The 110,102-nt window shown below is 67.4% G+C and carries 103 protein-coding genes, 2 tRNA genes, 1 pseudogene and 1 riboswitch (2 of these 107 only partly in view); of the genes and pseudogenes, 58 read left to right on the top strand and 48 right to left on the bottom strand.

What is annotated here, in order from left to right; translation table 11 throughout:
• Positions 1 to 463: the 5' portion of a YraN family protein gene (locus OOZ48_RS05890; RefSeq protein WP_269496531.1), read on the bottom strand. Its footprint begins 14 nt before the window's first position; only the first 463 of its 477 coding nucleotides appear in the window; it begins with the start codon at positions 461 to 463; its stop codon lies off the left edge, out of view.
• Between the two features lie 36 nt (positions 464 to 499).
• Between OOZ48_RS05890 and rsmI the strand changes: the two genes are divergently transcribed.
• Positions 500 to 1,426, top strand: coding sequence for a 16S rRNA (cytidine(1402)-2'-O)-methyltransferase (gene rsmI / locus OOZ48_RS05885; protein ID WP_269496530.1), 927 nt, complete (start codon positions 500 to 502; stop codon positions 1,424 to 1,426).
• Between the two features lie 13 nt (positions 1,427 to 1,439).
• Here the strand turns inward: rsmI and OOZ48_RS05880 are convergent, their stop codons facing one another.
• The 10 genes from OOZ48_RS05880 to OOZ48_RS05835 form a co-directional block, all read right to left on the bottom strand.
• Positions 1,440 to 2,399, bottom strand: coding sequence for a septal ring lytic transglycosylase RlpA family protein (locus OOZ48_RS05880; RefSeq protein ID WP_269496529.1), 960 nt, complete (start codon positions 2,397 to 2,399; stop codon positions 1,440 to 1,442).
• The gene (gene rapZ / locus OOZ48_RS05875; protein ID WP_269496528.1) at positions 2,396 to 3,271 is read right to left on the bottom strand and encodes an RNase adapter RapZ; all 876 of its coding nucleotides are present in this window, start codon (positions 3,269 to 3,271) and stop codon (positions 2,396 to 2,398) included. Before rapZ ends, OOZ48_RS05880 begins: the two co-directional genes overlap by 4 nt.
• A 43-nt stretch (positions 3,272 to 3,314) precedes the next feature.
• A complete protein-coding gene (hprK, locus tag OOZ48_RS05870; protein ID WP_269496527.1) occupies positions 3,315 to 4,253 on the bottom strand; it encodes an HPr(Ser) kinase/phosphatase in 939 nt (312 codons plus the stop codon).
• The gene (locus OOZ48_RS05865) at positions 4,225 to 4,722 is read right to left on the bottom strand and encodes a PTS sugar transporter subunit IIA (RefSeq protein ID WP_269496526.1); all 498 of its coding nucleotides are present in this window, start codon (positions 4,720 to 4,722) and stop codon (positions 4,225 to 4,227) included. Before OOZ48_RS05865 ends, hprK begins: the two co-directional genes overlap by 29 nt.
• A 130-nt stretch (positions 4,723 to 4,852) precedes the next feature.
• Entirely contained in the window at positions 4,853 to 5,179 is a 327-nt protein-coding gene (gene hpf / locus OOZ48_RS05860; protein WP_269496525.1) for a ribosome hibernation-promoting factor, HPF/YfiA family, read from the bottom strand.
• A 176-nt stretch (positions 5,180 to 5,355) separates the two neighbouring features.
• Entirely contained in the window at positions 5,356 to 6,156 is an 801-nt protein-coding gene (gene lptB / locus OOZ48_RS05855) for an LPS export ABC transporter ATP-binding protein (protein ID WP_269496524.1), read from the bottom strand.
• The gene (lptA, locus tag OOZ48_RS05850; protein ID WP_269496523.1) at positions 6,153 to 6,782 is read right to left on the bottom strand and encodes a lipopolysaccharide transport periplasmic protein LptA; all 630 of its coding nucleotides are present in this window, start codon (positions 6,780 to 6,782) and stop codon (positions 6,153 to 6,155) included. Before lptA ends, lptB begins: the two co-directional genes overlap by 4 nt.
• Positions 6,779 to 7,396: an LPS export ABC transporter periplasmic protein LptC gene (gene lptC / locus OOZ48_RS05845; protein ID WP_269496522.1), complete on the bottom strand. Its 618-nt coding sequence runs from the start codon at positions 7,394 to 7,396 to the stop codon at positions 6,779 to 6,781. The genes lptA and lptC overlap by 4 nt, the downstream gene beginning before the upstream one ends.
• Positions 7,393 to 7,995, bottom strand: coding sequence for a KdsC family phosphatase (locus tag OOZ48_RS05840; RefSeq protein ID WP_269496521.1), 603 nt, complete (start codon positions 7,993 to 7,995; stop codon positions 7,393 to 7,395). The genes lptC and OOZ48_RS05840 overlap by 4 nt, the downstream gene beginning before the upstream one ends.
• Positions 7,995 to 8,984 carry a KpsF/GutQ family sugar-phosphate isomerase gene (locus OOZ48_RS05835; protein WP_269496520.1) on the bottom strand — a complete coding sequence of 330 codons (990 nt, stop codon included), beginning with the start codon at positions 8,982 to 8,984 and terminating at the stop codon, positions 7,995 to 7,997. Before OOZ48_RS05835 ends, OOZ48_RS05840 begins: the two co-directional genes overlap by 1 nt.
• A gap of 72 nt (positions 8,985 to 9,056) precedes the next feature.
• On the opposite strand from OOZ48_RS05835, the gene OOZ48_RS05830 reads away from it, so the two are divergent.
• On the top strand, positions 9,057 to 9,602 hold the full coding sequence (locus tag OOZ48_RS05830; protein WP_269496519.1) for an adenine phosphoribosyltransferase: 546 nt from the start codon (positions 9,057 to 9,059) through the stop codon (positions 9,600 to 9,602).
• A 24-nt stretch (positions 9,603 to 9,626) separates the two neighbouring features.
• On the opposite strand, the gene OOZ48_RS05825 is transcribed toward OOZ48_RS05830, so the two are convergent.
• From OOZ48_RS05825 to OOZ48_RS05810, 4 genes are all read right to left on the bottom strand, one after another.
• Positions 9,627 to 13,559: an FAD/FMN-binding oxidoreductase gene (locus OOZ48_RS05825; protein ID WP_269496518.1), complete on the bottom strand. Its 3,933-nt coding sequence runs from the start codon at positions 13,557 to 13,559 to the stop codon at positions 9,627 to 9,629.
• Positions 13,560 to 13,616: 57 nt separating this feature from the next.
• Positions 13,617 to 14,147: a YqaA family protein gene (locus OOZ48_RS05820; RefSeq protein WP_269496517.1), complete on the bottom strand. Its 531-nt coding sequence runs from the start codon at positions 14,145 to 14,147 to the stop codon at positions 13,617 to 13,619.
• A gap of 154 nt (positions 14,148 to 14,301) precedes the next feature.
• Positions 14,302 to 14,433 (bottom strand): entericidin A/B family lipoprotein, encoded by a 132-nt coding sequence (locus tag OOZ48_RS05815; RefSeq protein WP_269496516.1) that lies wholly within the window; start codon positions 14,431 to 14,433, stop codon positions 14,302 to 14,304.
• Between the two features lie 63 nt (positions 14,434 to 14,496).
• Positions 14,497 to 15,129, bottom strand: coding sequence for a cysteine hydrolase family protein (locus OOZ48_RS05810; RefSeq protein WP_269496515.1), 633 nt, complete (start codon positions 15,127 to 15,129; stop codon positions 14,497 to 14,499).
• Positions 15,130 to 15,263: 134 nt separating this feature from the next.
• Between OOZ48_RS05810 and OOZ48_RS05805 the strand changes: the two genes are divergently transcribed.
• Positions 15,264 to 16,322 carry a GlxA family transcriptional regulator gene (locus tag OOZ48_RS05805; protein ID WP_269496514.1) on the top strand — a complete coding sequence of 353 codons (1,059 nt, stop codon included), beginning with the start codon at positions 15,264 to 15,266 and terminating at the stop codon, positions 16,320 to 16,322.
• On the opposite strand, the gene OOZ48_RS05800 is transcribed toward OOZ48_RS05805, so the two are convergent.
• Positions 16,241 to 16,645 carry a type II toxin-antitoxin system VapC family toxin gene (locus OOZ48_RS05800; protein WP_269496513.1) on the bottom strand — a complete coding sequence of 135 codons (405 nt, stop codon included), beginning with the start codon at positions 16,643 to 16,645 and terminating at the stop codon, positions 16,241 to 16,243. The genes OOZ48_RS05805 and OOZ48_RS05800 overlap by 82 nt on opposite strands.
• Positions 16,646 to 16,654: 9 nt before the next feature.
• Positions 16,655 to 16,885, bottom strand: a complete 231-nt coding sequence (locus tag OOZ48_RS05795) for a CopG family transcriptional regulator (protein ID WP_269496512.1) — start codon at positions 16,883 to 16,885, stop codon at positions 16,655 to 16,657.
• Between the two features lie 168 nt (positions 16,886 to 17,053).
• On the opposite strand from OOZ48_RS05795, the gene ilvA reads away from it, so the two are divergent.
• The gene (gene ilvA / locus OOZ48_RS05790) at positions 17,054 to 18,562 is read left to right on the top strand and encodes a threonine ammonia-lyase, biosynthetic (RefSeq protein WP_269496511.1); all 1,509 of its coding nucleotides are present in this window, start codon (positions 17,054 to 17,056) and stop codon (positions 18,560 to 18,562) included.
• Positions 18,563 to 18,574: 12 nt separating this feature from the next.
• Here ilvA and phoR read toward each other — a convergent pair whose 3' ends face one another.
• On the bottom strand, positions 18,575 to 19,894 hold the full coding sequence (phoR, locus tag OOZ48_RS05785; protein ID WP_269496510.1) for a phosphate regulon sensor histidine kinase PhoR: 1,320 nt from the start codon (positions 19,892 to 19,894) through the stop codon (positions 18,575 to 18,577).
• Complete coding sequence (gene phoB / locus OOZ48_RS05780; protein WP_269496509.1) at positions 19,891 to 20,586, bottom strand: phosphate regulon transcriptional regulator PhoB; 696 nt, start codon at positions 20,584 to 20,586, stop codon at positions 19,891 to 19,893. The genes phoR and phoB overlap by 4 nt, the downstream gene beginning before the upstream one ends.
• 156 nt (positions 20,587 to 20,742) lie before the next feature.
• Here phoB and ubiE point away from each other — a divergent pair, with 156 nt between their 5' ends.
• The 5 genes from ubiE to rfaE2 all read left to right on the top strand — a co-directional run bounded on the left by ubiE (position 20,743) and on the right by rfaE2 (position 25,384).
• Positions 20,743 to 21,513 carry a bifunctional demethylmenaquinone methyltransferase/2-methoxy-6-polyprenyl-1,4-benzoquinol methylase UbiE gene (gene ubiE, locus OOZ48_RS05775; protein WP_269496508.1) on the top strand — a complete coding sequence of 257 codons (771 nt, stop codon included), beginning with the start codon at positions 20,743 to 20,745 and terminating at the stop codon, positions 21,511 to 21,513.
• 143 nt (positions 21,514 to 21,656) lie between these two features.
• On the top strand, positions 21,657 to 22,625 hold the full coding sequence (locus OOZ48_RS05770) for a Tim44 domain-containing protein (protein ID WP_269496507.1): 969 nt from the start codon (positions 21,657 to 21,659) through the stop codon (positions 22,623 to 22,625).
• An 87-nt stretch (positions 22,626 to 22,712) separates the two neighbouring features.
• On the top strand, positions 22,713 to 23,342 hold the full coding sequence (locus OOZ48_RS05765; protein ID WP_269496506.1) for a ubiquinone biosynthesis accessory factor UbiJ: 630 nt from the start codon (positions 22,713 to 22,715) through the stop codon (positions 23,340 to 23,342).
• Complete coding sequence (gene ubiB / locus OOZ48_RS05760) at positions 23,336 to 24,892, top strand: ubiquinone biosynthesis regulatory protein kinase UbiB (RefSeq protein ID WP_269496505.1); 1,557 nt, start codon at positions 23,336 to 23,338, stop codon at positions 24,890 to 24,892. The genes OOZ48_RS05765 and ubiB overlap by 7 nt, the downstream gene beginning before the upstream one ends.
• A 3-nt stretch (positions 24,893 to 24,895) precedes the next feature.
• A complete protein-coding gene (gene rfaE2, locus OOZ48_RS05755; protein WP_269496504.1) occupies positions 24,896 to 25,384 on the top strand; it encodes a D-glycero-beta-D-manno-heptose 1-phosphate adenylyltransferase in 489 nt (162 codons plus the stop codon).
• 11 nt (positions 25,385 to 25,395) lie between these two features.
• On the opposite strand, the gene OOZ48_RS05750 is transcribed toward rfaE2, so the two are convergent.
• From OOZ48_RS05750 to OOZ48_RS05725, 6 genes are all read right to left on the bottom strand, one after another.
• The gene (locus OOZ48_RS05750) at positions 25,396 to 26,076 is read right to left on the bottom strand and encodes a protein-L-isoaspartate O-methyltransferase family protein (protein WP_269496503.1); all 681 of its coding nucleotides are present in this window, start codon (positions 26,074 to 26,076) and stop codon (positions 25,396 to 25,398) included.
• Positions 26,077 to 26,150: 74 nt separating this feature from the next.
• Complete coding sequence (gene thiD / locus OOZ48_RS05745; protein WP_269496502.1) at positions 26,151 to 26,981, bottom strand: bifunctional hydroxymethylpyrimidine kinase/phosphomethylpyrimidine kinase; 831 nt, start codon at positions 26,979 to 26,981, stop codon at positions 26,151 to 26,153.
• 9 nt (positions 26,982 to 26,990) lie between these two features.
• The gene (locus tag OOZ48_RS05740) at positions 26,991 to 27,797 is read right to left on the bottom strand and encodes a thiazole synthase (protein ID WP_269496501.1); all 807 of its coding nucleotides are present in this window, start codon (positions 27,795 to 27,797) and stop codon (positions 26,991 to 26,993) included.
• Positions 27,798 to 27,942: 145 nt separating this feature from the next.
• Entirely contained in the window at positions 27,943 to 28,866 is a 924-nt protein-coding gene (locus OOZ48_RS05735) for a helical backbone metal receptor (RefSeq protein ID WP_269496500.1), read from the bottom strand.
• Positions 28,867 to 28,874: 8 nt separating this feature from the next.
• Positions 28,875 to 30,800 (bottom strand): TonB-dependent receptor domain-containing protein, encoded by a 1,926-nt coding sequence (locus OOZ48_RS05730; RefSeq protein ID WP_269496499.1) that lies wholly within the window; start codon positions 30,798 to 30,800, stop codon positions 28,875 to 28,877.
• 115 nt (positions 30,801 to 30,915) lie between these two features.
• Positions 30,916 to 31,089: riboswitch (cobalamin riboswitch) on the bottom strand.
• 63 nt (positions 31,090 to 31,152) lie between these two features.
• Complete coding sequence (locus OOZ48_RS05725; protein ID WP_269496498.1) at positions 31,153 to 31,320, bottom strand: hypothetical protein; 168 nt, start codon at positions 31,318 to 31,320, stop codon at positions 31,153 to 31,155.
• A gap of 226 nt (positions 31,321 to 31,546) precedes the next feature.
• Between OOZ48_RS05725 and metH the strand changes: the two genes are divergently transcribed.
• Both metH and OOZ48_RS05715 read left to right on the top strand, forming a co-directional pair.
• On the top strand, positions 31,547 to 35,320 hold the full coding sequence (gene metH / locus OOZ48_RS05720; protein WP_269496497.1) for a methionine synthase: 3,774 nt from the start codon (positions 31,547 to 31,549) through the stop codon (positions 35,318 to 35,320).
• Positions 35,320 to 36,153, top strand: coding sequence for a helix-turn-helix transcriptional regulator (locus OOZ48_RS05715; RefSeq protein WP_269496496.1), 834 nt, complete (start codon positions 35,320 to 35,322; stop codon positions 36,151 to 36,153). The genes metH and OOZ48_RS05715 overlap by 1 nt, the downstream gene beginning before the upstream one ends.
• Here OOZ48_RS05715 and OOZ48_RS05710 read toward each other — a convergent pair.
• Positions 36,142 to 37,584 carry a DHA2 family efflux MFS transporter permease subunit gene (locus OOZ48_RS05710; RefSeq protein WP_442867541.1) on the bottom strand — a complete coding sequence of 481 codons (1,443 nt, stop codon included), beginning with the start codon at positions 37,582 to 37,584 and terminating at the stop codon, positions 36,142 to 36,144. The genes OOZ48_RS05715 and OOZ48_RS05710 overlap by 12 nt on opposite strands.
• 70 nt (positions 37,585 to 37,654) lie before the next feature.
• Between OOZ48_RS05710 and OOZ48_RS05705 the strand changes: the two genes are divergently transcribed.
• The 4 genes from OOZ48_RS05705 (at position 37,655) to OOZ48_RS05690 (ending at position 40,018) form a co-directional block, all read left to right on the top strand.
• Positions 37,655 to 37,846, top strand: coding sequence for a DUF3460 family protein (locus tag OOZ48_RS05705; RefSeq protein ID WP_269496494.1), 192 nt, complete (start codon positions 37,655 to 37,657; stop codon positions 37,844 to 37,846).
• 8 nt (positions 37,847 to 37,854) lie between these two features.
• Positions 37,855 to 38,727: a segregation and condensation protein A gene (locus OOZ48_RS05700; protein WP_269496493.1), complete on the top strand. Its 873-nt coding sequence runs from the start codon at positions 37,855 to 37,857 to the stop codon at positions 38,725 to 38,727.
• Positions 38,728 to 38,752: 25 nt separating this feature from the next.
• Positions 38,753 to 39,607 carry a pantoate--beta-alanine ligase gene (gene panC, locus OOZ48_RS05695; protein ID WP_269496492.1) on the top strand — a complete coding sequence of 285 codons (855 nt, stop codon included), beginning with the start codon at positions 38,753 to 38,755 and terminating at the stop codon, positions 39,605 to 39,607.
• 111 nt (positions 39,608 to 39,718) lie between these two features.
• Positions 39,719 to 40,018 (top strand): response regulator transcription factor, encoded by a 300-nt coding sequence (locus OOZ48_RS05690; RefSeq protein WP_269496491.1) that lies wholly within the window; start codon positions 39,719 to 39,721, stop codon positions 40,016 to 40,018.
• Between the two features lie 20 nt (positions 40,019 to 40,038).
• Here OOZ48_RS05690 and OOZ48_RS05685 read toward each other — a convergent pair whose 3' ends face one another.
• Positions 40,039 to 40,704 (bottom strand): copper resistance protein NlpE N-terminal domain-containing protein, encoded by a 666-nt coding sequence (locus OOZ48_RS05685; protein ID WP_269496490.1) that lies wholly within the window; start codon positions 40,702 to 40,704, stop codon positions 40,039 to 40,041.
• A gap of 130 nt (positions 40,705 to 40,834) precedes the next feature.
• Here OOZ48_RS05685 and coaE point away from each other — a divergent pair, with 130 nt between their 5' ends.
• From coaE to OOZ48_RS05655, 6 genes are read left to right on the top strand one after another with little or no spacing between them, the layout of a single operon-like run.
• Entirely contained in the window at positions 40,835 to 41,467 is a 633-nt protein-coding gene (coaE, locus tag OOZ48_RS05680; protein ID WP_269496489.1) for a dephospho-CoA kinase, read from the top strand.
• A gap of 12 nt (positions 41,468 to 41,479) precedes the next feature.
• The gene (gene zapD, locus OOZ48_RS05675) at positions 41,480 to 42,232 is read left to right on the top strand and encodes a cell division protein ZapD (protein ID WP_269496488.1); all 753 of its coding nucleotides are present in this window, start codon (positions 41,480 to 41,482) and stop codon (positions 42,230 to 42,232) included.
• A gap of 51 nt (positions 42,233 to 42,283) precedes the next feature.
• Positions 42,284 to 43,489 carry an efflux RND transporter periplasmic adaptor subunit gene (locus tag OOZ48_RS05670; protein ID WP_442867540.1) on the top strand — a complete coding sequence of 402 codons (1,206 nt, stop codon included), beginning with the start codon at positions 42,284 to 42,286 and terminating at the stop codon, positions 43,487 to 43,489.
• Positions 43,486 to 46,572: a multidrug efflux RND transporter permease subunit gene (locus OOZ48_RS05665; protein ID WP_269496486.1), complete on the top strand. Its 3,087-nt coding sequence runs from the start codon at positions 43,486 to 43,488 to the stop codon at positions 46,570 to 46,572. The genes OOZ48_RS05670 and OOZ48_RS05665 overlap by 4 nt, the downstream gene beginning before the upstream one ends.
• Complete coding sequence (locus OOZ48_RS05660) at positions 46,569 to 49,667, top strand: efflux RND transporter permease subunit (RefSeq protein WP_269496485.1); 3,099 nt, start codon at positions 46,569 to 46,571, stop codon at positions 49,665 to 49,667. Before OOZ48_RS05665 ends, OOZ48_RS05660 begins: the two co-directional genes overlap by 4 nt.
• Positions 49,654 to 51,099, top strand: a complete 1,446-nt coding sequence (locus OOZ48_RS05655; protein WP_269496484.1) for an efflux transporter outer membrane subunit — start codon at positions 49,654 to 49,656, stop codon at positions 51,097 to 51,099. The genes OOZ48_RS05660 and OOZ48_RS05655 overlap by 14 nt, the downstream gene beginning before the upstream one ends.
• 13 nt (positions 51,100 to 51,112) lie before the next feature.
• Here OOZ48_RS05655 and OOZ48_RS05650 read toward each other — a convergent pair whose 3' ends face one another.
• Positions 51,113 to 52,150, bottom strand: a complete 1,038-nt coding sequence (locus OOZ48_RS05650) for a Nudix family hydrolase (protein ID WP_269496483.1) — start codon at positions 52,148 to 52,150, stop codon at positions 51,113 to 51,115.
• Positions 52,143 to 53,009 (bottom strand): ATP-binding protein, encoded by an 867-nt coding sequence (locus OOZ48_RS05645; protein WP_269496482.1) that lies wholly within the window; start codon positions 53,007 to 53,009, stop codon positions 52,143 to 52,145. Before OOZ48_RS05645 ends, OOZ48_RS05650 begins: the two co-directional genes overlap by 8 nt.
• An 86-nt stretch (positions 53,010 to 53,095) precedes the next feature.
• Between OOZ48_RS05645 and ispB the strand changes: the two genes are divergently transcribed.
• The 3 genes from ispB (at position 53,096) to OOZ48_RS05630 (ending at position 56,525) form a co-directional block, all read left to right on the top strand.
• Entirely contained in the window at positions 53,096 to 54,061 is a 966-nt protein-coding gene (ispB, locus tag OOZ48_RS05640; protein ID WP_269496481.1) for an octaprenyl diphosphate synthase, read from the top strand.
• Positions 54,062 to 54,117: 56 nt separating this feature from the next.
• Positions 54,118 to 54,194 (top strand) — tRNA-Pro (locus OOZ48_RS05635).
• Positions 54,195 to 54,275: 81 nt separating this feature from the next.
• Positions 54,276 to 56,525 carry an ATP-binding protein gene (locus tag OOZ48_RS05630; RefSeq protein WP_269496480.1) on the top strand — a complete coding sequence of 750 codons (2,250 nt, stop codon included), beginning with the start codon at positions 54,276 to 54,278 and terminating at the stop codon, positions 56,523 to 56,525.
• Here the strand turns inward: OOZ48_RS05630 and OOZ48_RS05625 are convergent.
• Entirely contained in the window at positions 56,502 to 57,230 is a 729-nt protein-coding gene (locus OOZ48_RS05625; protein WP_269496479.1) for a response regulator transcription factor, read from the bottom strand. The genes OOZ48_RS05630 and OOZ48_RS05625 overlap by 24 nt on opposite strands.
• A gap of 105 nt (positions 57,231 to 57,335) precedes the next feature.
• Here OOZ48_RS05625 and OOZ48_RS05620 point away from each other — a divergent pair, with 105 nt between their 5' ends.
• The 9 genes from OOZ48_RS05620 (at position 57,336) to OOZ48_RS05580 (ending at position 66,936) form a co-directional block, all read left to right on the top strand.
• A complete protein-coding gene (locus OOZ48_RS05620; RefSeq protein WP_269496478.1) occupies positions 57,336 to 58,406 on the top strand; it encodes an ABC transporter substrate-binding protein in 1,071 nt (356 codons plus the stop codon).
• A gap of 8 nt (positions 58,407 to 58,414) precedes the next feature.
• A complete protein-coding gene (locus tag OOZ48_RS05615) occupies positions 58,415 to 59,314 on the top strand; it encodes an ABC transporter permease (RefSeq protein WP_269496477.1) in 900 nt (299 codons plus the stop codon).
• The gene (locus OOZ48_RS05610) at positions 59,311 to 60,117 is read left to right on the top strand and encodes an ABC transporter permease (RefSeq protein ID WP_269496476.1); all 807 of its coding nucleotides are present in this window, start codon (positions 59,311 to 59,313) and stop codon (positions 60,115 to 60,117) included. Before OOZ48_RS05615 ends, OOZ48_RS05610 begins: the two co-directional genes overlap by 4 nt.
• 8 nt (positions 60,118 to 60,125) lie before the next feature.
• Positions 60,126 to 61,190 (top strand): ABC transporter ATP-binding protein, encoded by a 1,065-nt coding sequence (locus OOZ48_RS05605; RefSeq protein WP_269496475.1) that lies wholly within the window; start codon positions 60,126 to 60,128, stop codon positions 61,188 to 61,190.
• The gene (locus tag OOZ48_RS05600; RefSeq protein ID WP_269496474.1) at positions 61,187 to 63,526 is read left to right on the top strand and encodes a xanthine dehydrogenase family protein molybdopterin-binding subunit; all 2,340 of its coding nucleotides are present in this window, start codon (positions 61,187 to 61,189) and stop codon (positions 63,524 to 63,526) included. The genes OOZ48_RS05605 and OOZ48_RS05600 overlap by 4 nt, the downstream gene beginning before the upstream one ends.
• A complete protein-coding gene (locus OOZ48_RS05595) occupies positions 63,523 to 64,053 on the top strand; it encodes a (2Fe-2S)-binding protein (protein ID WP_269496473.1) in 531 nt (176 codons plus the stop codon). The genes OOZ48_RS05600 and OOZ48_RS05595 overlap by 4 nt, the downstream gene beginning before the upstream one ends.
• 36 nt (positions 64,054 to 64,089) lie before the next feature.
• The gene (locus tag OOZ48_RS05590; protein WP_269496472.1) at positions 64,090 to 64,899 is read left to right on the top strand and encodes an FAD binding domain-containing protein; all 810 of its coding nucleotides are present in this window, start codon (positions 64,090 to 64,092) and stop codon (positions 64,897 to 64,899) included.
• A 217-nt stretch (positions 64,900 to 65,116) separates the two neighbouring features.
• Positions 65,117 to 66,226, top strand: a complete 1,110-nt coding sequence (locus OOZ48_RS05585; RefSeq protein ID WP_269496471.1) for a hypothetical protein — start codon at positions 65,117 to 65,119, stop codon at positions 66,224 to 66,226.
• Positions 66,227 to 66,402: 176 nt separating this feature from the next.
• Positions 66,403 to 66,936 (top strand): cytochrome b, encoded by a 534-nt coding sequence (locus OOZ48_RS05580; protein ID WP_269496470.1) that lies wholly within the window; start codon positions 66,403 to 66,405, stop codon positions 66,934 to 66,936.
• Between the two features lie 12 nt (positions 66,937 to 66,948).
• On the opposite strand, the gene OOZ48_RS05575 is transcribed toward OOZ48_RS05580, so the two are convergent.
• Together OOZ48_RS05575 and OOZ48_RS05570 are read right to left on the bottom strand one after the other, a co-directional pair.
• Positions 66,949 to 67,932, bottom strand: coding sequence for a PDR/VanB family oxidoreductase (locus OOZ48_RS05575; RefSeq protein ID WP_269496469.1), 984 nt, complete (start codon positions 67,930 to 67,932; stop codon positions 66,949 to 66,951).
• On the bottom strand, positions 67,907 to 68,560 hold the full coding sequence (locus tag OOZ48_RS05570) for an MSMEG_1061 family FMN-dependent PPOX-type flavoprotein (RefSeq protein WP_269496468.1): 654 nt from the start codon (positions 68,558 to 68,560) through the stop codon (positions 67,907 to 67,909). Before OOZ48_RS05570 ends, OOZ48_RS05575 begins: the two co-directional genes overlap by 26 nt.
• Positions 68,561 to 68,731: 171 nt before the next feature.
• Here OOZ48_RS05570 and OOZ48_RS05565 point away from each other — a divergent pair, with 171 nt between their 5' ends.
• From OOZ48_RS05565 to OOZ48_RS05550, 4 genes are all read left to right on the top strand, one after another.
• On the top strand, positions 68,732 to 69,706 hold the full coding sequence (locus OOZ48_RS05565; RefSeq protein WP_269496467.1) for a TRAP transporter substrate-binding protein: 975 nt from the start codon (positions 68,732 to 68,734) through the stop codon (positions 69,704 to 69,706).
• 15 nt (positions 69,707 to 69,721) lie between these two features.
• Positions 69,722 to 70,258 carry a TRAP transporter small permease gene (locus OOZ48_RS05560; RefSeq protein ID WP_269496466.1) on the top strand — a complete coding sequence of 179 codons (537 nt, stop codon included), beginning with the start codon at positions 69,722 to 69,724 and terminating at the stop codon, positions 70,256 to 70,258.
• A gap of 1 nt (position 70,259) precedes the next feature.
• Positions 70,260 to 71,558, top strand: a complete 1,299-nt coding sequence (locus tag OOZ48_RS05555) for a TRAP transporter large permease (RefSeq protein WP_269496465.1) — start codon at positions 70,260 to 70,262, stop codon at positions 71,556 to 71,558.
• Between the two features lie 84 nt (positions 71,559 to 71,642).
• A complete protein-coding gene (locus OOZ48_RS05550) occupies positions 71,643 to 72,302 on the top strand; it encodes a GntR family transcriptional regulator (protein ID WP_269496464.1) in 660 nt (219 codons plus the stop codon).
• Between the two features lie 15 nt (positions 72,303 to 72,317).
• On the opposite strand, the gene OOZ48_RS05545 is transcribed toward OOZ48_RS05550, so the two are convergent.
• Genes OOZ48_RS05545 through OOZ48_RS05530 form a run of 4 tightly spaced genes read right to left on the bottom strand, consistent with a single transcriptional unit; the run spans position 72,318 to position 76,242 of the window.
• Positions 72,318 to 73,595 (bottom strand): L-fuconate dehydratase, encoded by a 1,278-nt coding sequence (locus OOZ48_RS05545; protein WP_269496463.1) that lies wholly within the window; start codon positions 73,593 to 73,595, stop codon positions 72,318 to 72,320.
• 2 nt (positions 73,596 to 73,597) lie between these two features.
• The gene (locus tag OOZ48_RS05540) at positions 73,598 to 74,440 is read right to left on the bottom strand and encodes an ureidoglycolate lyase (RefSeq protein ID WP_269496462.1); all 843 of its coding nucleotides are present in this window, start codon (positions 74,438 to 74,440) and stop codon (positions 73,598 to 73,600) included.
• A gap of 40 nt (positions 74,441 to 74,480) precedes the next feature.
• On the bottom strand, positions 74,481 to 75,254 hold the full coding sequence (locus OOZ48_RS05535; protein ID WP_269496461.1) for an SDR family oxidoreductase: 774 nt from the start codon (positions 75,252 to 75,254) through the stop codon (positions 74,481 to 74,483).
• A gap of 13 nt (positions 75,255 to 75,267) precedes the next feature.
• Positions 75,268 to 76,242 (bottom strand): ABC transporter permease subunit, encoded by a 975-nt coding sequence (locus tag OOZ48_RS05530; protein ID WP_269496460.1) that lies wholly within the window; start codon positions 76,240 to 76,242, stop codon positions 75,268 to 75,270.
• A 150-nt stretch (positions 76,243 to 76,392) separates the two neighbouring features.
• Between OOZ48_RS05530 and OOZ48_RS05525 the strand changes: the two genes are divergently transcribed.
• Positions 76,393 to 77,151, top strand: a complete 759-nt coding sequence (locus OOZ48_RS05525) for a FadR/GntR family transcriptional regulator (RefSeq protein WP_269496459.1) — start codon at positions 76,393 to 76,395, stop codon at positions 77,149 to 77,151.
• An 82-nt stretch (positions 77,152 to 77,233) separates the two neighbouring features.
• On the opposite strand, the gene OOZ48_RS05520 is transcribed toward OOZ48_RS05525, so the two are convergent.
• Positions 77,234 to 78,031, bottom strand: a complete 798-nt coding sequence (locus tag OOZ48_RS05520; RefSeq protein ID WP_269496458.1) for an IclR family transcriptional regulator — start codon at positions 78,029 to 78,031, stop codon at positions 77,234 to 77,236.
• A 217-nt stretch (positions 78,032 to 78,248) separates the two neighbouring features.
• Between OOZ48_RS05520 and OOZ48_RS05515 the strand changes: the two genes are divergently transcribed.
• The 4 genes from OOZ48_RS05515 to OOZ48_RS05500 all read left to right on the top strand — a co-directional run bounded on the left by OOZ48_RS05515 (position 78,249) and on the right by OOZ48_RS05500 (position 81,812).
• Positions 78,249 to 79,019 carry an ABC transporter substrate-binding protein gene (locus tag OOZ48_RS05515; RefSeq protein ID WP_269496457.1) on the top strand — a complete coding sequence of 257 codons (771 nt, stop codon included), beginning with the start codon at positions 78,249 to 78,251 and terminating at the stop codon, positions 79,017 to 79,019.
• A gap of 15 nt (positions 79,020 to 79,034) precedes the next feature.
• A complete protein-coding gene (locus OOZ48_RS05510) occupies positions 79,035 to 79,697 on the top strand; it encodes an amino acid ABC transporter permease (protein WP_269496456.1) in 663 nt (220 codons plus the stop codon).
• On the top strand, positions 79,694 to 80,428 hold the full coding sequence (locus OOZ48_RS05505) for an amino acid ABC transporter ATP-binding protein (RefSeq protein WP_269496455.1): 735 nt from the start codon (positions 79,694 to 79,696) through the stop codon (positions 80,426 to 80,428). Before OOZ48_RS05510 ends, OOZ48_RS05505 begins: the two co-directional genes overlap by 4 nt.
• An 85-nt stretch (positions 80,429 to 80,513) precedes the next feature.
• Positions 80,514 to 81,812, top strand: coding sequence for an NAD(P)/FAD-dependent oxidoreductase (locus OOZ48_RS05500; RefSeq protein ID WP_269496454.1), 1,299 nt, complete (start codon positions 80,514 to 80,516; stop codon positions 81,810 to 81,812).
• Between the two features lie 5 nt (positions 81,813 to 81,817).
• Here the strand turns inward: OOZ48_RS05500 and OOZ48_RS05495 are convergent, their stop codons facing one another.
• On the bottom strand, positions 81,818 to 83,869 hold the full coding sequence (locus OOZ48_RS05495; protein ID WP_269496453.1) for an autotransporter outer membrane beta-barrel domain-containing protein: 2,052 nt from the start codon (positions 83,867 to 83,869) through the stop codon (positions 81,818 to 81,820).
• 175 nt (positions 83,870 to 84,044) lie between these two features.
• On the opposite strand from OOZ48_RS05495, the gene OOZ48_RS05490 reads away from it, so the two are divergent.
• On the top strand, positions 84,045 to 84,641 hold the full coding sequence (locus OOZ48_RS05490; RefSeq protein WP_269496452.1) for a hypothetical protein: 597 nt from the start codon (positions 84,045 to 84,047) through the stop codon (positions 84,639 to 84,641).
• Positions 84,642 to 84,678: 37 nt separating this feature from the next.
• Here the strand turns inward: OOZ48_RS05490 and OOZ48_RS05485 are convergent, their stop codons facing one another.
• From OOZ48_RS05485 to OOZ48_RS05475, 3 genes are all read right to left on the bottom strand, one after another.
• Positions 84,679 to 86,256, bottom strand: a complete 1,578-nt coding sequence (locus OOZ48_RS05485) for a copper resistance CopC/CopD family protein (RefSeq protein WP_269496451.1) — start codon at positions 86,254 to 86,256, stop codon at positions 84,679 to 84,681.
• Positions 86,253 to 86,795, bottom strand: a complete 543-nt coding sequence (locus tag OOZ48_RS05480; protein WP_269496450.1) for a YcnI family copper-binding membrane protein — start codon at positions 86,793 to 86,795, stop codon at positions 86,253 to 86,255. Before OOZ48_RS05480 ends, OOZ48_RS05485 begins: the two co-directional genes overlap by 4 nt.
• Before the next feature lie 101 nt (positions 86,796 to 86,896).
• A complete protein-coding gene (locus tag OOZ48_RS05475; RefSeq protein ID WP_269496449.1) occupies positions 86,897 to 87,286 on the bottom strand; it encodes a DUF2946 family protein in 390 nt (129 codons plus the stop codon).
• 281 nt (positions 87,287 to 87,567) lie between these two features.
• On the opposite strand from OOZ48_RS05475, the pseudogene OOZ48_RS05470 reads away from it, so the two are divergent.
• Both OOZ48_RS05470 and OOZ48_RS05465 read left to right on the top strand, forming a co-directional pair.
• A pseudogene (locus OOZ48_RS05470) lies at positions 87,568 to 88,383 on the top strand (NAD-dependent epimerase/dehydratase family protein); the annotation flags it as partial.
• A 51-nt stretch (positions 88,384 to 88,434) separates the two neighbouring features.
• Positions 88,435 to 89,307 (top strand): SMP-30/gluconolactonase/LRE family protein, encoded by an 873-nt coding sequence (locus OOZ48_RS05465; RefSeq protein WP_269496807.1) that lies wholly within the window; start codon positions 88,435 to 88,437, stop codon positions 89,305 to 89,307.
• A gap of 141 nt (positions 89,308 to 89,448) precedes the next feature.
• Here the strand turns inward: OOZ48_RS05465 and ppc are convergent, their stop codons facing one another.
• Complete coding sequence (ppc, locus tag OOZ48_RS05460) at positions 89,449 to 92,304, bottom strand: phosphoenolpyruvate carboxylase (protein WP_442867539.1); 2,856 nt, start codon at positions 92,302 to 92,304, stop codon at positions 89,449 to 89,451.
• Positions 92,305 to 92,433: 129 nt separating this feature from the next.
• On the opposite strand from ppc, the gene ilvD (OOZ48_RS05455) reads away from it, so the two are divergent.
• On the top strand, positions 92,434 to 94,293 hold the full coding sequence (ilvD, locus tag OOZ48_RS05455; protein ID WP_269496448.1) for a dihydroxy-acid dehydratase: 1,860 nt from the start codon (positions 92,434 to 92,436) through the stop codon (positions 94,291 to 94,293).
• 21 nt (positions 94,294 to 94,314) lie between these two features.
• On the opposite strand, the gene OOZ48_RS05450 is transcribed toward ilvD (OOZ48_RS05455), so the two are convergent.
• Both OOZ48_RS05450 and OOZ48_RS05445 read right to left on the bottom strand, forming a co-directional pair.
• Positions 94,315 to 95,082 (bottom strand): SDR family NAD(P)-dependent oxidoreductase, encoded by a 768-nt coding sequence (locus tag OOZ48_RS05450; RefSeq protein WP_269496447.1) that lies wholly within the window; start codon positions 95,080 to 95,082, stop codon positions 94,315 to 94,317.
• A 102-nt stretch (positions 95,083 to 95,184) separates the two neighbouring features.
• The gene (locus OOZ48_RS05445) at positions 95,185 to 97,314 is read right to left on the bottom strand and encodes a TonB-dependent receptor family protein (protein ID WP_269496446.1); all 2,130 of its coding nucleotides are present in this window, start codon (positions 97,312 to 97,314) and stop codon (positions 95,185 to 95,187) included.
• A gap of 116 nt (positions 97,315 to 97,430) precedes the next feature.
• On the opposite strand from OOZ48_RS05445, the gene OOZ48_RS05440 reads away from it, so the two are divergent.
• The 3 genes from OOZ48_RS05440 (at position 97,431) to nadE (ending at position 100,768) form a co-directional block, all read left to right on the top strand.
• On the top strand, positions 97,431 to 98,105 hold the full coding sequence (locus OOZ48_RS05440) for a Crp/Fnr family transcriptional regulator (protein WP_269496445.1): 675 nt from the start codon (positions 97,431 to 97,433) through the stop codon (positions 98,103 to 98,105).
• 144 nt (positions 98,106 to 98,249) lie between these two features.
• On the top strand, positions 98,250 to 99,938 hold the full coding sequence (gene ilvD / locus OOZ48_RS05435) for a dihydroxy-acid dehydratase (protein ID WP_269496444.1): 1,689 nt from the start codon (positions 98,250 to 98,252) through the stop codon (positions 99,936 to 99,938).
• A 2-nt stretch (positions 99,939 to 99,940) separates the two neighbouring features.
• Complete coding sequence (nadE, locus tag OOZ48_RS05430) at positions 99,941 to 100,768, top strand: ammonia-dependent NAD(+) synthetase (RefSeq protein WP_269496443.1); 828 nt, start codon at positions 99,941 to 99,943, stop codon at positions 100,766 to 100,768.
• Between the two features lie 22 nt (positions 100,769 to 100,790).
• On the opposite strand, the gene OOZ48_RS05425 is transcribed toward nadE, so the two are convergent.
• Genes OOZ48_RS05425 through OOZ48_RS05415 form a run of 3 tightly spaced genes read right to left on the bottom strand, consistent with a single transcriptional unit; the run spans position 100,791 to position 102,722 of the window.
• Complete coding sequence (locus OOZ48_RS05425; protein ID WP_269496442.1) at positions 100,791 to 101,246, bottom strand: PaaI family thioesterase; 456 nt, start codon at positions 101,244 to 101,246, stop codon at positions 100,791 to 100,793.
• 13 nt (positions 101,247 to 101,259) lie between these two features.
• Positions 101,260 to 101,703, bottom strand: a complete 444-nt coding sequence (locus tag OOZ48_RS05420) for a carboxymuconolactone decarboxylase family protein (RefSeq protein WP_269496441.1) — start codon at positions 101,701 to 101,703, stop codon at positions 101,260 to 101,262.
• A 26-nt stretch (positions 101,704 to 101,729) separates the two neighbouring features.
• Positions 101,730 to 102,722 (bottom strand): LLM class flavin-dependent oxidoreductase, encoded by a 993-nt coding sequence (locus tag OOZ48_RS05415; protein ID WP_269496440.1) that lies wholly within the window; start codon positions 102,720 to 102,722, stop codon positions 101,730 to 101,732.
• A gap of 110 nt (positions 102,723 to 102,832) precedes the next feature.
• Between OOZ48_RS05415 and OOZ48_RS05410 the strand changes: the two genes are divergently transcribed.
• Positions 102,833 to 103,690, top strand: a complete 858-nt coding sequence (locus OOZ48_RS05410; protein WP_269496439.1) for an EamA family transporter — start codon at positions 102,833 to 102,835, stop codon at positions 103,688 to 103,690.
• Positions 103,691 to 103,740: 50 nt separating this feature from the next.
• On the opposite strand, the gene OOZ48_RS05405 is transcribed toward OOZ48_RS05410, so the two are convergent.
• On the bottom strand, positions 103,741 to 105,126 hold the full coding sequence (locus tag OOZ48_RS05405) for an L-serine ammonia-lyase (RefSeq protein WP_269496438.1): 1,386 nt from the start codon (positions 105,124 to 105,126) through the stop codon (positions 103,741 to 103,743).
• Between the two features lie 232 nt (positions 105,127 to 105,358).
• Here OOZ48_RS05405 and OOZ48_RS05400 point away from each other — a divergent pair, with 232 nt between their 5' ends.
• The 8 genes from OOZ48_RS05400 to OOZ48_RS05365 form a co-directional block, all read left to right on the top strand.
• The gene (locus tag OOZ48_RS05400) at positions 105,359 to 106,351 is read left to right on the top strand and encodes a GlxA family transcriptional regulator (RefSeq protein ID WP_269496437.1); all 993 of its coding nucleotides are present in this window, start codon (positions 105,359 to 105,361) and stop codon (positions 106,349 to 106,351) included.
• 42 nt (positions 106,352 to 106,393) lie between these two features.
• Positions 106,394 to 106,478: transfer RNA gene (locus OOZ48_RS05395), tRNA-Leu, on the top strand.
• Between the two features lie 173 nt (positions 106,479 to 106,651).
• Positions 106,652 to 107,830, top strand: a complete 1,179-nt coding sequence (locus OOZ48_RS05390) for a tyrosine-type recombinase/integrase (protein WP_269496436.1) — start codon at positions 106,652 to 106,654, stop codon at positions 107,828 to 107,830.
• 18 nt (positions 107,831 to 107,848) lie between these two features.
• Positions 107,849 to 108,160, top strand: a complete 312-nt coding sequence (locus OOZ48_RS05385) for a hypothetical protein (protein ID WP_269496435.1) — start codon at positions 107,849 to 107,851, stop codon at positions 108,158 to 108,160.
• A 25-nt stretch (positions 108,161 to 108,185) separates the two neighbouring features.
• Complete coding sequence (locus tag OOZ48_RS05380) at positions 108,186 to 108,875, top strand: TrbM/KikA/MpfK family conjugal transfer protein (RefSeq protein ID WP_269496434.1); 690 nt, start codon at positions 108,186 to 108,188, stop codon at positions 108,873 to 108,875.
• A 33-nt stretch (positions 108,876 to 108,908) separates the two neighbouring features.
• Positions 108,909 to 109,565: a lytic transglycosylase domain-containing protein gene (locus OOZ48_RS05375; RefSeq protein ID WP_269496433.1), complete on the top strand. Its 657-nt coding sequence runs from the start codon at positions 108,909 to 108,911 to the stop codon at positions 109,563 to 109,565.
• Between the two features lie 96 nt (positions 109,566 to 109,661).
• The gene (locus tag OOZ48_RS05370; RefSeq protein ID WP_269496432.1) at positions 109,662 to 109,976 is read left to right on the top strand and encodes a TrbC/VirB2 family protein; all 315 of its coding nucleotides are present in this window, start codon (positions 109,662 to 109,664) and stop codon (positions 109,974 to 109,976) included.
• 3 nt (positions 109,977 to 109,979) lie between these two features.
• A protein-coding gene (locus OOZ48_RS05365; RefSeq protein ID WP_269496431.1) for a type IV secretion system protein VirB3 crosses the window boundary here: on the top strand, positions 109,980 to 110,102 show its 5' portion. It continues 228 nt past the right edge of the window; 123 of the gene's 351 nt are visible here — the first part of the coding sequence; its start codon is at positions 109,980 to 109,982; its stop codon lies beyond the right edge, outside the window.

The following is a 110,102-nucleotide window of genomic DNA, read 5'->3' as shown; positions in this document are numbered from 1 at the left end:
CGTTGCGGATCCAGTCGATCTCGCCGGACTCCAGGCTGACCACGTCGAACCGGCAGGCCGGAACGCGGCCTTTGAAATGTCGTCGCGCGAGCTGGGGCAGGACATAGCGCGCCGCCTGGATCAGGCGCGCCTGCTTGCCCCGGTTTACACTGGCGGCGGCGCCGCCGAAGGCGGCATCGCGGCGTGCGCGCACTTCGACGAAGACCAGGACGGGGCCGTCGAGGACCACCAGGTCGATTTCACCGGCCTTGCAGCCCAGGTTGCGGGCCACCAGGCGCAGGCCCCGCGCCTCGAGGTAGCGGCCGGCGCGGGTCTCCGCGGCGCGGCCCTGCCGCTGGGTGGGCGAACCGCGCCAGGGGACGGCCGCTGCGGTCGAGGGGCGGGCCTTGGCGCGGCGGCGCCGGCGGGCAATGGCGCTTGCCTGGGCCTGCCGGGCGCGTTCGAAGGGATCGTCGTTGTGCATGGCGCGCCCGTCGCGGTGGATGAATGGAGACCGAGTATGACGGATGAGGCGGAATTCGAGGAGCTGCGAGAGACATGGAAACGTCTCGCCGGCCGTGTGGCCGGGCAGTCCTGGCCCGAGGCGTGCCTCTATGTGGTGGCCACGCCCATTGGCAACCTGGGCGACCTGGGGCTGCGCGCCTGGCAGGCCTTGCTGCGTTGCGACGCGATTGCCGCCGAGGACACCCGCAGCAGCCGCGCGCTGCTGGACGCCTGGGGCGTGCGCACGCCGCTGATGGCGGCGCATCGCCATAACGAGAACCAGGCGGCCGAGGCCATCGTCCAGCGCCTGGCGCGCGGCGAGCGCGTGGCGCTGATTTCCGATGCGGGCGCGCCGGCGGTCAGCGATCCGGGGGCGCGCATCGTGCGCCGGGTCCGCGAGGCGGGATACCGGGTGATGCCCATTCCCGGCCCCAGCGCCGTGATCGCGGCCTTGATGGCCAGCGGCGCCACCACCGACGAGGCGCCGGGCTACGCCTTTGCGGGCTTTGCGCCGGCCAAGGCCGCGGCTCGCCGCAAGTGGCTGCAGGCTTGGGGCCGGTTGGACGTTCCCGTGGTGCTGTTCGAGTCCCCGCACCGGCTGCGCGCGAGCGTTGCCGACCTGGCGGCCGCTTGCGGCTCCGAACGGCGCCTGACCTTCGCGCGCGAGTTGAGCAAGCGCTTCGAGCAGATCCATACCGTGCCGCTGGGGCAGGCGTGCGCCTGGCTGGACGAGGACCCGCATCGCGGCCAGGGCGAGTTCGTGCTGATCCTGCATCCGGACGAGACGCCCGCCGCGGATCCCGAGGCGGTTCTTGCGCCCGAGCACGTGCGATTGATGGAGGCCTTGCTGGAGGATCTGTCGGTGCGCGATGCGGCCCGGATCGGCGCGCGGGCCACTGGCTTGCCGCGCGAGACGCTGTATGCCTGGGCGCTGCGGCGCTGAGGCGCGCCGGGGTTCACTCCATTGCGATCGTGGCCTGCAGGCCGGTCGCCAGGGATAATTCGTAGGCGGCATTGACCGCGGCGGTGCGCGTGTCGTAGGGGCCGGTGCGGACCTTGTACAGTGGCGACTGGTAGACCACCTCGGCCATGCCTTGCAGGCCGCCGGATTCCCGGTTCAGCCGCTGTGCCAGGGCACGGGCATTGGATTCCGACGAGAACGCGCCGAACTGCAGGTAGATGCCGTCCGTCACCGGAGCATAGAGCGCATTCTGGCGCGGGGCGGGCGCGGTCGTCAGCGCCGGCGCGGCGACGGCGAGTGGGGCGGGGGCGGCCGCCGTGGGGACGGGCGCCGGCGCAGCCGGAGGGGGCGCGGGTGTGGCGGGCGGGGCCGCAGCCGCCCGGGCGACGGCCGTTGCGCCGTAGCGCCCGCTCAGGATGTCGTCATTGGTGATGGCCTCGACGATGACCTGACCGCTGCCCGGGCCGATCAGGCCGAGCTTGGCCGCCGCGGCATACGACAGGTCGATGATCCGCGAGCTGTGGAACGGCCCGCGGTCGTTGATGCGCACGATGACCGAGCGGCCCGTGCCGGCGCGGGTGACACGCGCATAGCTGGGCAGCGGCAGGGTCGGATGGGCGGCCGTCATGGCATACATGTCGTAGGTTTCGCCGTTGGCCGTCTTTTGGCCGTGGAACTTGCGGCCGTACCAGGAGGCGACGCCGGTCTGGCGGTAAGGCTGGTTCTCGCCGATGGGCACGTAGCGCTGGCCGAAGACCACATAGGGCCTGAAGTTCGCCCGGGCGTGTGCCTCGACCCTCGGCACGGCATCGGGGATCGAGAGGATGTCGGCTGGAATGTCGCTGCCCGGTCCGTCGTCCTTGTAGTAGCCGCCGCCCGATCGCGATGCGCATCCCGCCACGACCAGCAGTGCGGCGCACAGGGGCATGGCGAGGAGCAGGCGCGCGCGATTCATGAGACCGGGTTGTGCAACAGGTGGTTGCGGTGGCGGATGAGCAGGGGCGAGTGGTCGGCGAACCGCAGCGCGAGCTGCTCGGTGACGTAGACGGAGCGGTGCTGGCCGCCGGTGCAGCCGATGGCCACGGTCAGGTAATTGCGGGTGTCCTGCATGTACAGCGGCAGCCATTTGCGGATGAAGGCCGAGATATCGTCGATCATGGCCTCGACGCTGCCGAACTGGGCCAGCCAGGCCGCCACCGCTTCGTCGCGGCCGGTCAGCGGCCGCAGGCGCCGGTCGTAGTAGGGGTTGGGCAGGCAGCGGACGTCGAACACCAGGTCGGCGTCGTGGGGGGCGCCGCGCTTGTAGGCAAAGGACTCGAACGTGAGGATCACCGAGGAACGGTCCGCCTGCACCAGGTCGCGCACCCAGCTGCGCAACTGTCCCGGCGTCAGGTCCGAGGTGTCGATGACGTGTTCCTGATCGCGCAGCGGCGCCAGCATGTCGCGTTCGGTGGCGATGCATTCCTCGAGCGAGGCGCCGCGCCCCTCGCGGCGCAGCCGGTCGGTCAGCGGGTGTCGCCGCCTGGACTCGGAATAGCGCTGCATCAGGGTCTGGTCGTCGGCGTCCAGGAAAATCACGTGCAGGGCGATGCCCATGGCGCGCAGGCTGGTCAGCACGCCGGGCAGGTCGTCCAGGTCGCCGGGCGTGCGCACGTCGATCGCCACCGCGATGCGCTCCAGGCCGCTGTCGCGCGTATTGGCGATGAACTCGTGCAGGAAGCGCACGGGGAGGTTGTCGACGCAGGTGTAGCCGGTGTCCTCGAGCATGCGCAGCGCCACGGATTTGCCGGAACCCGAGATGCCGGTGATGAGGACGATGTTCAGCATGTGGCGGCCCGTGCGGTTGCCGATGTCGGTGGCGAAAAGCGGATCATGGCTTGGCCTCGCGGCTGTTCTCCATGATGGCCAGGGCCTGGCGTTCGATGAAGTCGCCCATGGTGTCGATGCCGCGCAGGTTCAGGATGGTGTTGCGCACCGCCGCCTCGACCAGCACCGCGAGGTTGCGGCCGGCGGCCACCTGCAGCATGACGCGGCGGATGGGGATGCCCAGGATGTCCTCGTATTCGTCCTTCATCGGCAGGCGCTCGAAGGTGTCGGGCGTCATGCGCAGCAGGTGGACGATGAGCTTTATTTTCATCTTGCGGCGCACCGAGGTCTCGCCGAATATCGTGCGGATGTCCAGCAGGCCCAGGCCGCGCACCTCGAGGAGGTTCTGCAGCAGCGCCGGGCATTGTCCCTCGACGAAATTGGGGGCGGTGCGCGAAAGTTCCACCGCATCGTCGGCGACCAGTCCATGCCCGCGCGAGATCAGTTCGAGAGCGAGTTCGCTCTTGCCCAGGCCGGATTCCCCGGTGATCAGCACACCCAGCCCCAGGACATCCATGAAGACGCCGTGGACGGTGGTTCGGGGCGCCATGCGCTTGCCCAGATAGATGCGCAGCAGGTCGATCAGGTGGGACGCGTCGATCGGCGTGCCCAGCAGCGGCACCTCGTGCGCGATGCAGAAATCGCGCAGGTCGTCGGGGACGTCGATGTCGGCCGCCAGGACGATGGCGGGGACCCCGCCGGCGACCAGGTCCTCGAGGTGGTGGATGCGGCGTTGGGGCTCGAAGCGCAGGTAGTAGGCGAGCTCCTCGGCGCCGAAAACCTGTATGCGCCCCGGGTGGATCAGGTTCAGGTGGCCGACCAGGTCGGCGGCGGAACGGTTGGTGTCGGGGAGGATGCGTCGAGCCGAGGCGTCCTGGCCGGCGATCCAGGTGAAAGAGATCTTTTCGGCGTTGTCACGAATCAGATCTTGAATGGTCAGCATGTTCGAGCGTGCGCGCAGGTTGCTCCGCCAGGAGGATCCGGTGGATCTCGGCGATGTCCTGCGAATGGGTCAGGGCGTGGCGAATCGAGGCGTCGGACATCAGGCGGGCGATCTCGGCCAGCAGGTCCAGGTGGGTCTGGGTGGCGGTTTCCGGGATCAGCAGGAAAAACAGCAGCCGGGCGGTGCGTCCGTCATTGGCGTCGAATCGGACTGGTTCGGCCAGCCGGATGAAGGCGGCATGGGGCTCGCGCAGATCCTTGAGGCGGCCGTGCGGGATGGCGACGTCGTGTCCAAGCGCGGTCGAGCCCAGGCGCTCGCGGGCGATCAGGCTGTGAAAGACCGCCATGCGGGATACCCCGTGGTTGTTCTCGAACAGCAGGCCGGCCTGCTCGAACGCGCGCTTTTTGCTGGTGGCGGCAAGATCCAGGATGATGTCGGACGGCGACAGAATGCGTGGCGTCAGGTTCATGGTGTCATTATAGGAGGCATCCGCGCCCTGTGCGCGCACCCTGCCCGGAGGGTCTCAGACATGATTATGGCCCCGATTTCCTGTATCGAGGCCACGATTTTAAACGCCTGGAGGTTTTGGGGATGCCGACCTATTCGGTGGCGAGCACCTGGCGTTTCGGAGGTTCATGCGCATAGGTTTGCGTCTTGGTCTTGTGCTTGATGACCTGGCGGTCGATCTTGTCGGCCAGCAGGTCGATGGCTGCGTAGAGGTTTTCGTCGCTGGCGGCGCAGTGGATGTCCTTGCCGCGCATGTGCACGGTGACTTCCGCAGTGTGTTTCAGCCGCTCGATCGAGAGCATGACCTGGGTGTCGATGACGCTGTCGAAATGCCGCGTGATCCTGGAGATCTTGTTCAGGACGTATTCACGGATGGCGGGGGTGACTTCCAAGTGACGACCGCTGATGCTCAAGCTCATATTCAGACTCCTTGCAAGAGAAAACGGGTGTGCGCGGGGCACGGTTTGGTTCGTTGGCGGGTCTCCTATGGGTGGTTGAAGAACGGATGCTGATGAAACCAGTGTACCGTTTGCCCGGGTTAAATCAAGGGGGTCGGATCAACGTCCGGGCGGGGGCGGCGTTGCGCCGAGGGGGCCTACATGCGGAAGTTCTTGCCCAGGTAGACCTGGCGCACGGCCTCGTTGTCGATGATCTCGTTGGGATGGCCGTTGGTGAGGACCTTGCCCTCGCTGATGATGTAGGCGCGATCGCAGATGCCGAGGGTTTCGCGCACATTGTGGTCGGTGATCAGCACGCCGATGTTGCGGCCCTTGAGGAACTGCACGATGCGCTGGATCTCGATCACGGCGATGGGGTCGACCCCCGCGAAGGGCTCGTCCAGCAGGATGAAGCGCGGCTGCGTCGCCAGCGCCCGGGCGATCTCGACCCGGCGGCGCTCGCCGCCCGACAGCGAAATCGCCATGTTGCGGCGGATGTGCTCGATCTGCAACTCGTCGATCAGCGATTCCAGGCGGTCGTCCAGCACGGAGGCCGTCAGCGGACGGCCTTCGGGCGTGCGCACCAGCTCGAGCACGGCGCGGATGTTCTCCTCGACGGTCAGCCGGCGGAATACCGAGGCGTCCTGGGGCAGGTAGGACAGGCCCAGGCGCGCGCGCCGGTGCATGGGTATCGCGGTGATGTCGACGTCGTCGATCAGGATGCGCCCGGTGTCGGTGGGAATCAGCCCGACGATCATGTAGAAGCTGGTGGTCTTGCCGGCGCCGTTGGGGCCCAGCAGGCCGACGACCTCGCCGCTTTGGACCGACAGGGTGACGTCCTGAACGACGGCGCGCCGGCCGTAGGTCTTGCCCAGGCCGATGGCGCGCAAGCCGTGCGCCGGCGTCTCGGTGGGATCGGGCGTGCCTTGCTGCGGGGTGTCGCTATGCGCGGACGTCATTGACCGGGGGCCTTGTTGCGGCATTCGGCCGCCGCCTGGTCCGCCTGGGCGCGTGGCTTGGTCAGCGAGCGCACCCTGCCGCCCTCGCCGGCCGAGTCGGCCCCGCCGAAGGCCTCGTAGGTGCCGTCTTTCTGGTGATAGATGACGCGGGCGCCGCGCAGGTTGTCGAAGGGCTTGCCGCAGATGTAGCGGGTGATGACGGCCTGGCCGATCAGGGTGACCTCCTCGGTTTTGCCGTCGTATTCCGCGCGCACCCCGCTGGCCTTGATGGTTTCGAATTTTTCGGGGTTTTCCTGGCGGATGTGCACCAGTCCGGCCTTGTCGGCCGTGGCCGTGCCGTACTGGTAGCCGTCGGCATCCTCGCGGGTGACGAGCTTGTCCGAGCGTAGGGTCATGGCGCCCCGGGTCAGGACGACGTTGCCGGTGAAGGTGCTTTCCTTTTTGACGTCGTCGTAATGCAGCGTGTCCGACAGGATCAGGGTGTCCGGCTCGGCGGCTTCGCCGGAGGCGGGCGCCGTATCGGAAGGGGGTGGCGCCTCGGCAGGCGTGCCGGAGGCCTGTGCCAGAATGGCGGGGGCATGCAGGCAGGCCAGCACGGCCAGGATTGCGATGTACTTTTTGTTCATGGCTGGGATGTCTTTCGGGGCGTGGTTGTCCTGGCGCCTTGCTCTTCGCCGGAGATCTTGACGTCGCTGGAAGAATAAACCATCAGCTGGCGGCTGCGGTTATCGTAGCGCATGCCGGTGCCGCGCATGGTGGATTGGCCGTTGACCACCAATGCGGGCTGGTCGGTGTAGACGAGGTCCTGGTCGGGCTTGAGGACCAGGCGCTCGCTGCGGACGTCCAGCAGCTTGTGCTCGGCATCGGGCAGGCGTTTCAGGTGGGCATGGCCGACCATCACGATGCGCTCGCCGTTCTGGTCCATGGTCGCGTGGTCCGAGGTGCCGACCGTGACCGGCGATCCCGGATGGTGGCTGACCGCCTGCGGCTGCGTGACCTCGTAGGCGTCGGTGTCGGGGAAGTGTTCCATCGCCGAACCCTCGAGGCGATTGATGGCGAGGCCCTGCGGGTCGGTCCGCACCATCACGAAATGGTCGGACCACGAGTCGCGCTCGTGCGTGATGCGGCGCGGGGGGTCGATCTCGATGGAGCGCAGCGTGTAGTCCGACGCCCACCAGGTGCCGATCACGAGCAGGGCCAGCAGCAGCACGGCCACCAGGCTGGGGAAACGCTCCTTCATTGGATGCTTCCGCCCAGCGGCGACAGGGTGGCCGTGAAACAGGCCAGCATGCGGCCCTGGGCGGCGAGGATCAGGTCGCAGCATTCGCGCACGGCGCCGGCGCCGCCGCGCTGGGTGGAGACCCAGTGCGCCGCCTGGCTGACGTACAGGGGGGCGTTGGGCACGCTGGCGGCGAACCCGACGCGCCGCAGGACCGGCAGGTCGATGATGTCGTCGCCCATGTAGCCGACGCGGCCGAGGTCCAGGCCGGCCTCGCGCGTCAGGGCTTCGATGGCCTGCGCCTTGTCGCGCACGCCCTGGACGACGGGAGATATGCCCAGTTCGGCGGCGCGCCGCGCGGTGATCGCGCTTTGCCGGCCGGTGAGCCAGGCCACGGCCACCCCTTGCTCGTTCAGCAAGCGCATGCCGTGGCCGTCCAGGGCGTGGAAGGCCTTGAGCGCCTCGCCGTGCTCGCCGTACCAGAGGCTGCCGTCGGTCAGGACGCCGTCCACGTCGAAGACCATCATGCGCACGGCGCGCGCGCGCTCCTGGACGGCAGGGCTCACCCGGGCCAGGATCTGGGCCTCGGAAGGGTGCGAGAAAGCGGGCTGCTCGTTCATCAGATCACCTTTGCGGCGAGGAGGTCGTGCATGTGCAGGGCACCTAATAATAGCCCGTCCCCATCCCGCACCAGCATCTGGTTGAGCTTGTGCGCATCCATCAGGGTGGCGGCCTCGATGGCGGGGGCCTCGGGGCCGATGGCCTTGGGATGGCGGCTCATGCCCGCCGATACGGCCATGGCGCGGATGTCGCCATGCTGGGCGATCATGCGGCGCAGGTCGCCGTCGGTAAAGAGGCCCACCGGGCGGCGCGACGCATCGAGCACGATGGCCATGCCCATGCCCTTGGAGGACATTTCCGTGAGGGCGTCGGGAATCAGGGTGTCCTCGGCCACCAGCGGCAGGGCCGCGCCGGTGCGCATGACGTCGGCCACCGAGGTGAGCAGGCGTCGCCCCAGCGCGCCGCCCGGATGCGAGCGCGCAAAGTCGTCGCGGCTGAAGCCGCGCGCCTCGAGGCAGGCGACCGCCAGGGCATCCCCCATCACCAGCGCCGCCGTCGTGCTGGCGGTGGGCGCCAGGTTGAGCGGGCAGGCCTCCTGGGCGACGGCGGCCTCGAGGACGAGGTCGGCGCTGTGGGCGAGCTCGGAATCCGGACGGCCGGTCAGGGCCATGATGCGCGTGCCCATGCGCTTGGCCACCGAGATGATGGTGATGAGTTCCTGGGCGGAACCCGAATACGAGATCGCCAGCAGGATGTCCTGGCCGGTGAGCATGCCCAGGTCGCCATGGATGGCCTCGGCGGCGTGCATGAAGAAGGCCGGCGTGCCGGTCGAGGCCAGCGTGGCCGCGATCTTGCGGGCCACGTGGCCGGACTTGCCGATGCCGGTCACCACCACCCGTCCCTGGCAGGCCAGGACCATGCCGGCAGCCTCGGCGAAGTCGTCGCCGATCCGGCCGCGCAGCGCCTGCAGGGCGGCGATCTGGATGTCGAAGCAACGTTCGGCGCTGGCGCGCAAGGCCTGGGCGGTGGGCTGCGGATTCGTATACATCCGTGGATTTTACGCTGAGGCGCGCAGGCTTGTTAAACTGTGCCCGCTTTCACCCCCCTTCTGGAATGCTCCATGAAAACCGACCCGGCCCAGTTCATTCGCGACACGATCCGCACGGTGCCGGATTGGCCCAAGCCCGGCGTGAGGTTCCGCGACATCACGCCCGTTTTGCAGGACCCGCGCGCCTTCCGGGTGCTGATCGATCTGTTCGTATACCGCTACATGCGCCAGCGCCTGGACCTGGTCGCCGGCATCGATGCGCGCGGCTTCATCGTCGGCTCGGTGCTGGCCTACGAACTCAACCTCGGTTTCGTGCCGGTGCGCAAGCAAGGCAAGCTGCCGTTTCGCACGGTGGCCGAGCAATACGCGCTGGAATACGGCAATGCGGCGGTCGAGATGCACACCGATTCGGTGCGCCCGGGCCAGCGCGTGCTGCTGATCGACGACCTGATCGCGACCGGCGGCACGATGATGGCGGCCTCCAGGCTGCTGCAGCGCCTGGGGGCGAACGTCGCCGAGGCGGCCGCGATCATCGACCTGCCCGACCTGGGCGGCTCCAAGGCCGTCCGGGATTCGGGGCTGCCGGTCTACACGGTCTGTGAGTTCGCGTCCGAGTGACGGCCGCCTGATACCGCGATCCTGCTACACCAGCACCCGCTCGATGCCCCCCGCGTTGGCCGCCTTCACGTAGTCCGGCATCCAGTTCTCGCCCAGCAGGTGGCGGGCCATTTCGACCACGATGTAGTCGGCCGCCAGGCCCGTATCCTGCTCGTAGCGGGCCAGGCCCTGCAGACAGGACGGGCACGAGGTCACCATCTTGACCTGGCCCTGGAAGCCGTCCTCGCGGATGGCGGCCGTGTTCTTGGCGAGTTCCTCCTGTTTGCGAAAACGGACTTGCGTCGAGATGTCGGGGCGCGAGACCGCCAGCGTGCCCGATTCCCCGCAGCAGCGGTCGGTCTTGATGGCATTGCCTTCGCCCAGCAATGACTTGACCGTCTTCATCGGGTCCTGCTGCTTCATCGGTGTGTGGCAGGGGTCGTGGTAGATATAGCGCACGCCCTCCACGCCGGCGATGTCGACGCCCTTTTCCAGCAGGTACTCGTGGATGTCGATCAGCCGGCAGCCCGGGAATATCCGGTCGAACTCGTAGCTCTCGAGCTGGTCATAGCAGGTGCCGCAGCTGACCACCACGGTCTTGATGTCCAGGTAGTTCAGCGTCGTCGCCATGCGATGGAACAGCACCCGGTTGTCCGTCACCATCTTGTCGGCCTTGTCGGACAGGCCGTTGCCGCGTTGCGGATACCCGCAGCACAGGTAGCCGGGCGGCAGGACCGTCTGCACGCCGACATGCCACAACATGGCTTGGGTCGCCAGGCCGACCTGCGAGAACAGGCGTTCCGACCCGCAGCCCGGGAAATAGAACACCGCCTCGCTGTCGGGTGCCGTGGTCGCCGGATTGCGGATGATGGGCACGATCTCGGGGTCTTCGATGTCCAGGAGCTTGCGTGCGGTCTGCTTGGGCAGGCCGCCGGGCATTTTCTTGTTGATGAAGTGGATGACCTGCTCGCGCACCGGCGCCTTGCCCACGGTGGCCGGCGGGTGGGCGACCTGTTTCCTGGCAACCGGCGCCAGCAGGTCGTGCGCGAGACGCTGGGCCTTGTAGCCCACGCCGATCATGGCGGCACGGGTGGCCTTGATGACGCGCGGGTCTTTGGCGTTCAGGAAGAACATCGAGGCGGCCGTGCCCGGATTGAAGGATTTCTGGCCCATGCGCCGCAGCAGCGCACGCATCTCCATCGATACGTCGCCGAAATCGATGTCCACCGGACAGGGGTTGTAGCACTTGTGGCACAGCGTGCAGTGGTCGCCCACGTCCTCGAATTCCGCCCAGTGGCGGATGCTCACGCCGCGCCGGGTCTGTTCCTCGTAGAGAAAGGCCTCGATCAGGAGCGACGTGGCCAGGATCTTGTTGCGCGGCGAGTACAGCAGGTTGGCGCGCGGCACGTGCGTGGCGCAGACCGGCTTGCACTTGCCGCAGCGCAGGCAGTCCTTGATCGCGTTCGAGATGGCGCCGATCTCGCTGCGCTGCATGATGAGGGATTCGTGCCCCAGCAGATTGAAGCTGGGCGTCCAGGCGCGGCCGAGGTCGGCGCCGGGCATGAGCTTGCCCGCATTGAAGCGCCCGTCGGGATCGACGCGCCGCTTGTAGTCCTGGAAGGGGGCGAGCTCCGCCTCGGTGAGGAATTCGTACTTGGTCAGGCCGATGCCGTGCTCGCCCGAGATCACGCCGTCCAGGCCGCGGGCGATGCCCATGATGCGGGCGACCGCCTCGTTGGCCTCGCGCAGCATCTCGTAGTCGTCCGAGTTGACCGGAATGTTGGTGTGCACGTTGCCGTCGCCCGCGTGCATGTGCAGGGCGACGAAGACGCGGCTCTTGAGGATGCGGTCGTGCGTGGCCTGCAGGCCCGCCAGCACCGCGGCGCAGTCGGCCCCCGCGAAATGGCGCTCCATGGCGCTGCGGATGTCGGTCTTCCAGGAGATGCGCAGGGTATGGTCCTGCACCACGTCAAAGACCCGCGCCGCCGGCTGGCGCCCGAGGCGTTCGCGCAGCGCCGGCAGGTGTTCGCCGAGGCCCAGTTCGGCCAGAGTGTCGAGGCTGCCGCCCAGGGGCTGGTCCAGCCCGTCCAGCAGCCACGTCCAGCGGCGGCGCACGGCGGCCAGCGTGTCCAGGGCGTCTTGCCGGCGTTCGGCCAGGATTTCGTCGCGGGTGTGTTCGGCGTCGTCGTGATCCACGGTCTTGCCCACCGGCAGTTCGCCCTGCAGATAGGCCTCTAGGGCGTCGATCAGGCGCAGCTTGTTGCGCGTGGACAGCTCGATGTTGATGCGCTCGATCGCGTCCGTGTATTCGCCCATGCGGTCCAGGGGAATCACCACGTCCTCGTTGATCTTGAACGCATTGGTGTGGCGGGCGATGGCCGCCGTGCGCGCACGGTCCAGCCAGAATTTCTTGCGGGCCTCCGGGCTGACGGCGATGAAGCCCTCGCCATGGCGGGAATTGGCGATGCGCACGACCTCGCTGGCGGCCAGCGCCACGGCATCGTCGTCGTCGCCGACGATGTCGCCGATGAGGACCATTTTCGGCAGCGTGCCGCGCTTGCTCTTGGTGGCGTAGCCGACGGCGCGCAGATAGCGCTCGTCCAGGTGCTCCAGGCCGGCCAGGATGGCGCCGCGCGCACGGCCTTCGGTGTCGAGATAATGTTTGACCTCGACGATCGAGGGCACCGCGTCGCGCGCCTGTCCGAAGAATTCCATGCAGACCGTGCGCGTGTGCGCCGGCATGCGATGCAGGATCCAGCGGGCGGCGGTGATCAGGCCGTCGCAGCCTTCTTTCTGCACGCCCGGCAGGCCGGCGAGGAACTTGTCGGTCACGTCCTTGCCCAGACCCGCCTTGCGAAAGCGGCGTCCCTCGATGGCGAGGGTCTCGGTCCTCAGCAGCGCGCGGCCGGGCGGTTTGGCGCCGTCGAACCATTTGAGTTCGAAGCGGGCCTCGTCCACCTCGTGGATCTTGCCCAGATTGTGCGCGAGCCGCGTGACCTCCAGCCAGTTGCCTTCCGGGTCCACCATGCGCCACCAGGCGAGGTTGTCCAGGGCGGTGCCCCACAACACGGCCTTTTTGCCGCCCGCGTTCATGGCCACGTTGCCGCCCACACAGGAGGCGTCGGCCGAGGTCGGGTCCACGGCAAAGACCTGGCCGGCCGCCTCGGCGGCCTCGGCCACGCGGCGCGTGACCACGCCGGCGCCCGTCAGGATGGTGTGGACAGGGCCCTCGACGTCCGGCAGGGCCACGGCCTCGACCGGACCGATCGCGTCGAGTTTTTCCGTGTTGATGACCACGGACCGCCAGGTCAGCGGAATGGCGCCCCCCGTGTAGCCGGTGCCGCCGCCGCGCGGGATGATCGTCAGGCCCAGGGCGATACAGGCGCGCACCAGGGCGGCGATCTCGTCCTCGGTGTCGGGCATCAGCACGACGAAGGGATACTCGACGCGCCAGTCGGTGGCATCGGTCACGTGCGACACGCGCGACAGGCCGTCGAAGCGGATATTGTCCTTGGCCGTGATGCGCGAGAGCTTGCGCAGCGCAGTCTGGCGCAGGGCGGCGGTCTGGACGAACTGCTCTTCGAAGCGGGCGACCGCCACGCGGGCCGCATCCAGCAGCTGCAGCACCTTGGTGTCGCGCACGCCGTGGTCGTCGTCGCGCCGCTTGTCGATTTCAGAGAGCCGGTGGGCGAGGGCGTCGACCAACTGGTGGCGGCGTTTGGGGTCGTCCAGCAGGTCGTCCTGCAGGTAGGGGTTGCGCTGTACCACCCAGATGTCGCCCAGCACCTCGAACAGCATGCGCGCCGAGCGCCCCGTGCGCCGCTCGCCGCGCAGTTCGGACAGCAGCGTCCAGGCATCATCGCCCAGCAGGCGCAGGACGATCTCGCGGTCGGAATAAGACGTGTAGTTGTAGGGGATTTCGCGCAGGCGGGGCGCCTGGGCCTGGACAAGCAGCTCGGGGTCGAGAGGGGCGTTCATGGGCGGTTGCAGCGTCAATGCCCCGGATCGGGGCGCGGGTAATGGGCTAGTTTAAGGCTAAAGCCAGGTGCTGATCCACGGCCAGGCCTGCAGGAGGACGGCCGTCATCGCGATGTAGCGCAGGCACTTGCCGATCGCCATGTAGATCACGCAGGGCCAGAAAGGCAGGCGCAGCCAGCCGGCCACCGCGCAGAGCGGGTCGCCCACGATGGGCAGCCAGGACAGCAGCAGGGCGGGCGGGCCGAAGCGCTGGAACCAGTCCGTCGTCAGCGTGTGCCAGCGGCCGCCGGCTTTCGCACGCGCCTTGCCGGGATGCTTTAGGCGCCATTTCTCGTAGGCCACCTCGGCCCCGGCGCCCATGGTGTAGCTGATCGCGCCGCCCACCGTATTGCCCAGGGTGGCCACCAGCACGGCGGGCCAGAACATGTGCGGCGCGATCTGGACATAGCCGAAAACGGCGGGCTCGGACCCCATGGGCAGCAGCGTGGCCGACACCAGGCTGACGATGAAGATCGCCGGAAGCCCGAATTTGGGCAGCGCAAGCGCGGCCAGCAGGGCATGGATCGAGGATTGCAGCCAGAGTTCCATGGTGGAGGGGAGTGTAGCTCAGCGCAAGGCGCCGTCCGGCGCCGCCTTGCGGGCACGGCGCGAAGGGCGGTCTGGCCGGGGACACGGTCCGCGCGAACGCGAAAAACCCGCCCGGCTGCGGGCATGCGGCGGCCGGGCGGTTTTCAGGAGGGCTTTACTTTGTGGACTTGGTGATCGCGTTGCCGACGTTGCTGATGTCCTCGCCGGCGCCGGCGACGGTGTTGGCGCAACCCGCCATCAGCAGGCAGCCCAGCAGGGCCAGTGACGCCAGAAGTTTCTTACCCATGGTCAGTTCCCGTTTCCTGGTGATTGTGTCGCCCTATTCTACGGTAACTTCCGCAGGCCCGGCTCAGGCCGGCAGCGCTCTTTTCGTGCGCTGGTTCGACAGGTAGATATTGTCGCGTTCGAGGGCGCGGCCGTCGTTCACCGCGGCGATCCAGCCTTCGGTCGTGGCGACGGCGGCAAAGCCCGAGTGGAACACCGTGCTGAACACCCGATGTATTTCTTCGGCGCTGGCGCGACCCGCCGCGTTCTCGTACGAGGGCGAGCCCGAGGCGTCGGCCAGGAACTCGACGTTCAGGCCCTCGTGCGAAGCCTGGAGGATCGTGGAGGCGTCGCAGTTGTGGGTCATGTATCCCACGACCGTCAGGGTGTCGATCGCCTGATCCGCCAGCCATTGGGCGAGGTCGGTGCCGGCGAAGGCGCTGGCCATGTGCTTGTTGATGCGATGATCGGCGGTGCGCCGCGCGACGACGGGATGGAGCTCCCAGGCTTCCGAGCCCTTGGCGAACAGAGGCGAATCCTCGGGCGCGTCGTGCTGGACCACGATGACGGGAATGCCGGCCGCACGGGCCGCATCCATCGCGCGCCCGATGTTGTCCAGCGAGCTCTGGACCGGCGGGTGCTCGATGAGCAGATTGCCGGTCACATATTCATTCTGCACGTCGATCACGAGCAGGGCGCGACGGGGGGATTCAGACATGGTGTTCTCCTGGTTGGGTTCGTCCGGCGGCTTGCCGGCTTGGGGACGGGCGCATCGCCCGTTTGCAGGCATTGTCCGGCGAACCTGCCTTGAGCGATACTGGCCTGAAGGCATATATAGGATAATATCGGGCCATGGACCTTTCCACCCCCACCCATCAGTACCGGATCGCCGTCATCGCGTTCGACGGGATGTCGCCCTTTCACCTGTCGATTCCCAGCCTCGTGTTCGGATCCCGCTATGCGGCGGGCCCTGTTTTCGACGTGCGTGTCTGTGCCTGCGGCGATGCGCCGCTGGGCACCTCCGCCGGCTTCGACCTGGTGGTCAAGCATGATTTGTCTGCGGCGGACGAGGCCGACCTGGTGATCGTGCCCACCTGGCATGACGACTGCCGCGAGGCGCCGGCCGCCGTGATCGGCGTCTTGCAGCGCGCCCACGCACGCGGCGCCCGGGTCATGGGCTTGTGCCTGGGCGCTTTCCCTTTGGCGCAGGCCGGCCTGCTGGATGGCCGATCCGCAACGACCCACTGGGGCTACGCCGACATATTGGCCCGGCGCCATCCGCGCGTGAACGTCGATCGCGATGTCCTGTATGTCGACGACGGCGAGGTGTTGACGTCCGCGGGGGTCGCGGCGGGCCTGGATTGCTGCCTGCACCTGCTGCGGCGCCTGTGCGGGGCCGAGGCCGCCAACCAGGTCGCGCGCCAGCTCATCGTCGCACCGCAGCGGCAGGGCGGCCAGGCGCAATTCATCGAGCGGCCGGTGCCCTTGTCCGCCGCCGACAGCCGTCTTTCAGCGGTATTGGAATGGGCGACCAGCCGCCTGGAGCAGACCCTCACCATCGACGAACTGGCCGAGCGCGCCGCCATGAGCCGGCGCAGCTTCACCCGGCGCTTCCGCCAGGCGACCGGCACATCGTTCAAGCAGTGGCTGCTGAGCCAGCGGCTGGCCCATGCGCAGCACATGCTCGAGGCCGGCGACGCGACCGCCGAGGTCGTGGCTCAGCGGGCGGGATTCGGTTCGGCACTGTCGCTGAGGCAGCATTTCCGGGCGGCGTTCAAGACCTCGCCGATGGCGTATCGGAGGGCGTTCAGGCTGGGCCGCGACCTTGCTCAGGATTCATGCCAGTTCCGGCAGCGCAGTCCCGGCACGCGGGCGAACTCGCGCGTATTGCGCGTCACTAGCTCGGCCTGATGCCGCAGCGCCGTGGCGGCGATCAGGACATCATGCGGGCCGATGGGCGTACCCGCCGCCTCCAGTTCAGCGCGAATCTCGGCCGCCCGTTCGGCGCACTGGCTGTCGAATGCGAACCGACGCAGGGGCTGCAGCAATTGGTCAAGCGCCGCCATGCGCGGCCTCGACGCGGCGGGCGGCAAGCGCAACAAGCCGTAGCGCAGCTCGTACTCGACGATGGCCGGCACGCCAAGTTCGGCCGGGCGCAGCGCCTGCAATCGCGGCACCACCGCCGGATCGCCGCGAAAGTAATAACTGATGGTATTGCTGTCGAGGATCAACATGTCAGGCGCTCAAAATCCCACACGCGGCGCATCCTGCCCAATCGTGGCTGGGGCGTCTTCACGCAACGGAAAGTCTGCGAAACGTCCGGCCAGTTCCAGGCAGTCGACGGGCCAAGCCTCGGCCGCGTATTGCCGGACGGCCTCGGCCACCCAGCGGCTTTTCGACAAACCACTGGCCTGTGCCGCGCGTTCGATCAACGCCTGAGTGTCCTTGTCCAGATAAAGCGTCATTTGAGACATGGGCGACCACCTGATGAGAACACAATATATTTATAAGTATAAGATTCCTCAGACTGCTGTCAAACCGCAGGGTGGGTCTTCGGCCCGATGGACGGCCATGCGTCCACCAGCGCGGCCCGAGATGCGCCCTATGATATTCTTTTCCTCCCTATCCCGATTGCGCATGCCATGTCCGTCGATTACCTGAAACGCATCCTGACGTCCAAAGTCTATGACGTCGCCCATGAAACCTCCCTGGACCTGGCCCCCCGAATTTCCAAGCGCATCGGCAACACGGTGCTGCTCAAGCGCGAGGACACGCAGCCGGTGTTCAGCTTCAAGCTGCGCGGCGCCTATAACAAGATGGCCAATCTGTCGGCCGACGAACTCAAGCGCGGTGTCATTACCGCCTCGGCGGGCAATCATGCGCAGGGCGTCGCCCTGTCGGCCAGCCGCCTGGGCTGCCGGGCGGTGATCGTCATGCCGGTGACCACGCCCCAGGTCAAGATCGATGCCGTGCGCGCACTGGGCGGCGAGGTGGTGCTGTTTGGCGACAGCTTTACCGACGCGGCCGAGCATGCGGCTGAACTGCAGGCGCGCGACGGTCTGACTTTCGTGCATCCGTTCGACGATCCCGATGTGATCGCCGGCCAGGGGACGGTCGGGATGGAGATCCTGCGCCAGCATCCGGGGCCGATCGATGCCGTGTTCGTTGCCATCGGCGGCGGCGGCTTGATCAGTGGCGTGGCGGCCTATATCAAGCAGCTGCGTCCCGAGATCAAGATCATCGGCGTGCAGACCGAGGATTCGGACGCCATGATCCGCAGCATCAAGTCCGGCCGCCGGGTCAAGCTCGCCGACGTGGGCCTGTTTTCGGACGGCACGGCGGTCAAGCAGGTCGGCCTCGAGACCTTCCGCCTGGCGCGCGAATATGTCGACGACTACGTGGCCGTCGATACCGATGCGATCTGCGCCGGCATCAAGGACGTGTTCCAGGACACGCGCAGCGTGCTCGAGCCCGCCGGCGCGCTGGCCGTGGCCGGGGCCAAGCGCTACGCCGTCCAGCAGAAATGGAAGGGCAAGACGCTGGTGGCCATCACCTGCGGCGCCAACATGAATTTCGATCGCCTGCGCTTCGTCGCCGAGCGCGCGGACGTGGGCGAGGCGCGCGAGGCGCTGTTCGCCATCACCCTGCCGGAAAAGCGCGGCAGCTTCCTGCGCCTGTGCGAGGCCGTGGGCCAGCGCGCAGTCACCGAATTCAATTATCGGATCTCGGATGCCGAGACGGCCCATGTCTACGTCGGCCTGCAAATCCGCTCCGAGGCCGAGATCGAAAAGCTTGCCGCGCATTTCCGCAAGCTGGACTTCCCGACGCTGGACCTGACCGGCAACGAGATGGCCAAGACCCATCTGCGCTACATGGTGGGCGGGCATTCTGGGCTGGCCAAGCACGAGGTGCTGTATCGCTTCGAGTTTCCCGAGCGCCCCGGCGCCCTGATGCGCTTCCTGGGCGCGATGAATCCCGATTGGAACATCAGCCTGTTCCATTACCGGAACCAGGGCGATGATTATGGCCGCATCCTGGTGGGCATCCAGGTGCCGCCGGCCGACAAAAAGGCCTTCAGGGAATTTCTCGCCACCCTCGGCTATCCGTACTGGAACGAGACCGAAAACCCGGCGTACCGCTTGTTCCTGTAGGCCCGGGGGGCTTCAGGCGGCGTGGTCCTGCGCCGCCGCTTCCGCAGTGCAGACGCGGTGGGGCGGGAACTCGATGGAAAACGTGCTGCCCTTGCCCAGGACGCTGTCGATGCGCAGCGTGGCGTCGTGGCGTATGGCGACGTGCTTAGTGATCGCCAGGCCCAGGCCGGTGCCGCCCGTGGCGCGCGAGCGGCCCCGGTCCACCCGGAAGAACCGTTCCGTCAGGCGGACGATGTCCTGCTCGGCGATGCCGATGCCGGTGTCGCGCACGGCGTAGCGCGCGCCGCCGTCCTCGGTGCGCGCCCAGGTGACGGTGATGGTGCCTTCGTCCGGCGTGTAGTTGACGGCGTTGGTCATCAAATTGGTCACGGCCGAGGCCAGTTCGGTGTCCGCGCCGAGGATGCGCAGATTCTCGTCGATCTGGGTTTCGAATACATGGCGGCCGCCGGACAAGGCCTGGCCCTGGGCAAGCGCGGTCTGGATGAGGGCGGGCAGCAGGATGGGTTCGCCGTGGCGGTTGGGCGAGGACTCCAGGGCCGACAGGGTCAGCAGGTCGGCCACCAGGGCCTGCATGTTGCGTGACTGCTCGATCATGAGTCCCAGGTAGTGGCGGCGCTGATCGGGGTCCAGCGCGCCCTCGGGCATGTCGTGCAGTGTTTCCAGGAAGCCCGACAGGACGGTGAGGGGGGTGCGCATCTCGTGCGAGACGTTGGCGACGAAATCCTTGCGCATGTTCTCGAGCCGTTCGATCTGCGTGATGTCGCGGGTGACCATCAGGAACTGGCCCACGCCATAGGGCGCCAGATGCAGCAGCAGGGTCCGTTCGCGCGATTCGCGCTTGAGGTGCAGCACCAGTGGCTTGTCCCATTGCGCCTGGCGGGCGTAGGCGGCGAATTCTGGTGAGCGCACGATGTTCAGGATGCTGTGGTGCTTGTCGCGCTCCAGATCCAGCCCCAGGTGCGTCGCGGCGGTCTGGTTGCACCAGAGCAAGGCCTGGTCCGCGTCCAGGGTCAGGGCCCCGTCGGGCAGGGCCTCGGCGGCCAGCAGGACGCGCTGGAAGCTGCGGGTGCGTTCCTGCAGTTCGAGGCGGTTCTGCTTGAGTTTGCGGTAGATGGGGGCGAGGATCCCATCCCACGGGCCGACCGAGGGGGGCGGGGGGTCGTCGATGTTGTGAATCCAGCGCGCGATGCGCGACAACTGCCAGCCGCTGGCCAGCACCATCGTCAGCAGGCCCACGGCGAATACGCCCCAGCCGGTGGCGGCACCCAGCCAGGCGCCGACCAGCCCTCCGAGCAGGGCCCAGACCCCGACGGGCACGAGGGTCCTGATCATGCCGCGGCCGAGGTGCTGAAGCGATAGCCCGCGCCGCGCACGGTCTGGATGTAGGCGTCCAGCCCGACCGGCGAGAGGGCCTTGCGCAGGCGGCGGATGTGGACGTCGACGGTGCGTTCCTCGATGAAGACATGGTCGCCCCACACCTGGTCCAGGACCTGCCCGCGCGTGTAGACGCGGTCGGCATGCGTCATGAAGAAATGCAGCAGGCGGAACTCGGTCGGCCCCATGGGTAGCGCCTGGCCACGGCCCAGGACCTGTCGGGCGTCGGGCTCCAGGCGCAGCTCACCCGCCTGGATCGGGTCCTCGGTGAGCTGCGGCGCGCGTCGGCGCAGCAAGGCCTTGATCCGCGCCAGCAGCTCGCGCGGCGAGAAGGGCTTGGTGATGTAGTCGTCGGCGCCGGCCTCCAGGCCGTCGATCTTGTCCTGCTCCGCCCCCTTGGCGGTGAGCATGATGAGGGGAATGGCGCGCGTGCGATCCTCGGCGCGCAGATCGCGCGCCAGCCGCAGGCCCGAGGTTCCGGGCAGCATCCAGTCGAGCAGGATCAGGTCCGGCAGCGCCGTGCGGATGTGCGCATCGGCCTCGCGCGCATCGAGGGCGCGCAGCACCTCGTAGCCTGCCAGCTTGAGGTTGACGGCGATGAGCTCCTGGATGGAGGGTTCGTCTTCGATGACCAGAATGGTGGTTTGCATGGTGTGGATGCGCTGGGACCGGTCCCGGCTGCTTTGAATATGACGGCACTGTAATGCTATGGCGGAATTATTTCATGGGTATGACGATGCGCCAAAATGCAAATGCTGTTTTCCGGGGCGGGGAGCGGGCCGGGAATGCGGTACGATAGCCGCATCATGCGAAACGACCACCAAGACACCCAGGCCGGGCCGGGGCCGCAGACCCATTTCGGATTCCAGACCGTGCCTGAATCGGACAAGGCGCGGCGCGTGGCCGAGGTCTTCCATTCCGTGGCGTCGCGCTACGACGTGATGAACGACTTGATGTCCGCCGGCCTGCATCGGCTCTGGAAGGCGTTCACGATCGGCCGCGCCCAGGTGCGCCCCGGCATGCGCGTGCTGGACATCGCCGGTGGCACGGGCGATCTGGCCCGGGCGTTTGCGCGGCGGGCGGGGCCGACGGGCGAGGTCTGGCTCACCGACATCAACGATTCGATGCTGCGGGTGGGCCGCGACCGCCTGCTCGATGACGGCATCGTGACGCCGGCGACCGTGTGCGACGCCGAGCACCTGCCTTTTCCGGACAACTATTTCGATCGCGTGACGGTGGCGTTCGGGCTGCGCAACATGACCCGCAAGGACCAGGCGCTGGCCGAGATGCGCCGCGTGCTGCGGCCCGGCGGCAAGCTCCTGGTGCTCGAATTTTCGCGCGTGGCGCCGCCGCTCGCACCGGCCTACGACTGGTATTCCTTCAATGTGCTGCCGCGCATGGGCAAGCTCGTCGCCGGCGACGAGGACAGCTACCGCTATCTGGCCGAATCCATCCGCATGCATCCCGACCAGCAGGCGCTGGCGGCGATGATGCGCGACGTGGGCCTGGACCGCGTCCAGTATTTCAACATGGCCGCGGGGGTGGTGGCCCTGCACGAGGGTGTGCGGCTCGACTGAATCCGGACCTGACGCGGTTTCGCCGTCCGGCCCTGCCATCCGGGCGGATTTTTGTGTTAATGTGGAGCTGACATTTAGCTGAACGTCAGTTTCGTATCATCCGCCCCGGATGCCGCGGCCTGGCACCATCGGAGTTTCTCCTCATGAATTTGCGACTATCCCGCTGGATGGCCGGGGCCATGCTCATGTTCTCGGCCGTTGCGATGTTTGCCGTCTCCAGCGACGCCGAGGCCCGCCGCATGGGCATGGGCCGCAGCTTCGGCAAGCAATCCACCAATGTGACGCAGCAGCGCCAGGCGGTGACGCCACCGGCCGCGCAGACCACGCAGCGATCCGCGGCGACCGGCTCGACCGCCGCCGCCGGCACCGCTGCGGCCGGCACCGCCGCCCGCTCGGGCATGTCGCGCTGGCTGGGTCCGATCGCCGGCATCGCCGCGGGCCTGGGCATCGCGGCCCTGCTCTCCAGTCTGGGCCTGTCGGGCGCTTTCCTCGAGTTCCTGTCCAGCATGATACTCATCGGGCTCGTGGCGTTTGCCGTGATCTGGCTGGTGCGCCGCATGCGCGGCGGCCAGCGCACGATGGCGCCCGCGGGGCACAGCTATCGCCAGGGCCCGTCGCCGGATGCGTCGTGGCCCAGGGGGCCGGCCGCTGGCGGTGCGCCCGCCGCTGCCGGGTCGGCGCCCGCCGCGGCACCCGAGATCGAGTCCGTCTCGTCGCCGGCCGCTGATCCCAACTGGTTCATCCCGGGTGATTTCGATGTGCCGACCTTTCTCTCCCAGGCCAAGCAGCGCTTCGTCCAGATCCAGGCGCTCTGGGATGCCGGCAATCGCGACAACCTGCGTGAATACCTGACCGACGACCTGCTGGTCGAGATCACGCCCCAGTTGCCGCAACACGACGAGGGCAACCAGACCGAGGTGGTCCTGCTCAACGCCGAACTGCTGGGCATCGAAACAGTCGCCGGCGGCCACCTGGCCAGCGTGCGCTATTCCGGCATGCTGCGTGAATCCGCCGGTGCCGAGGCCTTCCGTTTCGAAGAGGTCTGGAACCTGTACAAGGCCGATGGACAGGGCTGGCTGCTGGCCGGTATCCAGCAGATCGACACCCACTGATCCCGCTTTCATGCGCGCTGCGCAAAACCGGTAAACTGAAGGGCCTGCGGGCCCTTCTTTTTTCGTATCCGTGCACCGCGTATGATCATGTCGCCTCCCATTCCCCTGCCGCATCCCGCAGGCCTCGCCCTACGCGTCCTCAACGTGCTGTTGCAGCGCGAGGATTGGGCGCGTCGCCGCCTGGCGGCGCATGCCGGCAAGGTTCTGCGCCTGTCGGCGGGCGGCCCCTGGCGCCTGCAGGCCGCCATTTCCTCCGAGGGGCTGCTGCAGGTCTCGGACGCCGCCATCGTGCCCGATGTCGTGGTGTCCCTGCCCGAAGGGCGCTGGCGCGAGCTGCCCGAGCTCTGGCGCCGCGGCGGCATGGCGGAAGTGTCCTCCTCGGCGCGCATCGAAGGCGATGCGGGCCTGGCCCAGGCGGTGTCCGATCTTGCCGCCAGCCTGCGCTGGGACGTCGAGGATGACCTCGCGCGCGTGGTGGGCGACGTGGCGGCGCTGCGGCTGACCGGCAGTCTGCGCGCCCTGGGCGTCGGCGCACGCCAGGTTGCGGAGCGCGCGCGCGACAATGTGGCCGAATACCTGGGCGAGGAAAGCGGCCTGGCCGTCCGGCGCCCCGAGTTCGATGTCTGGCGGGACGGCATCGAGGCGTTGCGCGGCCGCCTCGACGCCCTGGACCGGCGGGTCGCGGCGCAGGCTGCCGGGGCGGACCGATCATGCTGACGTTCCTGCGCCTGGCCCACATCATCCTGATTTCGCTGCGCTATCGTCTGGACGAACTGGTGCTCTCCAGCATCCAGCACCCCTGGGCGCACGGCTTGTTGAAGGTCGTCTGCCTGGGTCATCGACCGCGCCGCCCAAGGGGCGAGCGCCTGCGCCTGGCCCTCGAATCCCTGGGGCCGATCTTCGTGAAATTCGGCCAGGTCCTGTCGACGCGCCGCGACCTGGTGCCGCAGGACCTCGCCGACGAGCTGGCCCGGCTGCAGGACCGCGTCCCGCCGTTTCCGTCGGAGATCGCCGAGGCGATCATCGAGGAGGCCCTGGGCGATTCGCCGCACCGCTTGTTTGCGCATTTCGAGCGCACGCCCGTGGCCTCGGCCTCGATCGCCCAGGTCCATTTCGCCGTGCTGCACGATGGCCGCGAGGTTGCCGTCAAGGTCCTGCGCCCCGAGATGCGCGAGGCCATCGAAAAGGATCTCATGCTGCTGCGCGCAGCCGCCGGCCTGGTCGAGCGGCTGGGGCCGGACGGGCGCCGGCTCAAGCCGCGCGAGGTGGTGGCGGAATTCGACAAGTACCTGCACGACGAGCTCGACCTGGTGCGCGAGGCGGCCAACTGCAGCCAGTTGCGCCGCAATTTCGGCCTCGGCACCGGGCGCGAACACCTGCTGCAGGTGCCCGAGGTGGTCTGGGAACTTTGCGCCACCCAGGTCTTCACGATGGAGCGCATGCGGGGCATTCCCGTCAGCCAGGTCGACCGCCTGCGCGCCGCGGGCGTGGACATTCCGCTGCTGGCGCGCCGGGGGGTCGAGATCTTTTTCATGCAGGTGTTCACCGACGGGTTTTTCCACGCCGACATGCACCCGGGCAATATCTATGTCTCCGACAACCCCGAGACCCTGGGGCGCTACATTGCCATGGATTTCGGCATCGTCGGCTCGCTGTCGGAATTCGACAAGAACTACCTGGCCCAGAATTTCCTGGCCTTCTTCAGGCGCGACTATCGGCGTGTGGCACAACTGCACATCGAGTCCGGCTGGGTGCCGGCGCAGACCCGCGAGGAGGAACTCGAGGGCGCGGTGCGGGCGGTGTGCGAACCCTATTTCGATCGCCCCTTGTCCGAGATTTCGCTGGGGCAGGTGCTCTTGCGTCTGTTCCAGACCTCGCGCCGCTTCAATGTCGAAATTCAGCCCCAGCTCGTCCTCCTGCAAAAAACCCTGCTCAACGTCGAGGGCATGGGACGCGAGCTCGACCCCTCGCTGGATCTCTGGCAAACGGCCAAGCCCTTCCTGGAAAAATGGATGCACCAGCGCATCGGCCTCCAGGGCTTGCGTCAGCGCCTGGACCAGGAGGCCGGCCAATGGGCGCAGATGCTGCCGCAGATCCCACGGCTGGTCTACACACGGCTGAGCCTGCCTGATCACAGCGCGGCGATGCGGGCCGACCTCGAGCGCCTGTGCAGGGTCCAGAACCACACCAACCGCCTGCTGACCGTCCTGTGCGGCATATTGGCGGTGGCGCTGGGCGTGGCCGTCTGGGCGCTGACGAGAGGCTAGGTCATGGATCGTCCCGCCCGCTTCGAAACCAGGATCCTCGGACGCGAGGCTTGCGAGCGCGCCGTGCGCGAGGGGCACCTGCCGCGTCCGCTGGTGTTCACCAACGGGGTGTTCGACATCCTGCATCGCGGGCACGTCACCTACCTGGATCGCGCCGCCGAGCTGGGCGCAAGCCTGATCGTCGCCGTCAACACGGACGACTCGGTGCGCCGCCTGGGCAAGGGGGATGACCGGCCGCTGAATGCCCTCGAGGATCGCATGGCGCTGCTGGCGGCGCTGGCCTGTGTGGATGCGGTGACGATGTTTGACGAGGACACCCCCGTGGCGCTCATCGAGGCCTTGCGTCCGGACGTGATCGTCAAGGGAGGCGACTACGACATGGATATCCTGCCCGAGACCGCGCTGGTGCGCGGCTGGGGCGGCCGCGCCGTGGCGATTCCGTTCGAGCACCAGAGATCCACGACGGCCTTGCTGAGGAAGATCCGCGGCTAGGGCGCGCGGCCCTAGAACTTGAAGCGGGACTTGGCCGTGCCGCGCAAGGGTTTGATCAGGGTGTCGAACAGGCCGACGGTCTCGAAGCCCGCGGCGCTGGTGCGCGTGATACGGCAGGCTGTCATGACCGGCGCGCGGCCCACCACGGCCACCATTCGGCCGCCGATCGCCAACTGGTATTTCAGGGCGTCGGGGACGCTGGGCACCGAACCGGTGATCAGGATCGCATCGTATTCGGCGGTGCCCCAGCCGGCGTGGGCGTCGCCGGTCTCGAGCTTGACGTTGTGGACCTGGTTGCGCTGCAGGTTGGTCTGGGCAAAGGCCGAGAGGCGGCTTTCGAGTTCGATGCTGGTGACCTGCTGGGCGAGGCGCGCCAGCAAGGCGGCCTGGTAGCCGGATCCGGTGCCGATCTCGAGTACGCAATCGCCGGGCTGCAGCAGCAATTCCTGCGCGAGCTTGGCCTCGACCTTGGGCGTGAGCATGGTTTCCCGGGTATCGACCCCGTCGATCACCAGCGGCAGTTCGAGATCGGAGAAGGCCAGCGCCTGCAGGTGCGGCGGCACGAAGCGTTCGCGCGGCAGGTCGAACAGGGCTTGCAACACGCTTTCGTCATGGACGTTCCATGGGCGAACCTGCTGTTCGACCATGTTGAAGCGGGCGCGTTCTGTTTCCGGAAGCTCGTTGATGTTCATATCGGGTACGAAAGGTTTGAAAAACCAAGGGTTTTCGATAGGTCGATTATAGGCCAGGCGCGGCCCTGTAGGGATCAAGCCCCAATCGCGCCCGCGGGCCACCAGGCATGGAAATGTTGCACCGGACCGTGGCCCGAGCCCACGGTCAGGGTATCGGCATGGGCGATGGCCCGCACCAGGTAGTCCTTGGCCTGGCGTGCCGCCTCGGGCACGTCGGCCGTGCGCGGCAGCAGCGCGGCCAGCGCCGCCGACAGCGTGCAGCCGGTGCCGTGGGTATTGCGCGTCTGGATGCGCCGGCCCGGCATTTCGATCAGGCGATCGCCGTTGTGCAGGACGTCGATGGTGTCCGGGCCGGGCAGGTGTCCGCCCTTGAGAAAGACCCAGCGCTCATCGTCGTCGCTCAGCAGGCGCCGCAGGCGTTCGGCCATGCGCCGCATGTCCTTGAGGTTGTCGGCCGGTGACTGGTCCAGCAGTACGCCCGCCTCGGGCAGGTTGGGCGTCAGGATGGTGGCCAGCGGCAGCAGGGCCTCGCGCAGGGCCGCGACGGCGCGTTTTTCGAGCAGATGATCGCCGCTCTTGGCCACCATGACCGGATCCAGCACGATGTGCGCCGGCCGCCAATGCGCCAGGCGATCGGCGACGGCCAGGGTGACGCTTTCCTGGCCCAGCATGCCGATCTTGACCGCGTCGACGCGCACGTCCGCAAACAGCGTGTCGATCTGGGCGGCGACGAATTCCGCCGGCACCGGCGAGATGCCCGTCACCGCCTGCGTGTTCTGGGCAGTCAGCGCGGCGATGACGGCCATGCCATAGGCGCCCAGGGCGCTCATGGCCTTGACGTCGGCCAGCACGCCGGCGCCGCCTGAAGGGTCGACGCCGGCGATGGACAAAGTGTTGGGGATCATGGGGACGGTTCAGGATCGTGTCGAGGGCAGCAGGCCCTCGGTGGGCGAGCTGGGGTCGGCATCGTAGTACTTGCGCGGGATGCGACCCGCCAGATAGGCCTCGCGTCCGGCCTCGACGGCCAGGCGCATGGCGCGCGCCATGCGGATCGGGTCGCGGGCGCCGGCGATCGCCGTGTTCATCAGGATGGCGTCGCAGCCCAGCTCCATGGCGATGGCGGCGTCCGAGGCCGTGCCCACGCCGGCGTCCACGAGGACGGGGACCTTGGCCTGGTCGATGATCAGGCGCAGGTTCCACGGATTGATGATGCCCATGCCAGAACCGATCAGCGACGCCAGCGGCATGACTGCCACCACGCCGATGTCCTCCAGCATGCGGCACTGGATCGGATCGTCGCTGCAATACACCATCACCTGGAAGCCGTCGGCGACCAGCGTGCGGGCGGCGGCCAGGGTTTCGGGCATGTTGGGAAACAGGTTGCCCGAATCGCCCAGGACCTCGAGCTTCACGAGCGCGTGGCCATCCAGAAGTTCGCGCGCCAGGCGCAGGGTGCGCACGGCGTCCTCGGCGGTGTAGCAGCCGGCGGTGTTCGGCAGGATCGTATAGCGGTCCGGGGGCAGGAAATCCAGCAGGTTGGGTTCGCCCGGATTCTGGCCGATGTTGGTGCGGCGGATGGCGACGGTGACGATCTGGGTGCCGCTTTCCTCGATGGCCTGGCGGGTCTGCTCGAAATCGCGGTATTTGCCGGTGCCGACCAGCAGGCGGGACTGGAAGGTGTGGTCGGCGATGGTGAGGGGATCTGATGATGCTGGGGTCATGGTGTCGTTGGGTTCGCTGTGCGTATGCGCGCTGGGCGCCGCCAGGAATCCTGGCGGTCATCTAGTAGGATAATCCATTTGGAGTGGTGGGGGACGACTGACTGGCTGTCCCCTGCAGCCGTGCAGACGAGGATGCGGCGCGGCCTCAATGCCCCAAGTCGGCCCGGACCCGATCCAGATCCGCGCACAGGGCCTCGGCCGCATCCACCAGCCGGGGGCCGGGGCGATGCAGCCAGTCGGGATCGATGGCGTAGAGATGGCCGCGCATGGCGGCCCGCAGACCCAGTCCGGTCCAATAGGCGCTGCGGGCCGCCAGGGTCTGGCGTCCGTAGGGGGACACGATGACGACGTCCGGGTCGATCCGCAACACGGATTCCACGCTGGCCTGCGGGGCCGCGACGGCGCGGTCGGCATAGGGGTTCACGCCGCCGCAGCGGGCCAGCAGGTCGTCGACCAGTGGGTCCTTTCCGAGGGTGTACAGGGGGTCCACGCCGACTTCGATGAAGACCGTCAGCGGCCGGCCGGCGGGTGCGTGCAGGGCGTCGATGCGTGCCCGCAGGGCCGCGGCGGCGCGGTCGGCGGCCGGGCTGGTGTCCAGGTGCCGACCCAGCGCGCGGATCAGTCCCGGGATGTCGTCCAGGGACCGGGGGTCGGCATAGATCATGGGGACGCCCAGGTTGCGCAGCACGGCGGCGAGCGCCTGGCTGCCGCCCGAGGCCAGCCAGCCCACGACCAGGGTGGGGCGCAGCGCCAGGATGGTTTCCTGGTCGAACTGGATGCCGTCCCCAATGCGCGGGATGTCGCGCGCGGCCGGCGGGTAGTCGCTGCTGAGCACCGTGCCGACGATATCCGCGCCCCCTCCGGCGGCGTATACCAGTTCGGTGACGCTGGGTGCCAGGGTGATGACGCGATGCGGTGTGCCCTCGGCGCCGGCTGGGGCAAACGGCCCGGCGAGCAGCAGGATGGCGGCCAGGACCGCGGCCAGCCGCCGCGCCGCAGTCCGCCCTGCGTGGCCGCGCGCAACTGGGGCGGGACAGACGGCGGGAGCCAGGGCGAGGGCTGCCTTCACGGCGGTGCCTACATCCGCCAGGAGACGTTCACGAAGACATTCGAGCCCGGCGTGTTGTAGCCGTCGACCAGCACGTAGTCCTTGTCCAGCACGTTGTTCCAGCGCACTTGCACGCCCAGGGATTTGCTGAAGTCGTAGGCGGCAGTGAGGTTCACGAGGGAATAGCCGCCCAGGCGCACCTTGTTGGCATCGTCGTCGTAGCGGTTGCCGGTGTACTGGTATTCGGCGCCCAATTTGAAGGCCTGGATGCGGTGTTCGGCGCCCAGGCGGAGGACCTGGCGTGCGCGCCGTGGCAGATCGGTGCCCTGGCCGGGTTGCGGATCGTCATTGCGCGGGTCCAGGAAATCGGCGCTGGCCCGCAGGGTCGTGTCGCCCAGGCGCTGTTCGGCCGTCAGTGTCAGGCCGCGGATGGTGGCCTTGTTCAAATTGCGCATGGTCCCCGCGGTGAAGAACGGGGCGGGCTCCGTGACCTGGTAGATGATCAGGTCGTCGATCCGGTTCTGGTACAGGGTCGCGCGCAGGAGCGTATCCGCCGTCTGGTACTGGATATGCGCCTCGATGCTGCGGGATCTCTCGGGCTTCAGGTCCGGATTGCCCGAGTACGAGCCCACCGGGAAGCCCATGAAGGTATAGAGTTCGTAGGGATAGTAGAGGTCGTTGAATGTGGGCGCATGGAAAGCGGTGCCGCCCAGCACGCCGACTTGAAGGGTGTCCGTGATGTCCAGATCCAGGCCCAGGCTGTACGTCGTCTGGTTGCCGTAGCCGGTGTAGTTGTCGTTACGGACACTGGCCTGCGTGCGCAGGCGGTCGACGCGGCCTTTGTAGATCAGCCCGACGGCGTTGGTGTTGCGCGCGTCCTGGTCGTACAAGGTGGAGCCCTGGACGCGTTCCTCGGTGTGTTCGAGCAGCAGCGCGATCTGGTGATCGGTGTGCGGCTTGAACGTGTTGGTCCAGCTGTATTGGCGCCGGATGGCGTTGAAGCGGCTCTGGTAGGCGCGGTCGTCGTAGCTGTCCTTGGCGAAGGCCACGCGCAGTTCGCTGTCCCACCAGTCTGTGATGCGGTCGGCGCTGCTGAGGCCGTAGGCCTGCTGGCGATAGAACGCATAGGCGTTCGGGATGTCGGGGCCAGCATCATAATCGCCGTTCATGGCGCCGTTGTAGGCCGTCAGGCCGATGCGGTGGCCCGGTGCCCATTGATAGCCCAGCGTGCCCGACAGCGCGTGGTTACGATAGCCGTCCTTGTCCGGGTAGTGCTCGAAATTCGTCTGGTTCGTGGCTTTCAGGCGGCGGGTGGCGTCAAATCCTTGACTGCTGCCGGCACTGGCGGACAGGCTATAGTCCCATCCTTGAGCCGCGCCCGATAGGCCCAGGCCGGACTTGGCCGTTTCATAGGTGCCATAGCCCACATTGGCCCAGGCCGACAGCGGGCGGTCTTGCGCGCCTTTCTTGGTGATGATGTTGATGACGCCGCCGACGGCGTCCGACCCGTACAGGCTGCTGGCCGGGCCGCGCAGGATTTCGATGCGTTCGGCCATGGCGGGATCAAGGGCGGGGAACTGGGCGCCGCCCGATGTCGCGCCATTGATCGGCATGCCGTCGATCAGCACCAGCGTGTGCTGCGCATTCGCCCCGCGCAGGAAGACGCCGGTGGCTGTTTGGGGGCCGCCGCTGCTGGTGAACTGTACGCCGGGCTGGCGGGCCAGGATGTCCACGATGCTGTCGCCGCGCGCGGCCTGCAATTGTTCGGCACCAATGACCGTCACATCACCGATCGCGTCGGCCAGCGGTTCGGGGCTGCGGCTGGCGGTGACGACGATGTCCGGCAAGGCGCGGACCTGGGTATCGGACGTGTCGGGCTGGAGGGTTTGGGCCGTGGCGGCCAGGGGAAGGGAGCACAGAGCAGCGAGCGCGCGCCGCGAATGGAGGGATGCCATGAGATATCCTGTACGGCGCGCGTCCCCGCACGCCATGAACGAACGACATTCCCGCCCGCCGGATGGCGGGGCTTGGGGACAGCGTCACGTCGAAGGCGGTCGCGTCCCGGGAATGGACCAGGTTGCGAGACAGGCCGGTATCGGGCTGGCATGCGAGGCATGCTCACCGTTGCGGGGGCAGCACAGCGGGCGGCCGCCGATAGGGCGGACCGTTCTGTTTCCCGTTTGACTTTCGCATCCGCCCGCCGTGCGGCGGGAAGTCGAAAGCACCTGTTTCGCCGCGAAATATATCACAGCGCCAGCTGCGGTCGGAGGATATCCTAGATGGGCGTGGGGCCGGGGATTTTCTGGATCAGGCGCTGCGGGCGGCCTTGGGCGGGACGCCGACCAGGATGCCCAGGAAGCGGGCGATCAGGCCCGGTTGGTTTTGGGCGGCACGCGCAGCGCGGTCGGCGCGCTCTTCGGCCATCAGGCGCGCGTAGGCCTGGTTGACGGGATGGGTCGAGAAGGGACGCAGCATAGTGTTCTCCTAGCATTGGGCGACGGCGGGGCAATCGCGGGTTTTTACTTATAGGGTAAACCCTAGTATACCAAAGTGACAGAATAAAGCCAGCTTTTGCCTGAGCCTCAGTGTCCTAAATGATTGATATTTGAATGAAAGTGGCCGTTTCATGGCGCCACGGCGGCTCGGCACAGACACCGGGCGATACAATGGCGATTTCCCTTCCAACGCCCACTGGAACGTCGTGACCTATCCTGCCTTGCCTTATCCCATCGAAGCCTATACCCGGGGCGCCGAGTTCGTGCGCCTGCTGACCCGGCGCATCGTGGTGCTGGACGGTGCCATGGGCACGATGATCCAACGCCATAAGTTGTCCGAGGCCGATTTTCGCGGCGAGCGCTTCGCCGGGCATGACAGGGACGTCAAGGGCGACAACGAGCTGCTCTCGCTGGTGCGTCCGGACATCATCCGCGGCATTCACGAGGCCTACCTCGAGGCGGGGGCGGACGTGGTCGAGACCAATACCTTCGGGGCCACGCGCATCGCGCAGGGCGACTACGGGCTCGAGGACCTCGCCTACGAAATGAACGTCGCCTCGGCGCGCCTCGCGCGCGAGGCCTGCGACGCGCTGTCCACGCCGGACCATCCGCGTTTCGTGGCCGGCGCCCTGGGGCCGCAGCCCAAGACCGCCTCCCTGTCGCCCGACGTCAACGATCCGGGCGCCCGCAACGTGACCTTCGAGGAATTGCGCGTGGCGTACACCGAGCAGCTCGAAGGCCTGCTCGACGGCGGGATCGACATCGTGCTGATCGAGACGATCTTCGACACCCTGAACGCCAAGGCGGCGATTTTTGCCATCGAGTCGGTGTTCGAGGCGCGCGGCGTGCGCCTGCCGGTGATGGTCTCGGGCACGGTCACCGATGCCTCGGGCCGCATCCTGTCGGGCCAGACGGTCGAGGCTTTCTGGAATTCGGTGCGCCATGCGCGGCCGGTGACCATCGGGCTGAACTGTGCGCTGGGCGCCGCGCTGATGCGGCCCTACGTGGCCGAGATCTCCAAGATCTGCGACACCTATGTGTGCGTGTACCCGAATGCGGGCCTGCCCAACCCCATGGCCGAGACCGGCTTCGACGAAACCCCGGCGGACACCTCGGGCCTGCTCGAGGAGTTCGCGCGCGCCGGCTTGGTGAACGTGGTGGGCGGCTGCTGCGGCACGACGCCCGAGCACATCCGCCAGATCGCCGACAAGGTGCGCGAGCTGCCCATGCGGGTGCCGCCCCAGATCCCGGTCAAGACGCGCCTCTCGGGCCTGGAGCCGCTCAACATCGACGACGAGTCCCTGTTCGTCAACGTCGGCGAGCGCACCAACGTCACCGGCAGCAAGCAGTTCCTGCGACTGATACGCGAGGAAAAATTCGACGAGGCGCTGGCCGTGGCGCGCCAGCAGGTGGAAAACGGCGCCCAGATCATCGACGTGAACATGGACGAGGGCATGCTCGACGCCCTGGCCATCATGCCGCGCTTTCTGAACCTGCTGGCCTCGGAGCCGGACATTTCCCGCGTGCCGGTGATGATCGACAGCTCGAAATGGCCCGTCATCGAGGCGGGCCTGCGCTGCGTGCAAGGCAAGTGCGTGGTGAACTCGATCTCGATGAAGGAGGGCGAGGGCCCCTTCATCGAGCACGCGAACCTGTGCCGCAAGTACGGCGCGGCCATCGTGGTCATGGCTTTCGACACCGAGGGCCAGGCCGACAGCCTGCAGCGCCGCATCGACATCTGTGCGTGGGCCTACGACATCCTGGTCAAGCAGGTGGGCTTTCCGCCCGAGGACATCATCTTCGATCCCAATGTGTTCGCGATCGCCACCGGCATCGACGAGCACAATCACTATGCGGTCGACTTCATCGAGGCGACCGGCTGGATCACGCGCAACCTGCCCCACGCACGCGTCTCGGGCGGGATCTCGAACGTCAGTTTTTCGTTCCGCGGCAACGAGGCGATGCGCGAAGCCATCCATGCGGTGTTCCTCTACCACGCCATCCGCCAGGGCCTGACCATGGGGATCGTCAATGCCGGCCAACTGGGGGTGTATTCCGACCTGGACCCGGCGGTGCGCGACATGGTCGAGGACGTGGTGCTGGACCGGCCCGAACCGGTGGGCCGCACCGATCCCGCCGACGAGCGCAGTTCGACCGAGCGGCTGGTCGAACTGGCCGACACCATACGCGGCGCCGGCGCCAAAAAGGAAGAGGACCTGGGCTGGCGCGAGGGCACGGTGCGCGAGCGTCTGACGCATTCGCTGGTCCATGGCATCACCACCTTCATCGTCGAGGACACCGAGGAGGTGCGCCAGGAGATCGCCGCGGCGGGCGGGCGCCCGATCGAGGTGATCGAAGGGCCGCTGATGGACGGCATGAACGTCGTGGGCGACCTGTTCGGCTCGGGCAAGATGTTCCTGCCGCAGGTGGTGAAATCGGCCCGTGTGATGAAGCAGGCCGTCGCCCACCTGCTGCCCTTCATCGAGGAGGAAAAACGCCGGATCGCCGATGCCGGCGGGGACGTCCGTTCCAAGGGCCGGGTGGTCATCGCCACCGTCAAGGGCGACGTGCACGACATCGGCAAGAACATCGTCACCGTGGTCCTGCAATGCAATAACTTCGAGGTCGTCAATATGGGGGTGATGGTGCCCTGCAGCCAGATCCTCGCCAAGGCCAAGGAGGTCGACGCCGACATGGTGGGCCTGTCGGGCCTGATCACGCCGAGCCTCGAGGAAATGGCCTATGTGGCCTCCGAGATGCAGCGCGACGAGTATTTCCTCAGCCGCAAGCTGCCCCTGCTGGTGGGCGGCGCCACTACCAGCCGCGTGCATACCGCCGTCAAGATCGCCCCCAACTACGAAGGGCCGGTCATCTATGTGCCCGACGCCAGCCGCTCGGTGGGCGTGGCCACCAGCCTGATGTCCGAGCAGGCCGACCGCTATCTGCAGGAGGTCGCCGACGAATACGCGCTGGTGCGCGAGCGCCACGCCCAGCGCAAGTCCACGCCCATCATCCCCCTGGCGCAGGCGCGCGCGGCGCGCCCGGCCATCGATTGGGCGACGTATCAGCCGCCGCGCCCCAAGTTCATCGGGCGCCGGGTATTCAAGCACTATGACTTGTCCGAGATCTTGAAATTCCTGGACTGGACGCCGTTTTTCCAGACCTGGAGCCTGTTCGGCCAGTATCCGGCGATCCTGCAGGACAAGGTCGTCGGCGAGCAGGCGCAAAAGCTTTTCGAGGAAGGGCAGGCCATGATGAAGCGCGTCGTCGACGGCCGCTGGCTGACCGCCAACGGGGTGGTGGCCTTTTATCCGGCCAATACCGTGAACGACGACGACATCGAGATCTATCGCGATGAAACCCGCAGCGAGGTCCTCATGACCTGGCGCAACGTGCGCCAGCAGACGGCCAAGCGCGAGGGCGTCGACAACAAGTGCCTGGCCGACTACATTGCGCCCAAGTCCACCGGCATCGTGGATTACATCGGGCTGTTCGCGGTCACCGGCGGCGTCGGCATCGAGAAATACGAGCAGATGTTCCAGGAGCAGGGCGACGATTATTCGGTCATCATGCTCAAGGCCATCGCCGACCGCCTGGCCGAAGGGTTCGCCGAGACCCTGCATGCCCGCGTGCGCCGCGACCTGTGGGGTTATGCGGCCGACGAGACCCTCAGCAACGAGGACATCATCGCCGAGAAATACCAGGGCATCCGTCCCGCCCCGGGCTATCCGGCCTGTCCCGAGCACGTGGTCAAGCGCCGCATGTTCGAGGTCCTGGAATGCGAGGAAATCGGCATGCTGCTGACCGAGGGCTTCGCGATGTACCCGGCCTCCAGCGTCAGCGGCTTTTACCTCAGCCATCCCCGATCTCAATACTTCAACGTCGGCAACATCGGCGCGGACCAGGTCGAGGATTATGTGCGCCGCAGCGGCCGCGACGAGGATGACGTGCGCCGCAGCCTGGCGAGCACCCTGCGTTGATGACGACGGGCGGCAAGGACCATACCGCGCGCCGCAAGGCGCTGGGCGAGTTCCTGCGCCGCGCCCGGGCAAGGGTCAGCCCGGCCGACCACGGCCTGCCGGCCGGCGAGCGCCGCCGCACGCCGGGCCTGCGCCGCGAGGAGCTGGCCCAGCTCTGCGGGATCAGCGCCACCTGGTACACCTGGATCGAACAGGGCCGCGACATCTCGGTATCGGCCGAGGTCTGGCGCCGGCTGGCGGACGCCCTGGCGCTGGCCCGCGCCGAGCGCCATTACCTGTTCGACCTGGCCGAATGCGCCGACCCGGAGGGGGCGCGCTACGATGCGGTGGCGCTGCCCGAGGGCCTGGCCGGCTGCGTCGACAGCATCCGCTGTCCCGCCTACATCCTGGATCGCCGCTGGAATCTCCTGGCGCGCAACGAGGCCCTGCTGCGGGTGTTCGACGGCTGGCCGGACCGCAGCCCGCAGCCCAACCTGCTGCACTATATCTTTCTGGATCCGGCCGCACCCGGCCTGGTCGTCGATTGGGAGCGGCGCGCCAGCCGCGTCGTCGCCGAATTCCGCGCGGATGTGGGTGTCCATGCCGAGGACCCCGACATCCAGGCCCTGGTGGCCGACCTTCGGTCCGGCAGCCCGCTGTTCGCCCATTGGTGGACACGCCATGCCGTGGTCGATCGCGAGGGCGGCCTGCGCGAATTCAATCATCCGCGCGAGGGTATCCTGCGTTTCCGCCAGTTCACCTTCCGCCTGGCCACGCGCCAGGACTGCAAGCTGGTGATGCTGCTGGAGGACGGCGGCATCGCCGGCGCGGGCGAGCCGGTTTCAGGCGGCTGAGCGCGCCGTGCGGCCGTGCAGGTCCCGGCCGGCGTGCGCCGGCAGGCGCGCGAACGACAGGGCCGAGGCGGCCACGATCAGGGCCGTGACCGCAAATCCCCAGATCACGTCGATCAGCGCCAGTTCGGCGCCGCCGCGCCACGCCATGCTGAGGTTCAGCGTGACCGCCGCGCAGGCCACGCCCAGGCTGATGCCCAGTTGCTGCGCCGTGGCGGCGAAGCTGCTGGCGCGGCTCATCCGCGCCGAGTCCAGGTCCGCGTAGGTCAAGGTATTGACGGCGGTGAATTGCAGCGAGCGGAAGAATCCGCCGATCAGCAGGATGCCCATCATCAGCCAGACCGGCGTGTCGGCGCGAAAGAACCCGCAGGCACCCACGGAAACCGCGGTCAGCAGTGCGTTGCCGATCAGCACCCGGCGAAAACCGAAGATGCGCACGATGGGCGTGGCGACGAGCTTCATGGCCATGGCGCCCGCCGCCGAGGTGAAAGTGATCAGGCCGGCCGCGAACGGCGACAGGCCGAAGCCGACCTGCAGCATGATGGCCAGCAGGAACGGCGAGGCCCCGATGGCGAAGCGGCACAGGTTGCCGCCCAGGACCGAGACCGCGAAGGTCTGGGTGCGCAGCAGCCCCAGGTCGATGATGGGATAGGTGGTGTGGCGCGCATGGCGGATGTACAGCAGGCCGCACACCAGCCCGAGCGCGAACAGCCCGGCCAGCTGTGGGGGAGGCAGGCTGCCGTGTCCCAGGGCCTCGAGGCTGGAGACCAGCGCCGCCATCGAGACCGCGCTGAGGATGAAGCCCAGCCAGTCCAGGCGAGGCCGGATCGCCGGCACGTCGCGGGGAATGAATTTCAGCACCAGGGCGATGCCCAGCAGCCCCACCGGCACATTGATCAGGAAAATCCAGTGCCAGGTGGCGTAGGTCGCCAGAAAGCCCCCCACCGGCGGCCCGATCACCGGCCCCATCAGGGCCGGCAGGGACAGCAGGGCCATGGCCTTGAGCAGTTCGGCCTTGGGCACCATGCGCAGCAGGATGATCCGGCCGACCGGCACCATCAGGGCGCCGGCCGCGCCCTGCGCCACCCGGGCGGCCACCAGCTGGGTGAGGTCCTGCGCGCCGGCGCAGGCCACCGAACTGAGCGTGAACAGCGCGATGGCGGCGATGAACACGCTGCGCGAGCCGAAGCGGTCGGCGGCCCAGCCGCTGATGGGGACAAAGACCGCGACCGCCAGCAGGTAGGCGGTGATGGTGACGTTCATGCGCACCACCGTGGTTCCGAATCCATGGGCCATCACCGGCAGGGCCGTGGCCACGACGGTCGAATCGAGCATCTGCATGAACAGCGCGCAGCTGACGATCAGGGGGATCATGCGGACGGCGCGGGGATCACCGGCCGGCGCGGGGGGCGTTTCCGGAAGGGAGGCTGACATCTGGGAGGCTGGATCGGCCCGGGTGAAGTACACTGGGCGCATCGATCACTCGATCGGATATGGCGATATTATGGCAAATAACTTTGAATCCGAGCTGACCCAGTTCCTCAAGCAGTACAAGACCGACCGCGACGACACCGAGGCGCGCCAGCGCGCGGGCCGCGGCCGGCTGTGGGACCGCTACATCGATCCCGAGCTCCAGGAAGGCTACAAGGCCGCCCGGGTGCCCCAGGACCCCTACGTCTACTACCAAAAGGCCTGACGCGGCCCATGCGTCCGCCGGACGAGGCCCGCGGGCTGGAGGCCCTGGTGGCCCCCGAGATCGACAGCACGCCCGACGTCGTGGATAGCGTCGCCCTGGCTCGCCTGTACGGCGAGCCGCTGTTTTCCATTCCCCAGGATCTCTATATCCCGCCCGATGCCCTCGAGGTCTTCCTCGAGGCCTTCGAGGGGCCGCTGGACCTGCTGCTCTACCTGATCCGCAAGCAGAACTTCAACGTCCTGGACATCCCCATGGCCGAGGTCACGGCCCAGTACTTGGCCTACGTCGAGCAAATCCGCGAGGGCAATCTGGAACTGGCCGGGGAATATCTGTTGATGGCGGCCATGCTCATCGAGATCAAGTCGCGCATGCTGCTGCCGGTGCGCAAGTCCGATACCGGCGAGGAAGTCGAGGATCCGCGCGCGGAGCTCGTGCGCCGGCTGCTCGAATACGAGCGCATGAAGCTCGCCGCCCAGCGGCTCGACGCCCTGCCGCAGATCGGACGGGACTTCCAGGCGGCGCACGCCTTCGCCGACCTGCGCACCGAACGCCTGCTGCCCGAGGTGTCGGTGGACGATCTGCGCGAGGCCTGGGCGCAGATCATGCGGCGCGCCCGGCTGAATGCCCACCACCGCATCACGCGCGAACAACTGTCCGTGCGCGACCACATGAGCCGCATCCTGCGGCGCCTGTCCGACGTGCGTTTCATGGAGTTCACCGAACTGTTCATGGAGCGCATCCGCGAGGGGGACGCGGCCGCCGTGGTGGTCGTGCATTTCCTCGCCCTGCTCGAACTCGCGCGCGAGTCCTTGCTGGACATCACCCAGGCGGCGCCTTATGCGCCGCTGTACGTCAGACTGTCATATACTCGCTCGGCCTGACCGTTCAGGCACGCCGGAGGAAGCCTTGAAAGTCGTCCATACCATCGAAGCCTTGCGCGACCAGTTGCGTGGACAGCTGCGCGTGGCCTTCGTCCCGACCATGGGCAATCTGCACGAGGCCCACCTCTCGCTGATGCGCCTGGCGCGCCAGCACGGCGACCCGGTGGTGGCCAGCATCTTCGTCAACCGGCTGCAGTTCGGGCCCAATGAGGATTTCGACCGTTATCCGCGCACCCTGGCCGAGGACATCGCCAAGCTCGAACGCGAGCGCGACGTCTATGTGCTGTTCGCGCCCGACGAGCGCGAGATGTATCCCGAGCCCCAGAATTTCCGTATCCAGCCCGCCGAGGCCCTGGGCAAGATCCTCGAGGGCGAATTCCGGCCGGATTTCTTCGTCGGCGTCAGTACGGTCGTGCTCAAGCTGTTCTCCTGCGTCCAGCCGCGCGTGGCGGTGTTCGGCAAGAAAGACTACCAGCAATTGATGGTGGTGCGCGCCATGTGCCGGCAGTTCCAGCTGCCCGTCGAGATCATTGCCCACGAAACCGTGCGCGACGCCGACGGCCTGGCATTGTCATCACGGAATCGCTTCCTGACCCCCGCCGAGCGCGCCGAAGCGCCGAACCTGTATGGCGCCCTGCAGCGCGTGCGCGATGCCGTGCTGGGGGGGAATGCGGACCTGCAGGCCATCGAGGACGAGGCCCGGCGCATGCTGGATGCCAGGGGCTGGCAGGTCGACTATGTGTCCTTGCGGCGCCAGCGCGACCTGTTGCCGCCCGATTCAGCCCAGATCCGCGATGGCGAACCCTTGGTGGTGCTGGCGGCCGCGCGCCTGGGCGCCACGCGCCTGATCGACAATCTGGAGCTTCGCGTCGGGGATTGAAAGGCCTGTGCGACAGGGGCTGTATCAGTGCCTGTCAGGACTGGCAGCTTATCGCTGCGGATCGCGGCATGACAGAATCCAAACGACTTTTGCACGTCCACGGAGCCAGTCATGTCACAACCCGCTGTTTCATTCGACATCCGCGAGGAACGGGCGTCGCCGTTCAACGTCCTGACGCGGCGCGAGCGCGACGTCCTTGCCTATGTGACCCGCGGCACGCCCAACAAGGTGATCGCCGCCGAGCTCGGCGTCTCGCAGCGCACGATCGAGGCGCACCGTGCGCGGATCTTCGAAAAGATGCGGGTGCGCAATGCGGTCGAACTCACCCACCGTTATCTGTACTGGCAGCTCGAGGCCGATGAGGCGCTGTGCCTCCAGACCCAGGCCGGCGCCCCGCGCCTGGCCGGCTAGCGCGGCGTGCGTGACGGGCCTTAGTCCCCCGGGCTGTTGCAGGTCTGCGCGGGCTGGCTCGACAGCTCCTGGATCGGGTCGATGTCGGCCTGGCGCTTCAGGGTGTATTCCAGCATGGGGCGGTGTCCGCCGAACATGAGGATGCGCAGGGTGCTGTTCGAGGCGAACTCAAGCCGGGCCGTGGTGCGCTCGCCGGTTTGCAGCATGATGCGCAGGGGCTTGTCGTTCGTGACGTACCAACAGCCCATCCGGGTGGTGGTGGCTTGCGCCGCGTCGACGGTGACGCTGCGGGCCCGCCACTGGCCGTCCGGCGCCAGGGTCAGCGTCATGCGCGAGGCGGGGCACTGCATGCCATCGACGCAGGGCACCGTGCCCAGGTAGGTGTGCGTGGCCGCCAGGGGTGCCGGCGTGGGGGCTGGGGCCGGGGTGGGCGCCTCAGCCGGTGCCTCGCCTTGCGCGGCCGGCTTGCGCTGGGTGTCTGGTCCGAAACCCAGCTGGATCTGCGAGGGCGCGATGATGTCGGTGCCGCCCTGGGCGCGATGCATGGCATCCGAGGCCGTGCCGGCGGGGGCGCTCTGGTAGTAACCGGATTCGCGTTGCTGGGCGCAGGCGCCCAGCAGGACCAGCAAGGCGGGCACGAGGGCCAGCCGGTACGATCGTCGTATCGCGTGGGCGGAATAGCGCATGGGACGTGCTCCGGGTCTGAAACCCGCATTCTACGCATTTGCGCAAGGCTTGGCGACGGCGGCGAGCCGTGGCCGGGCACCCGCCTTGCGGTACAGTCATGGTCTGGACATGGACAGGAGCCCTCGACGCATGTTTTCCGTCGGCTTGACCGGAGGCATAGGATCCGGCAAATCCAAAGTGGCCGATCTGCTGGCCGGGTGGGGCGCGGCCGTTATCGACACCGACCAGATCGCGCACGCCTTGACGGCGCCGGGCGGCGAGGCGATCGAGGCGATACGCGCGCGTTTCGGCGAGGCCGCCATCGCCCCGGACGGCGCCATGGACCGGGCCTGGATGCGCGCGCGCGCGTTCGAGGATCCAGCCGTGCGCCGCGACCTCGAGGCCATCCTGCATCCCCGGATCGACCAGGCGGTTCGCGACCAGGCGGCGCGCGCGCGTGGCTGCTATCTGGTCTATGTGGTGCCCTTGCTGGCCGAGAGCGGCCGCTGGCGGGATCGGGTCGACCGGATCTGTGTCGTCGACTGCGATCCCGAGACCCAAGTGCGGCGCGTCCAGGCCCGCAGCGGGCTGACGCCGCAGGCCATTGAGCGTATCATGTCCGCACAAGCATCGCGGGCGGATCGCCTGGCCATCGCCGATGATGTCGTGCTCAATGACGGGCCGACCAGCCTCGACGAACTGGTGCGCCGTACCCGTGTCATCCACGATTCCTGGCGCGCGCGTGCCGCGTGCCGATCCGGCGGCGAATCCAGTCACGAATAGGGTGAGTAACGCGTGGTTCTATACGAGTACCCCTGCAACGAACGGGTCCGGACCTTTCTAAGAGTCGAGCATCTGTTCGATCGTCTGTTCTTTTTTGCGCAGGGCGAGGACGCGCGCTGCCACCAGGTTGCGATGGCGACCTTGTTCGACCTGCTCGACATCTGCGACCGGGCCGACCTGCGCACCGCGGTGCTGCAGGACCTCGACCGCCACCGCAGCGCGCTATCGGGGTTGCGCGAGCACCCGGGCGTCGATGGCGCGACGGTGGACAACCTGTTGGCGCAGATCCAGGCGGCCGTCGCCGACCTGGGCGGGCAGGGGCGCATCGGCCAGTACCTGCGCGACAACGAATGGCTGGTCAGCCTGCGCGGCAGGGTGATGGTGCCGGGCGGCTCGTCACAGATCGACATGCCGTCCTACCACGCCTGGCAGATCACGCCCGCCGAGGCGCGGGCGCGCGACCTGGCGCGCTGGATCGATCCGTTCCTGCCCCTGTACCGCGCCATGGCCATGATTCTGCGGCTGCTGCGCGATTCCGGCGATGCCCAGGACCAGCGCGCCGTCCAGGGCGCCTACCAGGAAATGCTGGGCGGCAAGACCTTCCAGCTCCTCAGGGTCTGGGTCGACGGCGCCCAGCAGGTCTTCCCCGAGATCAGCGCGAACAAATACGTGATCTGGGTGCGGTTTTCCACCCAGGACACGGAACTCAAGCCCCAGCCGGCGGTTCGCGACATCAGCTTCCGGCTCGCGCGCTGTAATATCTAGGCTGTATTTCAGCGAGGCGGGGCCCGGTCAGCGACACCGGTGCGCCTCTGCATGCCGGAGATTCATATGGTGGGTTCCACGATGCGGCCGGGGGCGCGCCGCCTGTCCTGGATATTGGGAACGGCGATCGTCCTGGCCGGCCTGGCCGTGGGGGTTTGGCTGTACAAGGGCAACGGGAATGCCGGGGGACCCAGCGGGTTCCCGGGGCGGGGGGGTATGAGCACACCCGTGCGGGTGGCCCTGGCCCAGGACGGTGCCGTCGCCCGGCTGCTCGATGCCATCGGGACGGTGACCTCCAGCGGCACGGTCACCGTGCGTCCACGGGTCGACGGTCTGCTGGAATCGGTTGATTTCCAGGACGGGCAGACGGTCCGCGCCGGCGACGTGCTGGCGCGCATCGATCCCGAGCCCTTTCGCATCCAGCTGGACCAGGCCCAGGGCCAGCAGGCCCAGCATGCGGCCCAACTGGCCAATGCCCAGCGCGATCTCGAACGCTACGAGCGTCTGTTCAAGCAGGACTCGGTGGCGCGCCAGCAGCTCGATACCGCCCGTGCCCAGGTTCTCGAACTGCAGGGGCAGGCACGCACCGACCAGGCGGCGGTCGACGATGCGAAACGCCAGCTGGGCTACACGCGGATCCTTGCGCCGATCGACGGGCGCCTGGGCCTGCGCAAGGTGGATGCCGGCAATATGGTCAGCGCCTCGGACACGGACGGCCTGGTGGTGATCACCCGCAGCCGTCCGATCGACGTGGTGTTCGCGGTGCCCCAGGTCCGGCTCGAGGAATTGATGGCGGGCCAGGCGGCCGGCGGCGGCCTCGTGGTCGAGGCCCGGTCCCGCGAGGGCGACCGCGTGCTGGCGCGCGGCGTGCTGGCAGCCATCGACAACCAGATCGATGTATCAACCGGCACGGTCAGCCTCAAGGCGCGCTTTGCCAACGAGGACGATGCCCTGTTCCCGAACCAGTTCGTCAATGTGCGCCTGTATCTGGGCCAACAGCACGGCATCCTCGTGCCGGTGCGGGCGGTGCAGCGCGGCTCGATCGGCGCCTTCGTCTATCGCATCGATGCGCAGCAGCGCGCGCACGTCGTGCCGGTGCGCACGGGCGCCAGCGACGGCGAGCGCGTCATCATCGAGGACGGCCTGCAGGCGGGCGACCAGGTGGTGGTCGACGGTACTGACCGCCTGCGCGAGGACAGCCCGGTCGAGATCGTGACCGGCGACCCGCAGGCGCCGGCCGGGGTGCCGGCCCGGTGAATCTATCGCGTCCCTTCATCCTGCGTCCGGTCGCCACGACGCTGGCGATGATCGCCTTGCTGCTGACGGGCTTGATGGGATATCGCCAACTGCCGGTGTCGGCGCTGCCCCAGGTGGATTTTCCGACCATCCAGGTCACCACGCTGTACCCGGGCGCCGGACCCGACGTGATGACGGCGCTGGTCACCTCGCCGCTGGAGCGCCAGTTCGGCCAGATGCCCGGCCTGTCGCAGATGCTGTCGACCAGTTCCGGCGGCTCCTCGCGCATCACCCTGCGTTTCGACCTGGACCTGCCGCTGGCCGTGGCCGAGCAGGAAGTCCAGGCGGCGATCAATGCCGCCTCGAACCTGCTGCCGACCGACATGCCCTCGCCGCCGGTCTACAACAAGGTCAATCCCGCCGACACGCCGGTGATGACACTGGCCGTGACCTCGCCCACGCTGCCCCTGTACGAGGTGCGCGACCTGATCGACGTGCGCGTGGCGCAAAAGCTGTCGCAGGTGTCCGGCGTCGGCCTGGTCGCCGTGGTCGGCGGCCAGCGCCCGGCGGTGCGCATCCAGGCCAATCCGCAGGCGCTGGCCGCCCACGGGCTGGCGCTGGCGGACCTGCGCACGGCGGTGACGCGCGCCAACGTCAACCAGCCCAAGGGCAACCTCGACGGCCCGCAGCGTTCGATCACCATCAGCGTCAACGACCAGCTGAGCGATCCGGGTGAATACGAGGCGCTGATCCTGGCCTACGAGAACGGCGCGCCGCTGCGGCTGCGCGACGTGGCCACGGTGCGCCGCGATGCCGAGAACATCCAGCAGGCCGCCTGGTTCGGCCGCGAGCCCGCGATCCTGCTGAACATCCAGCGCCAGCCGGGCGCCAATGTCATCGAGGTCGTCGACCAGGTGCGCGCGCTGCTGCCGACGCTGCAGCAGGGGCTGCCCATCGGCGTGGACGTGGCGGTGGCCTCGGATCGCACCCACACGATCCGCGATTCGGTCGAGCACGTGCAGATCGAGATGCTCCTGGCGATCCTGCTGGTGGTGGCGGTGACCTTCGTGTTCCTGCGCACCTGGCGCGCCACCCTGATCCCTGGAGTCGTCGTGCCGCTGTCGCTGGTGGGCACGTTCGGGCTGATGGTCCTGCTGGGCTTCAGCATCAACAACCTGACCCTGATGGCGCTGACCATCGCCACCGGCTTCGTGGTGGACGATGCCATCGTGATGATCGAGAACATCGCGCGGCACATGGAGCAAGGCCAGAACGCCATGCAAGCCGCGCTGCGCGGCGCGCGCCAGATCGGCTTCACGCTGGTGTCCCTGACCTTGTCGCTGATCGCCGTGCTGATCCCGCTGCTGTTCATGAGCGACGTGGTGGGGCGTTTGTTTCGCGAGTTTGCCGTGACGCTGGCGGTCGCGATCCTCTTGTCGCTGCTGATTTCCCTCACCCTCACCCCCATGATGTGCGCGCGCATGCTGCGCCCGGAGGCCGAGGTGCGCCAGGGCCGCTTCCAGCGCTGGTCGGCGGGCGCGCTGGAGGGCCTGGTGGCTTGGTACGACCGTGGCCTGCACTGGGTGCTGGACCACCAGCGCCTGACACTGTGGGCGGCGGTGGGCACCTTGTTTGTGACGGCAGGCCTGTATGCCGGCATTCCCAAGGGCTTTTTCCCGCAGCAGGATACGGGGGCGATCCAGGCGGTCACGCAAGGGCCGCAGACCGCCTCCTTTGCCGCCATGTCGGCCTTGCAGCGCGCGGCGGCCGAGCGCGTCCTGCAGGATCCCGACGTCGAGGCGGTGTCCTCGTTCATCGGCATCGATGGTTCGAACGCCACCCTCAATACGGGGCGCATGCAGATCGCCCTCAAGCCGCTGGCCGAGCGCGGCGAACGCGTGCAGGGCGTCATGGACCGCCTGGCCGAATCCCTGCGCGGCATTCCGGGCCTGCAGACCTATATGCAGCCGGTCCAGGAATTGTCGGTCGAGGATCAGGTCAGCCGCACGCAGTACCAGCTGACGCTGTCCAATCCCGATCAGGCGGTGCTGAATGAATGGACGCCGCGCCTGGTCGAGGCCCTGCGCGAGTTGCCACAGCTGCGCGATGTGACCGACGACCTGCAGAACAACGGCCTGGGGCTGTCGGTGCGCGTCGATCGCGACGCGGCCGCCCGCCTGGGGGTGACGCAGGCCGCGATCGACGACGCGATCTACGATGCCTTCGGACAGCGCCTGATTTCCACCATCTATACGCAATCGGCCCAGTATCGCGTGGTGCTGGAGGCGGGCGGCGCCATGAAGCAGGCCGGCCCGGAGTCCCTGAACCACGTGTACGTGGCCACGGACAGCGGCGGGGTCACGCCGCTGTCCAGCCTGGCCCGGTTCGAGCCGGGTGCGGCGCAACTGGCGGTGCAGCGCCTGAGCCAATTTCCGGCGGTGACGGTGTCCTTCAACCTGGCGCCCGGCGCGGCCCTGTCGGATGCCGTCGAGGCCATCGACCAGGCCCGCGCATCGCTGGGCATGCCCGAATCGCTGGACCTGCAATACCAGGGCGCCGCGCAGGCGTTCCAGGCCTCGCTCTCGAGCACCCTGTGGCTGCTGTTGGCGGCGGTGGTCACCATGTACATCGTTCTGGGCGTGCTCTACGAGAGCACCATTCATCCCGTGACGATACTCTCGACCTTGCCGTCGGCCGCCATCGGGGCGCTGATCGCCCTGTGGCTGGCGGGCCTGGAGCTCGACATGATCGGGGTGATCGGCATTATCCTGCTGATCGGCATCGTCAAAAAGAACGCCATCCTGATGATCGACTTTGCGCTCGAGGCGCAGCGCGAGCGCGGCCTGGGGCCCCAGGCTGCCATCCATGAGGCCGCGCTGCTGCGCTTCCGGCCGATCCTGATGACCACCCTGGCGGCGTTCTTCAGCGCCATTCCGCTGGTGTTCGCCTCGGGGTCGGGAGCGGAATTGCGCCAGCCCCTGGGCCTGGCGATGGTGGGCGGCCTGCTGTGCAGCCAGGTGCTGACCCTGTTCACCACGCCAGTCATCTATCTGTGGTTCGAGCGCCTGGCGCGGCGCCGGCCCTCCGACCGGGCGGCGCCATGAGGTTCTTTGCCCTGTTCCTGCGCCGGCCGGTGGGCACCAGCCTGCTGTGCCTGGCCATGGTGCTGGCAGGGGCGCTGGCCTTGCGTTTCCTGGCGGTGGCGCCGCTGCCCCAGGTGGACTTTCCCATGATTTCAGTGCAGGCGTCCCTGCCCGGCGCCAGTCCCGAGACCATGGCGTCCAGCGTGGCCATGCCCCTGGAGCAATCGCTGGGCTCGATCGCCGGCCTGAGCGACATGAGTTCCCGCAACAGCGAGGGCTCGACGCGCATTTCGTTGATGTTCGAGCTGGATCGCGACGTCAACGACGCGGCGCGCGACGTGCAGGCGGCGATCAACGCGGCGCGGCCACTGTTGCCCTCCGGGATGCGCGGCAGCCCGACCTACAACAAGGTCAATTCCTCGTCCTCGCCGGTCATGACCCTGGCGCTGACCTCGGGCACCGCCACGCGCGGCGAGCTCTACGACTTTGCGGCCACCGTGCTGGCGCAGAAGCTCGCGCAGATCAACGGCGTGGGCGAGGTCACCGTCGGCGGCAGTTCGCTGCCGGCGGTGCGCGTGTCGCTGAACCCGCGCGCGCTGGAGGCCGCGGGCATCCCGCTGGACACCGTGCGCGAGGCGCTGCGCGACGTGAACTCGCTGCGCCCCGGCGGCGTGGTCGAGCGCGGCGCCTTCCAGTGGCAGGTGGGCTCCGCGGGCCAACTGAGCCGGGCGGCGGACTACGCCCATTTGATCGTGGCCTGGCGCGACGGGCGGCCCGTGCGCTTGTCGGACGTCGCGCGGGTCGAGGATTCGGTCGAGGACACCAACCAGGTGGGCTACTTCAACGACCGTCCCGCGGTGCTGCTGATCATTCGCCGCCAGACCGACGCCAACATCATCGACACCGTGGACACGATCCGCGAGCGGCTGCCCGCTTTGCAGGCGCTGCTGCCCGACAGCGTCACGCTGTCGATCGCGCAGGACCGCACGCCCAGCATCCGCGCCTCGCTCTACGAGGCGGAATTGACGCTGGTGCTGGCCGTCGTCCTGGTGGTGGCGGTGGTGCTGGCCTTCCTGGGACACTGGCGCGCCGCGCTGATCCCGGCCGTCGCGGTGCCGGCCTCGTTGCTGAGTACCTTCAGCCTGATGTGGTGGTTCGGCTTTACGCTCAATACGATCTCCTTGATGGCGTTGATCGTGGCCACGGGCTTCGTGGTGGACGATGCCATCGTGGTGCTGGAAAACATCATGCGCCACATCGAGCGCGGCATGCGGCCGGGTCGCGCCGCGCTGCGGGGCGTGAGCGAGGTCGGCTTCACGGTGCTGGCCATGAGCCTGTCGCTGGTCGCGGTGTTCATCCCGCTGTGGCTGGTGGGCGGCCTGGTCGGGCGCCTCTTCAAGGAGTTCGCCGTGACCTTGTCGGCCGCGATCATGGTCTCGCTGCTGATCTCGGTCACGCTCACGCCGGTCATGGCGGCGCGGCTGCTGCGCCCCGAGGACGAAGGCCGCGAGGCGCGGCCCAACCTCGCGATGCGCGCCTTGCGGCGCCTGGGCGATGCCTGCTGGCGGGGCTACCGGCGCTCGCTGCGCTGGTCGCTGGGCCGCCCGCGCCTGATCCTGGCCCTGCTGGTGGCCACGATCGGCCTGAACGTGTTCCTGTACGCCAGTGTTCCCAAGGGATTCTTTCCTCAGCAGGACACGGGCCAGTTGATGGGGTTCTTCCGTGTCGATACCGGAACGTCGTTCGACCAGACCCAGGCACGGCTGGATTTCTTTCGCAAGATCCTGCTGGCCGATCCCGACGTGGACAGCGTCACGGCATATGCCGGCGGACGCGGCGGCAGCAATTCCAGTTTCATCCAGATCCAACTCAAGCCCCTGGAGACGGGGCGCGCGCCCGCCAGCCGGATCGTCGACCGTCTGCGCGGCCGGTTCGAGCACGTGCCGGGCGCGCGCATGTTCCTGGTTCCGCAGCAGGACATCTTTGTCGGCCATTCGTCGCGCTCGGGCTCGTACAGCTACATGTTGATGAGCAGCGAACTGTCGGCGCTGACCACCTGGATGCCGCGCGTGCGCGATGCGATCGCCCCTTTGCCGCAACTCGTGGACGTGGACCAGGATGTCGAGGACAAGGCGCGGCGCGTCGAACTCCAGGTCGACCGGGATGCCGCGCGCCGCCTGGGGATCGAGATGTCCGACCTGGCCGGCGTGCTGAACAATGCCTTCAGCCAGCGGCAGGTGGCGGTGATCTACGGCGCGCTGAACCAGTACCACGTCGTGATGGGAGTCGAGGCGCGCGACGCGCGCGACATCGGCTCGCTGCGCGCGCTGCACGTCATCAACGCGGACGGCGAGGCGGTGCCCCTGACGGCGTTCGTGCGCATCGGCGAAGGCAATGCGCCGCGCTCGGTCAATCACCAGGGCCTGCTGGCCGCCGATTCGATTTCCTTCGGGCTGGCGCCGGGCGTGTCGCTGGACGAGGCCCTGCAGGCGATCGACGATGCGGTCGCCCGCATCAACCTGCCGACCCATCTGGTCCAGGCGGGGTTGGACCAGAGCTCCAGCCTGATGCGCGATGCCGTCGCCCAGCAGCCGCTGATGCTGCTGGCCGCGCTGGTGGCCATGTACATCGTGCTGGGCATGCTCTACGAGAGCACCATCCATCCCATCACCATCCTGTCGACGCTGCCCTCGGCGGGCGTGGGCGCCTTGCTGGCACTGCGCATGGCCGGCATGGAATTCACCCTGATTGCGCTGATCGGCGTGTTCCTGCTGATCGGCATCGTCAAGAAGAACGCCATCATGATGGTGGACTTCGCCTTGCAGGCGCAGCGCCGTGACGGGCTGGATCCGCGCGAGGCGATCTACGAGGCCTGCCTGGCGCGGTTCCGGCCGATCATGATGACGACGCTGTCGGCCATGCTGGGCGCGCTGCCGCTGGTGCTGGCATCGGGCGCCGGGGTCGAGATGCGCCAGCCCCTGGGCCTCACCATCCTGGGCGGCTTGCTGGTCAGCCAGGTGCTCACGCTCTACACTACGCCGGTCGTTTATTTGTATATGGATCGTCTACGTGGTCGGCGCCGGCGGGAACAGGAACTGGGACATGCGGGTTCGTAGCCTGGCGCATCGTGCCCGCGTGGCGGTCCCGGCGGCCGCCTGCGCGCTGCTGCTGGCGGCTTGCGCCGTGGGTCCGGACTACCAGCGGCCCGCCCTCGAGGTCGGCGCCGCGTATCGGCACGCGCCCGAGGGCCAGTGGCGCCGCGCCCAGCCCGGCGGGGCGGGCCTGGATGCCGATTGGTGGCGCATGTTCGGCGATGCCGGCCTGGACGGCATGATGGCCTCCCTGGCGGGCGGCAACCTGGACATCGCCATCGCCGAGGCCCAGTACCGGCAGGCGCGCGCCTCGCTCGATCGTGCGCGCGCCGGCCTGTTTCCGACTGTGGGCGCCTCGGGGACATACACCCGCGCGGGCCGCGGCAATGCGACGGCCGACAATCCCTCCAATGAATACGGCGCCTCGGTCTCGGTCAGCTGGGAGGCCGACCTGTGGGGCAAGGTGCGCCGCGGCGTCGAGGCCGGGCGGGCGGGGTTGGCGGCCGGCGCGGCCGACCTGGCCGCCGCGCGCCTGAGCATGCAATCCACCCTGGCGCAGGCCTATTTCGCGGTCCGGGCCAACGAGGCGCAGGCCGGATTGCTGGATCGCACGGTCGCGGAATACGAACGCGCCTTGCGGATGACCCGCAATCGCTACGCGGCGGGCGTGGCTTCGCCGGCCGACGTGGCCGCCGCCTCGGCGCAGCTGGACAATGCGCGCACCCAGCGGATCCGGCTGGGCTGGCAGCGCGAACTGCAGGTCAACGCCATTGCCGTGTTGCTGGGACGCACCCCCGCGGCGTTCACCATGCCGGCGGGCGCCGGCGTGCCCGAGGTCCCCGAGGTCCCCGCCGGCATGCCCTCGACGCTGCTCGAGCGCCGGCCCGACGTGGCCGCGTCCGAACGACGCGTGGCCGAGGCCAACGCACAGATCGGCGTGGCCGAAGCCGCATGGTTTCCCGACCTGACCCTGGGCGCGCAGGCCGGCTGGCGCGCGGCCGAGTTCGTCGACTGGCTGAGCGCGCCGGCACGGTTCTGGACCCTCGGCCCCACCCTGGCGCTGACCTTGTTCGACGGCGGCGCGCGCCGCGCCGAGCTGGAGTCGGCGCGCGCGGCCTACGATGCCCAGGCCGCCGCCTACCGCAAGACCGTGCTCGAGGCCGTGCGCGAGGTCGAGGACGCCCTCGCGCAGACCGGCGCCATGGCGCGCGCCCAGGCGTCCCAGGCCCGCGCGCTGGCGGCCGCGCGCGAGACCCTGCGCCAGATCACGAACCAGTACGAGGCCGGCCTGGTGGACTACCTGAGCGTGGTGCAGGCGCAGACCAGCGCGCTGTCGGCCGAGCAATCCGCGCTGGACCTGGAGGCCCAGCGGCTGGAGGCCACCGTGCAGCTCATTGCCGCCCTGGGCGGCGGCTGGGCGGGCCTGCCACACCCGGATCCCGGCGACGCATCCTAGTGTGTCGCCGGGCTCAGGCCAGCGCGCCGCGTATGGCGGCGATGCCGTGGGCGCCGTGGCGGCGGGCGGTCTCGGCCGTCTGGAGGGATTGGCCGCCCAGGGCGAATACCGGTCGCCCGGCCGTGGCGGCCAGCGCCTGGAATCCGGCCCAGCCCAGCGGCGTTTCGCCAGCGTGGCTGGGGGTGTCCAACACATGTCCCAGGACCGCGAAATCCGCCTCCAGCGCACGCGCATGAGCCAGGTCGCCGGCGTCATGCGCCGACACCGCGAGCAGGCCCGCCGGGCGCTCGTCCGCAGCCGCCAAGGCGGCCGCATCCGCCGCGCGCAAGTGCACGCCGCCGGCACGCGCCCACCAGTCACGCGGGTGCGCGCTGTTCACCAGGCAGGGCGCCGCCCGCCGCCGGCAGAGGTCCAGCGTAGCCTCGAAGGCGGCCGCCAGCGAGGCCTCGTCGCCCGCCCATTCCGGTTCCCTGAACTGGACCAGGCAGGGACCGGCATCCAGGTCCGCCCGCAGGCGGTCCAGCCAGTCGGCCACGCCTTCTGGCCCGCCGATCGCGCTGATCCGGTAGCGGATCGGCAGGCGCAGCCATTTCAGCGGCGGCGTGGCGGCCGGGAGCAGGAACCCGCCGTTGGGCGCCACGGGATGGTCCGCGACATCCAGGCGGACGGCGCCGGGGTCCACCCACAGCAGCGCCTGGTTTTCCAGGCCGCGGGGCTCGCCCTCCCAGGCGGTCACCTGGCAGAAGGCCAGTTCGACGATGGTCTTGGGGTATTCGTGGACATGGGTGACCCAGGGATAGATCCGGGTCGCGTGGATGCCGAGCTCCTCGTCGAGTTCACGCGCCAGCGCCTGCTGGACGGTCTCGCCGGGCTCGATCTTGCCGCCGGGCAGTTCCCACCAGTCTTCCCAAGGCTTGCCCTTGGGGCGTTGGCCCAGCAGCAGGCGCCCCCCGGCATCGAGGATCAGGCCGGCCGCCACCCGGATGTAGGGCTTGGCGCCGGCGGGCGGGGATTCGGCGGCCTGTGCTGCGCGCCCATCGGCGCTAGACATGGCGGGCGGCCCAGTCGCGCGCGAACTGGCGGGCGACCCGGCCCGAGCGCGATCCCCGTTCCAGGGCCCACTGCAGCGCCTCGGTGCGCGCCTGGGCGACGTTGTCCGGGCTGCAGCCGTGCGCCGCCAGCCAATGCCCGACGATGTCCAGATAGTCGTCCTGGCTGAATGGATAGAACGACAGCCACAGGCCGAAACGCTCGGACAGCGAGATCTTTTCCTCGACGGTCTCGCCGGGGTGGATCTCGCCGTCGGCCTGGTGCTGGGCGGCGAGATTTTCGTGCATGTACTCGGGCATCAGGTGGCGGCGGTTGGAGGTCGCGTAGATCAGCACGTTGTCGCCGGGCGCGGCCACCGAGCCGTCCAGGACCGATTTCAGCGCCTTGTAGCCGGGCTCGCCTTCCTCGAAGGACAGGTCGTCGCAAAAGATGATGTAGCGTTCGGGCCGATCCGTGATGAGTTCCATGATCTGGCCGATGTCGCCCATGTCCGACTTGTCGATCTCGATCAGGCGCAGGCCCTCCGGGCCGTAGGCGTCCAGCATCGCGCGCGCCAGCGAGCTTTTCCCCGTGCCGCGCGCACCGGTCATCAGCACGTTGTTGGCGGGCTTGCCGCGCAGGAAGGCCAGGGTGTTGCGCTCGATGATCGCCTTTTGCCGGTCGACGTGCTGCAGGTCGTCCAGGTGCATGGGGGCGATGCGCGTCACCGCGTCCAGCCAGCCGCGCGCGCCGCGGCGGCGCCAGCGGTAGGCGTGGGCCGACCAGTCGATGGGGGGCGGGGCGGGGGGCAGCCAGGCCTCGAGCTGGGCCAGCACGCGCTGGGCGCTCTCGAGCAGCGGGCGCAATTGCGGATCGGTCAATGGAATCTCCTGATTTGGATTGGAAAGTATAATCTGGGTCTTTGTGGCCGCGTTTTGCGGTCCCGCCTCCAGACCCTGGGTTTGCCTTGAGACTTTCTGAACTGTTCGCGCCCATCGCCGACGACATGCAGTCGGTCGACGCCGTGATTCGCGCGCGTCTGGATTCCGATGTCGTCCTGATTCGCACGATCGGCGACTACATCGTCGGCGCCGGCGGCAAGCGCATGCGCCCGGCCATGGTGTTGCTGGTGGCGGGCGCCCTGGGTTATCGCGGCGACGACCATCATCGCCTGGCGGCGGTGGTGGAATTCATCCACACCGCCACGCTGCTGCACGACGACGTGGTCGACGAGTCCGACATGCGCCGCGGCCGCGGCACGGCCAATGCCGTGTTCGGCAATGCCGCCAGCGTGCTGGTGGGCGACTATCTGTATTCGCGCTCGTTCGAGATGATGGTCGAGACCAATTCCATGTCCGCCATGGCGGTGCTGTCGGCGGCGACGACCATCATCGCCGAGGGCGAGGTGCTGCAGCTGCTCAATGTGCACGACCCGGACGTCTCGCTGGACCGTTACATGCAGGTGGTGCGCTACAAGACCGCAAAGCTCTTCGAGGCGGCCGCCCAGGTGGGTGCCATCATTTCCGGCGCCACGCCGCGGCAGGAACAGGCCGCCGCGGCCTACGGCCGGCACCTTGGAACCGCCTTCCAACTGGTCGACGACGTGCTCGACTACAGCGGCGACGCCGAGGCCCTGGGCAAGAACGTCGGCGATGATCTGCGCGAGGGCAAGCCCACGCTGCCGCTGATCCGCGTACTGGACGTCGGCACGCCGGCGCAGCGTGACCTGGTGCGCGAGGCCATCCGCACCGGCTCCGCGGATTTCCAGGCGGTGGCCCAGGCCATCCACAACACCGACGCCCTGGCCTACACGCGCGAGGCCGCGCGTGCCGAGGCGGCCATCGCCCTGCAGGCGCTGGAAGCCTTGCCGGATTCCGCATACCGTGAAACTCTGGTAGAATTTTGCTCTTTCGCGGTCGACCGAGACCGCTGAAATCAAGTCCCGAGACCCTTGGGCGGCAGTGCTTGTCTAGGGGTCCGATGCACCGTCGGGGTGTAGCTCAGCCTGGTAGAGTACTGCGTTCGGGACGCAGGAGTCGCATGTTCGAATCATGTCACCCCGACCACTATTTCCGCAAAAGCCCCGACCATCCGGGGCTTTTTGCCGTTGGCCGCCACCATGGCGCTCGCGCCCGGACACCTGAGCCATGACTGACACCCGCGCCGCGCCCTACACCCTGTCCACCGCCCTTCCGGGCTACGCCTGGACGCTGGAAAACGGGGTCGTGCGTCTCGAGGGTCCGCTCTCCAGGCCCGGCGCGCGCCGCCGGGCGCTGACCTTGCCGCTGTCCGGACTGCCTGGATCCTTGCGTGCGGCCCTGCAAGCAGACGGCGGTGCGCCAAGCCGGCCGTTTGCCGTCGGCCGGCGCGTCGTCCAGATCATCGTCACACAACCGGGGGCGGGCGTGCTGCTGCACGTCACGCGCCTGCATCGCTGGGAGCACCGGGTCTCCACCTATCTGAACTGGCTCGAGGAAGGCATCAATGCGTTGCCCGAGGCTTTTGTCTTGTATGACGCCGACGATCGCCTGCTGATCGCCAACCCCCAGTACGGCGAGCTCTACCCGACCATTGCGCACATATTGCGTGCCGGCATCACATTCTCCGAGATCACCAAAACCGCGCTGCAGCGCGGCCAGTTCCGCTATGGGGACGACGCCGATGACTGGCTGAAGAGGCGCCTCGAGTTCCATCAGCGTGGCGAGGGCTTTTTCGAGCAGCATCTGGATAACGGCCGATGGATCCAGTTGAGCGAGCGGCGCACCCGTTCCGGCGGCGTGACCAGTATCCGGGCCGACATCACGCTGCTGAAAGAACGGGAGGAGGCATTGCGCAAGGCCAAGCAGCATGCCGAGCGCACGTCTGAATCGATGGCCCGTTTCCTGGCCATGTTCAGCCACGAAGTCAGCAACGGATTGAATGGCCTGGCCGGCCTGGCGCAGACCCTCGCGCTGGATGCGGAGTCGCCCTCGCAACAAGCCAATACCCAGCTGATGCTGCAGTCCACCAAGCGGCTGACGACGGTGTTGTCGGACCTTCTGGATTATCTGAAAAACGAAGCCGTGGGGGTGGCGATACGGCTGCGCGCGACGGCGCCGCGGGATCTGCTCGACACCCTCAAGGCCGAACTCGAACCACGGGCGGCGCAACGCGGCATCGGGCTGAAAACGGTGGTGTCGGGGAAGGTGCCGCGCTGGGTGGACATCGACCCGGGCCGCGTCCTGCAGGTGTTGGCCAATCTGACCGGCAACGCCTTGAAGTACACCGAAAGCGGCGGAATCATCACCGTGCGCATCTCGGCGGACGGCCAACGCCTGCGCTTTGCAGTCCGGGACCGGGGCGCGGGGATCGCCCCCGAGGACGTCGGCAGGCTTTTCGAGTATTTTTCCCAGACCAGTTCACAGAAGCCGGCCGGAACCGGCATCGGCTTGGCGATTTGCAAGCAGCTCGTCACGGCGATGGGCGGACACATTGGTGTGGATACCCGGCCGGGGCAGGGCAGCACGTTCTGGTTCACTGTTCCACTGCGCCAGGGGTCGCCGGTGTCCGTGCATGCGGACACGCTGATTCCCCAGGCGGATGCGGCATTGCGTGTCGGCGTGGTGGATGACGATCCGCTGAACCTGACGGTGGCCCATGCGCTATTGATCCGATCCGGCCATGAGGCCGTGGTGCTGGATGATACGCAGGATATCGTGCGGGCCGTCAGGGACCGCAACCTCGATGTGCTGCTGCTGGACCTGATGATGCCCAATGTGTCCGGCTTCGATCTGGCGGCACGCCTGCGGGCGCAGGCGGACCCGGTTTTTTCGAGGCTGATTGTGATTGCCCTGACCGGGAATATCATTTCGGACAATCTGCTGGCTTGCAAGAAGGTCGGCATCGATGCCGTCCTGCAAAAGCCGCTCTACATCGAGCAACTGCGGTATGCCCTGGCGTGGGCGGCGAGCTTCGACCGCGGGGCGCGCAAGCAGGATCCTTTTGTGTTTTCGCCCATGGTCCTCACGGCAGTGGATGGCGGCGATGGGGACGGCGTCGAGCCGGCCCTCAAGCAGCTGGAACAGGACATCGGCCGCACCCGCTTCCGGCAAAGTGTCCGTTCCGCGCGGGATCTGTTCGCACAGGCGGCCGGCTTGAACACCGAGGACCCGGCCTCGTTGCGCAGCTATGCCCACCGGGTGGCGGGCACGGCATCGCAGATGGGGTTCCATCATCTGAGCGACCACGCCAGGGCGGTGGAGGCCTTGCTGGCCTCCACGCGCGGCACGGCCGCCCACAACGACGACATGCATCGCCGGCTGGAAAATTTGCGCAGCGCGGCCGCCGACAGCCTGCCAGTGCTGGAGCAGGCCATGCGGGGAGGCGCGGGGCCGCTATCCAGGCGTGGCCGCGGGTGACACGGGCGCCGCGGCCTGCGGGTCGATGCGGTAGCCGATGCCCCTGACCGTCAGGATCAATGCGCCTGCGTCGCATTCGACGCCCAGTTTCTTGCGCAGGCGGCTGACCAGGGTGTCGACGGCCCGCTCCGATTCAGGGTCGCTGGATACTGTAATGGCGTCCAGTATTTGTGCCCGGGAACAGACCCTGCCTTGGGCACGCAGCAGGAAAGCCAGGGTATCGAATTCGGCGCGGGTCAACGCGCAGGGCTGGTTCGTCAGGGACGACACCACAGTGCGCGACGCCACGTCGACGCGCCATGGCGCCGCCTCGAGGTAACTCACGGGCGTGGAGGGCGAGCTGTGCCGCAGCAGGTTGAGGACCCGGTATTGCAGTTCGCGTGGATTCAATGGCTTGGTCAGGACGTCGGCGGCGCCCAGTTCGAACGCCGTGAGCCGGGCATCGATGTCGGTGCGGCCGGTGATGACCATGACCGGGACGTCGGAACGGCCCAGGAGCTTGCGCAGGAGCGCCAGGCCGTCCTCGTCGGGCAGGCCGAGATCCAGCAGGATCAGGCCATAGTGGCCGCTGGAGATCCGGTGCAGCATCTCGTGCCCCGTCGACACCATTTCCACCGTCCAGCCCTTGGCTTCCAGATAGCCGGCAAGAATCGTCCGGAACGTTTCATCGTCCTCGACCAGCAGTAGGGGCGTGTTCGTTTCCATCGGCTCATTGCGACATGCTAGACACAATTCAGAATCATATCAGACACAATTGGCAGGTACAGTGTCGATCCAGTTGCATATATTCCAAAACACAAGGAGACCATCATGTCGAAGCGGACCCTCTACTCGCCCTCGCGGCGTCAATTCATGCAGACCGCGGCCGGCGCCGGCATGGGCCTGTTGGCGGGGACGGCGCCTTTCGCGGCGCTTGCGCAGCCCAGGGGCGAACTGGTGGTCTCCAACTGGGGCGGCGACTGGAACAGCAATGTGATGAAGGCGCTGGAAACCCCGCTGTTGGAAGACAAGGGGATCAAGGTCCGGCGCGACCTGGCCAGCGCGCCCGCCCGCAAATCCAAGCTGCTTGCCGAGCGCAACCTGCCCCGCGGCAGTGTCGACATCGCGCACCTGACCGATGCCGACGCCTACGAGCTGCAAGTCCAGGGCGTCCTGGAGGAAATCGACTACGACAGGATTCCCAACGCCAAGCACCTGCTGGCCATGCCGGGGATGAACAACAAGTACTTTGCGCCCTGGGTGTATAGCGGCGTCGAGCTGATCTATCACCCCGAAAAGATTTCCGCGCCGACCTCTTTCAAGGATCTGATGAACCCCGAGTACAAGGGGCGGGTCGGGCTGATCGACCAGATCTACTTCAACTATCTGTATGCTTTTTCCCTGGTGGGCGGCGGCACGATGGGCAATATCGAGCCGGCTTTCCCCACCTTGCTCGAGCTGAAGGAGCAGGTCGATCCCAAGATCTATCCCTCCCATCAGCAGCTGGTCGCCGCCATGCAATCCGACGAGATCTGGATCTCGGCGAACTACAAGGCGCGGGCCGCTCAATGGGAAGCCGACGGACTGCCGGTGCGCGGCGCCTATCCCGCGGAAGGCGGCATCGCCATCCGGTTCGGGGTGGTGATTCCGAAGCGCGCGCCGAACAAGGACCTGGCCTACCACTACATCAACGAGATGCTGACGCCGCAGGCCTGTCGCACGCTGGCCGAGCTGACCTACTATGCGCCGGCCATCTCCAACGTGACGCTGCCCGAGGCAGTGGCCAAGCAAGTGCAGTTCAGCGAGGAACAGCAAAGCCGCCTGCACGTGGTCGACTTCGGATATGCCGCAAAGCATCAGCCGGAATGGCTTGAATGGTGGAACAAGAACATCAAGGTGTGAGGACCGGCATGAACGAAGCCGCCCATCGATCCTTGCTCAGGCCGCGCGGCTGGACCGCGGCCACGCTGCTGGCGCCGTCGTCGCTCGCCGTCCTGGCCGTCTTGATCGGGCCGATTTTCCTGCTGTTTCGCTATAGCCTGAACCGGTTCGATCCGACCGTCCTGATGGTCGATGCCTGGTCGCTGGACAACTACGTCAAGTTCTTTTCAGACCCCTTTTACCGGGATGTCCTGTTTCGAACGATCTACATCGGCGTGGTCAGCACATTCGTGTGCCTGATCATGGGTTTCCTGCCGGCCTACTTCATCGCCCGCACCCGGTCGGTGAAGATGAAAAGCATCTTGATCATCACCGTCATCCTGCCGCTGCTGATGGGCAATCCGGTGCGGGTGGCGGGCTGGCTGGTGCTGCTGGGCGACCGGGGCGTCATCAACTCGGCGCTGATGACGACCGGCGTGGTCAGCGAGCCGCTGACACTGCTCTACACCGACCTGGCGGTCATGATCGGGACGATCTCGGTGCAGCTGCCGTTCATGATCATCACCCTGCAAAGCGTGATCGAATCGATCAGCCCCTCGCTGGAGGAAGCCGCCCTGGGCTTGGGCGCCAGCCATTGGCGCATGTTCTGCCGCGTACTGCTGCCGCTGTCGACGCCCGGCATCGTCGTGGGCACGATACTGTGCTTCATGATGGGCATGAACGCGTATGCCACGCCGGTGCTGATCGGCGGGCCGACATTCCACATGATGGCGCCCAAGGTCTATGAGCAGATCACCAAGGCGAACAATTGGCCGTTCGGATCCGCGATTTCCGTCATTCTGATGGTCACGACCTTGCTGCTGACGATATTTTCATCCTGGCTGGTGGGACGCATTTCCCAGGACCGCATGCGGGCGGCCACATCATGAAGATCCCTCTGCGTACCTGGTCCTATCGGACCGCGGTGTTCCTGTCCCTCGCCTTTGTCGTGGCGCCGCTGGTGGCCGTGGTGTGGGTCAGCGTGTTCTCCAACAAGGTGATCAGCTTTCCGCCGCTGGGGTACACCTTTCACTGGTATGTCAATGCGTGGGAACTGGTAGATTTCCGCGAAGGGTTCTGGCTGAGCTTCCAGGTCGCCATTGCGGCGACGTTCCTGGGACTGCTGGTTGGCGTTCCGGCATCGCTGGCGCTGGCCCGCGCGAATTTCCCGGGCAAGGCCGTCATCAATACCCTGTTGCTGTCGCCCATGATGGTGCCGGCGATCGTGGCCGGCAGCGGCGTCTACATCTATTTCATCCAGATCGAGCTGTTGTCCGGCATACAACTCGTCGCCACGCTGCCCGGACTCATCATTGCGCACGTGGTCATCGTGATTCCCTGGGTCGTGCGCCTGGTGACTACATCCTTGTTGTCGGCAAACGAAAACATCGAAGAAGCCGCCCAGAACCTCGGCGCCACGCCGCTGACGACATTCTGGCGGATCACGCTGCCGATTGCGCGTCCGGGCTTGGTGGCCGGCGGCTTGTTCAGTTTCATCGTGTCGTTCACCGATCTGGAGAAATCCCTGTTTCTGGTGGGGCCGGGCAGGACCACGCTGCCCATCGCGATCCTGAACTACCTTGAATGGAATCTGGACCCGACCGTCGCGGCGGTGGCCACGGTCCAGATTTTCATCATCGGCTTTGCGCTGATCGTCTCCGACCGGTATGTGAAACTGAGCAACGCCTTCTGAAGCCGCCTATGTCTTATATCGAATTCAACAACGTCACGAAATACTACAGCCAGACGCGTGCGGTCGATCGCTTCAATCTGTCGATGGACAAAGGCGAAATGGTTGCGCTGTTGGGCCCCAGCGGCTGTGGCAAGACGACGACCCTGCGCATGCTGGCGGGATTCATTTCCGTCAGCGAGGGCCGCATCACTCTGGATGATCGGGACATCACGCACGTGCCCGCGCACCAGCGCAATATCGGCATGGTGTTTCAAGGCTACGCCCTGTTCCCCCACATGACGGTCGCCAAGAACGTGGCATTCGGTCTGGAGATGCAGCGGATGTCAAAAAGCGACATCGACAGGCGGGTGAAAGAAGCCCTGTCGCGCGTTCGCCTGGGCGATTTTGCGGAACGCATGCCCCGCCAGCTCTCGGGCGGCCAGCAGCAGCGTGTGGCATTGGCCCGGGCCATGGCGATCAATCCCGATGTGTTGCTGCTGGATGAGCCTTTGTCGGCCCTGGATGCCCGGCTGCGCCATGAGGTCCGCGCCGAGATCCGGCAGTTGCAGCGCGAGCTGAACCTGACGACGCTGATCGTCACCCACGACCAGGACGAGGCCCTGAGCATGGCCGACCGGCTGGTCGTCATGAGCAAGGGATGCATCGAGCAGGTCGGCACGCCCGCCCAGCTTTATGAAGAGCCCGCCAATCGCTTCGTCGCCGAGTTCATGGGAAAAACCAATCTGCTCGAAGGCACTCGCGTCGATGGCGCCGGTTTTCGGACCCACAGCGGCATCATGCTCAGGACGGGGCAATCGGCCGGCCAGGACGCCAGTTGCCTGAGCTTTCGGCCCGAACGAGCGCACATTGCCCCGGCGGATGCCGCCGAGGATCCGTCCCTGAATTCGCTATCCGCCACGATCCGGCTGTTCACCTACCTGGGGCCCGTCGTCGAATGCCATTTGAGCCTGCCCGATGGGCAGCCCCTCATGGTCATGCTGCCCAATACCTCCAATGCGGCCTACACGACATTCACCGAGGGCACGCCGGTCAAGGTGCGCTGGTCTCCCGATGACTCGCGATTGCTGTCATGAACTACGCAGGGATGCCGGGCTGGTTGCGCAGGGCGTGTTCCGGGCGCGTCTTTACCGAGGATATCTATCCGGAGGGCTGCCTGCACGCCGCCTTTGTGAGGTCGCCGCATGCGCATGCCAGGATTGCCGGCATACGCACGCCTGTCGAGGGTATGGACGGCGTCGTCGCGGTGTGGACCGTGGATGACCTGCCGGGCCACCCGCGTCCCATTCCATGCATTATTCCGCTGCTGAACCGGGACGGGTCTTCGCGCGCCGACCCGCCGCGCACGCTGCTGGCGCGCGGCAAGGTGCGCCATCACGGCGAGGCGGTCGCGATGGTAGTGGCCCGCAGCGCCCGCATCGCCCAGGCGGCGGCGCGCCGTGTCGAGGTGGTGTACGAGCCCTTGCCGCAAGTCACCCAGGCGGACCTGGCCCTGCAGCCCGGCGCGCCGCGGGTCTGGGAGGATATTCCCGGCAATCTGTGCTTCGACTGGGAAACCGGCGACGAGGCGGCCGTCGATGCCGCCCTGCAGGCGGCAGCGTCGGTCGTGGAGGCCAGCATCATCAACAATCGCGTCGTCGCCAGTCCGCTGGAGACACGCAGCGCGATCGGCTGGGCGGACCCCGACACCGGGCAGCGCATCCTGGTCACGCCTTCCCAGGGCGCACACTGGACGCGCGACGTCATTGCCCGGGATGTGCTGGGCTGGGACCCTGCGACGCTCGAAGTCATCACCCCCCGGGTGGGCGGCAGTTTCGGGATGAAGATCTTCATCTATCCGGAACAGGTGCTCGTCCTGCTGGCCGCGCAGGCGCTCGGGCATGCCGTGAAGTGGGTGGGTTCACGCACCGAGGCGTTCCTGAGCGACACGCACGGTCGCGATCACCATACCCGTGTCAGGCTGGCGCTGGACGCCGCCGGGAATTTCCTGGCGATACGCACGGACACCGATGCGAATCTGGGGGCTTTCCTGTCGAACTATGGCCCCTTCAACCCGACGATGTGCAGCACCCCCGTCCTGCCGGGCGCCTATCGATTCGGGGCGATGTACAGCCGCGTGCGCGGCGCGCTGACGAACACCGTGCCCCTGGATTCGTACCGGGGGGCGGGCCGCCCGGAAGCCAACTACGTGCTGGAGCGCGTCATCGACATCGCCGCGCTCGAGCTGAACCTGGATCGGGCGGCCTTGCGCAGGCGCAACCTGCTCGCGCCCGAGGATCTGCCCTATACGACCGCGACGGGCGTCAGGCTCACCGGCGGCCTGTTCGCCGACAACCTGGAGCGGGCGCTCAGGTCCATCGATTACGCCGGATTTCCAGCCCGGCGGGACGAGAGCCGCGCCGGCAACAAACTCAGGGGCCTGGGCATTGCCAATTACCTCGAAACCAACGGCGGCATGGCTTTGGCCCGCCTGACCCAGCCCGACGGGATATCGCGCGAATCGGCCCGCATCTGCTTTCACCGCGACGGCCGCCTGCGTGCGGATGTGGGGACGCAAAGCAGCGGGCAGGGCCATCGCAGCTCGTACGCAAAAATCCTGGCGGATTATTTGCACTACGACGCGTCAGCCATTTCCGTGCATCAGGGGCGCACTGATCGCCTGGGGCAGGGCATGGGTACGGGCGGCTCGAAATCCCTGCTGTCGGGCTCCACCGCATTGCTGCAGGTCGCCGACGCCGTCATACAGAAGGCGCGCGAATGGGCCGCCCAGGCATGGCGGATGCCGCTGGAGCAGGTCCGCTGGGAGGCGGGGCGCCTGCGCGGCGGCGAGCGGTGTTTCAGCCTGCGCGAACTGGCGATCATGGCAGTGGCCGATTTGCCCGAAGGGACGCCCCATCCGTTCGAGACCGAAGTCTGCGCCGCGATCACAGAGGGCACATTCGCCAATGGCTGCCATGCCTGCGAGATCGAGATCGATCCCGATACCGGTGTGGTGGACATCCTGGCTTATGTGTCCGTCAACGATTTCGGCGTGATCGTGTCCGAGGACAAAGTCCGCAGCCAGGTCATGGGCGGTAGCGCGCAAGGCATCGGCCAGGCCTTGCTGGAGGATTGCCGCTTCGATGCCGACAGCGGCCGCCTATTGACGACCGACTTCGGGCGCTACCACCTGCCCCAGGCCGCGAGCATTCCCGACATGGACATCGTCCTGAACCAGGGCAGCGCCGGCGCCAACCGCCTGGGCATCAAAGGTTGCGGCGAATCCGGCGCCAGCGCGGCGCCGCCCGCCGTCATGAACGCGATACAGGATGCCTTGAGCACCGCGCTCGGCAAAAGAGCGTCGGCGATCCAGATGCCCGCCACGCCGCCGGCCATCTGGGCATTGCTGCACGCTGAAGGGTCGAGGGCATGAGCGAAACACCGTCGTCGAACGATCCGGGGCAGGCCGGCTTCTGCCGCGTGAATACCGTCGCGCGGCTCGAGGTTCCGGCCGGCGAGTCGCTGCTGGAATGGTTGCGGGACACGGCCGATTGCGTCGACGTGCGCAAAGGCTGCGACACCGGACACTGCGGCGCCTGCGCGGTCCTGGTGGATGGTGTGCCGGTCAAATCGTGCAGCGTCCTGGCCCAGGAGGCGGGCGCCCGGGACGTCCATACTTTGGCGGGCCTGTCTCTGCTCGACCAGCCCGCAACGCAGGCGGTGCTGGCGGCCGCCGAACAACGGCAGCCCTTTCAATGCGGCTACTGCATGCCCGCGTTCATGCTGGCGGCGATCGCGTTGCTGCAGGACACACCCGATCCGACGGACGCCCAGATACGCGATGCCTTTGCCGGCCTGCTGTGCCGGTGTACGGGCTACCTGCCCATTGTCGACATGATCGGGCTCGCCGCCCGGTTGTTGCGGGGCGCATCGCCTGGCGGCGACGGGCGCACAGCCTGAACCACGCGCCGCATGACATGCAGAAACAGGATGGCCATGATCGATAAACCACTGAACTGGCACAGGCCCGCCGCGCTCGAGGACGCGCAGGCCTTGCTGTCGCGCTTTCCGGATGCCGTGCCCATGGGCGGCGGCCAGCACCTGATTCCGCACTGGCGGCAGTCCGGAACCCCGGCCACCGTCGTCAGTCTGGGCTTGATCCCGGCCATGCGGCACATAGAGCGACACGGACGCGTGCTCAGGCTGGGTGCCGCAGTGACGCTGAACGAGCTTGCGGCGTCGGCGGCGGTTGGCGACGGCATTCCGGCCTTGTCGAGCCTGGCAGGGAAAATGGGGGACCGGCTCATGCGCAATCGCGCCACCATCGGCGGCGCCTTGTGCACCACGTCACAGGCGGGCTGCCTGCCCGCGGCGATGCTGGGCACCCGGGCAGTCGTGCACACCACTGCGCGCGACATTGCCGCGCACGACTGGTTCCAGCCCCGCGGCCCCGGCGGCCCCACGCTGGAAAAAGGGGAGTTGATCGTGGGGGTCAGCCTGCGGATACCCGATGCGGCAAGCCACCAGTGTCTCCGTTTGATACCCGGTCGTTTTGCGCTGCTGACTGTGTTTGCGACCCGGGCGGGACATGAATTCGGTGTCGGCATCAGCGGTTTGTCGGCATCCGCGTTTCGCGCTTTCGCGGCGGAGGCGTGGCTGGCGGGTGGAGCCGCGGCCGGCAGCACCGGGCTGGATCGGGTTTTCGAGGAACATCCGGGGCAAAGCGACATCCAGGCCCATGGCGCATACCGTGAAGCCCAGGCGCGGCGGCTATTGAAAAAGGCCGCGGAAGCCCTGCTCGCCTAATCCCCATGCGCCAGTCTCCGTGCGTGCCGTCCGGCAGGTGAACAAGCTGTTACGTCCTGAGCGGCCGAGCATTGCACAAGCCGGCGCGTAGCCACTATCGTTAAGAGAGGCCGGAACGTCATGCGCGGCGGTGTGCGGCGCGTGGTGGACGGTCATGTGGTGTGTCACGGCAGCCGCCGCTTCAGCGCGGCGGACGGAGGTCCAGGCAATCAGGCGGATGCGGGTTTCGATACGGAAAGGCGGGGTATGGGCGTTCACGGCATGCGCGCTGTGCGGCCTGACGACATCGTGTGCGCAGGTCCGCCCGACAGGCGCGCCGGACGACGCGGCACTCCTGGGGTTGTCGCCCCAGGTCTATCCGGTGCGCGCGGTTCCCGTGGATGTGCCCGTCGATCTGTCCGGCACCGACGCCAAGACCCGCAAGGATCAGGTCACCTCGTTCGGGCTGGTGCCGGATGCGTATGCCCTGGATATCCTGGACGGCGTCTACTGGCCGGACAAGACCGCTGACGGGGTGTCCATGGGCGGCCTCGGCCCGTCGATCCCCGGCGTGGACGATCCCTGGTCCTTCGGCGCCCGCAGCTGGCGCTACACCGGCGGCGACGGGTACCGCCTGACGCTGGGCAACGAGCCGGTGCGTGCGCCGTCCTGGAGCCGGCCCGTGCGCCTGGCGGGGGTCGGTGTGTACGGCGGCATGCCGCGCGGCCTGCAGCAGTCCGGCGACTGGACGTATGCCGCCGCGGCCGGTGTGCTGGATGAGTCGTCCAGCGGCGTCAAAAGCGGCGGGCTGGCGTACGGGCCGGCCGCATACGATGTGTCCTCGCAGTATGCGGTGGGCCCGGGCCTGTCCCTGGCCTCGCAAGTGCAAGGCATGCCGGAATTGCTGGCGCTGGGCTTGGGCGGCGAGTATTCCACGGACGCTTGGGGCGCCCTGGCGCTCGGGGTCTCGCAATCCCGGCGGCCGCTGGGCAGCGGATGGCGCTATCAACTGGGCTACAAGGTCGACGTGTTCAGCGATCTGAAGCTGTCCTGGGTCAACGAGCAGCGGGGCGCCGGTTATGCCGACCTGTCCACGTATGACGAGGATCCGCTGGCCTGCGATTGCGTGCGCAACCAGTGGGGGCTGAGCGTGCCCCTGGGGCGCTGGGGCCGGCTCAGCGGCACCTACGAACAGCGAAACAGGGCGCTGGGGGAGCTGCAGCGGACGATCGGCTTGGCGCAGGGTTTTCGCTACGGCCCCCACCTCAAAGTGCGCTTCGAGGCGAACGGCAATATCGTCACGGGCGCCTACGGCCTGGGCGCCCGGTTCTCGGTGCCGATCGACTAGGCATTTCTCTGAACGGACCCAGAGGGCGCGTGCCTTTTCACAGGGTCTTCATATTTTTCGCGCAATCTTTCTGTACTATCTTTGAGCTTGGACACGCGGCCGGCGGCGCGCCGCATGCGGCATGTCCATGGGGCGTCGGGGGAACGGCGGCCCGGATCTGAGAAAGGAACCCGAACATGAACTTGAAAGATTCCAAGGTGCGTTACGGCACGGTCAGCCGTTTTTTTCACTGGGGCATGGCGCTGCTGGTCGCCTGGCAATTCGCCACGGCCATCACGCGCGTGGTGGCCGAGGATTCCCCGCTGGACGAATTCCTGTGGGCGACGCACAAGCACTCGGGCGTATTGCTGCTGGTGCTGATCGTCTTGCGCGCGGCCTGGGCGCTGGCAAACGTCCGGCAGCGGCCCGCCGCGACCAGCACGCTCGCCCGCCCGGGCCATCTGGCCATGTACGGCCTGATCCTGGTGATCCCGACACTGGCCCTGATGCGGCAGTATGGATCGGGACGGGCCTTCTCGCCCTTCGGCCTGCCGCTCATGCCCGGTTTCGAGGGGGACAAGATCGAATGGCTCACCGCCCCGGCCAGCCTGTTCGATGGCGCGCTGGGCTGGCTGCTGTTGGCGCTGATCCTCGGCCATGTCGTCATGACGCTGGTCCACCGGTACCGCGCCGGCGACGAGGACGTCCTGCCGCGCATGCTGGGGAAGTAGGCCTGCAGCGCCTCAGATATCCAGCACCAGCGGTTCGCCGGGATCCGCTCTCGACACGCAGGTGATGACGTATTGCCGCCGTTCCTCGGGCGTCAGGACGCTGTCGCGGTGCTCCGGCCTGCCTGACAGGTAGGCGACCCTGCAGGTGCCGCAGGTGCCGTTCTCGCAGACCGAGTCGATCAGCACAGCGGCGTCTCGCAAGGCGTGCAGGATCGATTCGTCGGCCGGCACGCTGATGTCCAATTGACGGCGTGCGGCGGTGACGGTCAAGGGTTTGTCGCCCGGCCGTGCCGTTGCCGGGTGGAAATTTTCCTTGTGCACCTGGGCGGGGTCCCAGTCCTGCAAGTGGGATTCGATCCAGTCCATGAAGCCTGGCGAGCCGCAGAAATACGCGTGCCGGCCCGGCCGCGGCGCGCCCAGCAGTTCGGCCAGCGGCGGGGCGTCCGAGGGATCGGAGAAACTGATCACCTGTCCGCGTCCCGACGCCAGAAAAGGTTCGAGCAGGTCGCGAAAGGCGACGTCCTGCTCGGTGCGGACGAAATAGAGCAACCGGTAGTCGATTCCCCGTGCCTGCAACGAGGCCGCCATCGCCAGGATGGGCGTGATGCCGATGCCGCCGGCGATCAGCAGATGGTTGTCGCCGTCCGCCAGCGGAAAATGGTTGCGCGCCGGCACCAGCTTGAGGAACCGTCCTTCGCGTGCGGAGGCATGCAGCAGGCGCGAGCCTCCTCGCCCCTTGTCCTCGCGCTGCACGCCGATCAGGTACTGGCGCCGGTCATCCGGATCGCCGCACAGCGAGTAATAGCGGGTCTTGCCGTCCGGCAGCACCACGCCCACGTGGGCGCCCGCCTCGTAGGCGGGAAGCTCGCCGCCGTTCAGTGCCACCAGGCGGTAGGAACGGATGAGTTCGGTTTCCTGGCGGATGCGGTCGATGCGGACATACAGCGGCTGGGGAGCAGCGGGCGCCGTGTCAGAGTCGCTTGGTGTAGCTTTCATCCAGCATCCTTTGCATGTACTCGACGCTGCCGTCGCCTTCCCCGGCGCCCGTGTGGTCGCGCAGGATCTGGGCCGCGCTGGGCATGGCCGACAAGTCGGGCCAGCCCAGGGGATTCCAGAGGCTCGAGCGCAGGGCCGCCTTGGCGCAATGGATATAGCATTCGTGTACCGTGACGCCCACCGCCACGCCGACGCCGGGCGGCTGATTGCGCGGCGCCAGCTGCTCCAGCAACGCGCTTTCGGTCGTGATGACTGCGGTTCCATTGATGCGCAGCACTTCGTCATAGCCCGGCAGCAGGAACAGCATGCCGATCGAGTCGTTCTGCAGCAGGTTTTGCAGTGAATCCGCGCGCCGATTGCCGGTGGATTCGGACCAGGCCAGGTGGTGGTCGTCCAGCACCTTCACGAACCCCGGTTCGCCGCCGCGGGGGGACGCGTCGCAATTTCCATTGCGGTCGGCGGTGGAGATCATGACGTAGGGCGAGAATCCGATGAATGCGCGCACGTGGTCATCGATGTCGGGGATGACCTTGTTCAGCACCAGATCGGAGGGCGCCGGTATCCATTCACGCAACTGTTCCAGCGTATGGATGTTTTTGATGAAGGGAGATTTGGTTTCAGCCGTCATGGGGGTCCCGGAAGTTGCTTTGCGATACTGGAGCACAATGCTATTATATCCATTGGATCCAATGGATTCAATGGATCCGCAAGGCAGCAGAGAGCACTATTCATTGAGGCAAGGCGACGGTCACGAGGACGTCGCCTTGTGGTATCAAGACATAACGACGAGGAGCAATGCATGAAGGCACTTAGAATCACCCTGGCGTCCGTTTTCGCCTCCGCGGCCTGTGCGGCCGGCGCGCAGACCGTCTGGGATTTTCCGGTTCCGTATCCGGACGGCAACTTCCATACGCGCAACATCGTCCAGTTCGCGCAGGATGTCGACGCGGCCACGCAAGGCGCGCTGAAGTTCACCGTGCATTCCGCCGGTTCGCTGGTTCCGCACCGGGAAATCAAGAGCGCGGTCCGGGACGGCCTGGTGCCGATCGGCGAGGTGTTCGCCTCGACGCTGGAAAACGAGAATCCGATCTTCAGCGTCGATTCGCTGCCGTTCCTGGCGACCAACTATGAGCAGGCCTGGACACTGTACGAGGCGCAGAAGCCCCAGATCGAGGCGCACCTGGATCGCCAGGGCCTGATGCTGCTGTATTCGGTCGCCTGGCCGGCGCAATCGCTCTATAGCAAGCAGCAGCTGAACGGTCCCGACGATCTGAAAGGCCTGAAGTTCCGCGTCAATAGCCGGGCGACGGAGCGTTTCGCCTTGCTGGCGGGCATGACGCCGGTTCAGGTGGAGGTGCCGGACATTCCGACCGCGTTCGCGACCGGCCGCGCCGATGCGATGGTCAATTCACCCACGGGCGGCGTGGACGTCAAGGCGTGGGACTTTGTCGATCACTACTACGAAGTCCAGGCCTGGTTGCCGCGCAATATCGTGATTGCCAACAAGCAGACGTTCAACGCCTTGCCGCAGGCCCAGCGCCAGGCGGTGCTGGATGCCGCGCGTGTTGCCGAGCGGCGCGGTTGGGAAAGTTCCCGGACCGAGGCGGACAAGGCGACCGAACGCTTGCGCGCCGAAGGCATGAAGATCCAGCCGCTGCCGGCTTCCCTCCAGGAAAAATTCAGCGAGATCGGCGCTGCCATGGCCAAGGAGTGGGCGGCCGAGAGTTCCGCCGAAGGCAAGGCGATCCTGGATACTTATCAAGCGGGCCGGTAAACAAAGGACACCCCCATGCTTCGACGCATTTATGGTTGGGCGGCGGTGGCCGCCGCCCTGTGTTTGGTCGCCATCCTGGTCCTGGTCTGCATTGAAATTTCCGGACGCGTGTTCAATGGCATCCGGATTGCCATGGGCATGGACACGGTGAATGCGACCGTGCCTTCGCTGGCCGAGATCTGCGGCTATCTGCTGGCGGCGGCGACCTTCCTCGCGCTGGCCGATACCATGGCGCGCGGCGTCCACATCCGCGTCAGCCTCGTGCTGGAACACTTGAGGGGACGCGCGCGCCTGGCGTGCGAGCTGCTCGCCAGCCTGGCTGCCCTGGGCGCCGCATTGTCCTGCGCGTGGGGCATGGGCCGGCTGGTGCTCAAGAGCTGGCACTTCGGCGATGTCTCCGCGGGGCTGGTCCCGGTGCCCCTGGCTTTGCCGCAGGCCGTCATGTTCCTCGGCCTGGGCCTGCTGTGCGTGAGCCTGCTGGATCGCACGATCGCGATCGCGTGTGGCCGTGCGGCGGGCGTTTCCGGCGCGGCCGAGCCGATGGGGGAATGACATGGATGCCACTTTTCCGCTGCTCCTGGTCGGCGTCCTGCTATTGGTGCTGGGCGCCGGCGTCTGGGTTTCGATCAGCCTGATCCTGGTGGGCCTGCTGGCGTTGTCCAGCAAGCCTCTCCCGATGCTGGACGTGGTCGCCTCCAATTTATGGAGCTCGAGCCGCTCGTGGGATTTGGCGGCCTTGCCGATGTTCATCTGGATGGGCGAGATCCTGTTCCGTTCGCGCCTGTCCAGCGACATGTTCTCGGGCCTGGCACCCCTGATGCAGCGCCTGCCGGGGCGGTTGCTGCATGTGAACATCATGGGTTGCGCCATCTTTGCTGCGGTGTCCGGCTCATCGGCCGCCACCACCGCGACCATCGGCCGCATTTCCCTGCCGGAACTCCAGGCGCGCGGCTACGACGAGCGCCAGGCGCTGGGCTCTCTGGCGGGCGCCGGCACGCTGGGCTTGCTGATTCCGCCTTCCGTCATCTTCATCGTCTATGGCGCCGCCATCGAGGAATCGGTGGCTCGCCTGTTTCTGGCGGGCGTATTTCCAGGCATGGTGCTGGCCGGCTTGATGATGGGCTGGATCATTGTGTGGAGCCTGCTGCATCCGCAGCGCATGCCGGCCGCCGAGCCGCGGGTTTCCTGGCTGCAGGCGTTCTTTGCCTTGCGCAAGCTCCTGCCCGTGGTCGTCCTGATCGCCGGCGTCATCGGCGTGATCTATACCGGCCTGGCGTCGCCCACCGAGTCCGCGGCATTGGGCGTGGCGCTCAGCCTGCTGATCGCCTGGCGGCAAGGGGTGCTGAGCTGGACGGCCTTTCGGGAAGGCCTGCTGGGCGCGACGCGCGTCTCGTGCATGATCGCCTTCATCCTGGCCGGCGCCGCGGTGCTGACGGTGGCCATGGGCTTCACCGGCATTCCGCGCCAGCTTGCGGCATGGATCGTGACCCTGGGGCTGGACGCCAACGAGCTGCTGGTCGTGCTGACCCTGTTCTTTATTGCCCTGGGGTGTTTTCTGGACGGCATTTCGCTGGTGCTGCTGGCCACCGCGGTCATCATGCCCATGGTGATCCAGGCGGGCTTTGACCCCATCTGGTTCGGCGTCTATCTGGTCATTGTCATCGAGATGGCGCAGATCACGCCGCCGGTGGGCATGAATCTGTTCGTCATCCAGGGACTGACCGGCAAGCCGCTGGCCCGCATCGCCCGGGCGGCGCTGCCCTCGTTCCTGCTGCTATTGCTGACGATCGTCCTGTTGGCGGCGTTTCCCGGTCTGGCGACCTGGCTGCCCGATACGATGTTCTCGCGTTAATTCCGCACCGGAGTCTGCTCTACAATGCGGGCAACCGCGCCGATTTCCGGCGCGGGCGGCCCCGGTTTTCAGAGTATATCGATCATGCAACCAGATGAACTCGCAGACTTGTTGCGCCGGGCGATCCGCGAGGGGATCCTGAGTCCGGGCCAGGCGCTGGTGCAGGAGGATCTCGCCAAGCGCTTCAAGGTCAGCCGCATACCGGTGCGGGAAGCCTTGCGCATGCTCGTTGCCGATGGGCTGGCCATTGCCCGTCCAGGCCGCGGCTTGTCGGTGATGAAGCTGGACGCATCCGACGTGGCCGAACTCTACGACCTGCGCCTGACGATCGAACCGGCGCTGAGCCCCTACATCATCGCCAATGCCAGCCAGGCCGATCTGCAGCGCTGGCGTACCCTGATCCGCGAGATGGACGGCCAGCCGCTGCCGCTGCACGAATGGGTGCGCGCCAATTACCAGTTTCATCTCGCTCTCTACGAGGTGACCGGCAGGCCGCATACGCTGCGCCTGATCCAATCCCTGTTCAACCTCACCATGCCGTACTCGCGCCTGTACATGCAGACCGCCCAGGCGCAGGAAAGCGCCGATCGCGAGCACGAGACCATGCTGGACCTGATCGATCGGCGCGATAGCGCAGCGTTGGCCGAGCTGATCGCCCTTCATCTGAGCACCGCGCGCGAGGCGCTTGTTGCCTATCTGGGCAAGCAGCAGAGCGACGATGGTCTCGCGCTGCTGCAAGAGTGACGCCGCCCGCCGCCGTCAGCCGGCAAAGCGATAGCGTTCCAGCGACTCGCGCTTCATTTCGATCGAATAGCCGGGCTGCGTGGGCGGCACGTAGGCGGCGTTGCGGACCACGCAGGGATCGACGAAATGCTCATGCAGGTGGTCGACGTATTCGACCACGCGGCCTTCCTTGGTGGCCGCGATGCACAGATAGTCGATCATGGACAGGTGCTGGACGTATTCGCACAGGCCGACCCCGCCGGCGTGCGGGCACACCTTGAGGCCGTGCTTGGCCGCCATCAGCATGACGGCCAGCACCTCGTTCACGCCCCCCAGCCGGCAGGCGTCGACCTGCACGACGTCGATGGCCGATTCCATGATCAGTTGCTTGAACATGATGCGGTTCTGGCACATTTCGCCGGTGGCGACCTGCATGCGGCCGGCCAGCGCCTGGCGGATGTGGCGGTGGCCCGCGATGTCGTCGGGGCTGGTGGGCTCCTCGATGAACCAGGGCCGGGCAAAGATCAGTTCCTCGAGCCACGGCACGGCCTGCCCGACTTCCCAGACCTGATTCGCGTCGATCATCAGGTGGCGGTCCGGACCCAGGACCTCGCGTGCGATGCGGACCCGGCGGATGTCGTCCTGCAGGTCGCGCCCGACCTTGAGCTTGATGTGCGAAAACCCGTCGTCCACAGCCTGCTGGGCCAGTGTGCGCAGCTTGTCGTCGCTGTAGCCGAGCCAGCCGGCGGACGTGGTGTAGCACGGGTAGCCGTGGGCCTGCAGGTCCTCCAGCCGCTGCGCCTTGCCGGCGGCCCGTTGCCGCAGCAGCTGCAGCGCCTCGTCCGGCGTGATGCAGTCCGTGATGTAGCGAAAGTCGATCAGGCCGACGATCTGCTCGGGCGTCATGTCCGCGACCAGGCGCCAGACGGGCTTGCCCTCGGCCTTGGCCCAGAGGTCCCACACCGCGTTGACCAGCGCCGCTGTCGCCAGGTGGATCGCGCCCTTGTCCGGCCCGATCCAGCGCAATTGGCTGTCCGAGGTGACATGGCGCCAGAATCGGGCCATGTCCTCGGTGATCCAGTCGAGGTCCAGGCCGATCAGCAGGTGTTCCATGGCGCGGATGGCGGCGCAGCAGATCTCGTTGCCGCGGCCGATGGTGAAGGTCATGCCATGGCCTTCCAGCCCCGTGTCGGTATGCAGGACGGCGTAGGCCGCCGAGTAGTCCGGGTCCGGATTCATGGCGTCGGAGCCGTCCAGCATCCGGGACGTGGGAAAGCGTACGTCGATGACTTCGATGGATTGGATGATGGTCATGGTCAGGCTTGTATGGTTCGTTGGGTTTGCACGCCCAGGCCCTCGATGCCCAGGCGCATGGTTTGTCCCGCCCGCAGGTAGACGGGGGGCTTCTGTCCCAGCCCCACGCCGGGCGGCGTGCCGGTGGAAATGAGGTCGCCGGGCTGCAGGCTCATGAAGCGGCTGAGGTAACTGACGATCTGGGGGACGGAAAACACCATGGTCGAGGTGGAACCGTCCTGGTAGCGCTTGCCGTCGACCTCCAGCCATAGGGACAAATGGCCGGGATCGGGCACCTCGTCGCGCGTCACCAGCCAGGGGCCGATCGGGCCGAAGGTGTCGCAGCCCTTGCCCTTGTCCCAGGTGCCGCCGCGCTCCAGTTGGTATTCGCGTTCCGAGATGTCGTTGACCACGCAGTATCCGGCCACGTGATCCAGTGCATTGGCCTCGTCGATGTAGCGTCCCCCCTGGCCGATCACGACGCCCAGCTCGACTTCCCAGTCGGTCTTGACCGAACCCCGCGGGATCTCGACGTCGTCGTCGGGACCGATGACCGCGCTGGTCCATTTGTTGAACACCACGGGTTCCTTGGGAATGTCGGCACCCGTTTCAGCGGCGTGGTCGGCGTAGTTCAGGCCGATGCAGATGAACTTCCCGATGCCGCCCACGCAGGCGCCGATGCGCGGCGCGCCCTCGACCAGCGGCAGCGTATCGATGTCGATGGCGTGCAGGGCGGCCAGGCCTTGCGGCGTGAGGACCTCGCCGGCGATGTCGGCGACTTTGCCGGACAGGTCGCGGATACCGCCCTGCGCATCGAGCATGGCGGGGCGCTCTTGGCCCTTGGGGCCTACACGGAGTAGTTTCATGTCCTTCCTTCAGATTTCAGATGATTGTCGGCTGACGGTATCAGCATATCCAACCGCCGTCGATGATGTGTACCCCGCCCGTGGTGAAGCTGGATTCGTCGGATGCCAGGTAGACGACCAGCGCGGCGATCTCCTCGGCCCGCCCCAGGCGGCCGATGGGCTGGCGGGCAATGAAGGCGGCGCGCACCGTGTCGGTGTCCTGTCCCGTCGAGTCGGCCAGGGCCTGGATGCGTCCGCGCAGCGATGGCGATTCGACGGTGCCCGGGCAGATGGTGTTGCAGCGGATGCCGCGGCCGACGAAGTCGGCGGCCACCGACTTGGTCAGGCCGATCACCGCGGCCTTGGACGCGCCGTAGGCGTAGCGGTTGGCAACGCCCTTGACGCTGGATGCGGTCGAGGACATGTTGATGATCGAGCCGCCCCCCTGTGCCAGCATGCCGGGCAGGAATGCCCTGATCGTCCGGTACATGGCCTTGGCGTTCAGGTCCATGCTGAAGTCCCAGTCGGACTCGCTGCACTCGAGGACATTGCCATGCGCGACGAAGCCCGCACAGTTGAAGAGCACGTCGATGGCGCCCGTGGCCCGGGCCGCGGCATCCACGTCGGCCTGCTTGCGCACGTCCAGGATGGCCGGCTGGATCTCCAAGCCCTCGTCGCGGGCCAGCGCGGCGAGTGTGTCCAGGGCACCCTGGTCGATGTCGGTCGCCCGTACGTCGGCGCCTTCCCGGGCCAGGGCCAGGGCGCAGGCGCGTCCGATGCCCTGGCCCGCGGCGGTGATCAAGACTTTCTTGCCGGCTACTCGCCCTGTCGTCATGTCTGGACTCCTGTTATTTCCCTTCGGCCAGGACCTCTTGCGGCAGGTCGGCGCCATGGAATGTCTTGAAGATCTCGTTCAGCTTGCCATTTTTCAGGTTCTGGCGGATGAGCTCGTTGATCTTGTTCAGCAGTTCCGGGTTGTTCTTGGCCACGCCGATGCCCATCATGGCGGTCGCCATGACGACTTTGGTCTCCAGGGGCTTGTCCCCCATGCTCTTGTTCAGGGAGGCGATGATCGACGGGGCGCCCGAGAATATGTGGGCGCGTCCGCTGGTGACCGCCGTGATGGCGGTTGCATCGTTTTCGAAGCGCACGATGTTCGTGCCGGCCGGGGCCAGCCGGGTGACGTTGGCGTCGTTGGTCGTGCCGCGCGCCAGCACGGACATGGCCAGGTACACCACCCACAGCACGATGAAGACCTCGAAGTTGCGGAAGGTCAGCGCCTGGATGTTGCCGGATATCCCGAACAGGTCTTCCGTCCCCACGGCCGACAGCAGGCTGGTGACCAGCATCAGCAGCACGAACTGGCTGGTCAGGGCGGGGTAGACGCGCTCGAGCGCCGGCACCAGGATGACGTGCCAGTAGACCTGCAGGGGCGACAGGCCCAGGCATTCGGCCGCCTCGCGCTGGCTGCGCGGCACCGATTCGATGCCGGCGCGCACGATCTCGCAGGTGTAGGCCGTGATGTTGATCACCAGCGCCAGGATGGCGCCGGTGAGGATAGACATTGTGAATCCGACGCTGGACAGGCCGAAGATGAGGAAATAGCTCTGGATGATCAGCGGCGTGTTGCGGATGACCTCGACGTAGGCCCCGACGGCACGGCGAAGCAGCGGGCCGCCCGAACTGCGCGCGATGGCGCAGGCCACGCCCATGACGAAACCGGCCAGCGTGGACCAGAACGACATCAGCAAGGTGGTCTCGGCGCCTTGCAAGAGCATGGGCCAATACTGCAGCACCGCGCCGAAATCGAATTGGTAGGTCATGTTCGCAACCGATGAACGCCAGACGGAGTCCATAGATTAACTGGACAGACCGGTAAAACCATTTATGGTTTTCCCTATGATTTTGCTTTACCGGTCTGATCAAATTAAAATGGGCGCTCTCTCGATTTTCGCGCCTGGTTGGAGCCCGCCATGGAAAAGACCGATGCTTTGCTGCGACCCATGGATCGCACCCGGGGTTACCTGCACATCGCCGAGGCGCTGCGGCAGGAAATCCGCAAGATGGACATACCCGCCGGCTCGCGCCTGCCCTCGGAACGCGAGCTGGCGCAGCTGCTGAAGGTCTCCAGGCCCAGCTTGCGCGAGGCGCTGATCGTGCTGGAACTGCAGGGCGAGATCGAGATCCGCGTCGGCTCGGGGATCTATCTCAGGCGCGCCCCGGCGGACGGCGGGGCGGTCCAGACGCCCGCATCGGCCGTCGAGCCCGGCTTCGAGGCCTCGTTGATGGGGCACAGCCCCAGGGACGTGAACCAGGCCCGGTATTTCCTGGAAGGCGGGGTGGCTGCCCACGCCGCCCGTTTCATCAATCGCGAACAGCTCAAGGCCCTGGGCGCCAGCGTGGCCGCCATGCGCAAGGCGCTGGGCATGCGCAATCGCATGGGCGACAAGCCATTGGCCGATGCCGACCGCCAGTTCCACGTGACCTTGGCGTCGACCACCGACAACCGATTGCTGATCCAGACCCTGGAGGAGCTGTTCGACCAGCGCTATACGCCGATCGGCGGTTCCATGCATCGCCTGTTCGACAACCAGGCGGTCTGGCAGGACGCCGTCCAGGAACACCAGGACATCTACGAGGCGGTCGCCGATCGCGATCCGCTGCAGGCGCAGGCCGCCATGCAGCGGCACCTCAGCCGCGCCCATGTCCGCCTGATGGCCGTGATCGGCTAGTGTCGTGTCTCAGCAATACGTAGCCTGACGATCTGAGGGCCGGCCGGTGCGGATTCGCCGCGCCGGCATCCCCGGCGGCTGCTCAGTCCATGGCGCGGATCGAATTGTTCAGCGACCGTGCGCAGGCCAGCAGCGAGGGGACGAGGCGTTCCTGGGCGTCCTGCAGTTTCCATCGGCTGGTCGGGGCGACGATGTGCACGGCGGCGACCGGGCGGCCGGCGCCGTTCAGGATGGGGGCGGCCAGCGTCATGTCGCCGAGGAACAGTTCCTCTTGGTTGACGGCATAGCCGCGCCGGCGCGCGTCGCGCAGCAGGCCCAGCAATTCGGCCTCGTCGGTGCGCGTGTGCATGGTGTGTGCCGTGCGTGGCATGGCGCGCAGCAGCGCCAGGGCCTCGTCCCCCGGCAAGGCGCTGAGGTAGGCCCGTCCCGAGCCGGTGCAATACATGGGGATGCGGCTGCCGATGGGCATGTGGATCGGGATGTATCGCGCACTGACGAAACGCGCGATGTACACCATTTCGGCGCCCTCGGCCTCGGTGAGGCAGATGGTTTCCTGGGAGACGTTCGACAGTTCCGCCAGGAACGGATTCGCGATGTCGATCAAGGTGTGCGTACTGAGGTAGTTGAAGCCCAGCTCCAGGACTTTGACCGTCAGGCGATAGTGGTGCGTCCGCGGCTGCTTTTTCAAATAGCCCAGCTGCTCGAGCGTGTACACCATGCGCTGGGCCGAGCTGCGGTTGATGTCGACCGCCTGCGCCACCTCGCCCATGGTCATCGAGCGGTGGGCAGTGCTGAAGGCGCGGATGACGGCGAGTCCTTTTTCCAGCGACTGATTGAACAGCGGGCTGACCTTGCGGGGACGTGCGGCGGGTGTGTTCATGCCGCCAGTATAGGGAATTTCTTTTAAAAATCGAATATCGATTTGACTTAATTGTTTAATGGTTATTACCAATAGAGAATCGATATATATCTTTCTAATATCGAATTACCGGTCCGCTCGGGCCGCTCATGACCCGCACCATTTCTGCTTTCACCCGCACGGCGGGCCTGATCCCCGATCCGGCCCCAGTCCGGGGGAACATCACAGGAGACCCGCCATGATTCGCGTGAATTCCTTGCTGCGCTTTGCCGCCGCCGCACTCTGCCTTTGCGCCGGTGCCGGCGTGCTGTCCACCGCGGCCAGCGCCAAGACCCTGAGGGTGGGGGCCACGTCCACCGGCATCCCGTTCACCTTTCTGGACGTCAAGACCAATACGATCGAAGGCATGATGGTCGATACGGCCCATGCCGTGGCCAAGGCCGCCGGCTACGAGGCCGAAATCCAGCAGACCGTGTTCTCGGCGCTGATCCCGTCCCTGACCTCGAACAAGCTCGATGTGATCTCGGCCGCCATGATCAAGACCGACGAGCGGGCCAAGGTCGTCGATTTCACGGACCCCGTGTACGAAACCTACGGCGACGGCCTGCTGGTCAGGACCAGCGAGACCAACGACTACAAGACCCTGGATGATCTCAAGGGCAAGGTCGTCGGCGCGCAGGCGGGCACGACCTATTACAACCTGCTGATGAAGAAAGGCTACTTCAAGGAAATCCGCACCTATGACTCGATCGCCGACATGGCGCGCGACCTGGCGCTGGGCCGCATCGATGCGGGCGTGGCCGACAAGCCCATCATGGCCTATCAGATCCAGCAAGGCACTCTCAAGGACGTCAAGCTGGTCCAGGATTACAAACAAGAAGCCGTCGGCAGCATCTGCCTGGTGGTGCGCAAGGGCGACGATGAACTGCGCAAGGCTCTGAATGACGCGATCGCCAAGGTCAAGGCCAGTGGCGAACTCGACAAGATCATCGCCAAATGGGGCATTTGATGGGCGGCCCGCGGCATGCATGAATTCCTGCAGCAGGCCCGCGACTTCCTGCCGATCCTGCTGCAAGGCGCGGTCGTCACCTTGCAGGTCACGGTCCTGTCGTTCCTGCTCAGCAGCGTGATCGGCCTGGGCCTGGCGCTGATGCGCCTGAGCCATGTGGCGCCGCTGCGGGCGGGCGCCTCGTCGATCATCAATGTGATTCGCGGCCTGCCGATCATCGTCCAGCTTTTTTACATCTATTTCGTGTTGCCCGAGTTCAATATCCAGCTCACGGCATTCCAGGCCGGCGTCATCGGCCTGGGCATCGCCTATAGCGCCTACCAGGCGGAAAATTTCCGCGCGGGCATCGAGGCGGTGGACGAGGGCCAACGCGAGGCGGCCCAGGCGATCGGCATGCGCACGCCGCTGCTGATGCGCCGCGTCGTCCTGCCCCAGGCCTTCCGGATCGCTTTGCCGCCCTATGGCAATACCCTGGTGATGATGCTCAAGGATTCGTCGCTGGTGTCGACGATCACCGTGGCCGAGCTGACGCGGCAGGGGCAGCTCATCGCGTCCTCGACATTCCAGAACATGACGGTCTATACCCTGGTGGCGTTGCTGTACCTGTTCATGAGCCTGCCGCTGGTGTGGATCCTCAAGCGGCTGGAATGGCGCATGGGCGCGGGGCGTGCACGATGATAGAAATCACGAATCTGCGCAAGGCTTTTGGCGATCACATCGTTTTGCAGGACGTGACGCTGGGCGTGGCGCGCGGCGAGGTCGTCTGCCTGATCGGCCCCTCGGGATCCGGCAAGTCCACCGTGCTGCGTTGCATCAACGGCCTGGAATCCTACGAGGGCGGCGAGGTCCGCGTGTTTGGCCGGCGCGTCGACCGGACGTCGCCGTCGATCCACGCCTTGCGGGGGTCCCTGGGCATGGTGTTCCAGCGCTTCAATCTCTTCGGGCACCGCACGGTGCTTCAGAACGTGATGGAGGGGCCGGTCTACGTCAAGCGGGAGCCGCGTGCGCAGGCCCGGGCCGAGGCCCTGGCGCTGCTTGAAAAAGTCGGCTTGTCGGAAAAGGCCGGGGCCTATCCGGCCCAGCTCTCGGGCGGCCAGCAGCAGCGCGTCGCCATCGCCCGCGCCCTGGCGATGAAGCCCGAGGCCATGCTGTTCGACGAGCCGACCTCGGCGCTGGATCCCGAGCTCGTGGGCGACGTGCTGCAGGTCATGCGCGCGTTGGCCGACGAGGGCATGACGATGATCGTGGTCACCCACGAAATGGGCTTCGCCCGCGAGGTCGCCGACCGCGTCTGTTTCCTGTATGACGGGCGCATCATGGAGGAAGGCACGGCCGCCGAGGTCCTGGGTGCGCCGCAGAACCCCCGCACGCAGGATTTCCTGCGGCGGGTGCTGCATCCCGGCGCCTAGTGCCCCATCGGCCTGGCGGCCCCATCGATACGCAAGCGCTCGAATTCACGCAAACACGACACCAGGAAACACCGGGAGCATCTCCATGGCAAGCATACGTCCAGTCATGTCCCATCCGGCCGCGGCGTCGCTCTGGGCGGCCGGCGCGGCGCCCGCGGCGCCCACCCCGCCGATCGAGGACGCTTGCCAGGCGGACGTGCTGGTCGTCGGGGGAGGGTACACGGGCCTGTCCACGGCCCTGCATCTGGCGCAGGCCGGTGCGTCGGTCTGTGTGCTCGAGGCGCACGAACCCGGCTGGGGCGCGTCGGGCCGCAATGGCGGCCAGGTCAATCCGACGCTCAAGCACGACCCCGATGAACTGGCCGCGTTGCTGGGCGCCCGCGCCGAACCCCTGCTCGATGCGATTGCCGGTTCGGCGGACCTGGTGTTCGAACTGATCGCACGGCACCGGATCGACTGCGCACCGGTGCGCGCGGGCTGGCTGCAGGCCAGCTATACCCCGGCGGGGGTGCCGGCCCTCCATCGCCGCGCCCAACAGTGGCGGGATCGGGGGGCGGCGGTCGATGTCCTGGATCGCCAGGCCATGGTCACGCGGACCGGCTCGGACCAATTCCATGGCGGCTGGCTGGACCGGCGCGCCGGCAGCATCCAGCCCCTGTCCTATGCCCGCGGGCTGGCGGCGGCGGCCTTGCAGGCCGGCGCGCGTATCCATGGCGCCAGCCCCGTGACCGACCTGCGGCGCGACGGCCGGCGGTGGGTCGCGACCGTGGCGGGCGGTGCCCGGGTGCTGTCCGACCAGGTCGTGCTGGCTACCAACGGATACAGCGACGGCCTGTGGCCGGGACTGGCGCGTACCATTCTGTCGGCCAACAGCTTCATCGTGGCCACGCCCCCGCTGGGGGCGGCCGCGGCGCACATCCTGGCGGGCGGTGAGACGCTGTCGACCGCCCAGCGCCTGCTGGTCTATCTGCGCAAGGATGCCCAGGGGCGCCTGCTGATGGGCGGCCGCGGCCTGTTTGCGAATCCCGCGGGGCCGGCCGATTTCGCCCACGTGGAGCGCGCGCTGGCGCAGCTTTATCCGGCGCTGGCGCCCTTTCAGTTCGAGTACCGCTGGGGCGGCCGGATCGCCATCACGCGGGACTTCCTGCCGCACGTGCACCGGCCGGCACCGGGCGTGACGATCGCCCTGGGCTATAACGGACGGGGGGTGGCCACCGCCACGGCCATGGGCAAGCACCTCGCCGCCTGGCTGACGGGCGGGCCGGAGCAGGATTTCCCTTTTCCCATCACGACCCCGTCGCCGATCCCGCTGCATGGCTTGCAGCGCTTCTACATTTCCGCCGGCGTAGCCTGGTACGGCCTGCTCGACAAACTGTCGGGCTGAGGCCGTCAGAACGCGTACTTCAGCAGCGCGCTGCCGCCCAGGCCTTCGCGCTTGCCGGTGTAGGCCTGCAGGCCCAGGCTGACGGTCAGCGCGCGGGCCTCCTTGGGCGTGATCTCCAGCCCCAGTTCAAAGACGCCCGTATCGCCCTTCAGACTGGGGGAGGGGGCCTCGAACCCGTAGACGGTGGCGCGGGCATTGCCGTCGAACTCGTGTTCCCAGGCCGCGCCCGCGTAGGCGCGCGTCTGGCTGCTGAACGTGTAGTTCAAGCGGGTGCCGAGGCGTACGCGGTGCGAGTCGGTGTCGCTGAAGCGGAAGGCATCGCCCGCGATCGAGACCTGGTCGCCGTCCTGGTGGCTCCAGAAATACTTGGCATACAGGTCGGCACTGGTGGCCGGGCCCAGGCCCGCGACATAGCCCAGGCCCAGGTGCGCGCCGTAGTAGGGCGCGGCGCTGTCGTACGAGGCGTCCGCGCCCAGCATGCGGTTCAGGTCGGTGCTGCGCCAGTCGCTGCTGGCCCGCCCGGCCCGCAGCGAGGCCTCGGCGTAGGGTCCGGGGGCGCCGCGCGGGTCGTCGGCGGCCGCGTTGCCGAAGTCCTGGCGCACCATCAGGCCGACGCCGTAGTAGCGGCTCTTGCCGCTGCCGCGCGCGGTGCCGCTGCTGAAGCGGTTGGTGCTGCTGTAGTTGCCGGTGCCCAGCTCGACGAAAGCGCCGGCGGCCAGACTGCCGGTGCCGGTCTGGAAGCGCCGGGCGGCGCCCAGGATGAAGGACAGGCCGTCGACGTCCACGTGCGAGCCCGAGGCATAGCGGGATCTGCCGCCGCCGATGGTGCCGAAACCGGTCCATTGGCCGGCGTTGGCCGCGGCCCGGGCACGGTCCATGGCCGCTCCGGCGACCATGTCGCCGCCTTGGTTGATCAGCGCCAGGGGCGCGATGCGGCCCTCGACGGGCGCCTTGCTTTCCTCATTGACGCTGACCTCGGCGACCGTGGCGACCAGGTCGGTGGCGTTGGCCGTCAGGCCCCAGCGGTAGCGCAGGGCCAGGCCTTGTCGTCCGGTGATGTATGTCGGGGTGTCGGAGTACCGTTCGCTGTCCAGGTCGTCGGAATGCATCAGGGTGATCCGTGTGCCCGGCTGGAAGGGGCCGGCGCCCCGCTCGGCGTCCACCGACACGGTGGCATCGCACATGCAGGTCACGTCGGTCGTCAGCACCGGGGTGCCGGGCACGGTGCCGGGGGGCAGGACGTAGCGGTAGTGGTCGAAGTTCGCCACGGCGCCCGCCACGAGCCCGGTGCCGCGAATTTCGAGGACGTTGCCGGTGGTGTCGTCGCCCGTGGCGCTGCTGCCGCCCATGAGCAGGGTGCCGGTCAGGATCGGGGTGCCCTGCAGGATGATCCGGTTGCCGGTGGCATCGCCGTCCATGGCCAGCCCGCCGAACACCTGGCTGTTCTCGACGCGCGCCTGGTCGCGGATGATGACGGTGTTGCCGGTGGCGGTGGTACCCCCGCTGCCGCCCATGAGGATTCCGCCGTCGATGACGGCCTGGTCCTGGATGATCACCGTATTGCCCTCGGCGGCGCCGGAGCAGCTTTCGCCGCCTACCACGTTTGCGGTATTGACGAGGACGGCCTGGCCGCCGATAGTGACGGCGTTGTTGGCGGCGGTCCCGCCGCAGGTGGCGGATCCGCCGACGAATGCCGTGCCGTCGTAGGTTTCCGAACCGGTGACCGTCACGCGGTTGCGGGTGGCGTCGCCGTCGCTCATGCCGCCGATGATTTCGATGACAGGCACGTCCGGGTCGCCGACCGATGGCGGCGGCGAATCGATCCGTACGTCGGCGTCTGCCGCGGGGGACGAATCGGTGCTGCAGGCACCGATGTAGCTGTCGCCGGAAAAGCCGCAATCCGTATCCGTGCTGCCGCCGCTGTTGGCGGCCCAGGCGGGCCCCGCGAGGCACAGCGCCGAGGCGACGGTGATCGCATGGCGCCAGCCGGGGCCGCGGCCTTGCGCGGCCGTCGGGCCGCGGAGAGGTTTGCGGGCGGGGGCGTTTCCCGTGGGCATGGCGGGCTCCAATCGTCTGCGTTCAGGTTTTTGAGATTGTGCCGCCTCTATGATTGACATGTAAAGCGAGATTGCCGCTTATTACTAAACTTGTTTTCTTTCCGTTTTCACCCTCCCGCTTTTTCCATGCACATCGGCGGCACCGCTGCCTTCGCCGCCCACTCGAGGAGTCACCATGAAGAAAACCCTGATCGTCCTGGCCGCATTGTCCGCGACCGCGCTTTCCGGCTGCGCCGCCATTCGGGCGGGCAAGGCGGTGGCGACCCTGATCACCCCCAACACCGTGATGGACGCCACCGCCGACATCAAGGCGGAACGCAGCCAGCGGGTCTATTTCGGCCAGTTCAAGACACATTCCATGGGCTTTCGCGACAATCCCGACGCCTGCCTCTACGATGCCGTCATGACGCGCTACGTCCGGTCCTGGGACGAAGTGACCGACCAGGGCGTCGTGGTTCACAAGGCCGATCCCGACAAGCCCATCGGCTATGGCCTGATCGCCTATCACGAGCAGTGCCCGGGCAAGCCCGCCCGCGACGTCTTTCTGACCAGCAGCTGGCATCTGCCCCTGATCGAGCGCGCCAACGTGATCGAGGAGGGCGACCGGGTCGATGCGGCCGATTACTTTGTCCAGCCCGAGGCCGACCGGCCGAAATGGGTGCCCCAGGCGATCAAGCTGATCCAGGCCCAGGCCGACAGCAATCCGAAAGCGCGCGAGTTCCTTGCGCACGTCGGGCCTGACGGGATGCCCAAGGCCCCGGCGACGCACTGAGGCAGCGGCGCGCGGCTCCGCCCGGAGCCTTGCCGCCTCACAGCACCAGGGCCGCGCGCAGCGTGATGCGATCGAAGTCGTCGATCAGGATGTCGAGGCTCAACTGCCAGAACCCCACGTCGGGCAGCGGCGGCAACCGCAGCTGCCAGGCGCCGTCGGGCCGGTGCACGGCCTCGCGGCGCAGCGGTTCGACGCCGGCGCTGGGATTGTCCAGCATCACGGTGAGCGCCTGCGCGGCCAGGGGCTTGCCCTCGGGAGTCGCCAGTTCGATGGTCCATTCGGACCCGTCGGCCGAGCGGCGAATCCAGGCCAACACCTGGTCGTTGCTGAGGGCCAGCGGGCTTTTGACACCCGAGTTCATGTGATGCCCCGCCGCGGCCGGCGCGGCGTCCAGGCTGCGCGGCGGCGGCGTGAAGCGCCACAGCGACACCACACCCAGGATCAGGACCGCCAGGACGACCTCGACCCGGATCGATCGGGCCAGCCGGCGCGCCGCGTCCGGATCGCCGGACAGGGTCGGCGCGGTCAGGCGCCAGCGGTTGCCCGCCGCGAGGGCCAGCAGGGCGAGGACCAGAGTCAGCTTGGCCGACAGGACGCGCCCGTAGGGCGCGCGCCACAGGTCCGACGGCGCGGCGAGTTGCAGCACCGCCAGCGCGAGGCCGCTGATCAGAAGCAAGGCCACGACCGGGGTGATCCAGCGCGAGAACCGCGCCAGGGCCTGCAGACCGGCGTGCCGGCGCAGGGCGCGCGCCAGCGGCACCAGGGCGCCCAGCCAGGCCGCGGCCGCCATGACGTGCAGCGCGATGGCGGGCCGGGACAGCCACTGGGGCGGGGCCGTGCCGGCGTGACCGCTGTTGGCGACCGAGAGGCCCAGCAGGATCAGGCTGCCCGCAGCCGAGAGGCGCAACACGAGCCGGCGGCCGGTGTCCTGGGCGCGGTAGGCCGCCGCCAGCGCCAGCGCCGCGAGACCCAATGAGCCGGCATACGGCGTGGCCAGGGCGGCGCGCCAGGTATCGGCCTCGGCCAGCGCCCCCAGGGGCGCGTCCAGCAGGTCCAGGCCGTGCAGCGCAAGGTTGAGGAACAGGGCCGCCAGGCCGACACCGATCACGCGCCGCACCCAGTCGTCGCGGGCGGGCGGCGCGGCGGCGCGGAACACGGCCGCGCCGCAGGCCGCGATCAGGCATACCAGGGCCAACAGGCGCCCCGCCCAGATCGCGGCGGCGCGCCACAGAGGGCCGGTGGCTTCGCCGGCCACCGGCGGTGTCGCCGAGGGGGTGCCGAGCGCAAAATCCAGGGTTCCGCCGACCGGATGGCCGTCGGCCGACGAGGCGCGCCACGTCAGCAGGTAAGTGCCTTGCGCGCTCAGTGGCGGCAGCGGGATGCGGACCTGCGCGCCCTCGCCTTGCGGCTTGTCCAGTGGCAATCGCCGTCCGTCCGGCCCCAACAGGGCAAGCGTGCTGATGCCGACCGGTTCATTGAACTGCAGCCGCATTTCTGCCGGCGCGCGATCCAGCACGGCGCCGGCCGCCGGGTCCGTGGTCACGAGCACCGCATGGCCGAAGGCCGCTTGCGACCAGGCGGCCAGGCACAGCAGGAGGGCGGTGAGTATGCTCAATGGCTATGGCCGTGCGCATCGGCTTTTGCGGGCGCCAGCAGCTCGATCCCGGGGGCCGGGCCGTCCGCGCCATCCTTGCCGGAGGTATCGATCCAGCGCTCGACGCCTTGCGCGCATTCCTGGACGACCGGGAAATACAGGGTGTCGCCCGCCTTCAGCGAGGAGGCCAGCGAGACGCGGAACACGAATTCGTCATAGTAGGCGTCCGGCAGCCGGCCGCTCCAGCTGATCTCGCGCACCCCCGAGGTGATCGTGGCGCCGTGCAGTGTTTCGGGCTTGGCATAGTCGCCCTGCACCAGGTCGAGGGTCCAGCCGGGCTTGGGCTGAGGCTTTGCCGCCACGGCGCCGTCCGGCATGCGGACGCGGATGCGGGTCGTGTCCGATCCCTTGCATCCGTGGGGTACGCGCAGCACGGCCTTGTAGCTGCCGCCGACGACGGCGCTGGGGGTTTCGAAGGTGATGTGGGCGCTGGCCGGCGCCGCGCAGGCCAGGCCCAGGGCCAGTGCGCCGATGCCGATAGTCGACCTTGTGTACGTCATGGTGTGTCCTTTGTCAGAGTGGGCGGAACGCAAGCCGCGCACCAGGGGGGATGCGCGGCGCGGGCCGCGCGTTTCAGGGGGGAACGCGCGGCATGTCGAACTTATCGTTCCGGCCGGGGCGGGGCGCCGCGTTCCCGAAAGACGTGGGCAACAAGCGTGTCGGCGATCCCTGCAATCGCGGCGGCGGGCGTTGCAAACAGGGCCGGCGTGGTGCCGGCCGGCAGCGGCGAGCCGGAGGCATGGTGCGCGAACAGGCACAGCGGGCAGTCGTGGGCGCTGCCGGGGCCGTGCGCAGGAATGATCGGGGCATTCAGGCCCGCGGGATCGTGGGCCGTGCAGATCGTCAGCGCCAGCACGCCCTGCGCGCGGGCGCCGGGATCGGGCATGTAGCCGTCCGGCACCAGCGCGCGCAAGGCCAGGGCGAGGCACAGCACCCAGGCCCAGGTCCATCGGGCCGGGCGCCAGGCGAAGGATCGGGCCGCCGATATCATGCGCGCAGTATAGAACGGAAATGCCCGGTGTCCGCACCGGCCCGACCCGGGTCGCGGCACGAAGGCGGCGGCGGCGCGCGCCCGGCACGTGCGCGCCGCGGGGCGTCCACCGGCCGGTATCCCGCCTTGTTGTATGACAACAAAAATCCGCTTAGAACCAGAATCACGGCGGCGTAGACGCCCTTGGAACACATTGTAAAAATGCGGCCTTGTTGACAAGCCGGCAGGCGGGCATGAATAATCCACGATAGGTTGTACGATAACTACATGTGGTTTTTTCGATGACGCATCCAGCTGATTTTCATCCGCCTTTTGAACGCATCCTGCTGACCGGCGCGGCCGGTGGCCTGGGCCAGGTCCTGCGCGAGTCCCTGAAACCCTGCGCCCGCATCCTGCGCCTGTCCGACATTGCACCGATGGCGCCGGCCCAGGGGCCGTCCGAGGAGGTCGCGACCTGCGACCTCTCGGACAAGGACGCGGTCGACGCCTTGCTGGAGGACGTCGACGCCGTGGTTCACTTGGGCGGGATTTCGGTCGAGCGTCCCTTCGAGGAGATCATCGAGGCGAACGTCCGGGGCATGTATCACCTGTACGAGGCGGCCCGGCGCCATGGCGTCCGCCGGGTGGTCTTTGCCAGTTCCAATCACGTGATCGGCTTTCACAAGCAGGGTGTGTGCCTGGACAGCGCCTCGCCGCGCCGTCCCGACGGCTACTACGGACTGTCGAAATCCTTCGGCGAGGATCTGGCCAGTTTCTACCACGACCGCTACGGCATCGAGACCGTCAGCATCCGGATCGGCTCGTCCTTCCCGCGGCCGCGCAACCGGCGCATGCTGCACACCTGGCTCAGCTATCGCGACCTGACCGACCTGGTGCGCCGCGGCCTGTACACGCCGGGCGTGGGCCATACGGTCGTCTATGGCGTGTCCGACAACCGGGATGTCTGGTGGGACAACAGCGCCGCGGCCATCCTCGGCTATGCGCCGCGCGACAGCTCCGAGGCGTTTCGCGCCGAGGTCGAGGCCCAGCCCGCGCCCGCCGCCGATGATCCGGATGCCGTCTATCAAGGCGGCGCCTTCACCGCCGCCGGCCCCTTCGAGCACCAGCCGCCGGTGCGTCGCCCGACCCGCTCCGCCGGCGAGGCCGAGCTGGTGCTGCATCTGCGCAACCAGACCGGCGAGAGCCCGGTGTGGCATGCCGGCGATCAGGCGCTGTATTGGGTCGACATCCAGGCCGGCGCCCTGCATCGCTGGCGGCCGGCCGACCAGCAGCACACCAGTTGGCGCGCCGGCCAGCAGCTGGGCTGCATCGCCGCGCTGGCGGGCGGCGGCTGGATCGGCGCGATGGAGGATGGTGTCTATCGCCTGTCGCCGGGACCCGATCAGGTGCTGGGTACGGAGAAGCTGGCGGGCGTCGAGCATGCGCGCGCCGCCATGCGCTTCAACGACGGGCGCTGTGACCGCCAGGGGCGGTTCTGGGCCGGCACGATGCTGATCGACATGGCCCAGGCCGCGCCCGTGGGCGCCTTGTATCGCATGACGGGGCAGGGCGCGGACCTGCGGCTCGACCGCGTCGTGGACGAGCTCATCGTCCCCAACGGCACGGCGTTCAGCCCCGACGGGCGCACGATGTACCTGTCCGATTCCCATCCGACGCGCCAGCGGGTCTGGGCCTACGACTACGACATCGATGCCGGTGTGCCGCACGACCGGCGCGTGTTCATCGAGGCCCTGGCCGGCGGGCGGCCCGACGGGGCGGCGATCGACGCGGACGGCTGCTATTGGATCTGCGGCAACGACGCCGGCCTGGTGCATCGCTATACGCCCGACGGCCGGCTGGACCGCAGCCTGCGCGTGCCGGCGTCCAAGCTGGCGATGTGCGCCTTCGGCGGCGCGGGGCTGGACACTTTGTTCGTCACCACGATCCGACCGGCCGGGGCCGCGCCGCATGCGCTGGACGGCGCCTTGTTTGCGCTGCGGCCTGGCGTGCGCGGGATCGAGGAGCCGGTGTATATCGGGTAGCGCCCACCTCGCGGCTTGCATGCCGCTCGGATTCTCCACCTCGCGGCTTGCATGCCGCTCGGATTCTCCACCTCGCGGCTTGCATGCCGCTCGGATTCGACAGGCACATAAAGGCCCGCAGGGGCCTTTATGTGTCCTGTCTCATCCCGAGTTCCGCAGGCCTGCGGCGATGCCGTTGATGGTCATGTGGATGGCGCGCTGGCTGCGGGTTTCCTGCTCGTCGCCGCGGCGGGCGGCGTGCTCGCCGGCCCGGTGGCGGCGCAGCAGTTCCACCTGCAGGCGGTTGAGGGGGTCGATGTAGGCGAAGCGTTCGCTGAGGGCGGCCGAGAGCTGTTCGTCGTGGGCCAGCAGTTCATGTCCGGTGGCCGTGCGGAACGCCTCCAGCGCCGCCTGGTATTCGGCCTCGATGCGGTCGAAGATCCGCTTGCGCAGCGCCTTGTCGGACACGAGTTCCGAATAGGCGCGGCCGATGGCGAGATCGGTCTTGGCCAGGACCTGTTCCATATTGGACAAGAGAGTGCGAAAAAAAGGCCAGTCGCGCGCCATGGCCTGTAGGGTCTCGAGGCGCGCCTGGGGCGTGGACCCGGCGTCGGGGCCGCCCTCGCGCAGGTAGCGGCCCATGGCGGTGCCCATGCCGTACCAGCCCGGCAGGGGCAGGCGGCATTGCGCCCACGAGAATCCCCAGGGAATGGCGCGCAGGTCCTCGATGCGCTGGCTGGCCTTGCGCGCCGCCGGGCGCGAGCCGATGTTCAGGCCGGCGATCTCGCGGATCGGGGTCGAGGCAAAGAAATAATCCGTGAAGCCCTCGGTGCCGTACACCAGGTCGCGGTAGGCCTCCTGCGCGACCTGCGACATCCATTCCATGGCCTGGCCGTAGCGCGCCATGTTGTCGTCCTCGGTGCGCGCGGCGGGATGCTGCGGCGCAAGGCTGGCCTCCAGCGTGGCGGCGACGAACAGTTCGAGGTGCCAGCGGCCGACCTCGGCGTCCTTGTAGCGGCCCTGGATGATCTCGCCCTGTTCGGTCAGGCGGATCTGGCCGTTGACCGTGCCGGGAGGCTGGGCCAGGATGGCCTCGAAGCTGGAGCCGCCGCCGCGGCCCACCGAGCCGCCCCGGCCGTGGAACAGGCGCAGGCGTGTGCGGTGCTTTTTGAAGACCTCGACCAGCTGGCGTTCGGCGCGGTACAGGGACCAGTTCGAGGTCAGGTAGCCGCCGTCCTTGTTGCTGTCGGAATAGCCCAGCATGACCTCCTGGATGCCGTCCTGCGCGTGGCGCACGCGCGCGGCGACCTCGGGCAGGGACAGCCACTGGTCCATGATGCCGGGTCCGCGCTCCAGGTCGGGGATGGTCTCGAACAGCGGCACCACCATGAGGCCGCCGCGCGGCTGGGATTCCCCGACCGTGGGTGAGATCAGGCCGGTTTCCTGCTGCAGCACCAGGACCTCGAGCAGGTCGCTGAGGGTTTCGGTGTGCGACACGATGCTCTGGCGGATGGCGCCGTCGCCAAAGCGCGCGCGGCCGGCGGCCGCCGTGCGCAGGATCGCCAGTTCCTTGCGGGTCTCGGGGGAATATTCGATCCAGGGCGAGACCATGGGCCGCGGCTCGCGCAATTCCTGGCGCAGCACGCGCACGCGGTCCGCCTCGGACAGGCGGGCATAGCGTACCGCCTTGCCGTCCAGGGTGACTTTCGCATGGCGCATGAGTTCGTCCAGCACGCGCTCGTGCACGTCCGAGCTTTGGCGCAGGTCCACCGTCGCCAGATGGAAACCGAAAATTTCGGTCGCCTGGATCAGGTGCGTCAGGCGCAGCCGGGCGATCGCGGCGCCGTGATGCGCATCCAGCGAGCCGGCGACGGTGCGCAGGTCGGCCCCGAACTCGGCCACCGAGGCGTAGGCCGGGGCGTCGTAGGTGTTGCGCCGTGCCTGGCGGCGGCCGGTGAGGGCCTGGGCCGTCGCCGCCAGGCGCGCATAGATATGGATGCAGGCGCGGCGGTAGGGCTCGTCGAGCCGGTGCGGCGAGGGATCCTGGCTGGCCGTGGCGAGTTCGGCGAGCCCGGGCGTGACGTGCATCAGCGATTGCGAGATGGACAATTCCGATCCCAGCGCATGGACCTCGGTCAGGTAGTGGCGCAGGACGTGCGTGCTTTGGCGCAGCAGGGCCTGTTCGAGCGTGTCGGCATTCACATTGGGATTGCCGTCGCGGTCGCCGCCGATCCAGCTGCCCATGGAGGCGAACGGCGGCAGCGGCGCGTCATCCGCATCGAACGGCGTGCGCCCGGGCTTGGCCAGCAGCGCCGCCATGTCCAGGTGGAGTTGCGGCAGGATGCTGAAGAACGTGCTGGTGTAGTAGGTGAGGGCGTTGTCGATCTCGTCCAGGACCGTGAGCTTTTGCTGGCGCAGCATGCGCGTCTGCCACAGCGCGGCGACCAGGCCCGCGAGCTGCTGGTGCAGGCGCGCCGATTCCGAGGCGGTCAGCGTGCCGTCCATGCGCCGCAGGCAATGCGCGACGGCCTGGTGCAGGTCCAGGGTGCTCTTGCGCTGGACCTCGGTGGGGTGCGCCGTCAGCACGGGCGAGATGCAGGCCGAGGCCAGGTAGCGGCGGATGCGCGGGCCGGTGTGGCCGCGCGCGCGCAGCAGGCCGATCGCGTGCTCGAGGCTGCCGGGGGCGGGCGCGTCGTCGGCCAGCAGCCCCTGGCGCTGGCGGCGGGTCTGGTCGCGGTCCTCGGCGATGTTCGACAGGTGCAGGAAATAGCTGAAGGCGCGTGCCACCAGATTGGATTCGCCGTCGGCCAGGCGCCGGATCTGGCGTTCCAGCAGGCGGCCGTCGCGCGGGTCGCCCTCGCGGCGGAACTTGACCGCCGTGCGGCGGAGCTTTTCGATCACGTCGTAGACCGGCCGCCCCTCGCATTCGCGCACCACCTCGCCCAGTGTCCTGCCCAGCAGCCGGATGTCCTTGCGTAGCGGCGAGGTCGGTTCATGCGGGGCGGCGGCTGGTTTCACGATGGCTCCAAAAAAGTCAACAAGGGGGCCCGGCGCGCAAGGCCCGCCAGGCGGTCGATCCAGGGAATTTACAGGACAGCGGAAGGGTTTATGATAAGCGCTTTTGCCAACCCGTTCCCAGGACATTCCATGCCGCAATACCGTTCCCGCACCTCGACGGCCGGCCGCAACATGGCGGGCGCGCGCGCCCTTTGGCGCGCCACCGGCATGAAAGACGGCGATTTCGAAAAGCCCATCATCGCCGTCGTGAACTCCTTCACCCAGTTTGTGCCCGGCCACGTCCACCTCAAGGACATGGGCCAGTTGGTCGCGCGCCAGATCGAGGCCGCCGGCGGCGTGGCCAAGGAATTCAACACCATCGCCGTGGACGACGGCATCGCCATGGGCCACGGCGGCATGCTGTATTCGCTGCCCTCGCGCGAGCTGATCGCGGATTCGGTCGAATACATGGTCAATGCGCATTGCGCCGACGCCATGGTGTGCATCTCGAACTGCGACAAGATCACGCCGGGCATGCTGATGGCGGCGATGCGCCTGAACATCCCGACGGTGTTCGTCTCGGGCGGCCCCATGGAGGCCGGCAAGGTCATCGCCAAGGACGGCAAGACCGTGGTGCGCAAGCTGGACCTGGTCGATGCCATGATCGAGGCGGCCGATCCCAACATCAGCGACGAGCAGGCCGAGACGGTCGAGCGCAGCGCCTGCCCGACCTGCGGGTCCTGTTCGGGCATGTTCACCGCCAATTCCATGAACTGCCTGACCGAGGCCCTGGGGCTGGCCCTGCCCGGCAACGGCACGGTGGTCGCCACGCATGCGCGGCGCAAGGGCCTGTTCGAACTGGCCGGCAGCCTGATCGTGCAGCTGTGCCGGCGCTGGTACGAGCAGGACGACGCATCGGTCCTGCCGCGCAGCATCGCGACCTTCGAGGCCTTCAGCAACGCCATGACCCTGGACGTGGCCATGGGCGGCTCGACCAATACGGTGCTGCACCTGCTGGCCGCCGCCCAGGAGGCCGGCGTGCCCTTCACCATGGCCGACATCGACCGCATCTCGCGGCGCGTGCCGTGCCTGTGCAAGGTGGCCCCCGCCACCCAGGCCTATCACATCGAGGACGTGCATCGCGCCGGCGGCATCATGGCGATCCTTGCGGAACTGGCCCGCGCCGGCCTGCTGAGCCTCGAGGTCGGCAACGTGCATGCCGGGACGCTGGGCGAGGCCGTCCGGCGCTGGGACGTGCGCGGCGAGCACGGCGCGGCGGTCGCCGATTTCTATCGCGCGGCACCCGGCGGCGTGCCCAGCCAGGTCGCCTTCAGCCAGGACCGCTATTACGAGGACCTGGACCTCGACCGCGAGGCCGGCTGCATCCGCGACCAGGCCCACGCCTATTCGCAGGACGGCGGCCTGGCCGTGCTGTACGGCAACCTGGCGCCCAAGGGCTGCATCGTCAAGACCGCCGGTGTCGACGAAAGCATCCTGACCTTCACCGGCCGGGCCCGCGTCTACGAAAGCCAAGAGGACTCCGTGCAAGGCATCCTGGGCGGCGAGGTCCAGGCGGGCGATGTGGTGGTCATCCGCTACGAGGGCCCCAAGGGCGGCCCCGGCATGCAGGAAATGCTCTATCCGACCTCCTACCTGAAGTCCATGGGCCTGGGCAAGTCCTCGGCGCTGCTGACCGACGGGCGTTTTTCGGGCGGATCCTCGGGCCTGGTGATCGGCCATGCCTCACCCGAGGCGGCCGAGGGCGGCAACATCGCCCTGGTCGAGGACGGCGACACGATCGAGATCGACATCCCCAACCGCCGCATCCACTTGGCGATCACGGACGAGGCGCTGGCTGGCCGGCGTGCCGCCATGCAGGCGCGTGGGGCGCAGGCCTGGCAGCCCGTCGATCGTCAACGCGAGGTGTCGCAGGCGCTGCGCGCCTACGCCGCGCTGGCGACCTCGGCCGACCGCGGCGCGGTGCGCGACGTGGGTCAGTTGCGCGGCTGAGGGCGGCGGCCCGCCGCTACGCTACACGCCGCCGGTGCAGGACACGGTGGTGCCCGTGACGAATGAGGCCGCGGGCGAGAGCAGCCATGCAATGGCTTCGGCGATCTCGGCGGGCTCGGCCAGCCGGCCCAGCGGGATCCGTGAGGCCACGCGGGCGGGGCGGTCGGGATCGCCGCCCGCCGCGTGGATCTCGGTCAGCGTGCTGCCCGGCGCCAGGCCGCACACGCGGATGCCCTGGGCGGCGACCTCGCGGGCCAGACCCAGGGTAAAGCTGTCCAGCGCGCCTTTGCTGGCGGCATAGTGCACATATTCCCCCGGGCTGCCGGTGCGTGCGGCCACGGACGAGACGTTGACGATCACGCCGCGCGTGCCGTGGCGCTGGAAATTGGCCAGGGCCTCGCGCGCGCACTGGATCGCGCCCAGCACGTTGACGCGGAATACCTGCTCGATCAGCGCATCCGTCGTCTTGGAAAACGGGCCGATCTGCCCGGTGATGCCGGCGTTGTTGACCAGGCCGTACAGCGCCCCGGCCTCGGCCTCGGTGCGCTCGAACAGGCGCTGGACGTCCTCGGGCAGGCCGACGTCGGCCTGGATGGCGTAGGCCTTGCGCCCCAGCGCGCGGATTTTCTCGGCGACGGTTTCCGCCGCCTGGGCATTGCGCACGTAGTTGAGGACGATGTCGTGGCCGTCGCGGGCCACGGCCAGGGCGGTGGCGGCGCCGATGCCGCGTCCCGCGCCGGTGATGAGAACGGCGCCCGAGGGGGCGCCGTGATTGGGCTGCTTGTCCATGGTCGCTCCTTGCGGCGGTGCCGCGATTGGCCGGGCCCGCCTTTCGACGGTCCGGCCGACCGGGCCATTATGCACGGATCAGCCCATGGCCGCAGGGGTTTTCTAGAACTGGTAGGCCAGCCCCGCGGTGATGCTGCGGCCGTTGCCCGGCAGGAAGGTGGGCATGGCCGTGGTGCCGGCGTTGCGGATCACAAAGGCGCTGGCGTAGGTTTCGTTGGTCAGGTTGTCGGCCTGGAGGTAGGCGCTCCAGTGCTTGCCGTGCCGGTAGTCCACCTTGAAGCCCAGGATGGCGTAGGCATCCTGCTGGGTATCGGGCGTGTTGGCGTGGTTGGTCTCGGTGTCCGTCGGCATCCAGCGCACGTTCGGGCCGATGCGCAGGCCGCCCATGCGGTACAGGACCTCGGCGTTGATCAGGTGGCGCGGCACGCCGGCGATGCGCTTGCCCGCGAACTCGCCGCCCTTGAAGCGGAAGTCGCTGAAGGTGTAGGCCACGCGGTAGTCGAAGGCCGCCCCCTCGCCCGGGGCCCACAGGCTGCCGGACAGGCCCAGTTCGATGCCCTGGTGGCGCGTGCCGCCCTGGTAGTTGTAGGTGCCGGCGGCGGTGCCGTTGGCGTTGCTGACCGACATCAGTTCGTCCTTGACGTCGCTGTGGTAGAGGGACAGCGACCAGCGCGGCGCGTAGCGGCCGCTGCCCAGCAGGCCGTCGCCGCCGATCTCGACCGTGTCGGCGCGCTGCAGCTTGAGCGTGCTGAGCCCGGTGGTCCCCATGGCATCGACCATGGGATTGGGCAGGCTCATGGGGCCCGTGCCGCCATTGATGATTTCCCAGTAGGTGGGGGCCTCGTTGCTGCGGCTGACGTTGACGTACAGCCGTTGGTCATCGGCGGGGCGCCAGATCAGGCCCAGTTTCGGGCTGACGTAGTCCCAGTCCTGGTCCAGGGACTGGCCGGACAGCCGGTCGCGCGCGTCGCGGATCGCCTGGGTGAACTTCAGGTCGCCGACCACCGTCCAGCCCGGCTGCACGTGCCAGGCGAGGCTGGCCAGGGCATTGCGGTTTTCCGCCTGCAGGTCGTAGTTGCCGTAGTGGGTCTTGCGCGCGCCGGTGTCCTTGTTGACGGTGTACAGGTCGCGGTCCATGTCGCTGCGCGCCCAGTCCAGGGCCAGCCGGTAGTCGAAGGCTTGATATTTGCCCGCCAGCTGCCATTGGGCGCCGTAGGTCATGCCGTCGGTGACGGTGGAGGTCAGCGGATCCTGGAAGGTGTCGTCGATGTTCTGCGCGTAGACGCCAAAGGTGTTGTTGAAGGCCTCGGTGCCCCAGTACGTGCGGTTGGCCGCGCGGAACTGGCGCGACTTGCGGTGGGGATTGCGCTTGTAGACGTCGATCTGGTTGAAGGGCGGGTTGACCTTCACGCCCTCGCCATTGACCTCGCGCGGGTCGTATTCCATCTGCTCGCGGGTGACGACGAAGGGGATCGTCACGTCCAGGTCCACGTACGACAGGTAGGTGCGGTTCTCGAAGCCGTCGCCCTGGAAGCCGATATTGCCCTGCACGCTGGTGCGGTCGGATCCCGAGTGGTGGCGATAGCCGTCATAGTGGTCGTGGGTGAGGCTGAGGCGGCCGTCGACCTTGTCCGACTCGAAGCCCTTGGCGGCCTGCGCGCCGAAGCGCCCGAAACTGCCGCCCTCGACGCGCAGCACGTCGCCCTCGGTGCCGATCATCGACTGGAAGTCCATTTCGCCGCCCAGGGTGGTGGCGCCCGCCGACAGGGCATTGGCGCCGCGCCGCGCGCTGATCAGCCGGGCGTTGCGCGGCTCGAGGAAGCCGATCACGAAAGAGCCGTCGGCCTCGTTCAGCGGCAGACCGTCCTGCAGCAGCAGTACGCCGCGATTGACCGGGTTGCTCTGGATGCCCGAGCCGCGGATGTTCAGCCGCGGCTGGTCCAGGCCGCCGAAGAATTCCTGCACCACGATGCCGGGCTGGTAGTTCAGGGCGTCGTTGAGGGTGGCCAGGCGGACTTCCTTTTGCGGTTGGATCAGGTTGGTGCCGCCCGCCACCTGCTGCAGGCGGGCCTGTTCCGTGGCGACGCCCGCCTGCAGGGGGGTGCCGGCATCGTCGCCGGTGACGGTGATGGGCGCGAGGCGGCCGACGTCCTGGGCGTGCACGGAGGCGATGCCGGCGGCCAGCAGGGCCGCGGCCAGGGCCAGGGGCTTGAGGGGGGGTGTGCGTGTCATGGGATTCCTCGGATGGTGATTCCACATATCGCTAATGCGAATTATTATCAGCCGCATATGGTCTCATCGGTTTCCAATCGATACAATGACACTTGTCAAGTTTTCGGGAGGTTTCCATGCCGCAGGTGCTGGATCACCGCCTGTTTCGCGGGGCGCCCGTCGAGGTCGCCACGCTGCTGCTGCGCGATGCCGCCACCCTGCATGCCCAGCCGCACGAGATGCTGTTCGAGGAAGGCGCGCCAGCCGTGGAATACCTGTACGTCCAGAAGGGCCAGGTCGAGGTGCTGCGCCACACCCAGGATGGACAGGAACGCGTCTTTCATATCTTCGAGACCGGCCAGATGCTGGCCGAGACCGCCATGTTCATGAGCCACGGGCGCTATCCCATGTGTGCGCGCGCGCATGGCGATGCCGCGGTGCTGTACCTGAAGCGCGACGGCCTGCTGGCCGCCTGCCGGGCGTGGCCGGAACTGTCGATGCGCATGCTCCAGCGCCTGAGTGACCGCGTCTACCAGCGGGTCAACGAGGTCGAGTGGTTCAGCGACAGCACGGCGGCCCAGCGCCTGGCCGCCTACCTGCTGGGGTTGCGTGCGCGCATGGGCGACCGCGTCCGCCTGCCTCTCACGCAGCGTCAACTGGCCGCCCACCTGGGCATCCGCGCGGAAACCCTCAGCCGGCTGCTGGCCGACTGGTCGGGGCAGTCGCGCGTCGTCGGCGCGCGCCGCGACTGGGAACTGCGCGACCTGGCTTTCCTCGAGGACCTGTCGCAAGCCGCCCGCCGCGGTTTCTAGGCCGCCGGTGTCCGCAAAACCCGCAAGCGGCGTATGCGTGCCCTACGCAAGCCGGCCATCTGGCCTTACACTGGACAGCTGCCGTCCTGCAGGCTCGCCGTCTTGGCGGGCCCGCGGCCATCCAGACACTACCGAGGACCTGCCATGACCCGTCGCCTGCGTTCCGCCAACATCACCCAGGGCGTGGCCCGCGCGCCGAACCGTTCCATGTACTACGCGCTGGGCTACACCGAGGCGGATTTCGACAAGCCCATGGTCGGCATCGCCAACGGCCAGAGCACGATCACGCCCTGTAACAGCGGCCTGCAGCCATTGGCCGACGCCGCCGCCGAGGCCATCAAGGCCGCGGGCGGCAATCCCCAGATGTTCGGCACGCCGACCATTTCGGACGGCATGGCCATGGGCACCGAGGGCATGAAATATTCCCTGATCTCGCGCGAGGTCATCGCCGACTGCGTCGAGACTTGCGTGCAGGGCCAGTGGATGGACGGGGTGCTGGTGATCGGCGGCTGCGACAAGAACATGCCCGGCGGCATGATGGGCATGCTGCGCGCCAACGTGCCATCCATCTATGTCTACGGCGGCACCATCCTGGCGGGCTGCCTGGATGGCCGCGACCTGAACATCGTCAGCGTCTTCGAGGCCGTGGGCGAGCACGCCGCCGGCCGGCTGACCGACGAGGAATTGCACGACGTGGAAACCCACGCCATCCCGTGCAGCGGGTCCTGCGGCGGCATGTACACCGCCAACACCATGAGCTCCTCCTTCGAGGCCCTGGGCATGAGCCTGCCGTATTCCTCGACCATGGCCAACGTCCACCGGGAAAAACTCGACTCGGCGGCCGAGTCGGCGCGCGTGCTGTTGAAGGCCATCGAGCTCGACCTCAAGCCGCGCGACATCGTCACCCGCCGCTCGATCGAGAACGCCGTCGCCGTGGTCATGGCCACGGGCGGTTCGACCAACGCGGTGCTGCACATCCTCGCCATCGCCCATGCCGCCGGGGTCGAATGGACCATCGACGACTTCGAGCGCGTGCGCCGCCGCGTGCCGGTCATTTGCGACCTCAAGCCCAGCGGCAAGTACCTGGTGGTCGATTTCCACCAGGCCGGCGGCATCCCCCAGGTGATGAAACTCCTGCTGAACGCCGGCCTGCTGCACGGCGATTGCATCACCATCACCGGCCAGACCATCGCCGAGGTCCTGGCCGGCGTGCCGGACGTTCCCGATCCCGGCCAGGACATCATCCGGCCTCTGGACCAGGCCCTGTATGCCGAGGGCCATCTGGCCATCCTCAAGGGCAATCTGGCCACCGACGGTGCGGTGGCCAAGATCACCGGCCTGAAAAACCCGGTCATCACGGGGCCTGCGCGGGTGTTCGACGACGAGTCCTCGGCCATGGACGCGATCCTCGCCGGCCGCATCCAGGCGGGCGACGTCATGGTGCTGCGCTACCTGGGGCCCAAGGGCGGGCCGGGCATGCCGGAAATGCTGGCGCCGACCAGCGCGCTGATCGGCGAGGGCCTGGGCGATTCCGTCGGCCTCATCACCGATGGCCGGTTCTCGGGCGGCACCTGGGGCATGGTGGTGGGCCACGTCGCGCCCGAGGCCGCCGTCGGCGGCACGATCGCCCTGGTCGAGGAGGGCGACTCGATCACCATCGACGCCCATCGGCAATTGCTGCAGCTGAACGTCGAGGACAGCGTACTGGCGACCCGCCGGGCCGCCTGGCGGGCGCCCAAGCCGCGCAATTTCCGCGGTGTGCAGGCCAAGTTCGCCTTCAATTGCTCGGACGCCAGCACCGGCGCCGTGCTGGACCGATTCGAGGATCACTGAAAATGACGCCGGAACAACGCGGCTTGCAACAGCAGATCCGCCAGGCACTGGGCATGGCGGATGATTTCGACGTCCAGGCCGAGATCGAACGGCGCGTGGAGTTCCTGGCGGCCCAGCTGCGCGCCTCGGGCCTGCGCGGCCTGGTGCTGGGCATCAGCGGCGGTGTCGATTCCCTGGCGGCGGGCTGTCTGTCGCAGCGCGCCTGCGAGCGCATCCGCGCCGAGGGCGGCGAGGCCCGTTTCACGGCCATGCGCCTGCCCTACGGGACCCAACTGGACGAGGCCGACGCCCTGGCCTGCCTGGACGTCATCGCGCCCGACGAGCGCCTCACCGTCGACGTCAAGCCCGCCTCGGACGCCATGCTGGATGACCTTCTGCGGGGCGGCCTGGTCTTTCGCGATGCCGCGCAGCAGGACTTCCTGCACGGCAACATCAAGGCCCGCCAGCGCATGATCGCCCAGTACGCGGTGGCCGGCGCGCGCGCCGGCCTGGTGGTGGGCACCGACCACGCAGCCGAGGCCCTGATGGGGTTTTTTACCAAGTTCGGCGACGGCGCCGCCGACGTCACGCCCCTGGCGGGCCTGAACAAGCGCCGTGTGCGCGCCTTGGCCGCCGCCATGGGCGCGCCCGATCGCCTGGTCCGCAAGGTGCCGACCGCCGACCTTGAATTGCTGTCGCCGCTGAAGCCCGACGAGGAGGCCTTCGGGGTGGGCTACGAGGTGATCGACGATTTCCTCGAGGGCCGCGACATTCCGGACGAGGCCTACGACACCATCGTGTCGGTCTACCGGCGCTCGGCCCACAAGCGCGCGCTGCCGATCGCGCCCTGAGGGCCTGGCCGCGCTGCGCGGCTTATTTTTCCGGGAGGCTCATCAGCGTCTGCTGCATGAGGGCCACCGGCGTCTTTTCGCCCAGCTGGACCGCGTAGACGTCCACCTGCACCACCGACAGCGTGCGCCCCGCGCGGATCACCCGACCTACGGCTTCGAGCGATTCGCCTTGGGCCGGCGCCATCAGGTTGACCTTGAATTCCACCGTCAATACCGTATATCCGATCGGCGTCCTCGTCAGCGCTGCAAAGCCGCCCGCCGCATCGGCGATGGCCGAGGTCGCGCCGGCATGGAAAAAACCCAGGTGCTGGGTCAGTTGGGCGCCGTAGGGCAGGTGGATGTGCACGCGGCCCGGCGCGACCTCGCCCAGATGCGCGCCCAGGTGGCACAACAGGCCCGAACGGTCGAAGCAGTCTTGCACGCGGGCGCGCACGGCCTCGCGGTCGGGAGCGGTGTCGGAGGAGGGGGTGTCGTTCATGGGCAGGGGCGGCTCAGGCCGTGGGATGCTGCGAGCGGAAACCGATCGCGAGGCGGTTCCAGGCGTTGATGGTGGTGATCAGCAGAGTCAGGGCGACGATCTGATGGTCGGAAAAATGCGGGCGCAGGGCGTCGTAGTCGGCATCCGGCGCGCCGGTCTGCGATACCAGGGTCAACGACTCGGTCCAGGCCAGGGCGGCGCGCTCGGCCGGCGTATACAGGCTGGACTCGCGCCAGGCGGACAGCAGGTACAGGCGCATTTCGGTTTCACCCATCTTGCGGGCATCGGTGGTGTGCATGTGCAGGCAATAGGCGCAGCCATTGATCTGCGAGGCGCGCGTCTTGACCAGCTCATACAGGAAGGGGTCCAGGCCTGCGCCCTTGACCGTCTTTTCCATGTGCAGCATCCCTTCCATGAGTTCGGGCGCCGCCTTGAAATAATCCATTCTTGCTTGCATGTCGATTCCTTGTCCAGGGGGGGAGGCTATGCCGCCGAAGCGGGCGTTTCGATCAGGCCCGCCACGATCTCGTAGGATCGCAGGCGCGCGGAATGCTCGTACATATTGCAGGTCAGCATCAGCTCGTCGGCGCCGGTGCGCTCGATGAAGGCGCGGATCTGATCGGCCACCGTGTCCGGCGCGCCGATGGCGGCGCACGACAGCACGTGGTCCAAAAGCTCGCGGCCTTGCGGGGGCAGCGCCTCGACGTAGCCCTCGACCGGAGGCGGCAGGCGCCCGGGCCGGCCGGTGCGCAGGTTGACGAAGGACTGCTGCCACGATGTGGCCAGATAGCGGGCCTCGTCGTCGGTATCGGCGGCAAAGACGTTGAAACCCAGCATCACGTGGGGCTTGTCCAGGCGGCTGGAGGGTTTGAAGCGTGCGCGGTAGAGCGCAATCGCATCCATCATCTGCGCCGGCGCGAAATGCGAGGCGAAGGCATAGGGCAGGCCCAGCATCGCCGCCAGTTGCGCGCCGAACAGGCTGGAGCCCAGGATCCAGATCGGGATGTCGTGGCCCTCGCCGGGCACCGCGCGCACCTGCGCCCGCCCCTCGAAATACGACATCAGTTCGATCACGTCGCGCGGGAACTCGTCCGGATCCGTCGCCAGGTTGCGGCGCAGCGCGCGCGCCGTCACCTGGTCGGAGCCCGGCGCGCGGCCCAGGCCCAGATCGATGCGCCCGGGATACAGGGCGTCGAGCGTGCCGAATTGCTCGGCGATCACCAGCGGCGAATGGTTGGGCAGCATGATGCCGCCCGCGCCCACCCGGATGCGCGAGGTCGCCCCGGCCACGTGGCCGATCAGCACCGAAGTGGCGGCGCTGGCGATGCCGGGCATGCCATGGTGCTCGGCCATCCAATAGCGGGTATAGCCCCAGTCATCGGCGTGCCGGGCGATGTCGACGGTGCGGGCGAAGGATTCGGCCGCCGAACCGTCCTGGGTGATGGGCGACAGGTCGAGGATGGATAATGGGATCATCGCGATCGGGGATGGACGCCGCCAAACGGTGGCAGAATCCCGTGTCCCCGCCATAGAAACATACGAACACCCAGTGTAATGCCTCTTGTGAAACCCTGTCGGGGGCGGTCTTGAGCCGCCCCGCCCACGCCATCGCCGTGGCGGTCGTCCTGTCGCTGGCCGCCATGGTCAGCGTGCAGTCCGGCGTGTCCCTGTCGCTTCCGGTGATCCGCGAATACGGCGTCCTGTCGACCTCCAGCCTGCGCCTGTGCTGGGCCGCGGCCGTGCTGGCCCTGATCGTGCGCCCGCCCCTGCATCGCTATACCCGGGCGCAGTGGCGCGCGGCGCTGGTGCTGGGCGCGGGCATGAGCGTCATGACGCTGTGCTTTTTCATGGCCATCGAGCGCCTGCCGCAGTACCTGGCCGTGGCCCTGGAATTCTGCGGGCCCCTGGCCGTCGCCGTCGTCGGCGTGCGCGGCGTGCTGGCGCTGGCCTGGCCGTTGCTGGCCGCCGCCGGGATCGGCCTGCTGGTCTGGGGCGACGCGCATGGCGGGGGCGGGGTGAGTCCCCTGGGCGTGGTCCTGGCCCTGTTCGCCGCGGCGGGCTGGGCCACCTACATCGTCATGATGAAGCGCGTGGGGATCGTCTTCCAGGGTCTGCAGGGCCTGTCGGTCTCGCTGCTGGTGGCGGCCGTCCTGACCCTGCCCCTGGCGGTGGCCGAGGTCGGCGCCTTGCGTTTTCCCGCCGACCAGATCGTGTGGACCGCGGGACTGGCCGTGCTGGTGCCGCTGGTGCCTTACGTGCTGGAAATCACCGCCCTGCGGTACCTGACCGCCGCCGCCTTCGGCGTGCTGCTGAGCCTGGAGCCCGCCATCGGCGCGCTGTCGGGCTGGATCATCCTGGGCCAGGCCATGACCGGCGCCCAGATCCTGGGCACCCTGCTGGTCGTGTGCGCCAGCATCGGCGTCGTGCGCCAGGGCGCGGGCTGAGGCGCGGGGCGGAGCGGGGTGGCATCGTGCGGCGGCTGGCGCAGCCGCCGTCAGCACTCCACCACGTTCACGGCCAGGCCGCCGCGCGAGGTCTCCTTGTATTTCGAACGCATGTCGGCGCCCGTCTGGCGCATGGTCTCGATCACCATGTCCAGCGACACGTGGTGCTTGCCGTCGCCGTGCAGCGCCAGGCGCGAGGCATTGATCGCCTTGTTGCCGCCCATCGCATTGCGCTCGATGCAGGGGATCTGCACCAGGCCGCCCACCGGGTCGCAGGTCAGGCCCAGGTTGTGTTCCATGCCGATCTCGGCGGCGTTTTCCACCTGGTCGACCGTGCCGCCCAGCACCGCCGCCAGGCCGGCGGCCGCCATCGAACAGGCTACCCCGACCTCGCCCTGGCAGCCCACCTCGGCGCCCGAGATCGAGGCGTTTTCCTTGTACAGGAACCCGATGGCCGCCGCCGTCAGCAGGAAATCCACCACCCCGTCCTCGGACCAGCCGGGGATGAAATCGTGGTAATAGCGCAGCACCGCGGGCAGCAGGCCCGCCGCACCGTTGGTGGGCGCCGTCACCACCCGGCCGCTGGCCGCGTTTTCCTCGTTGACCGCCATGGCGAACAAATTCACCCAGTCCATCGCGAACATCACGTCGTCGCGCTTGTGCCCGCCCTGCAGTTCCCGGTACAAGGCCGGTGCGCGCCGGCGCACCTTGAGGCCGCCGGGCAGCACCTCGTCGTCGACCGGGCCGTGCATCCCGCAGCCCCGGTCGATCGAATCGTTCATCACCCGTGCGATGCGCAGCACCCCCGCGCGCACCTCGGCCGCCGGGCGCAGCGCCGATTCATTGGCCATCATCAGTTGCGCAATCGTCAGTCCATGCGCCTTGCAGCGGGCCACCAGTTCGGCACCGGTCGAGAAGGGGTAGGGGATCGGGTCGTGTTCCGGCACCCGCTCGTCGGTCTCGATGCTGTCCAGCGCCCGGATGAAGCCGCCGCCGATCGACACATAGCGTTCGTCCAGCAGCACCTCGCCCTGATCGTCACGCGCCGTGAAGCGCATCCCGTTGGGGTGTTCCGGCATGGGCTTGATCCGGTATGAAAACACCTGGGCCGCGTCGAAATCGATGCGATGGTCGCCCCACAGCGTCAGCGACTTCGTCGCCTGCGCCTCGTCCATCAGCCGGGATATCGCCGCCGGATCCACCGTGTCGGGCGCCTCGCCCATCAGGCCCAGCATGATGCCCATGTCCGTGCGGTGGCCGGGGCCCGTTTCCGCCAGCGAACCGTGCAGCTCGACCGCCAGGCCGGTCGTGCGTTCCAGCAGGCCGCGCGCCTGCAGATTGCGGGCGAAATTGCGCGCCGCGCGCATCGGTCCCACCGTGTGCGAGCTGGACGGCCCGATGCCGATCTTGAAAATGTCGAATACCGATAAGGCCATGATCCGCCTCCAAAATATCATCCGCAGGGAGGGCGCCGCATCCGGAAAGCCCATACGATGATTCTAGGATTTGCGCGGGTTTTTGATTGAATGAAAGCGACATTCTTCAGGAACGATATCGTGTCGATTACGGAGCGGCTTGTGTTTGTGGGTTTTGTGGTTGCAGTGGGCTTGATCGTTTTATAGGGTTAGGGGCGTCATAAACAACTCGTTTTGTTAGAATAAAAACGTCATGAACACTTCGCCCGTCCGATTCGCCTTCATCCTGCTGCCGCAGTTCACCATGACCGCGTTTGCCGGCCTGCTGGACGTCCTGCGCCTGTCGGCCGACGAGGGCGACCTCAGCCGCCCCGTGCGCTGCACCTGGGAAGTCGTGGCGGAAACTTTGATCCCCGTGCGATCCAGCAGCGGCGTCCAGGTCGTGCCCACCGACCTGCTGGGCGATCCGGCGCGGTTCGACTACATCATCGTCGTCGGCGGCCAGTGGCGCGCCCGCCAGTCCGCCAGCCCCGACGTCCTCGACTACCTGCGCCGGGCCGCCCGCGCCCAGCGTCATATCGTCGGCCTGTGCACCGGCGTCTTTGCCCTGGCCCAGGCCGGCGTCCTGGCCGGCCACCGCGCCTGCGTCAGCTGGTTCCACTATTGGGACTTCATCCACCAGTTCCCCCATTTCGATCCCGAGGCCGTCGTCGCCGACCGGTTGTACGTGTTCGACCGGCGGCGCATCACCTGTTCCGGCGGCCCCGCCTCGATCGACGTCGCCGCGCGCATCCTCAAGCGCCACCTCGATCCTGCCGACGTCGGCAAAGCCCTGCGCATCCTGCAGGTCGACGACGCCGACCACAGCCAGCCCGTGCAGCCCCTGCCGCCGGACGTGCCCGCCGACCTGCCGCCGCCCGTGGGCCGCGCCGTCCTGCTGATGCAGCAGCACGCAGGGCAGGCGCTGGAACTGTCGGAACTGGCGGGTCGCCTGGGCCTGTCGCCGCGCCAGCTGCAGCGCCTGTTCAAGGCCTCGATGGGCATCAGCCCGCAGGCCTATGCCCGCGACCTGCGCCTGCGCCTGGCCGCCTGGATGCTGGAGCGCACCGACAAGAGCATCGCCACCATCGCCTCGGATTGCGGATTCGCCGACGCGGCGCACATGGGGCGGGCATTTCGCACCCATCACGGCATGGCACCCGGGGCGTGGCGCAGCCGTGCGGGGGCGGCGGAAAAGGCCGTATAATGGCGATCCTTTTCCGCTGCGGCGATCGACCGCGGCGACCCTGCCCGGGTGGTGAAATTGGTAGACGCAGGGGACTCAAAATCCCCCGCCGCAAGGCGTGCCGGTTCGATTCCGGCCCCGGGCACCAGAATCACACGCATGAAACCCCTGTAAATCATTGATTTTCAGGGGTTTTTTGTTGGCTCTCACCCTATAACCATGGGGAACATTTACACCGGTTTTCCCCACTTTTCCCTGGCTGCGCCGCTATCCATTCCCCAAGTTGTTCCCCATAATTTTCCCCAATTACGGAGAACACTGATGGCATCTTTTGAAAAACGGGGAAACTCGATCCGGGCAATCGTCAAGTTCCCGGATGGCAAGCGCTCGGCCACCTTCGACACCATGACTGAAGCTCGCGCCTGGGCAACCAATGTTGAACGTCAAAAGCAGTTGGGAACGGTCAGCAATGCAAAAGTAGGTACTGTTGAAGACCTTATCCTGGACTACCTGCCTCGGGCCGAAATGACCGACTCGGGCAAGTGGAACAAATTGCGGCTGATGAGCTTCTGCACCTACCCCCTGGCCAAAGTCAATCTACACGAGGTTACGCCCCACCACATCAACGAATGGATCACCGCACGCCTGAAGCAAGTTGTGCCCGGCACCGTCAACCGCGAAATGAATCTGTGGCGCAGTGTGTTTACACACGGCGTACAGGTACGCAAATGGCTGCAAGCCAGCCCTTGCAAAGAAGCCATGAAGCCGCCTGCAGGCGTTCGCCGAAACCGGCCCCTGCTGACACCCAAGGAAATCGAGGCCATTTCCATCGCCACCGGTTACAACGAGGACCCCGAGCTGGTGACCAAATCGGCCCGCGTTGGAGCCTGCTTCTTTCTTGCCATGGAAACCGCACTGCGATCTGGCGAGATTCTGCGGATCCGGCCCAAAGACTACGACCGGCACGCACGCACACTCTACGTCCATGCCCTTGAACGCGGAGGCCGCAAAGGGTCAAAGAGTGGCACCATCCAGGCATCACGTTGGGTGCCCCTGACCAACCGCGCCATCGAATTGCTGGACCAGTTGCTGGAAAGCATGCCCAAGGACCAACAGCCGCAGGAAAACTTCTCAATGCCGCCCTACATAGTAGGAATGACAGACAGCCAGCGTGACGCCCTCTGGCGTAAAGCCCGCGACCGGTCCGGTGTCGAGGATCTGCATTTTCATGATCTGAAACACGAAGCGGCCACCCGGCTTGCCAGGTTCATCGACGTGATCGCGCTCTCCCATGCCATCGGCACCAAAGACCTGAAGCTGCTCAGGGACACCTATTACAACAACGATGCCAGCCGCATCGCCCATTCACTGCCCAACTCACTGGCTGAACATCAGCCACGCGATCCCTCCGGAACGCAACGCCTGGATACAGGCGGAATCGACTCCGGATATTCCCGGTCTGGCACGCCTCGGGGACAACGACCAGGCCTTCCTGCCTGACCCCCGAAGGAATCCCGCATGGATGAGCCCCTTTCCGAACTCGTACGGGTTCGGCTTTCACGCAACCAGTACCGCACGCTGTCCGAGGCCGCGGCGGTGTCCGGCCAAAACCTGTCGAACTACATCCGGCGCCGACTGGCCGCCGCCGATGCCCTGGCCGAAGAACTGAACCTGCTGCGCCAGGCGGTGAACCGTTTGGACCAGATTTCCCAGGCCCATGCGGCCGCCGTGGAATCGGCCCTGCTGGCTCGCGCCCACGCCCGCCCCGAACAGATCGCCATCGCCCATGCCGCCATGAAGCGCCTGGGTATCGAATCCCTCCCCGCCTGACCCCATTCCCCCCGGAGTTTTCCCCATGACTCACCGATCTTTCATGCTCGGTGCGGTGGCGCTCGCCTGCGCGTGCGGCACTGCCCTGGCTAAATCGCCCGTTACCCCGTCAAACCAGACGCTTGACGGTCTGCCCGGCCTGGCATGCCAGGCGATTCTCTGCCTGTCCAGCAGCCTGCAGCCGGGCGAATGCGCACCCTCACTGAATCATTACTTTGGCATCCAGATATTCAACAAGTACGGCCTGGACTGGGGCGCCACGGTGGCAGCGCGCCGGGTTTTCCTGGGCATGTGCCCGGCCGCCGACGCCCCGGGCATGCCTGGCCGCATCGATGCCATCGCCCAGGGGGCCGGCAAGTGCGACCCACAAAGCCTGAACAGCGCCTTTGCCGCAACCGCTTACCGGTACCGCAAGACGGCAAGCGCAGGCGGCGATGCCGGCGAAATCACCACCTATGATGTCCACCCAATTGCCACCGTGAACCAGAACACCCTGCCCGGCTACTGCGTCAGCTACAACGACCACGCCTGGACCTACGATCTGAGCGTCAAGTACGTGGGCGAACCGCTAAAAGGCGGCTACTGGGTAAAAGCCAAAGACTTCAACACCGCGCAAGCGCGCTGGCAGGCCGAACACGGCGGCCAGTGGGCCAGCGGCTGGACGTATTCATGGGATGACCCCCGAAGCCCGCTTGGAATAAGCCATGGCAACTGACGCCCATACCCGACAACCGCCAGGAGCCCCACCATGATCGGCGAGCTGGCCGCGCTGGCCATGGTCTGCGCGCCGAACGTTCATCCCGTCACCCTGGATGCGCTGGTGAAACACGAATCGCGCCGTCAGCCCTTCGCCATTGGCGTGAACGGCGGCACCCGTCTTGCACGCCAACCTCGATCACGCGAAGAAGCCATCGCCCATGCCAAAGCCCTGATAGCCCAAGGCGTGGATTTCGATGCCGGGCTGGGCCAGATCAACGTACGCAACTGGGGCTGGCTGAAGCTGACAGCCGAAACTGTGTTTGAGCCCTGCACCAACCTGCAGGCGGCCCAAACCGTGCTGACGGACTGTTATTCGCGAGCCGTCAAACGCCATCAAACGCAGCAACTGGCACTGCAGGCAGCGCTGTCCTGCTACAACACCGGCAATTTCGAGCGTGGGTTTCGCAACGGCTACGTGGGCAAGGTACTGGCCCAGGCCGGTATCAAGATTCCTGCCCTGCGCGCCGCACCGTCTGCAGGCAACGCCCCTGCTGACAATGCGCAGCCCACGCCGGATAGCAAACCGGAACCTGCACCAGGTGGCGACCGGGATGGCTTCGTCAGCAACCCCGCACCCGATGGCTTTTCGCTGCCGGCCGAGCCATCCAGCACCCAGAAGCCTGAATCGCCGGTGCCGCCGTCCTGACGCTGGCGCTTTCGCCACACCTCTCACGTTTCACCCACCTTCCCCTATCCACCCCTGCGGTGCCCGGCCTTGTGCCCTGGCGCCTGGAGCCCTGCTATGCCCTCACTTCACACACGCCTTGCCAACCTTGCCCAACGACACGCCCAACGCATGGGCACCGCCGCTGCCCTGGCCCTACTTTCCTCGCCAGTCATGGCGGCCTCCGGCGGGCTGGCCAAAGCGCAATCCACCCTGCAGCTGATCAAAGACAACCTGGAACTGATTCTGCCGATTGCGGCCGTCATCATTGGTCTGATCATTGTGGTGCTGTACATGGCCGAGATCATGCGCAAAGACGACATGGTGCGCTGGCTGATTGGTCTGGTCATCGCCGGCTCCATCGGCGAAATCGTGGTTCTGCTCTGGAAATAAGCCATGTCCACTGAGCCACACACCCCCACGGCTTACCCCGTCTTCAAGGGACTGGGGCGCAAGCCGACATTCCTGGGCGTACCCACCACCTTGCTGTTCAGCGCCATTCTTGCCGTGGCCTTCATT

The sequence above is a fragment of the Castellaniella sp. S9 genome (assembly GCF_027257175.1).
GTDB lineage: Bacteria > Pseudomonadota > Gammaproteobacteria > Burkholderiales > Burkholderiaceae_B > Castellaniella.
Note: the sequence above shows the minus strand (reverse complement) of the source record. Positions and strands in the feature narration are given on the sequence as shown.

What these genes read in the sequence shown, in the direction of transcription:
- OOZ48_RS05650 (WP_269496483.1), bottom strand. Translation starts at nt 52,150, where the DNA reads ATGTCTAGCGCCGATGGGCGCGCAGCACAGGCCGCCGAATCCCCGCCC.
- ilvA (WP_269496511.1), top strand. Translation starts at nt 17,054, where the DNA reads ATGTCCGTCGATTACCTGAAACGCATCCTGACGTCCAAAGTCTATGAC.
- OOZ48_RS05725 (WP_269496498.1), bottom strand. Translation starts at nt 31,320, where the DNA reads ATGCTGCGTCCCTTCTCGACCCATCCCGTCAACCAGGCCTACGCGCGC.
- OOZ48_RS05750 (WP_269496503.1), bottom strand. Translation starts at nt 26,076, where the DNA reads ATGAACATCAACGAGCTTCCGGAAACAGAACGCGCCCGCTTCAACATG.
- OOZ48_RS05865 (WP_269496526.1), bottom strand. Translation starts at nt 4,722, where the DNA reads ATGAACCTGACGCCACGCATTCTGTCGCCGTCCGACATCATCCTGGAT.
- OOZ48_RS05770 (WP_269496507.1), top strand. Translation starts at nt 21,657, where the DNA reads ATGAATTTGCGACTATCCCGCTGGATGGCCGGGGCCATGCTCATGTTC.
- OOZ48_RS05515 (WP_269496457.1), top strand. Translation starts at nt 78,249, where the DNA reads ATGATTCGCGTGAATTCCTTGCTGCGCTTTGCCGCCGCCGCACTCTGC.
- OOZ48_RS05630 (WP_269496480.1), top strand. Translation starts at nt 54,276, where the DNA reads ATGACTGACACCCGCGCCGCGCCCTACACCCTGTCCACCGCCCTTCCG.
- lptC (WP_269496522.1), bottom strand. Translation starts at nt 7,396, where the DNA reads ATGAAGGAGCGTTTCCCCAGCCTGGTGGCCGTGCTGCTGCTGGCCCTG.
- OOZ48_RS05425 (WP_269496442.1), bottom strand. Translation starts at nt 101,246, where the DNA reads ATGAACGACACCCCCTCCTCCGACACCGCTCCCGACCGCGAGGCCGTG.
- OOZ48_RS05375 (WP_269496433.1), top strand. Translation starts at nt 108,909, where the DNA reads ATGATCGGCGAGCTGGCCGCGCTGGCCATGGTCTGCGCGCCGAACGTT.
- OOZ48_RS05835 (WP_269496520.1), bottom strand. Translation starts at nt 8,984, where the DNA reads ATGTATACGAATCCGCAGCCCACCGCCCAGGCCTTGCGCGCCAGCGCC.
- ilvD (WP_269496448.1), top strand. Translation starts at nt 92,434, where the DNA reads ATGCCGCAATACCGTTCCCGCACCTCGACGGCCGGCCGCAACATGGCG.
- OOZ48_RS05390 (WP_269496436.1), top strand. Translation starts at nt 106,652, where the DNA reads ATGGCATCTTTTGAAAAACGGGGAAACTCGATCCGGGCAATCGTCAAG.
- OOZ48_RS05480 (WP_269496450.1), bottom strand. Translation starts at nt 86,795, where the DNA reads ATGACGTACACAAGGTCGACTATCGGCATCGGCGCACTGGCCCTGGGC.
- OOZ48_RS05520 (WP_269496458.1), bottom strand. Translation starts at nt 78,031, where the DNA reads ATGAACACACCCGCCGCACGTCCCCGCAAGGTCAGCCCGCTGTTCAAT.
- thiD (WP_269496502.1), bottom strand. Translation starts at nt 26,981, where the DNA reads ATGATCCCCAACACTTTGTCCATCGCCGGCGTCGACCCTTCAGGCGGC.
- OOZ48_RS05550 (WP_269496464.1), top strand. Translation starts at nt 71,643, where the DNA reads ATGCAACCAGATGAACTCGCAGACTTGTTGCGCCGGGCGATCCGCGAG.
- OOZ48_RS05530 (WP_269496460.1), bottom strand. Translation starts at nt 76,242, where the DNA reads ATGACCTACCAATTCGATTTCGGCGCGGTGCTGCAGTATTGGCCCATG.
- OOZ48_RS05590 (WP_269496472.1), top strand. Translation starts at nt 64,090, where the DNA reads ATGATCGATAAACCACTGAACTGGCACAGGCCCGCCGCGCTCGAGGAC.
- lptA (WP_269496523.1), bottom strand. Translation starts at nt 6,782, where the DNA reads ATGAACAAAAAGTACATCGCAATCCTGGCCGTGCTGGCCTGCCTGCAT.
- OOZ48_RS05670 (WP_442867540.1), top strand. Translation starts at nt 42,284, where the DNA reads ATGCCGGAGATTCATATGGTGGGTTCCACGATGCGGCCGGGGGCGCGC.
- OOZ48_RS05570 (WP_269496468.1), bottom strand. Translation starts at nt 68,560, where the DNA reads ATGACGGCTGAAACCAAATCTCCCTTCATCAAAAACATCCATACGCTG.
- OOZ48_RS05815 (WP_269496516.1), bottom strand. Translation starts at nt 14,433, where the DNA reads ATGGGTAAGAAACTTCTGGCGTCACTGGCCCTGCTGGGCTGCCTGCTG.
- OOZ48_RS05475 (WP_269496449.1), bottom strand. Translation starts at nt 87,286, where the DNA reads ATGATATCGGCGGCCCGATCCTTCGCCTGGCGCCCGGCCCGATGGACC.
- OOZ48_RS05450 (WP_269496447.1), bottom strand. Translation starts at nt 95,082, where the DNA reads ATGGACAAGCAGCCCAATCACGGCGCCCCCTCGGGCGCCGTTCTCATC.
- OOZ48_RS05690 (WP_269496491.1), top strand. Translation starts at nt 39,719, where the DNA reads ATGTCACAACCCGCTGTTTCATTCGACATCCGCGAGGAACGGGCGTCG.
- OOZ48_RS05575 (WP_269496469.1), bottom strand. Translation starts at nt 67,932, where the DNA reads ATGAAAGCTACACCAAGCGACTCTGACACGGCGCCCGCTGCTCCCCAG.
- OOZ48_RS05535 (WP_269496461.1), bottom strand. Translation starts at nt 75,254, where the DNA reads ATGACGACAGGGCGAGTAGCCGGCAAGAAAGTCTTGATCACCGCCGCG.
- coaE (WP_269496489.1), top strand. Translation starts at nt 40,835, where the DNA reads ATGTTTTCCGTCGGCTTGACCGGAGGCATAGGATCCGGCAAATCCAAA.
- rsmI (WP_269496530.1), top strand. Translation starts at nt 500, where the DNA reads ATGACGGATGAGGCGGAATTCGAGGAGCTGCGAGAGACATGGAAACGT.
- hpf (WP_269496525.1), bottom strand. Translation starts at nt 5,179, where the DNA reads ATGAGCTTGAGCATCAGCGGTCGTCACTTGGAAGTCACCCCCGCCATC.
- hprK (WP_269496527.1), bottom strand. Translation starts at nt 4,253, where the DNA reads ATGCTGACCATTCAAGATCTGATTCGTGACAACGCCGAAAAGATCTCT.
- ubiB (WP_269496505.1), top strand. Translation starts at nt 23,336, where the DNA reads ATGCTGACGTTCCTGCGCCTGGCCCACATCATCCTGATTTCGCTGCGC.
- OOZ48_RS05400 (WP_269496437.1), top strand. Translation starts at nt 105,359, where the DNA reads ATGAACACTTCGCCCGTCCGATTCGCCTTCATCCTGCTGCCGCAGTTC.
- ubiE (WP_269496508.1), top strand. Translation starts at nt 20,743, where the DNA reads ATGCGAAACGACCACCAAGACACCCAGGCCGGGCCGGGGCCGCAGACC.
- OOZ48_RS05685 (WP_269496490.1), bottom strand. Translation starts at nt 40,704, where the DNA reads ATGCGCTATTCCGCCCACGCGATACGACGATCGTACCGGCTGGCCCTC.
- OOZ48_RS05765 (WP_269496506.1), top strand. Translation starts at nt 22,713, where the DNA reads ATGTCGCCTCCCATTCCCCTGCCGCATCCCGCAGGCCTCGCCCTACGC.
- OOZ48_RS05730 (WP_269496499.1), bottom strand. Translation starts at nt 30,800, where the DNA reads ATGGCATCCCTCCATTCGCGGCGCGCGCTCGCTGCTCTGTGCTCCCTT.
- OOZ48_RS05445 (WP_269496446.1), bottom strand. Translation starts at nt 97,314, where the DNA reads ATGACACGCACACCCCCCCTCAAGCCCCTGGCCCTGGCCGCGGCCCTG.
- OOZ48_RS05510 (WP_269496456.1), top strand. Translation starts at nt 79,035, where the DNA reads ATGCATGAATTCCTGCAGCAGGCCCGCGACTTCCTGCCGATCCTGCTG.
- OOZ48_RS05495 (WP_269496453.1), bottom strand. Translation starts at nt 83,869, where the DNA reads ATGCCCACGGGAAACGCCCCCGCCCGCAAACCTCTCCGCGGCCCGACG.
- OOZ48_RS05525 (WP_269496459.1), top strand. Translation starts at nt 76,393, where the DNA reads ATGGAAAAGACCGATGCTTTGCTGCGACCCATGGATCGCACCCGGGGT.
- OOZ48_RS05715 (WP_269496496.1), top strand. Translation starts at nt 35,320, where the DNA reads ATGACGACGGGCGGCAAGGACCATACCGCGCGCCGCAAGGCGCTGGGC.
- OOZ48_RS05585 (WP_269496471.1), top strand. Translation starts at nt 65,117, where the DNA reads ATGCGGGTTTCGATACGGAAAGGCGGGGTATGGGCGTTCACGGCATGC.
- nadE (WP_269496443.1), top strand. Translation starts at nt 99,941, where the DNA reads ATGACGCCGGAACAACGCGGCTTGCAACAGCAGATCCGCCAGGCACTG.
- OOZ48_RS05705 (WP_269496494.1), top strand. Translation starts at nt 37,655, where the DNA reads ATGGCAAATAACTTTGAATCCGAGCTGACCCAGTTCCTCAAGCAGTAC.
- OOZ48_RS05490 (WP_269496452.1), top strand. Translation starts at nt 84,045, where the DNA reads ATGAAGAAAACCCTGATCGTCCTGGCCGCATTGTCCGCGACCGCGCTT.
- OOZ48_RS05710 (WP_442867541.1), bottom strand. Translation starts at nt 37,584, where the DNA reads ATGTCAGCCTCCCTTCCGGAAACGCCCCCCGCGCCGGCCGGTGATCCC.
- OOZ48_RS05880 (WP_269496529.1), bottom strand. Translation starts at nt 2,399, where the DNA reads ATGAATCGCGCGCGCCTGCTCCTCGCCATGCCCCTGTGCGCCGCACTG.
- OOZ48_RS05700 (WP_269496493.1), top strand. Translation starts at nt 37,855, where the DNA reads ATGCGTCCGCCGGACGAGGCCCGCGGGCTGGAGGCCCTGGTGGCCCCC.
- OOZ48_RS05820 (WP_269496517.1), bottom strand. Translation starts at nt 14,147, where the DNA reads ATGGAACTCTGGCTGCAATCCTCGATCCATGCCCTGCTGGCCGCGCTT.
- OOZ48_RS05415 (WP_269496440.1), bottom strand. Translation starts at nt 102,722, where the DNA reads ATGATCCCATTATCCATCCTCGACCTGTCGCCCATCACCCAGGACGGT.
- OOZ48_RS05565 (WP_269496467.1), top strand. Translation starts at nt 68,732, where the DNA reads ATGAAGGCACTTAGAATCACCCTGGCGTCCGTTTTCGCCTCCGCGGCC.
- lptB (WP_269496524.1), bottom strand. Translation starts at nt 6,156, where the DNA reads ATGACGTCCGCGCATAGCGACACCCCGCAGCAAGGCACGCCCGATCCC.
- OOZ48_RS05605 (WP_269496475.1), top strand. Translation starts at nt 60,126, where the DNA reads ATGTCTTATATCGAATTCAACAACGTCACGAAATACTACAGCCAGACG.
- ilvD (WP_269496444.1), top strand. Translation starts at nt 98,250, where the DNA reads ATGACCCGTCGCCTGCGTTCCGCCAACATCACCCAGGGCGTGGCCCGC.
- OOZ48_RS05420 (WP_269496441.1), bottom strand. Translation starts at nt 101,703, where the DNA reads ATGCAAGCAAGAATGGATTATTTCAAGGCGGCGCCCGAACTCATGGAA.
- OOZ48_RS05380 (WP_269496434.1), top strand. Translation starts at nt 108,186, where the DNA reads ATGACTCACCGATCTTTCATGCTCGGTGCGGTGGCGCTCGCCTGCGCG.
- phoB (WP_269496509.1), bottom strand. Translation starts at nt 20,586, where the DNA reads ATGCAAACCACCATTCTGGTCATCGAAGACGAACCCTCCATCCAGGAG.
- OOZ48_RS05740 (WP_269496501.1), bottom strand. Translation starts at nt 27,797, where the DNA reads ATGACCCCAGCATCATCAGATCCCCTCACCATCGCCGACCACACCTTC.
- OOZ48_RS05370 (WP_269496432.1), top strand. Translation starts at nt 109,662, where the DNA reads ATGCCCTCACTTCACACACGCCTTGCCAACCTTGCCCAACGACACGCC.
- OOZ48_RS05580 (WP_269496470.1), top strand. Translation starts at nt 66,403, where the DNA reads ATGAACTTGAAAGATTCCAAGGTGCGTTACGGCACGGTCAGCCGTTTT.
- OOZ48_RS05595 (WP_269496473.1), top strand. Translation starts at nt 63,523, where the DNA reads ATGAGCGAAACACCGTCGTCGAACGATCCGGGGCAGGCCGGCTTCTGC.
- phoR (WP_269496510.1), bottom strand. Translation starts at nt 19,894, where the DNA reads ATGATCAGGACCCTCGTGCCCGTCGGGGTCTGGGCCCTGCTCGGAGGG.
- OOZ48_RS05615 (WP_269496477.1), top strand. Translation starts at nt 58,415, where the DNA reads ATGAACGAAGCCGCCCATCGATCCTTGCTCAGGCCGCGCGGCTGGACC.
- rfaE2 (WP_269496504.1), top strand. Translation starts at nt 24,896, where the DNA reads ATGGATCGTCCCGCCCGCTTCGAAACCAGGATCCTCGGACGCGAGGCT.
- OOZ48_RS05825 (WP_269496518.1), bottom strand. Translation starts at nt 13,559, where the DNA reads ATGAACGCCCCTCTCGACCCCGAGCTGCTTGTCCAGGCCCAGGCGCCC.
- OOZ48_RS05540 (WP_269496462.1), bottom strand. Translation starts at nt 74,440, where the DNA reads ATGAAACTACTCCGTGTAGGCCCCAAGGGCCAAGAGCGCCCCGCCATG.
- OOZ48_RS05795 (WP_269496512.1), bottom strand. Translation starts at nt 16,885, where the DNA reads ATGTCTCAAATGACGCTTTATCTGGACAAGGACACTCAGGCGTTGATC.
- OOZ48_RS05440 (WP_269496445.1), top strand. Translation starts at nt 97,431, where the DNA reads ATGCCGCAGGTGCTGGATCACCGCCTGTTTCGCGGGGCGCCCGTCGAG.
- rapZ (WP_269496528.1), bottom strand. Translation starts at nt 3,271, where the DNA reads ATGCTGAACATCGTCCTCATCACCGGCATCTCGGGTTCCGGCAAATCC.
- OOZ48_RS05805 (WP_269496514.1), top strand. Translation starts at nt 15,264, where the DNA reads ATGGACCTTTCCACCCCCACCCATCAGTACCGGATCGCCGTCATCGCG.
- OOZ48_RS05500 (WP_269496454.1), top strand. Translation starts at nt 80,514, where the DNA reads ATGGCAAGCATACGTCCAGTCATGTCCCATCCGGCCGCGGCGTCGCTC.
- OOZ48_RS05830 (WP_269496519.1), top strand. Translation starts at nt 9,057, where the DNA reads ATGAAAACCGACCCGGCCCAGTTCATTCGCGACACGATCCGCACGGTG.
- OOZ48_RS05800 (WP_269496513.1), bottom strand. Translation starts at nt 16,645, where the DNA reads ATGTTGATCCTCGACAGCAATACCATCAGTTATTACTTTCGCGGCGAT.
- OOZ48_RS05600 (WP_269496474.1), top strand. Translation starts at nt 61,187, where the DNA reads ATGAACTACGCAGGGATGCCGGGCTGGTTGCGCAGGGCGTGTTCCGGG.
- OOZ48_RS05840 (WP_269496521.1), bottom strand. Translation starts at nt 7,995, where the DNA reads ATGAACGAGCAGCCCGCTTTCTCGCACCCTTCCGAGGCCCAGATCCTG.
- OOZ48_RS05555 (WP_269496465.1), top strand. Translation starts at nt 70,260, where the DNA reads ATGGATGCCACTTTTCCGCTGCTCCTGGTCGGCGTCCTGCTATTGGTG.
- OOZ48_RS05655 (WP_269496484.1), top strand. Translation starts at nt 49,654, where the DNA reads ATGCGGGTTCGTAGCCTGGCGCATCGTGCCCGCGTGGCGGTCCCGGCG.
- OOZ48_RS05610 (WP_269496476.1), top strand. Translation starts at nt 59,311, where the DNA reads ATGAAGATCCCTCTGCGTACCTGGTCCTATCGGACCGCGGTGTTCCTG.
- OOZ48_RS05620 (WP_269496478.1), top strand. Translation starts at nt 57,336, where the DNA reads ATGTCGAAGCGGACCCTCTACTCGCCCTCGCGGCGTCAATTCATGCAG.
- OOZ48_RS05385 (WP_269496435.1), top strand. Translation starts at nt 107,849, where the DNA reads ATGGATGAGCCCCTTTCCGAACTCGTACGGGTTCGGCTTTCACGCAAC.
- OOZ48_RS05660 (WP_269496485.1), top strand. Translation starts at nt 46,569, where the DNA reads ATGAGGTTCTTTGCCCTGTTCCTGCGCCGGCCGGTGGGCACCAGCCTG.
- OOZ48_RS05810 (WP_269496515.1), bottom strand. Translation starts at nt 15,129, where the DNA reads ATGTCTGAATCCCCCCGTCGCGCCCTGCTCGTGATCGACGTGCAGAAT.
- OOZ48_RS05405 (WP_269496438.1), bottom strand. Translation starts at nt 105,126, where the DNA reads ATGGCCTTATCGGTATTCGACATTTTCAAGATCGGCATCGGGCCGTCC.
- OOZ48_RS05545 (WP_269496463.1), bottom strand. Translation starts at nt 73,595, where the DNA reads ATGACCATCATCCAATCCATCGAAGTCATCGACGTACGCTTTCCCACG.
- OOZ48_RS05505 (WP_269496455.1), top strand. Translation starts at nt 79,694, where the DNA reads ATGATAGAAATCACGAATCTGCGCAAGGCTTTTGGCGATCACATCGTT.
- OOZ48_RS05560 (WP_269496466.1), top strand. Translation starts at nt 69,722, where the DNA reads ATGCTTCGACGCATTTATGGTTGGGCGGCGGTGGCCGCCGCCCTGTGT.
- OOZ48_RS05625 (WP_269496479.1), bottom strand. Translation starts at nt 57,230, where the DNA reads ATGGAAACGAACACGCCCCTACTGCTGGTCGAGGACGATGAAACGTTC.